This window comes from Bacillus rhizoplanae (assembly GCF_917563915.1).
GTDB classification, from domain to species: domain Bacteria; phylum Bacillota; class Bacilli; order Bacillales; family Bacillaceae_G; genus Bacillus_A; species Bacillus_A rhizoplanae.
This window is the reverse complement of record NZ_CAKJTI010000014.1, coordinates 1-89081: the sequence shown is the minus strand read 5'-3', so window position 1 is coordinate 89081 and position 89081 is coordinate 1. Positions and strand designations below refer to the sequence as shown.

Sequence of the window (89081 nt, the reverse complement as noted above, 5' to 3'; positions counted from 1 at the left end):
CGCCGCCAGCGTTCATCCTGAGCCAGGATCAAACTCTCCAATAAAGTGTTTGTCTAGCATCATAAATAAAAATTGACGTTTCACGTTGTTTGTTTCGTTTAGTTTTCAAAGTTCAATATCGCGTTTCAGCGACTTTTATAATATAACATAACATTTCATGTTCGTCAACAACTTGTTGTAACATTTTGTTTCAGTGAATTGCTGACTCTGCCTATTATATAGACTTCACTCCTCCTATGCAAGCACTTTTTATAAAAAAAAAGAATAAGGAGAATCCCCTTATTCTTCTGAGCTTTCTTGATCTTCTTGTATGTCTTCTTCATCTTCTTTTTGTGTCTTTGCTACCGTCGCTACTTCTTGCTCGCCTTCTAAACGAATTAAACGAACACCTTGCGTATTACGTCCCATTTGAGAGATTTGATCAACCGGCATACGAATTAACACACCTGCTGCTGTAATCAGCATAATATCTTCTTCACCATTTACAGACTTAACAGCAATTAACTTGCCATTCTTATCTGTAATATTACATGTTTTAAGACCTTTACCCCCACGGCTTTGGAGGCGATATTCTTCAACTGGTGTCCGCTTACCATAACCGTTTTTCGTTACAATTAAGACATCCATTTCTTCTTCAACGATTTCCATGCCAACTACTTGATCTTCCTCACCTAACGTAATAGCCTTCACACCCGCTGCATTACGTCCCATCGAGCGAACATCTTGTTCATGGAAGCGAATTAACATACCATTACTTGTTCCCACAATCATATCTTTTTCGCCTGTTGTTAATCGAACAGAAATAACTTCATCATCTTCACGAAGTGATATTGCAATTAAACCATTATTACGTATGTTAGCAAACGATGAAAGTGGTGTTCTTTTTGCAATACCCTGTTTCGTCGTAAAGAATAAGTAATGGTCATCACTAAATTCTCGGATTGGGATAATCGCATTTACCCATTCATCTTTATCTACTTCTAATAAGTTGATAATTGGTATACCCTTAGCTGTACGGCTATACTCTGGGATTTCATATCCCTTCGTCCGGTATACTTTCCCTTTATTTGTGAAGAATAGAATATGATCATGTGTAGATGTTGTTAACAAATGTTCTACAAAATCATCATTGTTCGTCCCCATACCTTGAACTCCACGTCCGCCACGATTTTGCGTTTTGTACGTAGAAGCTGGTAATCGTTTCACATACCCATTATGAGTAAGTGTGATTACAATGTTTTGCTCTGGAATTAAATCTTCATCCTCGATTGCTTCCATACCGCCAATTGTAATTTCTGATCTTCGTGTATCATTAAAGCGATCTTTAACTTCTGTTAATTCTTCACGAATAATTTCAAGAACTTTCTCTTCATCTGCGAGAATTGCTTTTAACTCCGCAATCAATGCAAGTAGTTCTTGATATTCTTGTTCGATTTTTTCGCGCTCTAATCCTGTTAAACGTTGCAAACGCATATCTAAAATTGCTTGTGCTTGCTTTTCACTTAAACCAAAACGTTCCATTAATCCTTGCTTTGCAATGTCTGCTGTCTTCGAATTACGAATTAGAGTAATTACTTCATCAAGATGATCTAACGCGATGCGTAAACCTTCTAAAATATGAGCACGAGCTTCTGCTTTCTCTAATTCATATGCAGTACGTCTACGGATAACGACCTTCTGATGCTCCAGGTAATGATATAGACATTCTTTTAAATTTAATACTTTTGGTTCTCCATTTACGAGCGATAGCATATTAATACCAAAGCTTGTCTGAAGTGCTGTATGTTTATATAAGTTATTCAATAACACATTTGCATTTGCATCTCGTCGTAATTCCATGACGATACGCATACCATTTCGATCTGATTCATCACGTAAATCTGTAATACCATCAATCTTTTTGTCTCGAACAAGCTCCGCAATCTTTTCAATCAACCTTGCTTTATTCACTTGATATGGTAGTTCAGTTACAATAATAGATTGTTTCCCATTTGCCTTCTCTTCGATCTCTACTCTTGCGCGAAGAATTACTGTACCACGCCCTGTTTCATACGCTCTTCGAATTCCACTTCGTCCAAGAATTTGACCAGCTGTTGGGAAATCTGGGCCGGGAATATACTCCATTAATTCTGCGATTGTAATCTCTGGATTGTGACTTAACGCTAATACCCCATCAATTACTTCACCAAGCTGATGCGGAGGAATATTCGTTGCCATACCAACCGCGATACCAGTTGCACCATTTACTAATAAATTAGGAAAGCGCGCAGGTAATACAATTGGTTCTCTTTCCGAACCATCATAGTTATCTTGATAATCAATTGTATTTTTTGTGATATCACGCAATAGTTCCATAGAAATCTTGGACATTTTTGCCTCTGTATAACGCATCGCGGCCGCCGAATCACCATCGACAGAACCGAAGTTACCATGTCCATTTACTAGCATATAACGTTGACTAAAGTCTTGAGCCATTCGCACCATTGTCTCGTATACAGCTGAATCACCATGCGGATGATACTTACCAATTACTTCACCAACAATACGCGCAGACTTCTTATACGCTTTATCAGCAGTAATTCCTAAATCGTTCATCGCATATAAAATTCTGCGGTGAACAGGTTTTAATCCATCACGAACATCTGGCAGTGCACGAGATACGATAACGCTCATCGCATAATCTAAAAACGAGGTACGCATTTCTTGGCTAATATTAATTTCTCGAATTCGGCCTTGTTGTTGGTTGTCTGACATCAACCAGCACCTCCTCATTACATTTCCGATCGATATACCATGTTCATTTATACGTAGAAGACAGGAATACTCCGATTCCTGTCATCAATCATTAAATATCAAGGTTTTGTACATATTTTGCATTTTCTTGGATAAAGTTACGACGCGGTTCAACTTTATCACCCATTAAAATTTCAAATGTTTCATCTGCTTCAATTGCATCTTGAAGCGAAACTTGAAGAAGTGAACGTACTTCTGGATCCATTGTTGTTTCCCATAGCTGCGTTGGATTCATTTCTCCAAGACCTTTATAGCGTTGAATACCTGGTTTTGGTTGTTTCGGAATCTCCACTAATATATTTTCAAGTTCTCTATCGTTGTAAGCATACTCAACTCTCTTACCTTGTTGCACTTTATATAATGGCGGCTGTGCAATATATATATAACCGTGCTCAATAATTTGACGCATATAACGGTAGAAGAACGTTAATAATAGGGTACGAATATGAGCGCCGTCGACATCAGCATCCGTCATAATAATAACTTTGTGATAACGCGCCTTTTCAATATCGAAATCTCCACCAATACCAGTGCCAAGCGCAGTAATAATTGTTCGCACCTCATCGTTTGATAAAATTTTATCTAAACGTGCTTTTTCTACGTTAATAATTTTTCCTTTAAGCGGTAAAATTGCTTGGAAGTGACGATCACGCCCTTGTTTCGCAGAACCACCCGCGGAATCACCCTCTACGATATAAATTTCACTAATAGAAGGATCTTTAGAAGAACAATCTGCAAGTTTACCTGGCAAGCTTGATACTTCCAGCGCACTCTTTCTACGCGTTAATTCACGAGCTTTCTTCGCAGCTACACGAGCACGTGCTGCCATTGTTCCTTTATCTACAATTTTCCGAGCGACATTTGGGTTTTCAAGTAAAAACTTTTCAAGCGCTTCAGAGAAAACAGATTCCGTAATTGTTCTCGCTTCACTATTTCCGAGTTTCGTTTTCGTTTGCCCTTCAAATTGTGGATTTGGGTGTTTAATGGATACAATAGCCGTTAAACCTTCACGAACATCTTCACCCGTTAAATTACTATCAGCATCTTTTAAAATATTATTTTTTCGACCATAATCATTAATAACACGTGTTAATGCTGTTTTAAATCCAACTTCATGCGTACCACCTTCATACGTATGAATGTTATTTGTAAATGAATAAATGTTAGTTGTATATCCTTCGTTATATTGAAGAGCAACTTCAATTTGAATGCCGTCTTTCGAACCTTCTACATATACCGGTTCCTCATGTATCGGTTCTTTAGAGCGATTTAAATGTTCCACATAAGACTTAATACCGCCTTCATAATGGAATTCTTTCTTTTGTTTATGTTCACGTTTATCTTCAATTGTTAGTTTAATATTACGATTTAAAAACGCTAGTTCTCGTAAACGAGTTGCTAACGTATCAAATTCATATTCCGTAGTTTCAGTAAAAATTTCTGCATCTGGTTTGAAACGCGTTACTGTTCCTGTATGATCTGTATCCCCAATCACCTTTAAGTCTGCAACTGGAATACCACGTTCATACTTTTGATAATGAATTTGCCCGTCACGATGAACAAATACCTCTAACTCCGTTGATAATGCATTCACGACAGAAGCACCTACACCATGTAAACCACCAGAAACTTTATAACCGCCGCCACCAAATTTACCACCCGCATGAAGAACTGTCATGATAACTTCTACAGCGGGGCGACCCATTTTCTCGTGCATCCCAACCGGAATACCACGGCCATTATCTGTTACTGTAATACTATTGTCTTCTTCAATAGCTAGATTAATCTCATCACAATATCCTGCTAATGCCTCGTCAATACTGTTATCAACAATTTCCCATACAAGATGATGAAGACCTTTTCCGCTCGTTGAACCAATGTACATTCCCGGACGTTTTCGAACTGCTTCTAGTCCTTCTAACACCTGTATTTGGCTTTCGTCATATGCGTTTTCTTCAATTTGTTTTTGTTCCATTGACACAAAGATCACCTACTTTTCCATTTAGACAGAAGCTATTTATCTTCTTCTCCACAATCCACTGTGCCGTTCGTTACATGAATTGTTTTTGCTTGTTTTAATGTATCATGCTCAATTCCATCAACACTTGTCGTTGTCACAAACGTTTGCACCTTTCCTTGAATCGTATTAAGCAGATGTGATTGTCGATAATCATCTAGTTCTGATAACACATCATCTAATAAAAGGATGGGATATTCGTTAACTTCTGAATAAATTAATTCGATTTCAGCTAACTTTAGGGAAAGTGCGGTCGTTCGTTGTTGCCCTTGCGAACCAAAGACTTGAACATTTTTACCATTAACGAAGAATTGTAAATCGTCACGATGAGGCCCAATTAAGGTTGTACCACGGAAGAGTTCACGTTGTTTCACAGATTGGAAACTTTCATAGTATACTTCTTTTATTTTCGACAAATCCATGGATTCTGATACATCTATACTTGGTTTATAGACTATTTCTAGCTCCTCAAGTCCCCTGCTAATTCCCCGATGAATTGGAGCTGCCCATTCTTGCAATAAACGTAAAAATTCAAAACGTTTTTTTAATACTTTTACACCATGTTCAACGAGTTGAAGTGTGAACACATCTAGCATAGCTTCATCATTCATACTGTTTCCTTGCATTTTTTTGAGCAAATGATTACGCTGTGTAAGGACTTTTTGGTATTGACTTAATTCATACAAATATACAGGAGCTATTTGTCCAAGCTCCATATCTAAAAAACGTCTTCGTACTTGAGGACTTCCCTTTACAAGGTTTAAATCTTCAGGAGCAAACATAACCACATTCATTACGCCAATATATTGACTCAATTTTTGTTGCTCAAGCTGATTTAACTTTGCCTTTTTCCCTTTTTTGGAAACGTTCAGTTCTAAGGACAAAGAGTTATTTCGTTTTTGCAGTCTCCCTTTTATCTTACCACAATCTTCATCCCATCTGATAAGTTCACGATCATTAGAAGTTCGATGAGATTTAGCCATCGCTAATACATAAATCGCTTCCATCAAATTTGTTTTTCCTTGCGCATTTTCACCAATAATTACGTTTACTTTATCTTCGAAGGAGAGATCTAACTGTTCATAATTGCGATAGTTTTGTAAATGTAATTCTGTAATATACAAAGGGATCCCCCTTTATCCTTGAACTTGAAATGTTCCGATCCCCGGAATTTCAACAATATCATTTGTATATAATTTTCGCCCTCGTCTATTTTCAGGCTCTTTATTCACATACACTTCATACTCTTGTAAAAACCATTTTACTGCTCCGCCTGTATCAATCACGTCAGCCAGTTTTAAAAATTGTCCTAATGTAATATATTCTGTCGAAATTTGAATATGTTTCATACAAATCGCTCACTTTCTAAAAGTGTTCATTCTTTCATTGTACTAAATAAACAAGCATTAGGAAAGTAATAGGGAAAAATCAAAAGGGTTACCAGTACATCTACACTAGTAACCCTATCCTTTTAGTACGTACGTACTGGTAAAATTAATTGAGTAATGGAATCATCGTTCACTGTACGAATTAAAAATGGTCTCATTGCACCAGTGAAGCTAATTTTAATTTCTGTGCTATCCAATGCTTTTAATGCATCCATCATATATTTTGCACTAAAGGAGATTTTTAACTCTTCACCTTCAATTTTCTCGCACTGAACTTCTTCTACTACTTTTCCGATTTCTGGAGAGTTCGATGAAATTTCTAACATTTGATCTTCTAAAGTTGCTAATTTTACAACATTATTACGTCCATCTCTTGCTAATAAAGAAGCTCGATCAATTGCTTGTAAAAATTCTTTTGTATTTACAAAAATATCGGTTTTACTATCCGGTGGGATTAGTCTTGTTGTATCAGGATAGTTACCTTCTAACAATCTAGAGAAGAATAATAAATGTTTCGTCCGGAATAACACTTGATACTCCGTTATAACAATATCTACCATTTCTTCTGATTCATCAAGAATTTTACTTAACTCATTTAAACTTTTTCCTGGAATAACAACATTTGCTTGAAATTCATTCAAAATAGTTTGTCCTGCAATTTTCGCTTTACGAAGCGCTAAACGATGACTATCTGTTGCAATACAAACCAACTCGCTGTTATATACTTTCCAGTTTACACCTGTCAAGATCGGGCGTGTTTCTGATGTAGATACAGCAAAAACAGTTTGACGAATCATATGTTTTAACAGATCTGTTGGAATTTGAAATACATGATGTTCTTCAATCTGTGGTAACAATGGATATTCAGCTGAGTCTAAACCATTTAAGTTAAACTCGGATTTTCCAGATTTTATTTTCGTCATAAAATGACTTTCGACAGAAATTTCAACTGTATCTTTCGGTAATTTTTTTACAATTTCACTAAAATATTTTGCTTGTAAAACAATACTTCCTGATTGTAGGACCTCTACAATTTCTTTTCCATCCTCTTCAATTGGAATAAAGGATTCGATGGATATATTCGCATCGCTACCTGTTAATGTAACACCTTCTTCATTTGCTACGATTTTAATCCCTGTAAGAATTGGAATTGTTGTACGAGAGGAAACAGCTTTCATTACATCTTGTACACTTCTGACAAGGTAATCTCTTTGAATTGAAAAATGCATAACGAAAACCTCCGGCAAGTATAAAATTGGTTTTATTTAATAATAATAAAAAATTAGTAGTAATAGTAATAGGTCTTGTGGATATGTGGATAACTCATTTAGAATACGGAAAAACAGTCTATCTACATGTGGATAGACTGTGTATAAAATAAAGAGAGTTATTCACGTTATTCACATCATATTACTTTAAAATATCGTGAATGTCTTCAAGTTGCCTCTGTAATTGTGCATCTGTTTTTAACAGTTTTGAAATTTTTTCATGTGCGTGAATGACTGTAGTATGATCACGACCTCCAAACTCCTCACCGATTTTTGGTAAGGATGAATCTGTTAGTTCACGAGACAGATACATTGCAATTTGACGAGGGAAAGCGACTGATTTTGTACGCTTTTTCGCTTTAAAGTCTTCTAATTTCACTTGAAAAACATCCCCTACAGCTTTTTGGATGTCATAAATTGAAATAATTTTTGGTTTTGAATTTGGAATAATATGCTTTAGTGCCTCAGCAGCTAAATCGGCATTAATATCCTTATTAATTAAAGACGAATACGCTACAACACGAATTAGAGCACCTTCTAATTCACGGATGTTAGAGTCAATTTGATTTGCGATGTAGAGCATAACTTCATTTGGAATATCCAGACCTTCAGCTTTTGCTTTCTTGCGTAAAATCGCAATTCTTGTTTCTAAATCTGGAGGAGTAATATCTGTAATGAGTCCCCATTCAAAGCGTGAACGTAAGCGATCTTCTAATGTAGGAATTTCTTTTGGCGGACGATCACTTGAAATTACAATTTGCTTACTTTCTTCGTGCAACGCGTTAAATGTATGGAAGAACTCTTCTTGTGTTTGTTCTTTTCCAGCAAGAAATTGAATATCGTCTATAAGTAGAACATCGACGTTCCGATATTTATTACGAAAATCAACGGCCTTATTATCACGAATAGAATTAATAAACTCATTTGTAAATTTTTCAGATGACAGATAAACGACCTTTGCGTTTGGATTATGTTCGATAACATAATGACCAATTGCATGCATTAAATGCGTTTTTCCAAGACCAACTCCCCCGTAAATAAATAAGGGATTGTATGCTTTAGCTGGTGCCTCAGCTACAGCTAACGAAGCTGCATGGGCAAAGCGATTGCCAGAACCGATTACAAAGGTATCAAATATATATTTTGGATTGAGCATGCTTTTCGGAAAATGATTAGGTTCATCATGCGTTGTTGTATTTTTTTTAATAGGAGGATAGTCAAATTCCTCTTCTGTTTGACTTTGTGGAATGATAAAGCGAATCTCAAGCTCTGCCCCCATTAAATGAATGATTGTCTCCGAAATAAGATCTGAATAGTGGGATTCCAACCAATCACGTGCAAATTCATTTGGAGCTGTAATGGTTAAAACGTCCTTTTTTAAAGAATAAGCTTTTGTAGATTTAAGCCATGTTTCATAACTAGGCTTACTCACTTTTTTTTCTAGTTCTTTTAAGGTGCTATTCCATAAATCTGAAATGTTTTCCAAAGGTGTCCCTCCTTTACAAAAGATGATAAGTAACAAAGTGTTTAATGTTTGTACAACACAACAAAATAACACTGTATATTTATACGTAACACTTTTTAAAAGTGAAAAAGCGGTTCAAATACGAAATAGAGTTTTCGACAAAAAAACACATTGTGGAAAACTCTTTATGCACATGTGGTTATACATGTCCACAAGTTATGCACAATTTGTGGATAAATAATAATTGTGGAAAACTTGTCCAAGGTGAAAACACAACTATAATATCAAAAAAAGATAGCAATGGCAATGTATTTTAAAAAGTTATCCACAAAATCAATACCTTGTGGAATAAACTTGTCCACAATACGATATACTGTGTAAAAACAAAAAATGGTTTGTGGATATAAAAAAGTGGCGAAAAAAATTATCCACAACCGATGAAAGGTACTGTGAACAACATTGTGAATAGGTAAAAAATGAATATTTTATTAAAATCTCGAGAGGCATTGACATTCTCCTACCAAATTAACTATAATTTATAGGACTGTCTTTAACAGTTATTCCTCAGGGAGGTGTCATATAATGAAAAGAACTTATCAACCAAATAAACGTAAGCGTAGCAAAGTACATGGTTTCCGTAGCCGTATGAGCACAGCGAACGGACGTAAAGTTTTAGCAGCTCGTCGTCGTAAAGGTAGAAAAGTATTATCTGCGTAGGCCACTGATCGTTCAGTGGTCTTTTTTTCTAGTAATTATGAATTTTCCGCTGGCAAAATACAGGAGTGTTCAATTGATATGAAGAAAAAGAATCGTGTAAAGAAGAATGAGGAATTTCAAGCTGTTTTTCAAAATGGAAAATCAAATGCCAATCGTCAATTTGTTGTATATCAGTTAGAAAAACCAAATCAACCATATTTTCGAGTAGGTCTTTCCGTTAGTAAAAAACTAGGGAATGCGGTCATGCGTAATCGTATTAAACGTATGATTCGTCAAGCTTTTACAGAATTAAAAGATGAGATAGATTCTGGAAAGGATTTTGTTATAATAGCAAGGAAGCCTTGTTCAGAGATGAACTATGAACAATTAAAGAAAAGCTTAATTCATGCTCTGCAGCGCTCAGGAGTAAAACTGGCAAAAAGTAGCGAAATAAGAGGAAAATGAATTACACTATATACATACCGAAACAAGGAGGAGCAGGCTGTGAAAAAAAAGATAGGCTTACTAGTCATGGTTATTGCTGTCACGGCAATTTCTGCTGGCTGTAATCAAACAAATCAGCCGATTACACCGGAAAGTACAGGAATTTGGAATGAATATTTCGTATACCCACTTTCTCAGTTAATCACGTTTTTTGCAAAATTATTTGGTAATAACTATGGTTTAGCGATTGTTGTTACAACTCTTATCATTCGTTTTGCGTTGCTGCCATTAATGATTAAGCAAACAAAGAGTACAAAAGCAATGCAATTATTGCAACCTGAAATGGCAAAATTAAAAGAGAAATATAGTTCTAAAGATCAAGCGACTCAACAAAAATTGCAACAAGAAATGATGCAATTGTATCAAAAATATGGTGTAAATCCATTAGCAGGCTGTTTACCAATATTTATTCAAATGCCAATTTTATTTGCATTTTATCATGCGATTATAAGAACGGCAGAAATTAAACAACATACTTTTTTATGGTTTGACTTAGGTCATCCTGATCCATATTACATTCTGCCAATTCTTGCGGCAATTACAACGTTTATTCAACAAAAGTTGTCAATGGCTGGTACTGCTGGGCAAAATCCACAAATGACAATGATGTTATGGCTTATGCCTATCATGATTTTAGTTTTCGCAATTAACTTCCCAGCTGCATTATCTCTTTACTGGGTAGTAGGTAACATCTTTGGTATTGCACAAACATATTTGATCAAAGGGCCGGATCTTAAGGCTAGTAAGGCAGGAGGATCAAGTAAGTGAGTATGATTACTGCTAAAGGACAAACAGTCGAACAGGCAGTGCAATCCGCATTAGAACAATTACAAGTATCAAGCGATAAAGTGGAGATTCGCATCATTGATGAAGGTAAAAAGGCTTTTCTCGGTTTCATTGGAGGACGTCCTGCTATTGTAGAGGTTATTGTAAAAAAAGATCCTGTAGAAGAAGCGGAACTTTACTTGAAAAGTATCATAAAAGAAATGGATGTTGATGTAATTGTTGGAAAAGAGGTAAAAGGACGTGAAATTCATTTTACACTTTCCGGTAGTGATGTTGGTACGTTAATTGGAAAAAGAGGGCACATACTAAATTCCTTACAATATGTAACGAAGCTTGTTGCGAATCGTAGCACGAAACAATATATCGGTGTAACAATCGATGCTGAAAATTATCGTGATAAACGAAAAGATACACTAGAGTCACTTGCACTTCGGTTAGCAAAGCAAGTTAGCAATACGAAAAAAAGAATTGTATTAGAACCAATGCCTTCTTTTGAAAGAAAAGTTATACATCAAGCACTTGCAAGTCATCCATATGTGATTACGACATCTGAAGGGAAAGAACCACATCGACATGTTGTCGTATCTCCAAAATAAAGTGAAACTATCCTAAACAGTTGGCTAGTTGAACGAATCAGGTTTTTATGGGCAGCCTATCTGCTTTGAATTTCTTAGAAGATTGAAGTGGGAGTTTTACTGTCCTTTAGAGCGGGATAAACCGGTAACTCATTTGAGTGCCGGTTTTTTACTGGATAAAATATGAAGACAGGAATTTTTCTGTGGATAAATAAAACGCACTAAACTTATACACAGTGGATAAGTTTAGTGCGTTTTATGAGGGGACATAATAAAATAAGTTATTATTCTTTTTTACACAGTTTCGTTATGGTATCCTAATAATTTAGTGAAAGAAAAAATCGTGTTGAAATAGAGAGAAATAAGTAAGTGAGGTGAAAGAACATGGAATTTGATACAATTGCTGCAATTTCCACAGCTCTTGGAGAAGGTGCAATTGCCATTGTTCGAGTAAGTGGAGATGATGCGGTAGAGAAGGTAAATCGCATTTTTAAAGGGAAAGATTTAACGACAGTTCCATCTCATACAATTCAGTATGGGCATATCGTGGATTTAGATACAAATAAAGTTATTGAAGAAGTTATGGTTTCAATTATGCGGGCACCAAAGACATTTACGCGTGAAGATATCGTTGAGGTAAATTGTCATGGTGGCCTTGTTTCTGTAAATAAAGTATTACAACTTATTTTATCGCAAGGTGTTCGCTTGGCAGAGCCAGGGGAGTTTACAAAGCGTGCTTTTTTAAATGGACGTATCGATTTATCGCAAGCAGAAGCGGTTATGGATTTAATTCGTGCGAAAACAGATCGGGCAATGAATGTTGCGATTAACCAAATGGAAGGTCGTTTATCAAAATTAATTGGTCGTCTGCGTCAAGAAATTTTGGAAACATTAGCTCATGTAGAAGTGAACATTGATTATCCGGAATACGATGATGTAGAAGAGATGACGCACGGAGTTTTAATTGAGAAGGCGGAATACGTTCAATCAGAAATTGGGAAGTTATTGCAAACTTCAAAGCAAGGAAAGATTTTGCGTGAAGGAATTGCAACGGCTATTATTGGAAGACCGAATGTTGGAAAGTCATCTTTATTAAATAGTCTTGTACAAGAAAAGAAAGCGATTGTAACGGATATAGCAGGAACGACTCGAGATATTATTGAAGAATACGTGAACGTACGTGGTGTACCCCTTAAACTGATTGATACAGCTGGAATTCGTGAAACAGAGGATATTGTAGAACAAATCGGTGTAGAGCGTTCAAAAGAGATGATGAATAAAGCGGATTTAGTTCTTCTAGTTGTAAACTATAGCGAAGTGTTAACAAACGAAGATGAAGAATTATTCCGAGCGGTGCAAGGAAAAGATTTTATTGTTATTGTAAATAAAACAGATTTACCGCAGCAAATTGATATGGAGCGCGTTACACAATTAGCTGGTTCAGCTCGTGTTATTACAACAGCTTTAATCGAAGAAAAAGGTGTAGATGAGCTAGAGCAGGCAATTGCTGATCTCTTCTTTGAGGGAGCAATTGAAGCGGCAGATATGACATATGTGTCGAATGCGCGTCACATTGGTTTATTAGCACAAGCAGAAAAGACGATTGGTGATGCAATCGAGGCTATTCATAGCGGCGTACCAATTGATATGGTGCAAATTGATTTAACGAGAACGTGGGAAATACTTGGTGAAATTACGGGAGACACTGTACACGAAAGCTTAATTGATCAGTTATTCTCTCAATTTTGTTTAGGAAAGTAATCGTAAGGAGGAATGGAAAATGGGATATAACGCTGGTTCTTATGATGTTATTGTAATCGGTGCAGGTCATGCGGGGTGTGAAGCGGGTTTAGCGGCAGCTCGTATGGGAGCAAAAACATTAATGTTAACAATTAACTTAGATATGGTTGCGTTTATGCCGTGTAACCCTTCGGTTGGTGGACCTGCAAAGGGAATTGTTGTTCGCGAAATTGATGCACTCGGCGGTGAAATGGGAAGAAACATTGATAAAACACATATTCAAATGCGTATGTTAAACACAGGAAAAGGTCCAGCCGTACGTGCGCTTCGTGCTCAAGCAGATAAATTTGCGTATCAACATGAATTGAAAAAAACAATTGAAGAAACACCAAATTTAACACTGCGTCAAGCTATGGTTGAGCGCTTAATTATAGAAGACAGCGTATGTAAAGGTGTTGTTACACAAACAGGAGCGGAATATACAGCGAAAACAGTTGTTATTACAACAGGTACGTTTTTACGCGGTGAAATTATCGTTGGAGATTTAAAATATTCAAGTGGGCCAAATAACCAACAACCATCTGTGAGATTATCAGAGCATCTAGAAGAACTTGGATTTGAACTTGTGCGCTTTAAAACGGGTACGCCTCCGCGTGTAAATAGTAGTACAATTGATTATAGCAAAACAGAAATTCAACCAGGTGATGATACACCACGTGCATTCTCTTTCGAAACAACGAAGTTCATCATGGATCAAATTCCATGTTGGTTAACATATACAAGTGAAGAAACGCATCGTTTAATTGATGGAAATTTACATCGTTCTGCCATGTATTCTGGCATGATTAAAGGAACAGGCCCAAGATATTGTCCTTCAATTGAAGATAAGGTTGTCCGTTTCCACGATAAACCACGTCACCAAATCTTCTTAGAGCCAGAAGGACGAAATACACAAGAAGTATACGTACAAGGTTTATCAACAAGTCTACCAGAAGATGTACAACGTGAGATGCTAAAGACCATTCCTGGCTTAGAAAATGTAGAAATGATGCGTACAGGATATGCAATTGAATATGACGCGATTGTACCAACACAGCTGTGGCCAACACTTGAAACAAAAAAAATAGAAAATTTATATACAGCAGGACAAATTAATGGAACATCTGGTTATGAGGAAGCTGCAGGTCAAGGATTAATGGCGGGTATTAATGCAGCCTGTCGTTCGTTAGATAAAAAAGAAGTGATTTTAAATCGTTCAGATGCGTATATTGGCGTTTTAATTGATGATTTAGTAACAAAAGGTACAAATGAGCCATACCGTCTATTAACATCTCGTGCAGAATACCGTTTATTATTACGTCATGACAACGCAGACCTTCGTTTAACAGAAATTGGCCATGAAATTGGCTTAATTCCAGAAGAGCGTTATGAACGTTTTACAGTAAAAAAAGAGCAAATTGAAAAAGAAAAAGAACGTTTAGCAAGTATTATTATTAAGCCGCGTCCTGAAGTACAAGAGCTAATTCGCGAAGCTGGCGGAAGTGAACTAAAGGATGGTATACGTGCGAGTGATTTATTACGTCGTCCAGAAATGACATATGAGCATATTCATCTTCTTGCTCCAAGTGAAGAAGAGATTAGTGATGAAGTGGCAGAACAAGTTGAGATTCAGCTTAAATATGAAGGATATATTGAAAAATCCTTACAGCAAGTAGATCGTATGAAGCGTATGGAAAACAAAAAGATTCCGGTTGACATTGATTACGATGCGATTTCTGGAATAGCTTCTGAAGCACGTCAAAAATTAAAAGATGTCCGTCCGCTATCTATGGGGCAAGCATCTCGTATTTCCGGGGTAAATCCAGCTGATATTTCCATTTTACTTGTGTATATAGAACAAGGAAAAATTGCACGAGTATCGAACCAATAAATAGTTAGGAGATATAGCGAGATGAATATAGAACAATTTCAATCTATGCTAGTAGAAAGAGGTATTACTCTTTCTGCTAGGCAGTTAGAGCAATTTGAAATCTATTTTGAGACGTTAGTTGAGTGGAACGAAAAAATGAACTTAACAGCAATTACAGAGAAGGAAGAAGTGTATTTAAAGCATTTTTTTGATTCCATTACAGCTGCTTTCTATCATGATTTTTCAAAGCCATTTTCTGTTTGTGATGTTGGTGCAGGAGCGGGGTTTCCTAGCATTCCTTTAAAAATCTGTTTTCCAAATTTAAAAGTCACAATTGTCGATTCCTTGCAAAAACGTATTACATTTTTAAATCATTTAGCAACAAAATTAGAATTGACTGACGTAGCGTTTTGTCATGATCGTGCTGAAACATTTGGAAAAAAAGAAGGCGTACGTGAATCTTTTGATATTGTAATGGCACGTGCGGTTGCTCGTCTCTCTGTCTTAAGTGAATTGTGCTTGCCGCTTGTGAAAGTAGGGGGAACATTTATTGCAATGAAAGGTTCCGCTGCAAACGAAGAAATTGAGAATGGCAAGTATGCTTTGCAAGTGCTTGGTGGCGAACTAAAAGGAATTGCTACGTTCCAATTACCATTTGAGGAAAGTGAACGTAATATCTTATCGATTGAGAAAAAGAGAAAAACACCAAATAAATATCCGCGTAAACCAGGGACACCGAATAAATTACCTATTGAAAAATAAATCTTATTAGACGTAAGATTAAGTTATATAAAGTGAAGCTTCTATCAGTAAGTTTGTTTATCGTTACTGATGGTTAGTTGAACGAATCGGGCTTTTACAGGCAGTTATCCACCACCTATCTTTTTGGATTCCTCACAATATTGAGGCGGGGGCTTACTGTCCGTTAGAGCGGGATAAAGACGTAAATGTTTCACATGGAACGTTTTTGTATAGAGTATTCAATAGGATTCAAAGGTGGTGGAATATGTATGAGAAACACGTTTTCTCGTTTATTTGGCTTTGGAGAGAAAGAGGCTGAATTAGCACTACAAGAAGAAAGCCATGAAGAGATAAAGCAAATTTCGTTATCAAAAATTGTTCCAAATCGCTATCAGCCACGTACAATTTTTGATGATGCTCGTATTGAAGAGCTTGCTCTTACAATTCATACGCATGGATTAATTCAACCGATTGTTGTTCGCCAGTATGAAGAAGAGAAATATGAGATTATTGCTGGTGAAAGACGTTTTCGGGCTGCAACAAAATTAGGATGGGAAACTGTCCCAGCTATTGTTAAAAATTTGAATGATACTGAGACCGCTTCTGTTGCCCTAATTGAAAATTTGCAACGAGAAGAACTTACAGCAATCGAAGAAGCTGTTGCTTATCAAAAGCTAATTGAATTACATAATTTAACGCAAGAGGCACTGGCGCAGCGGCTAGGTAAAGGGCAATCTACAATTGCAAACAAATTAAGATTATTAAAATTGCCAGAAGATGTTAAACAAGCGCTATTAGAGAAGAGTATTACAGAACGTCATGCTCGTGCCCTTATTCCGCTTAAAAATGAAGAACTTCAATTAAAGGTTTTACAAGAAATTATTGAAAAACAGTTTAATGTGAAGCAAACAGAAGATCGAATTGCTAAATTGTTAGAAGAAACGAAGCCGAAACGAAAAGCAAAGCAAAAAGCAGTAAGCCGCGATATGCGTATTGCAATGAATACAATTCGTCAATCTTTACAAATGGTTGCGAATAGTGGTTTGAATGTGAATTCGGCAGAAGAAGAATTTGATGAATACTATCAAATTACAATTAAAATTCCCAAAAAAAAATAAGAGAATAGAAAGACCTCAACCGTCGGTTGAGGTCTTTTTATTTTGTCACTTATTAATAGCTAGTAAGACTCTAATGATGGAACTTTCACTTTATAAGTACTATATTTTCTTTTAAAATTAAGAAGGAGTTTGTAAATAAATTTTGAAGTTTAATATACAGAAACAAAAGAAACACGATTGTTTCATGTTAAAATAAAAACAATCATTTGTAGAATAAGACAGAAAGGTTGAAAGTAGGTGACATCATGGGGAAAATCATTGCCATTGCTAATCAAAAAGGTGGGGTTGGAAAAACAACGACATCGGTAAATTTAGGAGCTGGATTGGCACAAGTAGGAAAAAAAGTACTTCTTGTTGATATTGATGCACAAGGGAATGCAACGACAGGAGTCGGAATTGAAAAATCAGATTTAAATGAATGTATTTATAATGTGCTTGTAGAAGATACGGATGTTCGTACGGTTATACAGAGAACAGCAACTGAAAATCTAGATGTGCTTCCCGCTACTATTCAGCTAGCAGGAGCTGAAATAGAACTTGTACCGACAATTTCCCGGGAAGTTCGCCTGCAGCGTGCGCTGCAACCAATTCGTGATCAGTATGATTATATTATTATTGATTGTCCCCCATCTTTGGGTTTATTAACTATTAACGCATTAACTGCTGCAGATTCTGTTATTATTCCTGTTCAATGCGAGTATTACGCCTTAGAGGGGTTAAGTCAATTGTTGAATACAGTTCGCCTTGTACAAAAGCATTTAAATAAAAATTTAGCAATTCAAGGTGTTTTACTAACAATGTTGGACGCTCGTACAAATTTAGGATTACAAGTAATTGATGAAGTGAAGAAATATTTCCGAGATAAAGTATACAGTTCGATTATTCCGCGTAATGTACGTTTAAGTGAAGCGCCGAGTCATGGTAAACCAATTATGATGTATGATGCTAAGTCGAGGGGGGCGGAAGTATATTTAGATTTAGCAAAGGAAGTGATTGCAGGTGGCTAAAGGACTAGGAAGAGGAATTAATGCGTTTTTTCCAGATTTAGATGTGAAAGAGGAAGAAACAATTCAAGAATTGCAAGTAAACGAATTACGTCCTAACCCATATCAGCCGCGTAAATATTTTCACAAGGAAGCAATTCAAGAGTTAGCATTATCCATTAAAGAACATGGCATTTTACAACCGCTTATCGTTCGAAAAAGTATTAAAGGATACGAAATTGTTGCAGGAGAACGGAGATTTCGTGCTGCAAAAGAAGCAAATCTCGAAACAGTTCCTGTTGTTGTTCGAGATTTAAACGAGCAACAAATGATGGAGCTTGCGCTACTAGAAAATTTGCAACGTGAAGATTTAACGCCTATTGAGGAGGCGTTAGCGTATCAAATGCTGATGGAACAACTTAAGGTAACACAAGAACAGTTAGCAAAGCGGCTTGGAAAAAGCAGGCCACATATTGCAAACCACATTCGCTTACTGTCTCTCCCATCTTTTGTACAAGAGATGATTTCAAATGGAACGATTTCTATGGGACATGGACGAACATTACTTGCTTTAAAAGATAAAACACAAATTAATAGCTTATTACAACGAATTGAAAAAGAAGGATTAAATGTCCGTCAGCTGGAGCAAATTATTCAGCAGATGAATGAATATGTTTCACGTGAAACAAAGAAACAAAAACCAGCAAGAAATATTTTTTTTGAGGAGCAAGAAACGGTGTTACGAGAGCGATTTGGAACTGCTGTGAAAATTAAAGAAACGAAACAAGAAAAAGGAAAAATTGAAATTCAATTTTTCAATAAAGGTGATTTACAACGTATTTTAGAACTTTTAGCAGGAGAACAGTAAAAAATAAACCATCTTGACTTATAGATGGTTTATTTTTTTCATTACAGCAAGTTTTTTATCTGTTTCAATAATACCTTCCGCAATGCTGGTAGCCATGTTCATAACAAGATTTAATCTTGTGTTTTGCAGTACAAAAAATTCCATAAATCCATTTAAATTTACAATGCCGTGGATATGCATATCACCAATTGCAGGGAGTTTTTTATTCATAGCGGCTCCAGGTTTACTAGGTCCTTTTCCGATTGTAATGGAACCAATATTTTGAGATTTTCCTAGACACGCATCAATTGCGATAATAAAGGGATCCATAAATGTTTTATGTATTTCTGTAATCGTTTCTTCTAAGTTTAAAGCGTGGACTGGTGATTCTAATGTTCCGTATAAATGAAAATGTTGAATGTTATAATCTTGTAGTTTTGAACCAACAAGGGGACCTAATGCATCACCAGTTGATCGGTCTGTCCCAATACAAAGTACAATAAGTGGAGAGCCTTTTTCAATTGGGAGATGAGAGAGCAGAAAGCTACTAACTGTTTGATTGCAATTTGCATCATGATACATAACTTGCTCCGAATCTTTTTCAAAAAAAGGTAAGCGAAAACTTCCGATATTCACGAAGCATCCATCCTTTAATAGAATTTATCAAATTCATATGAATTTGATTTTCCTAAAAACTATTGCATGTTACAGATTCTTTTGAAGGTAAGAATTATATTGCTTTTACGTTGAGGGGGATTTCATTTTATGTTAGGTAGAAATTGAAAAAATATTCCTAATTCTTCCTACTGGTTGGAGATTGCACTTTATTGTAATAAGATGAAGTATGAGTAGAAAGAGATGTACACTTTTGCATCTAAATATTCATAAAATATGAATGCGGGTGAAGTATGTCGTGTAGCCTAAAGAATACTAGTACTAGTATATAAAAAAAGTTGTTATTTTATACCTTATAGAGTGTGAAAATAAAAGCGTATGAAAGAACTTTTTTCGTAAAATATAGGAGAAATTCTGTTACAATAAATAATGAATATGAGATAGAAAGGTAGGTCGCGATGAAAGGACTTCACGACTTATATACAAATTTTGCAAGCTGGTTATTAGATGCGGGATTATGGGAAAAGATTGGTCTCGGTTTACTACAAATTACACTTATTTTGCTTATTTCGAGTGCAGTTATTCGAATCGGTAAAGCAATTATTAGTAATGCCTTCAAAATAAAGGCAAAATCACCAATTCAAATTTCTGAAAGAAGAACGATGACAGTAGCGAAATTATTAGAAAATATTTTAACATATGTTATCTGTTTCATTGTAATAATCGCTATTTTAGGGGTATTTGGAATTGATACAAAAGGATTATTGGCCGGTGCTGGAGTTGTTGGTTTAGCGGTTGGTTTTGGTGCACAAAACTTAGTCAAAGATGTTATCACTGGATTCTTTATTTTATTAGAGGATCAATTTTCAGTAGGGGACTATGTACGCTTAGGCCAATTTGAAGGAGTTATTCAAGAGATTGGATTACGTACAACGAAAATGAAGAAATGGACAGGTGAAATTCATATTATTCCAAATGGAAATATTAAGGAAGTAACAAATTTCTCTGTTAGTAATAGTGTTGCCTTTGTAGATGTATCTATTTCATATGAAAGTGATATTGAACATGCAGAAAAAGTTCTTGAAAAGTTATTGGATGAATTACCAACAAGGTATGAGCAAATGGTTGCTCGTCCGCAATTATTAGGTGTACAGAGTTTGGCAGCATCAGAAGTTGTTTTGAGGGTTACAGCTGAAGTAGAACCGATGCAACATTTTGTGGTAGCGAGAGCGCTTCGTAAAGAAATTAAAAATCGTCTTGATTTACATGGTATTGAAATTCCATATCCACGTATGGTTCTATATAACCGTGAAGAGCTGATGAGTGAAAAGGCAAATTAGCAGTGAGAGGAGTTTAGAGAGTGGAGCAAAAGCAATATAACTTGTACGATGTAGTGGAAATGAAGAAAGCTCATCCATGCGGTGAAAATCGTTGGAAAATTATTCGCATGGGAATGGATATTCGTATTAAGTGCGAGGGGTGTGGCCATTCGGTAATGATTCCTCGAAGGGAATTTGATCGTAAGGTGAAGAAAATACTTATAAAGCATGAAGAATAGATGAAAAAATAAACAGTAGCTGATGCAGCTGTTTATTTTTTTTCGCTATTACTACCTGTAAAAGCTCGATTGGTTTAACTAATAATTAGTGTGGGATAAAGTGCCCTCTCCACTTCATAGAGTTTCATTTTATGAAACTCTATGAAGCTTGTCATTTTATTCGTTACTATCTATAATGATGGAAGATTGAGACATAGGAGTGAAGAATATGGGATTAACGGCTGGTATCGTTGGACTACCGAACGTAGGTAAATCAACATTATTTAATGCAATTACACAAGCAGGGGCAGAATCTGCAAACTATCCATTCTGTACAATAGATCCAAACGTTGGGATTGTAGAAGTTCCAGATTATCGTTTAAATAAATTAACTGAACTTGTTGAACCAAAGAAAACAGTGCCAACTGTCTTTGAATTTACGGATATTGCAGGTATTGTAAAAGGTGCGAGTAAAGGTGAAGGATTAGGAAATAAATTCTTATCCCATATTCGTCAAGTAGATGCAATTTGCCAAGTAGTTCGTTGCTTTGAAGATGAAAATATTACACACGTAGCGGGTAAAGTAGATCCGATTTCAGATATTGAAACAATCAACTTAGAACTTATTTTAGCGGATTTAGAATCTGTCGATAAACGCATTGATCGCGTGGCAAAATTAGCGAAGCAAAAAGATAAAGATGCTGCATTTGAACATGAAATTTTAGTCCGTTTAAAAGAAGCGTTTGAAGAAGGAAAACCGGCTCGTACAGTTGAATTTACAGAAGAGCAAATGAAAGTAGTAAAAGGTCTTCACTTATTAACAATAAAAGAAATGCTATATGTAGCAAACGTTGGTGAAGATGATGTAATGGATCCATCTGAAAATGAATATGTACAAATTGTAAAAGAATTTGCTGCAAAAGAAAACTCTCAAGTAATTGTTGTTTGTGCAAAAATTGAATCAGAAATTGCTGAGTTAGATGAAGAAGAAAAGAAAGTCTTCCTTGAAGAACTAGGCATTAAGGAATCTGGTCTAGATCAATTAATTCGTGCGGCGTATGATTTATTAGGATTGGCTACTTATTTCACAGCAGGTGTACAAGAAGTACGTGCTTGGACATTTAAAACAGGAATGAAAGCACCGCAATGTGCTGGAATCATTCATACAGATTTTGAACGTGGATTTATTCGTGCAGAAACAGTATCTTATGATGATTTAATGGAACATGGTTCTATGACAGCTGCTAAAGAAGCTGGAAAAGTACGATTAGAAGGAAAAGAATACGTTATGAAAGACGGAGATGTTGTGCACTTCCGCTTTAATGTATAATTTATTTATTTCCTAGGAAAAAAATAAATTATTTAACTTGGCAAATTCATTAGGTTTGCCAAGTTTTTTATGTTTTCGTGAGTTGCTTCCTCTAACTTACTATGATATAATCTAAACTCGTGAGTAATTACTATAAATTAATTGCTCCTTGCCCAACTTGGGCCGTTTAGACCAAAAGGAGGTGAACGTGTAATGAAAAAGTACGAAATCATGTACATCATTCGTCCAAACATGGAAGAAGAAGCTCAAAAAGCTTTAGTTGAACGTTTTGCAGGCGTTTTAACTGACAATGGTGCAGAAATCATTAACACAAAAGATTGGGGTAAGCGTCGTTTAGCTTACGAAATCAACGACTTACGTGATGGTTTCTACATGATCTTAAACGTAAATTCTAACCCAGAAGCGGTTAAAGAATTCGATCGTTTAGCTAAGATCAACGAAGATATCATTCGTCACATCGTTGTTAAAAACGAAGAATAATCATTAAGATATATAGGGAGAGTGGTTCGATTGATGAATCGTGTTATACTCGTTGGTCGTTTAACTAAGGACCCTGACTTACGTTACACGCCCAATGGTGTTGCAGTAGCTACTTTCACGTTAGCTGTGAATCGCGCATTTACGAATCAGCAAGGTGAGCGTGAAGCTGACTTTATTAACTGTGTAATATGGCGTAAACAAGCAGAGAACGTGGCAAATTATTTGAAAAAAGGTAGCTTAGCAGGCGTAGATGGACGTCTTCAAACTCGTAATTACGATGGACAAGATGGTAAGCGTGTATATGTAACAGAAGTTCTAGCGGAGAACGTACAATTTTTAGAACCGCGTAATAGCGGTAGTGAGCAACGCGGTTCATTCAATCAGCAACCATCGGGAGCAGGATTCGGAAATCAAGGCTCTCAAAACCCATTTGGTCAATCTGGTAATAATGGTCAGAATGCCGGCTTTACTAGAAATGACGATCCATTTGCAAATGTAGGTCAACCGATTGATATTTCAGATGATGACTTACCATTTTAATGGTATAGAACGGGTATTTCAAAACAGAATGGAGGGAAATGAACATGGCAGGTGGACGCAAAGGTGGACGTGCGAAACGTCGTAAGGTATGTTTCTTTACATCTAACGGTATCACTAACATCGACTATAAAGATGTAGATTTACTAAAACGCTTCGTTTCTGAGCGCGGTAAAATTTTACCACGTCGTGTAACAGGTACTAGCGCAAAATACCAACGCAAATTAACAGTTGCAATCAAACGTGCTCGTCAAATGGCACTTTTACCATATGTTGGTGAATAATAACGTATGAAATGCACAGTAGAGTGACACTCTACTGTGCATTTTGCTATTCTTTTCTTTTTTATTCCTAAGAGCTTCATCTTAAGATTTAGAAGGAAGAAAATCGGTCGGAGATGAAGAAATCCCACTGATGGAAGTTTCACTTTATCCCGCATTAACGGGCAGTAAGCCCCACCTCAAGATTCAGAGAGAAGTGAAGAAGATAGGTAGGCGATAACTGCCCGTAAAAGCCCGATTGGTTCAACTAACCATCAGTGGGGGAGGAAAAACCGCTCCACTGATGGAAGTTTCACTTTATAAGAAAGAAGGTGTGGATAATGAAGCGCACACGACTCATTACAGAAGGAGCAGTTTTACTTGCTTTATATGCTATCTTGCTTCTTGCTTCTCTGTATATGCCCATTTTAGGGGCTATATTTATATTTGCATTGCCGTTACCATTTCTTATTTTTACGATAAGATCCCCATTAAGTAGTGCTTGTATGTTATTAGGAGCAGCGATTCTTGTAACACTTATTGTTAGTTCACCTCTTAGTATTGTGAACACACTTATGTTTGGAATAACAGGTATTGTATTAGGACATATGTATAAAAAGAAAAAAAGTATTATTGAAATTTTATTGGTAGGGACACTTGTATATCTTGTGAGTTTTGTATTGCTGTATGCTGTCAGCGTAAAGTTTTTTAACATCGATTTTATTAAGCAAATGGAAGACATGTTTAAACAATCGATGGAACAAAGCGAGAAATTTATGAAAATGGCAGGTGCACCTGTAAATGAAGAGCAACTGGCTGAATTGAAAAAAGTAGGGAATATGCTTCGCTTGCTTGCGCCAGCTTTACTTGCTATGGGGTCATTTTTTTATTCTTGGATTACGATTTTAATTGCTAATCGTGTCTTAAAACGATTAAAGTACACGGTGGAATCTTGGCCAAAATTCCGTGATATACAGATTCCTAAGAGTATCGTTTGGTTGTACGTCGCTGTTATTTTGCTTTCTTCTTTTACAAAAATAGAAGCAGGCTCATATTTAGAAATGGTGGTTTTAAATTTATCGACAATTTTCACCTTATTACTGTTGTTTCAAGGTTTTTCGTTCCTTACTTTTTTTACAAATGCAAAAGGATATACTAAAGCTATTCCAATTTTAATTTTTGTCGTAGGTTTGTTTGTACCAGTTTTGTTCCCTCTTGTGACAATCTTAGGTATAATTGATTTAGGCTTTTCGTTACGGTCGAAAGTACAGGTAAAATAAGTAGTTGAAAAAAAGTGCTTTTTATAAGCCTTTTTTTGTAATGAAACATAGAAATATAAACTTTTATCCTGCACTTAATGGGACTGTAAGACTCTGTAGGTGGGGGATAAGTCTGGTGGATTTGACTAAATATCAGTAGAGGAATGAAGACCTAACTGATAGAAGTTTCACTTTATAGGAGTTGTATATATGCCTGAATTTTATAAGAAACAGCGGTTTTTGTATCCTGTTTATGTGTTGGCATTTTTAGCGTTTGTACTCATTACAATTCTCGTCTATTTTCATTGGTTGATGGGTATGATTTCCTTCGTCGTCTTTTGTATCGTTTTATTTTTCACTATTAAATTTGAGCTTGCATTTCAAAAACGCTTTGAAAAGTATACGAATGATACGATTACAAGAGTTAAAAAGGTAAGTAATGAGGCTTTCAATCAAATGCCAATTGGAATTTTACTATATAATAAGGATTATGGAATCGACTGGGCAAACCCATATTTATCTTCCTGTTTAGGGCAGCATTCGTTAGCTGGATGGCATCTATATGATCTATCAGAGACCCTACTTCTATTTACAAAAGGTGAAACAGCTAATGATATTGTATCTTTGAACAATCGGAAATTTCGCGTGTTTGCCAGAAAAGAAGAAAAGTTAATTTATTTCTTTGATGTGACAGAGCAAACAGAGATTGAGAAAATGTATGAAGACCAAAGAACGGTACTCGCTGTCATCTATTTAGATAACTATGATGAAGTGACGCAAGGACTAGATGATCAATTGCGTACAAACATTACAAGCCATGTTACATCTTTGTTGAATGAATGGGCTGTGAAACATGGAGCTTATTTGAAACGTGCTTCATCCGAGCGGTTTTTCGTTGTGTTAAATGAAAGTATTTTAGCGCAAATGGAGAAAGGGAAATTTGATATTTTAGACCAAGTGCGTGAAGAAACGTCTAAACGAAATATTCCTCTTACATTGAGCATTGGTGTTGGTTCTGGTGATTTATCGCTAGCGGAGCTTGGAGCTATGGCGCAATCGGGTCTTGATTTGGCACTTGGACGAGGTGGAGATCAAGTGACAATTAAACAAGAGACAGGGAAAGTAAAGTTTTATGGCGGGAAAACGAATCCGGTGGAAAAACGTACTCGTGTACGTGCACGTGTTATTTCTCACGCTTTAAAAGATCTTGTGCTAGAAAGCAGTAATATTATTATTATGGGGCACCGAGCACCGGATATGGATGCGATTGGGGCAGCAATTGGTATTTTAAAAGTAGCACAACTTAATGAACGAGAAGGATATATCGTATTGGATGAAAATGATTCTGATAAAGGAATTAAACGTCTAATGGATGAAGTTAAGCAGCAAGGTGAATTGTGGTCGCGTTTTATTACACCGCAACAGGCGCTGGAATTTGCGAATGATGATTCGCTTCTTGTTGTAGTGGATACACATAAACCGTCCATGGTCATGGAAAAAAAGTTGCTTGATAAGATTGAAAATGTAGTTGTAATTGACCATCATCGCCGCGGTGAGGACTTTATTGAAGACCCATTGCTTGTCTATATGGAACCATATGCGTCTTCCACGGCAGAACTTGTAACAGAGCTATTGGAATATCAGCCTAAGCGCTTAAAAATGAATATGCTAGAGGCGACGGCTTTACTTGCTGGCATTATCGTAGATACAAAGAGCTTTACATTCCGCACTGGAGCACGTACGTTTGATGCAGCTTCGTATCTTCGTTCACATGGTGCAGATACTGTGTTAGTACAAAAGTTATTAAAAGAGGATATGGAGCATTATTTACGGATTGCAAAAACAATCCGTAATGCCTACATTTATAAAAATGGGATTGCGATTGCAAAGGTAGATGGTGATGGGTTTTATGATCAAGTATTAATTGCACAATCGGCTGATACATTGCTGACAATGACAGGAATAGTAGCTTCTTTCGTAATTGCGCAGCGTAGTGAAACTGTTATTGGTATTAGTGGGCGTTCTTTAGGAGAGGTAAATGTACAGCTTATTATGGAGCATTTAGGCGGGGGCGGTCATTTAACAAATGCCGCAACGCAGATGCAAGACATATCGATTGATGAAGCAGAAGTAAAACTACAATCTGTTATAACTGAGTATTTAGAGGGAGGAACACAATCGTGAAAGTAATTTTTCTAAAAGACGTAAAAGGTAAAGGTAAAAAAGGGGAAGTAAAAAATGTACCAGACGGTTATGCGAATAACTTTTTATTAAAACAAGGTCTTGCAGTTGAAGCAACAAATGCAAATGTGAAAACATTAGATGCGAAAAAACGCAAGGAAGAAAAAGATGCAGAATTAGAGCTTGAAAAATGTAAGGAGTTAAAAGGAACTCTAGAAAAGTTAACGGTAGAATTAAAAGCAAAATCAGGTGAAGGTGGCCGTTTATTTGGCTCTATTACAAGTAAACAAATTGTAGATGGTTTACAAAAAGCTCATAACATTAAACTCGATAAACGTAAATTTGAGATGGATGACGCAATTCGTGCGTTAGGATATACGAATGTTACTGTGAAATTACACCCACAAGTGACGGCGACAGTAAAAGTACATGTTACTGAACAATAAACAAAAGATTGAAGAGGAGGTTTGCGCATGAGTGACGTATTTGCTGATCGTACCCCTCCGCATAATATTGAGGCTGAACAAGCCGTTTTAGGGGCTATTTTTCTCGATCAAGAAGCATTAACATCAGCTTCGGAAATGCTAATGCCAGAAGACTTCTATCGAACGGCACATCAAAAAATTTATCAAATGATGCTTGATCTTTCTGATAAAGGAGAGCCAATTGATTTAGTTACTGCAACAGCAGCTCTTGCTAATCAAAATTTGTTAGAAGAAATCGGCGGTGTTTCCTATTTAGCTGAACTAGCGGAAGCTGTACCGACAGCTGCCAATGTAGGATATTATGCGCGCATTATCGCAGAAAAATCGATTTTGCGCCGGCTTATTCGAACAGCAACGCATATTGTGTCGGATGGTTATGAACGAGAAGATGATGTAGAGAGCCTGTTAAATGAAGCAGAGAAAAAAATATTAGAAGTATCTCAGCGTACGAACACAAAAGGATTTCAAAATATTAAAGATGTTCTTGTGACAGCTTACGATAAAATTGAATTACTGCATAATCAAAAAGGTGAAATTACAGGGATTCCAACCGGTTTCACAGAGTTAGATCGTATGACAGCAGGTTTCCAGCGTAATGATTTAATTATTGTAGCGGCGCGTCCATCTGTAGGGAAAACAGCATTTTCTTTAAACATTGCTCAAAATGTTGCCACGAAAACGGATGAAAATGTTGCGATTTTTAGTTTGGAGATGGGATCCGATCAGCTCGTTATGCGTATGCTTTGTGCAGAAGGAAATATTGATGCGCAGCGTCTTCGTACAGGATCTTTAACTTCAGAAGACTGGGCGAAATTGACGATGGCGATGGGGAGTCTCTCAAATGCAGGTATTTTTATTGATGATACACCGGGGATTCGCGTTAGTGAAATTCGAGCAAAATGCCGACGCTTGAAACAAGAACACGGTCTTGGGATGATTTTAATCGATTATTTACAACTTATTCAGGGTAGTGGAAAATCGGGTGAAAACCGTCAACAAGAAGTATCAGAAATTTCTCGTACACTAAAAGGGCTCGCTCGTGAACTAGAAGTTCCAGTGATTGCCTTATCTCAGCTCTCTCGTGGTGTTGAGTCTCGTCAAGATAAGCGTCCGATGATGTCTGATATTCGTGAATCAGGAAGTATTGAGCAGGATGCTGATATAGTAGCATTCTTATATCGTGAAGATTACTATGACCGAGAAACAGAAAATAAAAATACAATTGAAATTATTATTGCTAAGCAGCGTAATGGCCCAGTAGGTTCGGTCGAACTGGCGTTTGTGAAGGAATTTAACAAATTCGTAAACTTAGAACGACGTTTTGATGAGGGGCATGTATCGCCAGCCTAATGGGAGTATAAAAAGGAACCACATTTCTTATAATAAAATGTGGTTCTTTTTTGTTTGTGAAAAATATTTCTTACGAACGAAAGGGATAAAAGAAAAAAAAATGTTCGTTTTTAAATTGACTTCTCTTTGCATTTTGGTACAATTATATTGTTTGAAAAGTTCGTTTGAAAATTGCGGAGGTGCTTGAATAATGTCTTCAGTAGTAGTTGTAGGAACACAATGGGGCGATGAAGGAAAAGGTAAAATTACTGATTTTCTTTCTGAACATGCGGAAGTAGTTGCAAGATATCAAGGTGGAAATAACGCAGGACATACAATCGTTTTCGGCGGTGTTAAGTATAAATTGCACTTAATTCCATCTGGTATTTTTTATAAAGAAAAAATTTGTGTTATCGGAAACGGTATGGTAGTAGATCCGAAAGCATTACTTGAGGAATTAAAATATTTACATGATTGTGGTGTAAGCACTGATAATTTACGTATCAGCAACCGTGCGCACGTTATTTTACCTTATCATTTAAAACAAGATGAGTTAGAAGAAGAGCGTAAAGGTGATAATAAAATTGGTACAACGAAAAAAGGTATCGGCCCTGCATACATGGATAAAGCAGCTCGTGTTGGTATTCGTATGGCAGACCTTTTAGATCGTGAAGCATTTAAAGAAAAGCTGGAGCGCAACCTTGCGGAAAAAAATCGTTTATTTGAAAAAATGTACGATGCAGAAGGCTTCAATGCTGACGAGATTTTTGAAGAATATTATGAGTATGGACAAAGAATTGCACAATACGTATGTGATACATCTGTTGTTTTAAATGATGCATTAGATGAAGGCCGCCGCGTATTATTTGAAGGTGCACAAGGTGTTATGCTTGATATTGACCAAGGTACGTACCCATTCGTTACATCTTCTAACCCAGTGGCTGGTGGTGTAACAATTGGTTCTGGTGTTGGTCCTTCTAAAATTCACCGCGTTGTAGGTGTATGTAAAGCATATACAAGCCGTGTTGGTGATGGTCCATTCCCAACTGAATTACATGATGAAATCGGTCATCAAATTCGTGAAGTTGGTCGTGAATACGGTACAACAACAGGTCGTCCACGCCGCGTTGGTTGGTTCGATAGCGTTGTTGTAAGACATGCTCGTCGCGTTAGTGGTCTTACAGACTTATCTTTAAACTCTATCGACGTATTAACAGGTATTCCAACTTTGAAAATCTGTATTGGGTATAAATATAACGGAGAAATTCTTGATGAAGTTCCAGCAAACTTAAACATTTTAGCAAAATGTGAGCCGGTATATGAAGAGCTTCCAGGCTGGACAGAAGATATTACAGGTGTAAGAACATTAGCTGATCTTCCTGAAAATGCAAGACATTATGTAGAGCGTGTGTCTCAATTAACAGGTATCCCATTATCTATGTTTTCTGTTGGTCCAGACCGTAATCAAACAAACATTGTTCGTAACGTATACGGCCTATAATCTTGTTTTTTTCTTAAGAGTACGGTATATTGAAGAAAGGACTCATATTCAAATGAGTTCTTTTTTCATGTTTTTATAAAAAAATGAAAAAAAGTATTGCAAAGATAAAACATCTTATGATATTATAAGTCTTGTCGTCACGAAACATGACATTGGTGAGTATGAGCCATTAGCTCAGTTGGTAGAGCATCTGACTTTTAATCAGAGGGTCGAAGGTTCGAGTCCTTCATGGCTCACCATTTTATTTTCGTGGCCCGTTGGTCAAGTGGTTAAGACACCGCCCTTTCACGGCGGTAACACGGGTTCGAATCCCGTACGGGTCACTTTTTTTTATATATTATTTTGGTCCCGTGGTGTAGTGGTTAACATGCCTGCCTGTCACGCAGGAGATCGCCGGTTCGACCCCGGTCGGGACCGCCACTTTTGTTTAATACCACAATTAGTGGTTTTATATATATGTTTTGGCTCGGTAGCTCAGTCGGTAGAGCAGAGGACTGAAAATCCTCGTGTCGGCGGTTCGATTCCGTCCCGAGCCACTCTCAGGATATTAGGTGGGCCCACTTAATATCCTTTTTATATTGTTCAATTTTACAAATGAGAGTAGTTCTTTTACAATAGAATGAGGGAGCCTCTAGCAGTTGAAGCTAGGGGCTTTTCTGTAAGGAAAGCATTAAACATGCAGGAGGAAACTGAAATGATGGGAAAGAAAATTTTAGTCGTTGATGATGAGAAGCCAATTGCAGATATTTTGAAGTTTAACTTGGAAAAAGAAGGTTTTGAAATTGTGATGGCACACGATGGTGATGAGGCAATTGAAAAAGCAAATGAAGAACAACCGGATATGGTTTTATTAGATATTATGTTACCGGGAAAAGACGGTTTAGAAGTTTGTCGTGAAATACGAAAAAACCATGAAATGCCGATTATTATGCTAACAGCAAAGGACTCTGAAATTGACAAGGTGCTTGGGTTAGAACTTGGTGCAGATGATTATGTAACAAAGCCGTTTAGTACACGTGAGTTATTAGCGCGCGTAAAAGCGAATTTACGTCGTCATCAGCAAGGAGGAACAGCTGAAAAAGAAGAAAATGCGGAGATGATTATCGGTCCAATTGTAATTAATCCAAACGCATATAGTGTAACAAAACGAGAAGAAAGTATTGAGTTAACACATCGTGAATTTGAATTACTTCATTATTTAGCAAAACATTTAGGACAAGTTATGACACGCGAACATTTATTACAAACGGTTTGGGGTTATGACTATTTTGGTGATGTGCGTACAGTAGATGTAACGGTACGACGTTTGCGGGAGAAAATTGAAGATAATCCAAGTCATCCAACTTTAATTGTAACAAGACGCGGTGTTGGATATTACTTACGTGATCCAGAGCAGGAGTAATATATGAAGAAAGTTGGTTTTTTTCAGTCTATTCATTTAAAGTTCGTATTAATTTACATGCTATTAATTTTAATGGCGATGCAAATTATTGGTGTATATTTTGTTCGTGAGCTGGAAAAGAATCTTGTAAAGAGCTTTAAGGAATCATTAACACAACGAACGAACTTACTCGCTTACAATTTAAAGCAGGAATTTACGAAAGAAAGAGAAAAAACAGATCCCACTCTTGAAGAAGCGGTTAAAACGAGCATAGAAGATTTTGCTTCTGATCGAAAGGCTGATATTCAAGAAGTTAGGGTAATTGATGCAAATAGTCGTGTAATAGCGACATCACATCAATATAATCAAGGGATTGTTGGAAAGAAAACAACAGATTTACTGGTAAAGCGAGCTTTAGTTCAAGAAAAACCTGTTGAAAAAATGGAAATAGATCGCAATACAGGGAATCGTGTGCAAGTTGTTGCCACTCCAATTCAAGGAAACAATAAGAAAACAATCGGTGTAATTTATATTGTTGCTTCTATGGAAGATGTTTATAAACAAATGAAGCTTATTAATCAAATTTTTGCAACGGGAACGGTTATTGCATTGTTAGTAACAGCTGTGCTAGGTACTTTGTTGGCACAAACCATTACAAGACCAATTTCAGACATGAGAAGGCAAGCCATCGAAATGGCAAAGGGAAATTACTCTCGTAAAGTAAAAGTACATGGCAATGATGAAATTGGCCAACTAGCATTAGCATTTAATAACTTATCGAAGAAGTTGCAGCAAGCTCGTTCTTCTACGGAAAGTGAGAGACGAAAGCTTTCATCTGTGTTATCTCATATGACAGATGGGGTAATTGCAACGGATCGAAAAGGCGATATTATCTTATTAAATGATCCGGCAGAAAAGATGCTAAATGTTTCACGTGAAACAGCATTAGACCAGTCTATTCTAGAAATATTAGGCATTCAAGAAGAATACACATTAGATAATTTATATGAAGAACCAGACTCTGTTATATTAGATTTTAGTACAAGGGATGAGCCGTATATTTTGCGAGCTAGCTTTTCTGTTATTCAAAAAGAGACTGGAAAGGTGAATGGTTTAATTGCGGTATTATATGATGTAACGGAACAAGAACGGATTGATAGAGAACGCCGCGAATTCGTAGCAAACGTTTCACATGAACTTCGTACACCATTAACAACGATGCGCAGCTATTTAGAGGCATTGGGTGAAGGAGCATGGCAAGATGAGAATATTGCACCGCAATTCTTACAGGTAACACAAGAAGAAACGGAACGAATGATTCGCCTTGTAAATGCACTATTGCAGCTTTCGAAATTGGATAGTACAGAACATCGTTTAATGAAAGAATGGGTAGACTTTACACAATTCTTTAGTAATATCATTGACCGTTTTGAAATGTCAAAAGAACAAAATGTATCTTTTAATCGTTCATTTTCTAAGAAAGCACGTTTTATTGAAATCGATGAAGATAAAATTACACAAGTTCTTTATAATATCATTTCAAATGCGTTAAAGTATTCTCCAGAGGGTGGAACAGTGACATATCGTTTACGAGAAAGAGAAGATATGTTAGAAATAAGTATTAGCGACCAAGGAGTGGGTATTCCAAAAGAGAACGTAGATAAAGTATTTGAACGTTTCTACCGTGTTGATAAAGCGCGTTCGCGTAAACTAGGCGGAACGGGATTAGGTCTCGCAATTGCCAAGGAAATGATTCAAGCTCATGGCGGCTCAATTTGGGCAAAAAGTGAAGAAGGAAAAGGGACAACCATCTATTTCACGCTTCCAATGGAAAAGGAAGAAGAGGATGACTGGGAATGAAAATTAAGAATTTAAAGTCAGTCTTACTTATTAATTTGGTTGTTATTAGTTTATTTCTTACTTTTAATTTATGGACTTATGTGCCGGATTCTAGTAAATCACAAAATGCAAAGTATTTACAAGATAATGCTGAGATGACGCAGAAGAGTCCTGTAAATGTAATTTTGCCTTCTTTAGTTCTTTTTCATAAAGAGAATACACACCTTGGAAGCGAAAATATAGATACTATTGATCCTTTGTATAAATTACTTGAGAGAGGAGAATTGTATGATTTTAGAGATATATCAGATGATATCCCAAAACATCAATTCCTCTCCTTTGTTCGTGGTAAAAATAAGATTGAAATGATTTTTCCTACACATATACCTTTGGATTCTATGAGAAGTGTTTTTACAATTAAAGAAAAAATCCCAGAATTATATAGTTTCAATCGTATAATGATTGATTTACAAGGAAGCCGGGATGGTAACATTCCTGTATATTTCATTTCGTATGAAAATCGCAAAGTATATCAGATGGTATTAAAGGGAATTACGCTCAAAGAACTTGATGCAGCACGTGACCAATTTACAGCTAATGCGAGGGAATACTCTCAATACACATTAAGTGATACAAGAGAGATATTTTTACCAGATACGAAAACAGATATGCAAAGTACGGGATATTTAATAAGTGATATACCTGAGGATATATTTATAAATGCATTATTTACAGATCCTCGTTATGTAAAAAAAGTGTCTAATGATCAGGAAAACACATATACAGATGGAATTCGTCTTATGCAAGTATTAAAGAAAAAACAAATGCTACAGTACACAAATTCAGCTGTATCAGATCAATCACATATATATGGAAACGCGCTTGTTCAACGCAGTTTTGATTTTATTAATAGTCATGGTGGCTTAACAGATTCTTATCGTTTTGATTATATGAACTCCAAAAAAGGACAAACAACGTATCGTTTATATGTTGATAGCTTACCTGTATTTAATGAAAGTGGTATGGCAACGTTAGAACAAGTATGGGGGACAGATGAATTAATTTCGTATAGGCGTCCATTATTTAAGTTATCGACATTAAAGTATGGTGATGATCGAACAATTTCTCTTCCGGATGGTAAGACAGTGATACAATCTTTAGAGAAGAATGAAAAAGTAGATATGAAATTAATTCAGGATATTCGGTTAGGATATAAACTTATACCAGAGCCTGGAGCTGATGGGAAAAACATTGCTGCAGTAAATTTAAAACCTATTTGGTACGTTGTGTATGGTGAAGATAATAAAATTCTAGAATGGAGCGAGGAGAAAGGGGGAGAGCTCATTGGATTGGAATAGGATTAAAACAATTTTTATTGTTGCCTTTTTCATTTTAGATCTCTTTCTTCTCTTTCAGTTCATTCAAAAGCAAGATAGTGATCAACTTGATTATATGACGGAAACGAATATTGAGGAACAATTGAAAGCAGATAAAATTACAGCTGATAATTTGCCGAAAGAACCGACGAAAGATACGTATATTATGGCAAAAGATAAGGTCTTTTCTGATGAAGATATACGTTCTTTAAAAAATCAAACGGCGTCTTTACAAGATTCGAATACAATTTCAAGTAAGCTTAAAGAACCATTTGGAAATTTGAAAGCAACAATAGGTGATAATTATAGTGAATTTCTACGTTCTTATGTAATTGATGGACAAAAATATAGTGCGGCTGGGAAAGTAGAAGGATCGAGAGTATATTTTTTTCAAAAATATAAGGATAAGCCCATTTATTATAATCAACACGGTATGATTGTTGCGGAGTTAAATGAAAAGAAAGAAATTATATCGTATACACAAACGATGTTGTATGATTTTAAAGAGATGGGAGAGCAAAATAAGGAATTGGATATTATTTCTGCTCGGAATGCATTAGAAACGTTGTATACGAAAAATGAATTAAAGCAAGGGAGTCATGTAAAAGGAGCAAAACTAGGATATGCAACAGTGGTAGCTCCTTCTTCCTCAAATGTGCAAGTTCTTGTTCCAACGTGGAATTTGTATACAGATAAAATGGATTACTTTGTGAATGCAGTAGAGGGACAAATTATTCAATTGGGCAAGGACAACAAGGAAAACGAGCAATGGAGTGAGGGTAAATGAGTTTGCATTTTAGTGTACTTGCAAGTGGCAGTACAGGAAATGCGCTGTATGTAGGGACAGAGCGCCAAAAATTATTAGTAGATGCAGGGCTAAGTGGAAAAGCAACAGAAACTTTGTTTCAGCAAGCTGAACTAGACATAAATAGCATATCCGGTATTCTTGTTACACATGAACATAGCGATCATATTAAAGGACTAGGCGTGTTAGCACGTAAGTATGATTTGCCCGTTTATGCAAATGAGAAAACATGGAACGCGATGGAACATTTAATCGGTAATATTCCAACAGAGCAAAAATTTATTTTCTCAATTGGAGATATTAAAACATTTGGAGATATTGAAGTGGAATCATTTGGTGTTTCACATGACGCTGCTGAACCAATGTTTTATGCGTTTCATCATAATGGAAGAAAGTTAGTGCTTATTACAGATACGGGATATGTTAGCGACCGAATGAAAGGAATTATTAAGGGAGCTAATGCTTTTGTATTTGAAAGTAATCATGATGTTGAAATGCTGCGAATGGGACGTTATCCGTGGAGCATTAAACGAAGAATTTTGAGTGATGTAGGACATGTTTCTAATGAAGACGCAGCTCTTGCGATGACCGATGTGATTACAGATGAAACGAAGCATATTTATTTGGCTCACCTTAGTTTAGACAATAATATGAAAGAACTTGCTCGTATGTCTGTTGAACAAGTACTTGAAGAAAAAGGACTTGCTGTAGGAGAAGCATTCCAGCTGCACGATACGGATCCCAAAAAGCCAACTAAAATTCAATACGTATAATTCTTCATTTTGGTAAACAATAAAGGAGAATATAAATGCTTTCGGAAGGCTAGGTGAGCATAAATGTCCTTTATTGATGAAGAAGATTTACAGATGAAACGAAAAAGAAAGCAAAAGCATAAACATATTTTCGTTTCTGTTGTAGCGGGAACCGTCATTGGTGCTACATTATTTGCTTTTGCTATTCCAACGTTTTCAAAATTAGGTTGGACTACAATAAGAGAAACAGAAGCAAGTGAAGAGAAACAGTATATAGCGCAGTCTACTCCTCAAGCTACGAATACAGGAGATCATTCTGGCTTTGTTCAAGCTGTTGACCGTGCTTCAGAAGCGGTTGTTGGTGTTATTAATATTCAGCGTGATAATTTTTCAGAAGCAGATTCAGAAGCAGGAACAGGATCTGGTGTAATTTACAAGAAGGAAAAAGGAAACGCATATATTGTAACAAATAATCATGTTGTAGCAGGAGCAAATCGTATTGAAGTAAGTTTGAGTGATGGAAAAAAAGTTCCTGGAAAGATTTTAGGAACTGATGTTGTAACAGATTTAGCTGTCTTACAAATTGATGAAAAATATGCGAAGAAGGTCATTGAACTTGGTGATTCTACGAAAGTAAAACGCGGTGAAGCTGCGCTTGCAATTGGGAACCCTCTTGGTTTAGAATTTTCAGGTTCCGTAACACAAGGGATTATTTCAGCAAATGAACGCATTGTACCGGTTGATTTAGATCAAGATGGACATTATGATTGGCAAGTAGAAGTATTGCAAACGGATGCAGCTATTAATCCTGGTAATAGTGGCGGGGCTCTTGTAAATGAAGCAGGGCAGCTTGTTGGAATCAACTCCATGAAAATTGCTGCAAAAGAGGTAGAGGGGATTGGACTTGCAATTCCTATCGCAAGAGCTGTTCCAGTTATGAATGAGATTGAAAAGTATGGGAAAGTAAGAAGACCTTACGTTGGAGTTGAATTAAGGTCTTTAAATGAAATTCCAAATTATTATTGGGATCAAACATTACATCTTCCAGCTAATGTAAAAGAAGGTGTATGTGTTTTAGATGTGAAAAGCCCATCTCCTGGTGCAGATGCAGGTTTACGCGAATATGATGTAATTGTAGCAGTAGATGGAAAAGCAGTTCAAGATATTATTGCATTCCGAAAAATCTTATATAATAAGAAAATTGATGATAAAATGACGATCACATTTTATCGTGGTGCAAAACGAGAAACAACAAATGTAAAATTAGGCAGTCAGCAGTATTAAAACAGGAGGCAGCCCCTCCTGTTTTCTGTTGTGGATAAGTGAGGTGAAATTATGAAATTACCTTGTTGTTTAGAGCATGTGGAACTAGCATTAGATATTATTGTGGATGAATGTGAAGTGCCACCGTTTATCCACACTGTGGATAATAAAGATAATGAGCAAAAAATGTGTGAATTTTGTCAAAATAAGGCGACATATGTTGTATCGAACACAGATTCCCACACAATATGTGGATGATGTATGTGGATATGTGGATAACTTCTGTGGATAACGTGTTTGTAAGGTGGGGAATATATGTGAATATCTTGATTATCTCAATCGGAAAATTAAAAGAAAAATATTTAAAACAAGGCATTGAAGAGTATTTAAAACGATTATCCGCTTATGCAAAAGTGGAGGTTGTTGAGTTACCAGATGAAAAAGCACCGGAAAATTTAAGTGAAGCAGAAATGCAAATGGTAAAAGAAAAAGAAGGAATTCGTATCTTAGATAGAATTTCTGATGATATGCATGTAATTGCATTAGCAATTGAAGGGAAACAAAAATCATCAGAAGAGTTTGCTGCAAACTTAGACCGCCTTGCTACATATGGGAAGAGTAAAGTGGCATTTGTTATTGGAGGATCGCTTGGGTTAAGTCAAGAAGTGATGAAGCGCTCCAATGAGTCATTATCTTTTTCAAAAATGACGCTGCCCCATCAGTTGATGCGATTGGTACTGTTAGAGCAGGTATATAGAGCGTTTCGAATTAATCGTAATGAACCATACCATAAGTAAATAAGAGTTTTACAAGTGTTTGTATTAATTAAAGTGTGTTGTACTTTAAGTTCATCTTGCATTCAAACCTCAAAATTCAGAGGAAGTGAAGAAGATAGGCAGGGGACAACTATCCATAAAATCCTGATTGGTGAGAGTTTTCCAACAGTGGGGATGAAGAACCCCACTGTTGGAAATTTCACTTTATTAAATGCTGTTTGATATATTCAGTTCTAGTTTACTAAGTTAAAAACGCCTGCTTTCCTTTGGGGAGTAGGCGTTTCTTAACATACAAAAAGCCCCTATGGCCTAGTCTACAGGATATGCGAACTAAGCCATAAGGGCCGCGTGTTATCTTTTATTTATTGGAGTTATTATTTTTATTTCCAAAAGGTAGTCCGGATATGTAGCCAACTCCTCCAGTCTCCTGAATGCCTAGGCCTTGTTTCATCGCTTCTTCTAATTTAGTTTTGTCGACGGCTGTAATTTGTTTGCCCTCAAGGTCTTCACCTGGATGCTGATAGTTACTTAAGATATAACGGAAGCCATTAGCATCGTCAACTGCTCTTAATCCTGTTGCTTCTGCGCCAGCAGGAACTGAAAGAATTCTTGATAGTTGCTTAGTTTTAACATTATAAGCCCATACAAAGTTATTTGTGTGCATAGAGCTGTCTTCTCCAATGAATAACGTGTTTAAATCGTTTGAGAAGGTTAAGTTATCAGGATTTGCTACTTTGTCTGGTGCAGCTGTATTTCCGTAGGCATCTGGAGTTTTCAAATCTTCTCCAACAATAAGTCCTTTCATACTAACAGGTACGAATTCACTTTCAATATGACGGCCGTTGTTATCTTTTTGTTCGCTGTTTAGGTCTATCTGCCAGGTTACGCCAGAATTAATAGCGGGTAGCTGAATATCGTCTTGAATACTGCCTTCCTGTTTTTGCATACTGCCATTCTGATAGGACATAGCGATATACGCTTTTTTATCTTTCTCATTGACAGCGAGGCCTTCCATTTTATTAAATTCAGATGTTGCACCTAATATAGCGCCATATCTGCGAGATTCTAAGAATGCAGCTGCTTTTTCCATTCCAGGTTTTACTTTAAGATACTCGATGTTTTTATTTGCTGATGTTTTGACTGCCGTATAGCCAGCGGTAGGCTGAGTTGCTGTATCAAAAATATCATTGAACTTGACACCTTTATCAATAATAGCTTTTATTTCCTCATCGGTTGAATGACCAAGCTTAATCCATTCTAAGTTTCCTGCACCGCCATTTTCAGTACTTGTTTGTTTAAATTTAGCTGCGTATAGCGTTCCTGCAGAAAAATCTTTCTTTTTATCTGCCACATACATAAACATCATCGTATTTCCGCCATCATCACCAAATATTGCCGTTTTATCATCAGGTAAAACTTGCATTAATTCATGGGAAAATCTTCCTGTACTATAATGTTTGACAACGGAAGATTCTCCTTGTGCATTGACGGAGATTTCAGGAATCCAGCCATAAAAGTAAGGATTTGCTTTAGATTTATCACCAAAGTAGTAGTTAGCAAAGTTTGTAACAGCTTTATAAGAACTAGATGTAGGATCTTCAAATGAGCGTGCATCTGGTTCATATTCTTCTGAGCCAAGATGAGTGTTCCACTCTGTTGTAGTTCCATTACATGGATTCCAAAGACCATTTACGTTTGAAAAATCAATTTTTTTGGCGTTATTAACAGCTAATTCGCCATTTTCTTTATTTTGATCAACTTGTGTAAGAGTCATAGATGCCGGTAGACCAGAAATTGATTTTCCTGCATTATCTATTGAATCATATTCATAATGAGAGATAATATAAGATTTTCCAGCGACCGTAATAAAACTATTGGAGTCAGGTGCATCAGAAATAAAATAAGAAGGCTTGTCCGGAACACTTTTATCGACAATTGGATTCCCTTTCACGTCAATAGGGGTGCCCGCTGGAATCATTTCACCTTTATTTTTTACAATTTTATCTTTGGATAAAAAAAGAGAGTTGTAATCAAGAGGCGTTTCTTTCACACTCCCGTCTTTATAGGTGACTTTCACCTTAGCCTCTGAATAAGTTTTGACCATGCTTTCAATAGTAGTTGGAGCTTTCATAGAAGTAAATTCTACGCGCTCTATTTGGTTGTGTTTTTGAGACTTAGAACTGTGATCAAAATCGGATGCAAAAGTCGGAATTGCAGCAGAAGCCATTATAGCCATAGAAAGACCAGCTGAAACTACTTTTTTCATAATAATTTGATTCCTCCTAAGATTTTTAATAATTTTATTAAATCATTAAATTGTTAAGAGGGTATTAAGAGATATCTTTCATTGTTGAGAATTTATTAAAATAATAATAAATTTATATAATGATTGATTGGACCTTCTAATAGATCATTTACGGAGAACCGTATCATAAGCAAATGAGGGTTTAAAACATTTTATATCTGTTCTAATTAGGGATAATATTTATCCAAAAAATAGAAGAAGTTTAACGGAGAATACAAAAGTATAGGCAAGTAAAAGACCCCAAAACGTTAGCTTTAGGTTTTTTACCTGGGTGAATATTCCCAAAAGTAAAACTATATAGCGATGCTCTTTTGTATATAGGTAGAAGTTATGGCTTGATTTTATATTATATTACGATATTGCCCCGGGGAGATTCAGGCCCATTTTTTTAATGTAGTGAGTAGAACTAATCATCACCTCTATGACGTGATGAGAAACTGCTTGAAGAATAATAAATTGTAGTAGGGACGTATCGATGCTTTTGCCGCAAAACTAATGGAAGTTTCACTTTACCCCGCATTAACGGACAGTAAGACCCCCACTGATGGTTAGTAGAGCCACCTAGAAATAGGTGGCTTTTTTAGTGGTTCATGAATTAAAAATAAATAGAATTAGGAATTCTTCATTTCATCCACTATTTTTTCTGCTAAACGTCGATACATATTACTCATGGTTACGAAAGATGTAAGCAATAAGAACTTCTCAAGATTTTCATTTTCGAGGATAGCTGCTTCTGCTTTCACTTCGTCTACTCGATTGTTTACATCATTTTTAAAGTTTTTGATATTTGTTTCTGTTAGATGGAGGTAACTTTTATAAAGAGCATCTAGTTCAAAATTGTCTTCGTGTACTAATTTTTCATTAATTTCAACTAATGAACTTTTTATGTCGTTAATAGAAAGTGCCCCTTTTAATTGATAAATTAAACTAATTAAGATTATATGCTCTTTAGAGTACTTTTTATTTTTAATAGGAAAAAACAGTTTTCCTTTTGCATAGTTGTTAATCATAGTTTTCGTTAGTACTTTTTCATCTTCGTTTCTAGTTGTCATATTGTAGCTATTTTCAAATAGCTGAACGACTTGATCTACATATAAATCTACGTTGGGGATATCTTCGAGTGTAATTTTTTTTTCTAAATGTAATGTTTTTAGTAAATCCTTTGTATTTTCCATATGAAACCCTCACCTTTATAGGAATGATGTAAATTTTTATGCTGCTGTACCCACCTTAAAGTTATGAGAAAACAAGGTGGGGAGTAGCTGCTGGCATGTGCTCGGTTGGTTCAACTAATCATCAATGGTTATAACTTTCTGTGGTTATTCCTGTATATTTAATTATAGTATTATGAAACATATTACTTGTAAATGTTGACCTTTAGAATTAATTCCTATATAATCACATGTAGTTATTAAAACTACATGTGATTATATAGGGGGTTGTTAATGTGAATTCTTATGTGAGAGAACCGGTTAATGCATTTACGCATTTTGGAGGTGCAATTTTATCATTTGTCGCACTTCTTGCCATGTTAGTGAAAGTTTCTATAGAAATGCCGTCTGTCACTGCAATTTCAGCAGTAATTTTGTTTGGAATGGGGATGATGATTCTCTACGCTGCATCCACTGTATACCACATGGTTGTTGCAAATGATCGTGTCATTTATTTTTTTAGAAAACTGGATCATTCCATGATTTTTGTTTTAATTGCAGGTACATATGCACCTTTTTGTTTAATTACGTTACAAGCCGACAAAGGTTTGCTATTGTTCATATTGGTGTACGGAACTGCTGTGTGCGGAATTATTTTTAAAATGTTTTGGTTTAGCTGTCCTAGGTGGTTATCGACATCTATTTATCTTTTAATGGGATGGCTGATTATATTCTTTTTTGCTCCATTATCAGAAAATCTCAGTGCAAATGGTCTGGTGCTATTGATATTGGGAGGGGTATTTTATACGATTGGCGGATTTATTTATGGTACAAAACCGAAATGGTTGGAATTTAAATATATGGGCCATCATGAAATTTTTCATATTTTTGTGTTACTAGGTAGCCTTGCTCACTTTTTATGTGTTTACTTCTATGTAATTTAGTATTTGGATATAAGTAAAAGTTAATGTACGATAAGAAACTTTACAGCTTAATGAATTTTTGTATATAGAGTGTCGTATTGATGGGGAAATTCCCAAATAGTGCGTAGATGACTCCTATCCAAGGAAAAAAGATGGGGGTTTTTTTGTTAAAAAAGAGCCATATTTTTATCCCACATTAACGGGCAGTAATACTCCCACCTTAAAATTCTGTGAAAGCAAAGAAGTTAGGTGAGAGATAAACTGCCCGTAAAAGCCCGATTGCTTCAACTAATAATCAGTGGGGGATGAAGAAAACCCCACTGATTAAAGTTTCACTTTATCCCGCTATTTGTGGATAGTAATACCCTCACTGATAGAAGTGCCATCTGATTGTAATGATTTTATAAATAAAGGTATTTTGTGGGTTATATACTATTTTTTTTATCATTTATTTTTATCCCGAATGCTGTTATGATATTGATATCGTTTTCATAATGTATACTTTTTCGTTTTGGAAGCGCTTGATTCAAAATTTATATGCACTTCAAATGTATTATCTGTTGCAAATTTTTCTAAAGACAAGCAGTTCCTCTGCTACAGTTATTGGAGAAGAGGAACTGCTTTTTATTGTTAAAACTATTAAAAAATGAATGTATGATGTAAGGAGGTATCGTTGTGAAAAACAGTTTTGTTTTTCACAAGAATATATATGGGTAATGTTGGATTATTGCTTTCCGGTGCAGCGCTCTTTTTAAATAGCCTTGTAATGCTAGGAAAAGCGGAAGAAAAGAGTGTTGGTGTTTTTAATTTATTTGTAGGTGTACTGCAAATTATTATTCCTTTTTATTTAATTGTAGTGTCCGATCAAAGCAATTGGACAGTGTATTTATATGCGGCTACTTTTTTATTTGGTTTAACTTATCTATACGTAGGAGTTACTTTCATCGTAGGATTAAAAGGTGATGGATTAGGCTGGTTTTCTCTTTGGGTAGCGATTATTGCACTATTCTACATGATTGTAGCTATTATACATTTTCAAGATATTGTTAATGCGTTAACTTGGTTGATGTGGGCGTTTCTATGGTTCTTATTCTTTATCTCTAATGTGCAGAAAAAGAACATCAATCATTATATTGGAAAAATAGCTTTTGTACAGTCATGGGTTACACTGACGTGCCCAGCTCTCCTTTCCTTGATAGGTGTATGGGAGAACGCTTATGTATATAACCTATGGATATATATATCAATTCTTTCGATTATATATTTCTGTGTTTGTACGTTTAAATTGAAAGCTAATGTGAATGCTGTTCAAAAAAATATAGATGCACACACGAGTTACTAGTTAATTGCTTTAAGCAAGTATCTTAGGACCCTCCCATGGATTGATGAGTGTAAAATGAAAAATTTTATTGCCTCGATTATATAGGTGTTGGGCATCCTGAAAGAGCAGCTTAATAGTTGATAATAAAGCATTTCGTAAGAGGGAAAATAATAAATAACATTGAATTTTATAAAGAAAACAAGCTATTAATAGCTTGTTTTTTTATGTTACATTAATTTAGATACATATTGTTTAAAGAAAATTTAAATTTACCAGTAAAACTTTTTATTCAGTTTACAAGAATACGTTCTGAAAGTACCGTTTATATTGTAAAATGAGATTAGTACGAATTATAAGGACAGGAGAGATCAAGCTTCGATTATGCAAATGAAAAACCTGTTTCAAAGCAAAGGGTTTCAGAGGTTAGTTATATTAGGGTTACTTGTGCTCATATTATATGGGTTGAAAAGTATGTTTAATTTAATCTTAATTACATTTATTCTTACGTATTTAATGGATCGATTTCAAAAATTTATCTCTCGTAAAATGGACCATTTTTTACCGATTAATAGAAGAATAATTATTGCGTTTCTCTATATAACATTGGTTAGTGGGATTGTTATTACATTATACAAGTATTTACCAGTTCTAATGATACAAATTACACAGCTCGTGTATCAGTTCAATATATTTGTACGAAATCCACCTGATAATGAGGTAATTAAATATTTAGTTTCTGCAATTGATCATATAGAGTTATCGAAGTATGTGAATCAAGGTGTTGACATCATTTATAGTTCATTAGCGAATATTGGGAAAGTAAGCTTGCAAATTTTACTTTCACTCATTTTAAGCTTATTTTTCTTGTTAGAAAAATCTCGGATTGTTGCATTTACAGTAAAGTTCAAAGAAAGTAAATTAGCTGTTTTTTATAATGAGATTGAGTATTTTGGAAAGAAATTCGCTCGCTCGTTTGGAAAAGTAATTGAGGCCCAATTCTTTATTGCTATTATAAATTGTGTGTTATCTGTTATTGCCCTTTGGATTTTAGGTTTTCCGCAGTTGCTCGGGTTAGCTTTAATGATTTTCTTATTGGGTCTTATTCCCGTTGCAGGTGTAATTATATCACTGTTTCCACTTTGTATAATTGCTTACAATATTGGGGGCACTGTATATGTACTATACATTTTAATTATTGTGGCAGTCATTCATGCGATTGAAAGTTATTTCTTAAATCCAAAATTTATGTCAGTTAAAACGAATCTACCTATTTTTTATACATTTATGATTTTAATTTTCTCTGAACATTTCTTAGGAGTCTGGGGATTGATTATAGGGATTCCGATCTTTATATTTTTATTAGATGTGTTAGAAGTAACAAGTGATGAGAAAGAAGAAATGGTGAACAAGAAATAAAAAGCATCTATTTTGATGCTTTTTTATTTATAACTTATATTTTTGTATGCCATACTGTAAGAAAAGATAGTGGGGTGAAGAAGTGGCTGTAAACGAAAAATATAAATTTGCAACATTTGCCGGAGGGTGTTTTTGGTGCATGGTGTCGCCATTTGAAGAGATGGATGGCATTATAAAGGTTGTATCTGGATACACAGGTGGAGATAAGGAAAACCCAACGTATAAAGAAGTCTGCTCAGAGACAACAGGGCATTATGAAGCGGTACAAATTACTTTTGATCCAGAGCGTATGCCGTATGAGCAATTACTTTACTTATATTGGCAACAAATTGATCCAACTGATGTTGGAGGCCAATTTCATGATCGCGGACAATCATATGAAACAGTCATTTTTTATCATAGTGAAGAGCAACGCGAAGCGGCAGAAGCGTCTAAACGTGAATTAGAAGAAAGTGGACGATTTTTGAAGCCGATTGTCACAAAAATTTTACCGGCTGCAACATTCTATCCTGCAGAAGAATATCATCAAAGCTATCATGAGAAAAATCCGTTTCGATATGCGTTATATCGCCAAGGTTCGGGGCGTGATGCGTTTATCAAAAAATATTGGCCAAAGAATAATACTCATCTAAAAGAAAAACTCACAGAAATGCAATTTTATGTTACACAAGAAAATGGAACAGAACCACCATTTCAAAATGAATATTGGGATCATAAAAAAGAAGGTATTTACGTTGATATCGTTTCAGGAGAGCCTTTATTTAGTTCTTTAGATAAATTTGATAGCGGTTGTGGATGGCCTAGTTTTACGAAGCCGATGTTATCAGCAAGTATAAAAGAGAAAATAGATGTGAGCCATAATATGACGAGAACGGAAGTACGTAGTAAAGATGCAGATTCTCATTTGGGACACGTATTCCCAGATGGGCCAGGGCCAAATGGTTTACGCTATTGTATTAATTCTGCTGCACTTCGTTTTATCCCTAAAGCGGATTTAGAGAAAGAAGGATATGGAGATTTTCTCATCTTGTTTAGACGCTAAAAAAGATAACAGCCTGTTCGGCTTATTTCATTTTTGGAACAGGCTGTTATTATGTTATTTTTATTTAATGCATAAACCGTTTCATTTAAAGGTATTTTGTGAAAGATATCATTTTTTAGTGTTGAGTTTAAAGAATAATGGGTTTTACACTTTTTTATAAAAATGGTAATCGTGTGAGTTTTTTCATATATTGATGAATCACATAGATTCCATAGCTTTGAATAATAAAGAAGCTTGGAATGATAAAATATCGATATCTTGTCTGTATTTCTATTAAAAAGTGAATAGATATATATCCAATAATAAGTAATAGGAATAATGTATACTGAAGGTTTTTCTGTTTTGTTAAAAGAAGATATAATAATCCAATCATACCAAATAGCATGGTTGCAATATAAATATATTTTTCATATTCCATGGCTGTATCAGCTAATTCTTTTTTATTTAATTGATTTAAGCTCCAGTAACCAGCGGAATCAAGACCTCCCCACATATAGGAAAATTTATCCCCAAAGAGTGTGAATAGCTTTTCTTTATCTGCAATTCGTTCTTTAATGAGCTTCATTTCTAATTCTTTTCTTTCTTCACCTATTTCTAGACTCATGATTTGTTCAGCATCGGATGTTGAATATAATCCTGTTGTTTCGTGGTTAAGTCCTACGACAAATTTCCAAAGGGGATCACGATTAGATAAAGGATACTGTGTAATTCCTGTAGCAATGAATGCAAAGTTTACGAGATAATGGACAGCATAAAAGACAAAAAGAATACCAATAAGTTTCTTTGTTGTAGTAACTATTGTTTTCTTATCTTTCCCAAGAAATCCGTGAAGGAATAGATAAATGATAACTGCTAATAAAATAAAGCTACCTAGAGGACGTATTATATCACCAAACGCTAGTGTAATCCCTACAAAGATCCAAGTATATTTACTATAGAATCTTTTTGACACTAATAAATAGAACCCTAAATAAAATAAAAATGTTGCAAGGTGGTCATTAGTTAAGACGGAGCTCATCATAATGCTTGGAATAAAAAAAGCATATAATAGTCCAGCTATACGCCCAGTCCACTCATTAAAAATGTTGCTTGTAATACTATATATACATATGGTAGTTCCTGTACAATAAAGGACATTTAACAACTTCAAGATGAATATATGGTTACCGAATACATTGATGATAAAAGCTTGATACATCGTAAATCCAAGTTGATATACCCACGCTGTATAGTAGGGGGAACTTGAAAAACTATAGTCACCGTGAGCAGCTTGTACAGCACTCCTATACATTAATGCAAAGTCAGATTCAATTGGTGTTGGGATTTTTAGAATCCAAATGAACCGAAGGGTAAACGTGCAAAGTGTTAACAAAATAATAAAGGCAGTTTTAGAAAGATATTTATTACAAAGGTAAGTTAGTAATATCAGTAAAATCATAATGATAATTACAATTGGGCCGCTAATAAGTGTTCGAACACTTAGAGTTTCTTTAACGGTTAAATAAGAACTCCAAATAGTAAAAGCAAAGATAAGTAAGCATAAAAACACGAGGCATTTTGCTAACAATGAATTTAAACGATTCCATTGTAGGGTTAACATGGTTTGTTACACTCCTTGTTTTTATTAATTTTCAAGGTGAAGTATAGTAATAATTTATGTATTTAGATGGGAATAAAGCGCACTCTTTATAAGAATACAGTTTTTTAAACAAGGTAAAATGTTATTTTCTAAATAAGAAATAATGAAATATGCCTCTTGTCTTAGACAAGAGGCATATTTTTATCCCGCATTAACGGGCAGTAAGCCCCCCACCTCAAGATTCAGAAAGAAGCAAAGAAGATAGGTGGGGGCTAACTGCCCGTAAAAGCCCGATTGGTTCAACTAACCATCAGTAGGGGATGAAGAAAACCCCCACTGATGGAAGTTTCACTTTATTGATGAGCAGCTTTTTCTGCCCATTCTTCTACGTTCCAAACTTTTGTAATCCAACCTTCATAAAAGTCTGGTTCGTGGCAAACAAGAACGATGGTACCTTTATATGTTTTCATAGCGCGCTGTAGTTCTTCTTTTGCTGTTACGTCAAGGTGATTTGTTGGCTCGTCAAATAATAGCCAGTTACTTTCTGTTGCCATTAATTTGCATAAACGAACTTTTGCTTGTTCACCACCACTTAATTGGCTCAATGGACGAGAAATATGTTCATTTTTTAAACCGCATTTCGCAAGCATTGCACGTACTTGATGTTGGTCTAAGTGTGGGAACGCATTCCATACATCATCAATTGGTGTAATATTTTCTGCTTTTACTTCTTGTTCAAAATAAGCTGGCTCTAAGAAATCACCAAGACTTGTTTTTCCGCTTAGCGGTTTATTTTTTCCAAGAATCGTTTTGAGTAATGTTGATTTTCCGACACCGTTACATCCGACAATGGCAATTTTCTCACCACGTTCAATTGTCATTGTTAATTTCGGTAATAGAGGGTGTGTATAGCCAATTTCTACATCTTCTCCTTCGAAGACAAAGCGGCTGCTTGCACGGCACTCTTTAAAAGAAAACTCAGGTTTCATAGCAGTTTCTGGGCGATCAATACGATCCATACGCTCCAACTGCTTTTGACGGCTTTTTGCACGTCCTGTTGTTGAGTAACGCGCTTTATTTCGTGCGATAAAATCTTCTTGCTGTTTAATGAATTCTTGTTGTTTTTGATATGCTTGTAAATGTTGATTTTTGTTGATTTCTGCTAGTTCTAAGAACTTTTCATATGTTGCTGTGTAGCGTGTCATTTTTGAGAATTCCAGATGGAAAATAACATTGACACATTTGTTCATAAATTCTGTATCATGGGAAATTAAAAGGAACGCATATGGATATTCCTTTAAATAGTTTGTTAACCATTGAATGTGTTCAACGTCTAAATAGTTGGTCGGCTCATCGAGTAATAGCACTTCTGGCTGCTCAAGTAATAGTTTAGCAAGTAATACTTTCGTGCGTTGTCCACCACTTAATGCCGAAACATCACGATCTAAACCAATTGCATCAATTCCAAGACCGCGTGCTGCTTCTTCAATTTTAATATCTAATAAATAGAAACCGCCTGCTTCAAGTGCATCTTGCGCTTCTGCCATCTGTTCAAGTAGTTCTTCTAATTCTTCTGGTGAAGCTGTTGCCATTTTTTCAGTAATTGTATTTAACTCGTTTTCTTTCTCAAATAAAGGTAAGAACGCATCTGTTAATACGTCACGAATAGTTCTTCCAGGTGTTAAAATTGTATGCTGATCTAAATATCCGTAATGCGTACCTGGTGTCCATTCTACACGTCCTTGATCATGAATAAGTTGCCCTGTAATAATATTCATAAATGTTGATTTACCAACGCCGTTTGCGCCGACTAATCCAACATGTTCTCCTGCTAATAAACGCATTGATACATCTTTAAATAATGTACGATCGCCAAAGGTATGCCCTAGGCTTTCAACTGTTAATAAGCTCATAGTGTCCTCCGCCCTGTTTGAAATAGTATCTTGAATCATGATACTAAATTCTTAAATATAAAGCTATCTTTTATCTTTAAATTATCACGTATTCCTTATGAATGGGAGCTGTAACTTTATGGGAAAAAGTTATCCCGCACTAACGGGCAGTAAGACCCCTACCTCAAGATTCAGAGAGAAGCAAAGAAGATAGGTGGGGGCTAACTGCCCGTAAGAGCCCGATTGGTTCAACTAACCATCAGTGGGGGATGAAGAAAACCCTACTGATGGAAGTTTCACTTTATGTTTGTACTAAGGAAGAATATGAATTGTTGTAACTATCAATTTACCTTACAATAATGTAATTTTTTTGTAAGATAAATCGATAGTTGATTCCTTTTATATATTATACACTTTCGTTAACAAGGTTTTGTGAACATATAGATGAATAAATATAATGATAAATACGATGATGCGTGCTTTATACCAAGATGATAAATTATCATTATTTTATTCATTACTTGTTTAGAGATTATAAAAAATCTCCTTGTTTTTTGTAAGTTAAAACCCTATAAAGAAAAAGCAACTGTCCCTGTGTTGGACAGTTGCTTTTTCTTTTATCACGCTATTCGCGGGCAGTAAGACCTCCACCTCAAGATTGAGAGAGAAGCGCAGTAGATAGGTGGGGGCTAACTGCCCGTAAAAGCCCGATTGGTTCAACTAACCATCAGTGGGGATGAAGAAACTCCCCACCGATGGAAGTTTCACTTTATTTAAAGTACCCTCTGACAATTCCTTTTAAGCGATTTGCATGAAATTTTCGTTTATCGCTAGAGATGTTTTGCATCGTACGGAATGTAGCAGCAGCAATGGCACGTAAAAAGTAAGGGAATCCGTAATGCAAGCGAATAACTCTGCCGAAACCCCCAGCATAGGAAATTGCTCTTTTCAATGATTGCTCATTAATGACTTCTTCTTTTACAGGATGATATACGAAAAGGTCTTTCTTAAATACACCTGTATATCCATTCTTCATACCGCGAAGTACGAAGTCAGTTTCTTCACCGGCTCCGTAAATCGTTCCTGATCCAACTCCTAAGTCTTCATCAAATGTGCCTACATCTTGTACAAATTGTTTCGTGAAGAATAGTGCAAAGGAAGGTCCCATGAAGCCATATTTGTTATTTAAAATGATGTCTGTTTCTGGTGCGTGTATTAAAGAGCCTGTTCCTTCTACATTTGTTGTATTGGTAGAGATAAAGTGAATATCTTTGTTTTTCTCAAATGTTTCTTGGATGCTTTCTAATACATTTGTTTCGTAAATACAATCGTCATCTGGAAAAGCAATAATATCGCCGTCAATTACTTTTAATCCTGTGTTACGTGCACGAGATAGTCCTTTAATTGGTGTGTATATATAGTTGATTGGGAATTTTTCTTTATAATCTTCAAATAAATCAGAGATTGGTATATCGTTTTGATCAACTACGATGAGTTCAAAGTTTTTGTATGTTTGTTTTTCTAGCGATGTTAGTAAATCTATAATATCATCACGTCTGCCGCAAGTGGCCATGATTAAAGAGAATTTCAATCGTAACAGCTCCTTTAAGAAGTTTCGTTAGCAGGAGGATTGAGGAAAAGATGTAGTATCCTTTCCTCATGTGTATTACGCTTTTTTAAATTTTAATTTTATTTTATCTAAAAACATAAAGAGAATTTCATCTTTTGTTACCAATAAGATAAGAGCGTAAGCAAATATATTTACTGAAATTGTGATGAAAGCAAATGATAGCGTGTTTTTGAAATACATCTTTACAATAAATGTTAATGGAATAAACGTTAGTGAGTAAAGTAAATATTTTAATTTACTCATATCAAACAATGTGTAATTTACTTTTAATTTCTTCTTTACATACATATATTCCAAAACAATCAATAAGCAGTTTGCAATTGTTGTTGTGAAAATAGCAGTTGCTGGTGTGAAGACATGAAAGATAATTAATAAAATATCTAATACAAGGTTTGTGAAACCGCATATGAATAAAAAGCGAACTAAAATATGTTCTTTTTTCTTCACATAAATAATTTGGTTCGATAGAATCGACTCGATTCCTACGGAAACCATATATAGAGCAAAAATAGATAATGTATTCCCAGCAGGTGCAAATTCGGATCCGCCGTAAATAACAACGGCAGCATGAGAAATTAAAATGAGGCCAACAGCAGCAGGGAAGAGTGTAATAAAGTATACCTTTGAAATCTTATTTAATAATGTTTCATACTCTTTTTCATTAGCATTTCCTGATAAATAGGATAGTCTTGGAATGGTAACTTGAATTACGCTGACCATTAGTGTATTAACAATGGTCATCATTTGAAAGGCCATTACATAGAATGCCACATATTCTGCACCTAAATATTCTCCAAGTAAGAAACGGTCTAATTGTGTATACAAGATGCTTGTATTTGAGAAAATAACAACTGCTAGTAATGGTTTTAAGTGCGGAACGATTGTAATATTAGAGAAATCAAATTTTATTTTCCGCTTAATGTATATAAAGCTAGTAAAATGATTTAAAAATGTTGAAAGAGCTAATAGTGCTGCAAATTGTTTATAGTCGTTTGCATTATGAACGATTATAAATAATAGCACAACGTAAGTTAATCTAACACAAATGGTTTTTATAGCAATAAAATCATAGTTTTCATGGGCCTCATTTACCCATTCTACGTAGAACATATTCGAAATGAAGTTAAATCCGAAAATAACTAACACCGGGAATATTTTTTCATCGCCATAGCCAATGTAACTAAATATTAAAAAGGTTGTTAGAGCAAATAAGCTTGTCATTAAATTAATAAGGTAAAGGTTTGTGAAAAGTTGACTTACCTTTTTTTTATCATTTTTTATTAAGCTCATTTCTCGTAATCCATATTGATAAATACCAAATACAGCAAAAATGAAGAAGTAATTAAAAATCGTATCAGCAAAGTTAACAGTTCCCATTGATTGTGCTCCAAGCGCTCGGTAAGCGTATGGTCCAACGAGTAAGGGGAGAATAATGTTAAAGACATTCAGTGCAATCTTATACAAAATGTTTTTAAATAGTGATTTTTGCATAACTAGATCCTTCTATACATAATTTTATGGAGTATATGATTCATGCTTTATCTATTACATATTTCGTAATTATACGATTTATCTTATGTTGTGAGCAAATTTTTTTAAAAGTCATAGCTAAATGATATGTAACCTTATTAGTGTAACGCACGTAAACTTTGTAAAGCAACTTATGGAAATAATCATTTATGAAAACGGATTTTAAATGTCATATTAAAGATAAGAAGGAGTATGAGAAACCACCATCCTAATAGAGGATGGTGGTTTCTTTAATTTATACATTCCACGGTTTTTGAATAGTTAGCACTTCTGCCATTTCTTTACTTTTTAGTCGGTTCAGTTTTCGTTTTTCTGCACGTTCTGCACCTGTATTATATAACCATTGCTCTTCTTCTGTTTCAGCAATTACACCTGGTACAGAGGATGGTTTTCCGTTCTCTAATGCCACGAAAGTAATGAAGCAAGTAGCAGCAATGCGGCGTTCACCAGCTAATAAATCCTCTGCAACGACTTTTACGAATACTTCCATAGAAGATCTCCCTGTATAACAAACGAATGCTTCATAGCAAACAGAATCAGTTTGATGAATTGGTGTTAAAAAGTCAACAGAATCGATAGAAGCTGTCACACAGTGCTTACGGCTATGACGTGCAGTTGCGATAGAAGCAATGCTATCAATTTCTGCTAATAATTTTCCGCCAAATAATGTTTGATGGTTATTTAAGTCATTCGGAAAAACACGTGTTGTTTTTATCGCTTTGGATTCTCTCATAAATTTCTTTTCCATATTATCTACTCCTGTTTGTTTTGTTCTAATGATATCCATAAGAACTCGATTTGTTCTGTTCATTATTTATAATAATTAATGAACAGAGGTTTCACTCTATATAGATTGTAGTGTAAAAGAGATTTCGCTTACATTGCAAGGAGAATATGTGATGTTACTAGCTTTGTCATAGAAATAGGCTACCAGCACTCCTTTTATTCGTGATAAAATCATTTTGTTAAAAATATAAAGTTAAAGGGAATAGATATCCTTTAACAAAGGGAAAAAGAGGTGCAATACAATAGAATTATGAGCAATGTACAGATAGGCTTTCATTCTTTTTTTAACAAGATAGTAGTTGGACTCATGTTCCTCTTTTTTGCATATTCATTTTGGTCTTCCTTTGAAGAGGTAAGCAATATTGTTGATATGAACTCTTCCAGTTTAGCGATCATATTAGGTGTTTGTATCATTTTAATTTTGCTGGCTACATCTATTTTACAATATCGATTTACGAGTAAACAATTTATTCTTTTTCTTATTTCAATTACTGTGGTACTTCGCTTTCTATCAATTGTTTCGATGGGAGCCCCGCTTGAAGGTGACGCGAAGGTGATGTATGAGGCCGCTAAGCAAATTGGGCAAAGAAATACTAGTTTTAGCGGGCTGGAAGCTCTTGTACAATCACCTTTTATTATGTACGAATCCTTTTTTATTCGTCTTTTTGGAGATGCAATGTTTGTATTAAAGATATGTAATATCTTATATTGCGGGGCTACAGCTTTTTTTATTTACAAGCTTGCTTCTACGCTATTTCATGAAGAATGCGGCCGAATTGCAGCTATGTTGTATGCTTTGTATATTCCTAATATTGTACTTTGTTCCGTGTTAACAAATGAACATTTAGCAACATGTTTATTTTATTTTGCATGTTACTTACTTATACATAAAGGTTTAAATCACTCGTATATGTGGGGAGTGGCCGCTGCTTTATTTGCTTTTAGTAATGTGATTCGTCCATTAGGTTTATTTTTGATTATAGTCCTTGTTATGTACCTTGTAGTGGTGGAAGTTTTGCAAAGTGCAGAACGAAAAAAAATGCTTTTTAAAATAGTAGGTATATGCGTTATATTTTATGGTGTCCATTACGGAGTAAGTTACGCGTTGGCAAAATCAAGTAGTTTACAATATACATTTACAAATGATCGATATATTCAATCTGTATTAGTAGGAGAAAATGAAAAAACAACAGAACGAGAGAAAAAAGAGTATACTGTGGATTTTATAAATAAAAAGTTGAAAGCAATAGAGATGGATCGGTTTGCCTCTATTCAAATGAGTTTAGGGAAATTACAGAAACAAGAAATACAAAACACCCTTATAAAGGGTGGATACCTTATATATATAATGATTACAATATTTGTAGCAATTGCTATGTTACATCTTCTATTTCAAAAACCGGGAAATGGAAGTTATATGCTGTTTCTATTCATTATAGTGGGCTATTTATTTACAAGATTTATGAATACGCGTATTGTATATGATAGCATACTAGTCCCTAGTTTATTGATATTGCAAAGCTATGGGATATATGTAGTATATCAATATTGTCAAAAGCTGTTTTTTAAAAAATAAAAGAATCCTCTAAGCAGGATTCTTTTTTCATCTTTAAAAATGCTTAGCATGATTGTTTCCCCTGTATATATTTATCCCGCTATTTCTAGACAATAAGCCCCTACCTCAAAATTTAAAGGCGGAATCCCTTGTTGATAGAAGCTTTACCTTATAAAGTGTTTGCAATGTTTGGCATTTTATTTATTATGGTTTTTGTATTTTCTATATATTTATATACTTTATTTAAATGATTTTAATAACATAAAGAAAGAGAATTCTACCAAGAATTCTCTTTTGTATGAAAATAGATCAATGACCTTTATTCATTTTTGCATGCGTCTTAAAAAAGACTGGGAAATGTACATTATAGATAAAAGTTACAACACGTATAGTAAATGTTACAAGTAAACAAATATAGAAAGCTAATACGTGTGATCCCATTTCATACGTAATAAGAAAGCTAATTGCACCTAGAATGGAGGCAATTGCATAAATTTCTTTACGAAAGACATATGGGATATCTTGAGCACAAATATCGCGTAAAATTCCACCGCCAATACCTGTAATTACTCCCATAGAAACAACTAAGAAAGAAGCAGTCATATGATGGGTAATGGCTGCATTTGCACCGATTGCAGTAAATACACCTAAACCAACAGCGTCTGAGAGCATAATAACAACTTGTAATTTATGAATTCTTTCAAAAAACATACAAGTAAATAATGCGGCTAAGATGCTAATGAAAAAGTAAATGGGTTGAACAAATGCAACTGGAGGTAAGTTTCCAATCATAACATCGCGAATTATCCCGCCGCCAAGTGCAGTTGCTACAGATAAACAAAGGACACCAAATAAATCAAGTTCTTTTTTCAAGCCTACTAATGCACCAGAAATGGCAGCTGCGATAATACCGAGAAATGTAAATACATCAATTAAAAACATTGCTCCAATCCCTTCCTTCTAAAGATGTTCCAAGGAAAGAATATACACTAAAGTTATGAAAATAACAATTCCTGTTTCGTTACATGTAAAAAAAGTGAAAGAATAAGGAAAGAAAGCGTTTGAAAATGCTATTTGAGAGTGAATAAATTATAAAGTGAAACTTCCCTCAGTGGGGGTCTTACCGCCCGTTAATGCGGGATGAAAATGAGGTTTATAAAGATTTTATTATTCAATTAAAATACCACTTAGTCAATTGAGGACTTATGCTATAATAAGTATTTGGAATGAGTTACGATACCTACAATATTTATCGGAGGCAAAGATGTTAAATAACAATAGTTTAGGTTATAAATTCGAGAGCTTTCTATTGATTTTTATTATATTACAACCAATTATAGACTTGCTTACATCATTTTGTATTTTAGTGCTTAAAATTGATGCAACGGTTGGAGTGATATCGCGTTTCTTTGTTATGGCTCTTGCTGGTATTTATATTCTTATGCAAGCCCGTGTTAGAGAAAACCGAAAATATATTATATATTTACTTGGACTAGGAATTGTCCTTGGATTAGGATTTTTAAATAATAAAATGATTAAGGATCCGATGTTACAAGGAGAAGAGATTAAGTTTATCGCAAAGGCGTTATACCCATTTGTCATGATAAGCTGTTATATTCTAGTATTTAAGTCATTAAAGATAAAAGAAACGATGCATACAAAGATGAGAAATTATATAGCGTATGCAGCTTTAATTATAAATGTGGTTATGGTTGCATCTATCGCAACGGGAACAGATTATAATAGTTATGAATATTTTAAAGAAGGTTCACGTGGCTGGTTTTTTGCAGGGAATGAACTTGGATCGGTTTTAGCAATAATATGTCCAATTGTTGTTTTGTATTCCATTGAAAAAACAACAAGCTTGGCAAAGAGTTATTTTTGGATTCCATCTCTTTTAATAATATTTTCATTATTTGCAGTTGGTACAAAAGTAGGAGTGGGAGCTATTTTCTGTACAGTTGCTATTGCTATTTTTATGTGCTTTATACAAGCATTTTTACAACGGAAAGAGCATAATAAAAAGCCATATTTGTTAAATGGTTTGATTGCAACAGTTATATTTGTAGGAGTATTGGGGTATTTTCCATTCTCGCCAATATATAAAAATACAAGTATTCATGTTCAAGTTTTTGAAAAAGTACAACAGGAGAAAAAACAACAGAATAAACCTGTTACACAAGAGGATATTAAAAAAGAGAAAGAAGAAGAGAAAAAGGCTGAGACACAATCTCTTATTTTCAGTGGACGTGAATTATTTACACAGATGTATAAAGACTTTTATAAACAAGCACCTACGTCTCAGAAGTTACTTGGTATGGGGTATGGTGGTAACTTTAAAGATGCCCCAAAATTAATTGAAAGAGATTTCCATGATTGGTTTTACACATTTGGAATTATCGGTTTCATTTTCCTTATGATTCCATTTGTGTATTATGGTTTGAGAATCCTAATGGTACTTATAGCAAGGTTTCGTGATATGTTTACAGTCAAGTACGCATTGTTAGCTGCGGGTCTTTTGTTAGCATTAGGAATTGCTTTTACAGCAGGTCACGTATTAACGGCACCAGGAGTAAGTATTTACTTTGCTGTACTATTAGCATATTTAATCGTAGATTTAGAAATAGAATGATGGGAAAATAAAAGCTAGCATTATGTTAGCTTTTATTTTTTGTTATAGTAAAACAAAGGAAAAATATATTAACGGAGGAAGAAAAAGATGAAAGTGTTACATATGAATGCTGGAGCAGAGACAGGTGGCGGAAAAACGCATATTATTTCACTTTTGTCACAATTTCCGAAAGATGAAGTAGAATTAGCAGTATTTGAAGAAGGTCCAATTGCAAGCGAAGCGAGAGCGTTAGGGATAAAGGTACACGTTTTTTCACAATCATCTCGCTATGATATATCTATTCTCTCAAAAATACGTTCTTTTATTAATGAAGAACGTTTTGATATCGTTCATACACATGGAGCAAGAGCAAACTTTTATCTTTCTCTATTAAAAAGAAAGATAAGTGCCAAATGGGTCACAACAGTTCACAGTGATCCAACACTGGATTTTATGAAACGTGGTTTAAAAGGATGGATTTTTACAAAGTTAAATTTACGTTCGTTTAAGAAGATTGATTTGTTTTTTGCAATTACAGAACGTTTTAAGAGAAATACGGTAACACTAGGTGTACCAGAGGATAAAATTTGTACAATCTATAATGGTATTGAATATGATCTTACACCAGCAAAGCCTTACAACTTAGAGGAACAATTCGGTATACAAGCAGACGTATTTACAGCGATTCAAGTAGCGCGTCTTCACCCTGTTAAAGGGCATGAAATATTATTTGAGGCATTACAAAATACGGAGATTCCAAATATAAAAGTATTGTTACTTGGCGATGGTCCGATTGAGAATGAGCTAAAAGAAATGGTAAAACAAAAAGGAATAGAAGATAAAGTACTATTTTTAGGACATCGTCAAGATGTAAAAGAATTATATGCATCAGCACATATTAACTTACTTACATCACATAGTGAAAGTTTCTCACTTGTTTTATTAGAAGCGGCAAATCAACGTTTAACTTCTATTGCTACAGATGTTGGTGATATGTCACAGCTCATTGTTGATGAGACATATGGCTGGATCATTCCAACTGGCGATGCTTCGGCTCTTGCTCATGTATTAGAAGAAGCATATGGAAAATGGGAGAATGGTGAATTGGCGGAAATGGGTGAGCGTTTATATATGCATGCGTCTTCTCACTTTTCTTTACGAAAGGTGTATGAAGATACACATAAAGCGTATGAAAAGCTTTTATCCCGCATTAACGGGCAGTAAGCCCCCAACCTCAAGATTCAAAGAAAAGCGAAGAAGATAGGTGGGGGATAACTGCCCGTAAAAGCCCGATTGGTTCAACTAACCATCAATGGGGGATGAAGAAAACCCCCACTGATGGAAGTTTCACTTTATCGGAGTAACTATTATGCTAAATCAGGGAAGTTAGACTACCTGTAAGAGCCTGATTGGTTCAACTAACCATCAGTGAGAAGAGAGTTCACTGATGGTTAGTTGAACCTTATAGAAATAGAAAAGATATTTGAAATAGAGAGGATTTTAAATATGGCAGTGCAAACAATTGATATTTTAGGCGTGCCCTTCTCAACGATGACAATGGAAGAAACGATTCGATATATGATGCAGCAGCTAGAAAAGGAACAAGAGAATACATTCCAAGTTGTAACGGCAAACCCTGAAATTGTGATGTGTGCAAAAAAGGATGCTAAATTCCATGAAACGCTTCTTCAGGTAGATATTATTACACCAGATGGAATTGGTGTTGTAAAGGCAAGCGGTATGCTAGGTACACCGTTAAAAGAGCGTGTAGCAGGTTTTGATTTGATGAGTGATTTATTTAAAACATTATCACAAGAGAAGAAATCGGTATCTGTCTTTTTACTTGGAGCAAAGCCGCACGTTGTAGAAAAAGCCGCTCAAACTTTAACAGAAAGATATACAGCAATATCTATTGTTGGTACACAAGATGGATATTTTAAACAAGAGCAAGAAGAAGAAATTATTGCGCGTATTCAAGAAGCGCAGCCAGATATTTTGCTTGTTGCACTTGGATTCCCGAGACAAGAAAATTTTATTCAGCAGAATAAACATCGTTTAAATACAAAAGTAGCTGTTGGTGTTGGAGGAAGTTTCGATGTTTGGGCAGGAGAAGTAAAGCGTGCCCCGAAATGGATTCAAGCTATTCATTTAGAATGGTTTTATCGTTTATGCAGCAATCCAACACGATGGCGTCGTCAACTTGTATTAGTTGAATTTTTAAAAGAAGTGGTTCGATCGAAAAGGTAGCGATATTTTGCTACCTTTTTTCTATGCAAGTCTGTATACGTAACGCACCTTTCCCATGAAAAAATACCTATGTATGAGGTGTTTTTTCATGGGAAAGATAAGGTTTATGTAGGTAGTTTGTCTTCTTTAGTATGTAATTAAAAAAGTATTTTACTTATGTAATATACATATGTAAAATGAAGTGTAAAGACAGCTTTGTAAGGAGGACCTCTAGTGGGGAAAGTTACAGAAATCTCGAATCGAAAGCTTCTCGGAATTGCTGGGCTTGGTTGGCTATTTGATGCAATGGATGTTGGGATTCTTTCGTTTATTATTGCTGCTTTACAAAAAGAATGGCAGCTTAGTGCACAGCAGATGGGGTGGATTGGCAGTATTAACTCTATTGGAATGGCAGTTGGAGCACTTATATTTGGGATATTAGCAGATAAAATCGGTCGTAAACCTGTTTTTATTATTACATTATTATTATTTTCTGTTGGTAGCGGTTTAACGGCTTTATCAACAACATTAACTGTATTTCTTATACTTCGTTTTTTCATTGGAATGGGACTTGGAGGAGAGTTACCTGTTGCATCAACACTTGTATCTGAAAGTGTTGCCGCACATGAGCGTGGTAAAATTGTTGTTTTATTAGAAAGCTTTTGGGCTGGTGGTTGGTTAATTGCTGCTCTCATTTCATATTTTGTTATTCCGACATATGGTTGGCAAACAGCGATGGTTTTAAGTGCAATTCCAGCTTTTTATGCACTATATTTACGCTGGAGTTTACCAGATTCACCACAATTTCAAAAAGTATCCCAAAGACAATCTGTATTTACAAACATAAAGGCAGTTTGGTCTGGGGAGTACAGAAGAGCGACTGCTATGCTCTGGATTTTATGGTTTTGTGTTGTATTTTCTTATTATGGAATGTTCCTTTGGCTTCCAAGTGTACTAGTATTAAAAGGGTTTAGTTTAATTAAAAGCTTTGAATATGTGTTAATTATGACATTTGCGCAGCTTCCGGGCTATTTTACAGCTGCTTGGTTCATTGAACGTTTTGGCCGGAAGTTTGTGTTGATCACATACTTACTTGGAACGGCATGCAGCGCATATTTCTTTGGGGCAGCAGATTCACTTCTTGCATTAATGATCGCAGGTATGTTGCTATCTTTCTTTAATTTAGGAGCTTGGGGAGCATTATATGCGTATACGCCAGAGCAGTATCCGGCAGTCATTCGTGGTACAGGAGCTGGGATGGCGGCAGCATTTGGACGCATCGGTGGTATTTTAGGACCATTATTAGTTGGTTATCTCGTAGCCACGCATGTTTCTCTTTCTTTTATCTTTACGGTCTTTTGTACGGCTATTGTAATTGGCGCTCTTGCCGTACTTGTGCTTGGGAAAGAAACAAAACAACAAGAGTTAATATAAGGAAAAGGAAGCTGTGTAAAGCTTCCTTTTCGTTGTTTTCTGACAAAAACATGGTATATTTGATAGAAAAATGGTTTATAAAAAGGGATTATTTCTTAAAAAGCGAATGTATACAACAAGGCGTATGGACAAAAGGATTAGGTGGTTGGGCAGACATGAAAATTTTAATCGTAAATGAACGAGAAGAAAACAGAGGACAACTAATAGATTTTTTCAAAGAACATGTAAAAAATTTAGAATGCTTTGAAGCGAAAACAGGAATGGAATCACTACAAATAGCGAAAAAGTATACGCCAGATTTTATTTTTTTAGATACACAATTACCAGATGCAACTGGTTTTGAAGTCGCAGGGTTGCTGCGCCAATTAACATTACATACAAAATTTATATTTACAGGAAACGATATGAAAGATGCAATTATATCATTTCGTTTTCATGCTTTTTACTACTTATTGCAACCATTTAAGCAGGAGGACTTGCAGTTTTTATTGCATAGTATTGAGCAAGAAAAAGTAACACGAGAGAAAAATCGGTTGCAAAAGCTCCCAATTGAATGTCATGAAGGAATTAAATACATTCTTCCAGACGATATTGTATACATAAGTAAGAATAAAGAAAATAAAACAGTTTCAATTTATACAAATGATAATCAATATATCTCAACATATACATTACAAGAATTAGAAGGTAAGTTAGCGGTATACGATTTTTTACGTGTTCATAAAAGTTATCTCATTAACGTTATATATGTGCGAGAATTAAAGCCTTATTATAACGGAACGTATAACTTATATTTGGAAAGGTATGATAACCAGCCGATACCTGTTAGTCGAAATTATGTAAAACGACTTCGAAATAAAATTGAGTTGTAACAAGTTGTGGAAGAATTTTGACATGTTAAAATAGAAAACCTTCATCATAAGGAATATTATCTTTAAATATTCTGAAAATTTAGTACAATTCCCTCTAAGGCATAACATTAGGGGGGATTCTTGTTGAAAGCGTGGAAATCTATTTTACTTTGGGGTGTGATTACGGCTTTAGGAGCAGCGGGATTTGCTGTTTTAGCGTTATCTCGCGGTGAAACGATTAATGCAGTTTGGTTGCTTGTTGCTGCTGTTTCCGTATATGCCGTTGCATATCGGTTTTATAGTAAATTTATTTCAAGAAAAGTTTTTGAATTGGACGACAATCGAAAAACACCGGCAGAACTTTTGAATGATGGGAAAGATTATGTTCCGACAAATAAATGGGTTTTATTTGGGCACCACTTTGCGGCAATTGCTGGAGCCGGACCATTAGTTGGTCCAATCTTAGCTGCACAGATGGGATATCTGCCAGGAACAATTTGGATTATTGTTGGAGTTGTGTTAGCTGGAGCTGTACAAGATTTCGTGATTTTGTTCGCATCTATGCGTCGTAACGGAAAGTCACTTGGTGAAATGATTAAAGAGGAGATTGGTCCTGTAACAGGTTTTATTGCGATGATCGGCATTTTGGGAATTATGATTATTTTATTAGCGGTATTAGCTCTTGTTGTGGTGAAAGCACTTGTAGGAAGCCCATGGGGAATGTTTACGATTGCAGCAACAATTCCAATTGCAATTTTAATGGGTGTATATATGCGTTACATTCGTCCCGGTCGTGTTGGAGAAGGTTCAGTTATCGGTATTATTTTACTTCTTTTATCGCTTGTAGCGGGTCAGTATGTAGCGGAAAATCCAACACTTGCTACGATGTTCACATTTAAAGGTGAAACAATTGCAATTATGCTTATCATTTATGGATTTATTGCTTCTGCATTACCTGTATGGCTATTACTTGCTCCGCGTGATTATTTAAGTACGTTTTTAAAGATTGGAACAATTGTTGGTTTAGCGCTCGGTATCATTATTGTTGCACCAGATTTACAAATGCCGGCAGTTTCAAAATTTATTGATGGAACGGGTCCAGTATTTGCAGGGAATTTATTCCCATTCTTATTTATTACAATTGCCTGCGGAGCTGTATCTGGCTTCCATGCGCTTGTTTCTTCTGGTACAACCCCGAAAATGATAGAGAGGGAAGGACATGCACAGCCAATTGGTTATGGTGCTATGCTTATGGAATCATTTGTTGCCGTAATGGCAATGATTGCAGCTTGTGTACTAACGCCAGGTACATACTTTGCAATTAATAGTCCACCGGCAGTCATTGGAACGGATGTAGCACAGGCAGCACAAGTAATTAGTTCTTGGGGGTTTACTGTGACGCCAAATGAGTTGAAAGACCTGGCTGCAAACGTCGGAGAACAAACGATATTATCTCGTACAGGCGGGGCACCAACGCTCGCGATTGGTATGGCCCATATTTTCTCTCAAGTAATTGGTGGACAAGCATTAATGGCATTTTGGTATCACTTTGCAATTTTATTTGAAGCGCTCTTCATTTTAACAACTATTGATGCAGGAACACGTGTTGGTCGGTTTATGATTCAAGATATTTTAGGTCACGTTTATAAACCGTTTGCGAAAACAGATTCTATGCTTTCCAATATTGTTGCAACAACGCTGTGTGTACTAGGATGGGGATATTTCTTATATCAAGGGGTTATTGATCCGCTTGGCGGTATCAATACGTTATGGCCGCTCTTTGGAATCGCAAATCAAATGTTAGCTGGGATTGCATTATTACTTGGAACGACTGTTTTGTTTAAAATGGGAAAAAAGGCATACGTTTGGGTGACGCTCATTCCGACAACATGGTTACTGATTGTTACAATGACAGCTGGCTATCAAAAGTTATTTCATGAAAATCCGAAAATTGGATTCCTCTCTCATGCAAAAGTATTCCAAAGTGCACTAGATAAAGGGAAAGTATTAGCACCAGCGAAAAACGTAGCACAAATGAAACAAATTATTCTTAATGATTATATTGATGCGGCGCTTTGTGGAATTTTCATGCTTGTTGTAATCGCGGTACTGATATCAGCTATTAGAATATGGATACAAGTATTGAACAATAAAGCAACTCCATTAAAAGAAGCGGCGTATGTTCCACGCGATGAAAGTGAGGTACAACACTATGCTTAAAACAATGATAGGCATGTGGAGATACCGAAAACAATTTATTAGTTTGCTTGTTGGTGTACCTAGCTATGAGAAGTATGTTGCTCATATGAAACAAAAACATCCAAATGAAATTGTATTATCTCGAAAACAATTTTTTGCCGAAGCGCAAGAAGCAAGATTTAATGCGAAGGACGGTAAAGTTTCGAGATGTTGTTAGAGAGAATATAGTGTTATAAAAAGGAGCGATATCTCGCTCTTTTTTTGTGTTTAAAAGTTTCACGTGAAACAAATAAAGAAAGGTTTGGGAATTATAGGGATATAATATACAATAATAAATAGGAAAAGGGGTATTGAAAATGGATAATGATGGAACGCTCGTTTGAATTTTCAAGTTGTAGAAAGGCCAGGTATATTTTTATGCTAGATGATCTATTTGTTAATACAACTATTATTCTTTCTTTTATTTTTGTTGGTGCTCAACTGTTTAAAAATATTTCATTAAAAGAGCCGCTATCAATTGAAGTGAAATGTCTTGTTGGTATTGTAATGGGAATTTTAGGTGCTCTGCTTATGAAATTTGGTGTCCATATTGAGGATGTGTTGCTAGATTTACGATATCTTTCTGTTATATTAGCTGCAATTATTGGGGGACCTATTGCAAGTTTATTAGCTTCCATCATTATTTTAATTGTACGTTTATTATTAACGAATTATTCAGTAGGGTCACAAGTAGGTATATATGTGATTTTGTTAACAGGTATAGGTTGCACGATTATTTCAATGTTTCGCATTTCTGTTTTGAAAAAGTGGACTTGGTTACATATTTATTGTTTAACAGTTTCATCGATTGCAATTTATTTTGTTTTTAAAGACGTTCTTGTATTAAGCTTATATTTACTTGTTAGCATTATGACAGGGTATATCACTTTTTTAAGTGCACATTATGCTTTACAGTCAAACGAATTGTTTCGCATGATGAAACAGTATGCAACAATGGATCCCTTAACCGGATTAGGAAATGTTCGTAAATTCGATACAGAATTAAATAGAAATATTGAGAATAAGAAAAATAATGAAAATCCACTCTGTTTATTGCTAGTAGATATTGATTATTTCAAGGATGTGAATGACAAGTATGGACACCCTGCTGGTGATGAAGTTTTACAACAATTAGGGGAAATTTTAAAGAATAGTTCTCCATTCCCGCATTTAGTATTTCGAAAAGGCGGAGAGGAATTTGCTTTATTATTACCAAACTCAACATTACAATATGCTGTAGATATAGGGGAAAGAATTCGAGCAGTTGTAGAGAAGCATGTGTTTCGGTTACCAAATGATATTTGTTTAAATATCACAATTTCGGTAGGTGCTTCAATCTATGTAGACTCACCGCAGCAATTTATTCAACTTGCAGATGATGCATTATACTCTTCCAAACGAAATGGAAGAAATCAAGTGAGTGCTGTTTCATGAAAAATAAAGTCGTCCATACGTGACGACTTTATTTTTTAATTTTTATCCCGCTATTCGCGGGCAGTAAGACCCCCACCATTGATTGAAGTTTCACTTTATACAAGTTCTTTTCCAGATTCAAACTTACGATATGCACCGTGATGGGTTGGGCCCACATATTCGTTTAGTTTGAATGAGTGGCGAATGGCAGCTGTAATAAACTCTTTTGCTACTTGCACAGCTTCTTTTACAGATTTTCCTTTTGCTAGTTCTGCTGTAATTGCAGCAGCATATGTACAACCTGCACCGTGTGTGTATGTTGTTTCAATTTTTTCAGATTCTAAGATTTCAAATGTTTCTCCATCGTATAATAAATCGATTGCTTTTTCTGTCCCTAGCTTGCTGCCACCTTTAATAAGTACGTATTTTGTACCTAAAGCGTGGATTTTTTCAGCAGCTTGCTTCATATCTTCAAGTGAGTTAATTTTTACACCGCTTAGTTGATACGCTTCAAATAAGTTTGGTGTTACAATCAATGCTTTTGGAACGAGCAAATCGCGTAAGCATTCGTTCGTTTCCGGATGAAGCGCTTCGTCTGCCCCTTTACATACCATAACAGGGTCTACTACTACATTTTGTAGATTATGTTTCTCAATTGTTTCAGCAACAAGCTCAATAACCTCAACAGATCCAAGCATACCTGTTTTTAATGCATCAACGCCAACGCCTTCGATTGTCGTTTCTAATTGTGGTTTTAATGTAGACGCTGGAATTGGGAACACATTATGTGCCCAACCGTTATGTGTATCCATTGTTACGATTGTTGTCAGAGCTGTCATACCATATACCCCAAGCTCTTGGAATGTTTTTAGATCTGCTTGCATACCAGCGCCGCCGCTTGTGTCAGAACCAGCGATTGTAAGTGCTTTGTTTAATGTCATTGTGAAAGCCCCCTCAAGTGATATAATGAAAACTACATTTTTATCCATTATATCAATGTTATGACTAAGTACAAAGTGAAAAAGTTACTTGCATGTTTTAGAAGAGATTGAATTTGATACAATGAGAAATGAAAATATTGTATGTAGGAGTAGATATGATTAACGGTACATTTAAGGCTGGTAGAGGATTTGATTTAACAGCAGAAGAAGCAAAGGCGGTAGCTGTTGCTGATAAATATTTAGATCAATTCCTTGCGGCTGATAAAGTTGTATTTGGTTTCCCTTTATGGAACTTAACAATCCCAGCTGTACTACACACATATATTGATTACTTAAACTGTGCGGACAAAACATTTAAATATACGCCAGAAGGCCCAGTAGGTCCTATTGGAGATAAGAAAATTGCATTATTAAACGCACGTGGCGGTGTATATTCTGAAGGGCCAGCAGCTGAAGTAGAAATGGCCGTTAAGTATGTAGCAAGCATGATGGGCTTCTTCGGTACAAAAGATATGGAGACAGTAGTAATTGAAGGTCACAACCAATTCCCAGATAAAGCGGAAGAAATTATTGCAGCAGGTCTTGAAAAAGCTGTTAAAGTAGCAAGTGCGTTCTAATTAACAAAACAAACGCCATTTAATATAGCGGTACCAACACTATAAAAGTGCTGGTACTGTTTTTTTATCCCGCTGCTTTTGAGTGGATTTTTTATTATCGAGGGATGAAGAAAAACTCCCACTGCTGGGAGTTTCACTTTATTTTACTATTTTATTTTTGTAATAGTTCTTCTTGTTCATTCTTATTATGATTCGGAAGTGGAAATACATTACCGATCATTGCAGCTCCAATCATTGGTAACAATAAATTAATTGGGAAGAACATGAGTAATAATAATGTCATAGCGATTGGTTTTCGTACTGCATAGCTTGAAATGGCTGTCGTTACAATAGCTACACAAGCAACTGGATCTAATGACGGTATGACAGTTGCTATAGCATATCCAATACTTGCACCAGAAAATACAATTGGAAAAATATGTCCGCCACGCCAACCTGTAGTTAAACAAACCGCGGTTATACACAACTTTAAAATCCCTGAAAGAGCCAGTATCCCAAATGATATTTCTGTCCATTCATTTACTAAGTCTTTTAATTGGTGTTCTCCTGAAAACAGTGTATACGGAAGTATAGTTCCTGTAATCCCTAAAAGGATACCGCCTATAATCGCTAATGTTAGCTTATATTCTTGAAAAGGATGTATTATTTTTTCTAATATATGTTCTATTTGGAAATAACAGTATCCTACCCCAACACCTATAAAAATAAGAGGGAGAAAGGCAATCCATTCATGGAGTGCAAAAGATCCTTCTCCAAAGTTAACAATAAAGGATCCTCGATTATCAAACTGACTAAGCAATAAATATACAGAAAAACCAGCAAAAGTAGTAGCGAGATATACGATAGTCTTTTTCCCTCTAAAAGCTTCAGTGAGTTGTGTATCCTCATGTTCTCTTGGAGCTAAATAACCGAATAGCGGTGCATTAAAAATAACACTTAAAGCAGCGCCAATCCCAAATTCTGTTAGTTCGTGCATTCCTTTTAAAGTAAATTTAAAGCGATCACCAACCCACGTACAAAGCCCACCTATAATCCCAACAAGTGCTGCTTCTGGTCCTAAGCTTGCGCCAAATACTAAAACAATAACAGCTGTTAACGTAGCTTTATGCACAAAATGGTACTCAATTCTACCTGTTTTTTGATATTCAGCCATGGTCTCTGGCATTAAACGAGGGTATGTACCGAAATACTTCTGTGACAGTCCGACAAGAACACCACCAATTACTGTTACACAAATTGTGTAATAAGAGGGTGATCCTAATTCTTTAGGTAAATATTCCCAAATAAACTGAATTCCAGCATTTGTGACGACTAAAAATAACCAGACTATAGCACCAACTATAGCACCTAAAAATAAACCGTACATGATGAGTAAATAGTGCATGTTTCTCCTGGTAGCCATTTTTTATGCCTCCTTTATGTTATATCCTATTATGAAAAAGTTAGAGATTCTGATACGAAAATAATTGGATAACTCATTCAATATGCATATTATCTTTTTTAAAGAACTACTTATTCAAAGTATATTACAAAAGTCAGCATTATTATTGTATGAAACTCTGAACTAGTCATAATTTTAATCATGTTTATACATATATTTTGCTGCTTGCTAAAATTAAGTATAACTCTTTAATTTTACATAGTAAGTAAAGTTTTTGAAACGTTTTTTTTGTTTTTAGTATAGAATATCAATGTTTTTTTAATATAATTTAAAGTTTAAGAATAAACAAACGGATTGTTGTCATTTTTACAAAGATTCAGAAAAATAATTGACACTAGGAAATATTTGCTATAAAATCAACGGTAATTGCATAAGTCTTATCAAGAATAGGTGGAGGGACCGGGCCCTGTGAAACCTTGGCAACAGCCGTAAAGCGGAATTGTGCCAAATCCTGCAGGTATTTCCTGAACGATAAGAAAGGCTACATGTCGAGCGTTTATCTAAACTGCTTCTTTCTTATTTAGGAAAGAAGCAGTTTTTTTATGTTAAGAAAGGGGATTGGGAGATGAGCGATACAAGGGGAAAAGGAACAATTTGTGTGCAAGGTGGTTATACGCCGAAAAATGGTGAACCGCGTGTTTTGCCGCTTTATCAAAGCACGACGTATAAATACGATACATCTGACGATTTAGCAGCTCTCTTTAATTTAGAGGCAGAAGGTTACATTTATACGCGCATTGGTAATCCAACGCTTGCAGCATTTGAGCAGAAGCTGACGGAGTTAGAAGGGGGTGTTGGTGCTGTTGCAACTGCATCAGGGCAAGCTGCAATTATGTTAGCTATATTAAATATTTGCGGCAGCGGCGATCACCTGCTTTGCTCATCAACAGTATACGGCGGTACATTTAATTTATTTGCAGTTAGTCTGCGGAAGCTTGGCATTGAGGTTACTTTCTTTAATCCAAACTTAGCTGCTGATGAAATTGTTGCTCTCGCAAATGAGAAAACAAAGCTTGTGTATGCAGAATCGCTTGGAAATCCAGCGATGAATGTTCTTAACTTTAAAGAGTTTTCTGATGCAGCAAAAGAGCTTGAGGTACCATTTATCGTCGACAATACGTTAGCAACGCCGTATTTATGCCATGCATTTGAACATGGTGCAAACATTGTCGTTCATTCTACAACGAAATACATTGATGGCCATGCAAGCTCACTTGGCGGTATTGTCATTGATGGCGGTAATTTCGATTGGAGCAAGTTTCCTGAATTTGTTGAACCAGATCCAAGTTATCATGGTGTGAGTTACGTCCAAAAATTTGGGCAAGCGGCATACATTGTGAAAGCTCGTGTGCAGTTATTAAGAGACTATGGAAATTGTATGAGTCCATTCAATGCGTATGTGAGCAATATTGGCTTAGAAACATTGCATCTCCGTATGGAGCGTCATAGTCAAAATGCACTAGCTGTTGCACAGTGGCTATCTCAGCATGAACGCGTTGAGTGGGTCAATTATCCAGGACTTCAAGGTAATGAAAATTATGCATTGGCACAAAAATATTTACCGAAAGGTGCGAGCGGTGTTTTAACGTTTGGAGTAAAAGGCGGTATTGAATCCGCTAAGCAGTTTATTGCAAATGTGAAGCTCGCAGCATTGGTGACGCATGTGGCAGATGCAAGAACTTGTGTGATTCATCCTGCAAGCACAACGCATCGTCAGCTTACTGAAGAGCAGCAGCGTCTAGCAGGTGTAACGCCTGATTTAATTCGGTTATCGGTTGGTATTGAAGATGCGGCGGATATTATTGCTGATTTAGCAGAAGCCCTTTCTGGAGGAAAACAGTATGCCGATCATCATTGCTAAAGATTTACCCGCTCGTAAAGTATTACAAAATGAAAATATTTTCGTAATGACGAAAGAACGAGCACAAACACAAGATATCCGTGCTTTGAAGATTGCTATTTTAAATTTAATGCCAACAAAGCAAGAGACAGAAACGCAGTTGCTTCGTTTAATTGGAAATACACCGCTTCAGCTCGATGTACATTTACTTCATATGGAATCTCATACATCAAGAAATGTGGCGCAGGAGCATTTAACAAGCTTCTATAAAACATTTCGTGATATTGAAGGAGAAAAATTTGATGGACTGATTATTACTGGTGCTCCGGTTGAAACACTTTCTTTCGAAGAGGTAGATTACTGGAAAGAGTTGAAGCAAATTATGGAATACTCAAAGACGCATGTTACATCGACGCTTCATATTTGCTGGGGGGCGCAAGCAGGATTGTATTATCATTACGGTATTCCGAAATATTCGCTTCAGCAAAAGATGTTTGGTGTGTTTGAACATGAAGTGAAGCAGGAGCATGTGAAATTGTTACGCGGTTTTGATGAAAGCTTTTTTGCGCCGCATTCTCGTCATACGGAAGTCCGTGCATCTGATATTCAAAAAGTACAGGAACTTGATATGTTAGCGACATCTGAAGAAGCTGGTGTTCATCTCGTTATGAATAAAGATGGAAAGCATATTTTTGTTCTTGGCCATAGTGAATACAGCTGCGAGACGTTAAAGCAAGAATATGAGCGAGATCAACAAAAGGGGCTCGATATTGCTATTCCAAAAAACTATTTTAGGCATGACAATCCATTGGAAAAGCCAATGGTAAAATGGCGTAGCCATGGGAATCTACTATTTTCAAATTGGCTAAATTACTATGTATATCAAGAAACTCCTTATATTTTGTAAAGGAAGCTAAATGTAACACTTGGTAGCGTTTTCTTTGCAAGGAGTGCCCTTTATTTTTCGGAATGTTCCAAATATATTGTTTTTTTGAATCTTACCTTATATAATGGCACCTAAATACAATTTTTAGAGGGGTGGACAGTATTATGAACGAAATTCGAGTCGGATTATTAGGTCTTGGAACTGTAGGAAGCGGTGTGGTGCGTATTATTGAAGATCATCAAGATCGTTTAGCGCATCAAATCGGTTGTCCTGTCAAAGTAGCAAAAGTGTTAGTACAAAACATAGAAAAAGAACGTGAGGTCCAAGTAACCCCTGCATTGTTAACGAAAAATCCAGATGAAATTATAAATAACCCAGATGTTGACGTTGTTATTGAGGTGATGGGCGGTGTAGAAGATGCGAAAGCATATATTTTACAATCGCTGCAAAACGGAAAGCACGTTGTAACAGCAAATAAAGATTTAATGGCACTTCACGGTGCAGAACTTCTTACTGTGGCAAAAGCACATCAAGCGGATTTGTTTTATGAAGCAAGTGTAGCAGGCGGTATTCCGATTTTGCGAAGCATTGTGGAAGGTCTTTCTTCTGATCGGATTACGAAAATGATGGGAATTGTGAACGGAACAACGAATTTTATTTTGACAAAAATGTCTGAAGAAGGGAGAGCATACGAAGACGTGTTAAATGAAGCGCAGCAACTTGGATTTGCAGAAGCGGATCCAACATCAGACGTTGAAGGGTTAGATGCGGCACGAAAGATGACGATCTTAGCAACACTGGGCTTTTCTACAAATGTAGAACTTCATGATGTGAATGTAAAAGGGATTACATCCATTACGGAGGAGGATATTACATATAGTAAGAGCTTAGGTTATACAATTAAGTTAATCGGCGTAGCGAAACGTGATGGCGAAAAATTAGAGGTGACAGTAGAACCAACACTGCTGCCAAATGCGCACCCGCTTGCAGCTGTTCAAAATGAATATAATGCGGTATATGTATACGGCGAAGCGGTAGGAGAAACAATGTTTTACGGACCAGGTGCAGGAAGCTTACCAACAGCAACAGCTGTTGTATCTGACTTAGTTGCGGTTATGAAAAATGTACGCCTCGGTGTAACAGGGAATAGTGCTGTGACTCCGCAATATGAGAAAGTATTAAAAGAGGAAGACGAAATTTATGTGAAGAAGTTTCTACGCCTTCATGTGAAAGATGAGGTAGGTGTGTTTGCAAAAATTACATCTCTGTTCTCTGAACGCGGCGTAAGCTTCGAAAAGATTATTCAAATGCCATTACAAGAGAAAGGAGCAGCTGAGATTGTCATCGTTACCCACCGTGCATCCCTTGCAGACTATGCGTATATTTTAGAAACGCTAGAAACGTATAAAGAAGTGGATTGCGTGAAAGCGAATTATCGTATTGAAGGAGATGCTCGCTAATGTGGAACGGACTACTTGCTGCTTATAAAGAATATTTACCGATTACTGATCAGACGCCTTTGCTTTCGTTATCAGAAGGAAATACACCGCTCATTTTATTAGAAAACCTTTCAGAAAAATGGGGTGTTTCTGTTTATGCGAAAGTAGAAGGGGCAAACCCGACTGGTTCCTTTAAAGACCGCGGGATGGTTATGGCAGTAGCGAAGGCAAAGGAAGCTGGCAGCAAAACGGTTATTTGTGCTTCAACAGGAAATACATCTGCGTCTGCGGCTGCCTATGCAGCGCGCGCAGGTTTATCTTGTATTGTTATGATTCCGAACGGAAAAATTGCATACGGTAAGTTGGCTCAGGCAGTGATGTACGGAGCTGAGATTATTAGTATTGACGGGAACTTTGACCATGCTCTGCAAATGGTGCGGAAGTTAAGCGATTCATCGCCTATTACGCTTGTAAATTCAGTAAATCCGTATCGCATTGAAGGGCAAAAAACAGCGGCATTTGAAATTTGTGATGCACTTGGAAAAGCGCCTGATATTTTAGCCATTCCAGTTGGGAATGCGGGCAATATTACAGCATACTGGAAAGGGTTTACAGAGTATAACGAAAAGCATGGTATGGGTTTACCGGAAATGCGCGGTTTTGAAGCGGAAGGAGCAGCAGCGATTGTACGCGGATATAAAATTGAAGATCCTGAGACAGTTGCCACTGCAATACGCATCGGCAACCCTGCAAGCTGGGATAAAGCCGTTGCAGCTGCCCGCGATTCAAATGGAAAAATTGATGAGGTAACAGATGCAGAAATTCTTCAGGCATATGAATGGCTTGCCAAGTATGAAGGAATTTTTGCAGAGCCTGCTTCTTGTGCGTCGCTTGCTGGTATTTATAAGCAAGTACAAACAGGAGAAATAACAAAAGGAAGTAAAATCGTCGCTGTTTTAACAGGAAACGGTTTAAAAGATCCTAACATTGCAATTGATACGAAAAAAATTCAGCCGCTTGTTTTGCCAAATGATGAAAAGGTTGTGTTTGAACACATTCAAGGAGCTGTCCTGCGATGAAGGCGGCTCCCATGTTTACAATTCGTGTGCCTGCCAGTACAGCAAATCTTGGGCCAGGCTTTGATTCAATTGGTCTTGCGGTAAGTAAATATTTAACAGTAGATGTATTTTCGCATTACAGATGGGAGTGCAAGGCGAAAACACCACTTCTTCAAGGTATTCCAGAAGATGAGAAAAATTTACTGATTGAGACTGCTAGGGAAATAGCCGCTCGTTATAATAAGGAGCTTCCATATTGTATTCTCTATCTCGATAGTGATATTCCATTAGCAAGAGGACTTGGAAGCAGTGCCTCGGCAATTATTGCTGGGATTGAACTTGCCAATCAGCTCTGTGAATTGCATTTATCTAGCAGAGAAAAACTATTGATTGCAACGGAAATAGAAGGGCATATCGATAATGTTGGAGCTGCGTTATATGGTGGACTTATAATAGGAACGTATGATGGAAAAGATATTGCATTTTTGTCACAGCCCATTCATGATGTAGAACTTGTTGCGGTTATTCCTTCATATGAACTTAAAACAGTTCATGCAAGAGATGTACTTCCGAGTAGGTTATCGTATATGGACGGCATTCGCGGCAGCGGTGTTGCCAATGTACTTGTAGCAGCTTTATGTAAAGAGGATTGGGTACTTGCTGGGGAAATGATGAAACAGGATGTGTTTCATGAACCGCACCGTAAGCAGCTCGTTCCTGAATTGCAAAAACTTCATGAATTAGAGCATGAGAATGTATATGGTGTCTCTTTAAGCGGTGCCGGGCCAACTGTGCTTTGTTATGTGAAAAAAGGAAGTGCTGACGAAGTGAAGGTATGGCTGCAATCTATTTTTAGTCATTGCGTGGTAGAAACGCTTCAAGTTGTAAACGAAGGGGTTCATATTATATATGAACAACAAAAGCCCATTGAAAGTATATAGCTTTCAATGGGCTTCTTTCGTATGCCAACTTTGTAATACTGTTGTGCCGATTTGAATAAATGCTTGAATGAGCCAGCCTGTTGTAAAAGATAGAATAATGGTACCGAAATAAATAGGGCCATCCAGCATGAAGCTACCAGCTAAAAATAGACAAGCTAGAGAAATTTCTGTTTTCCGGAAGGACCACTTTGTCTTTTCAGAGATTGTTAAAACAAACGCTTCTTGCGGCGCAGTGCCAAGCTGTGATGAAACATAAATACCAATTCCTGCTCCAACAAATACATTTCCGCATATAAGTGTTATATACTTTGGAAGAGCTCGAATGCCATCCATTATAAATGCAACTGAACCAATCATATCAACAAAAACAGAGATTAAAATCATCGTCATGATTGTACCAAATGTAATCTGTTTTCGGTTCATAGACAGTACGATAAAGGTAAAGATAAGATTAATAATAAACATCCAAGATCCGATGCTTAAACCAAAATTTTGATATAAAGCAATGAAAAGCGAATCATACGGACTAAGACCAAATGAAGTAATCGTTGTCATCATATTTATACCGAGAGAGAGTAGCAGTAATCCGCCTATAAAAAATATATACTCTAATTTAAATTTCATAATGAAACACAAATCCTTTCTTACTAAGCTTGCTAGCAAAGGATATAATGTGAAAAGCTTACCAGGTCAAGGGGTACATTTCTAAAATTTCTTTGTATGCGGTAATATGTAAGGTGGGAAGGGGGATTTTATTATGCCAAATATAAAAAAAATCGCGGAAATGGCAGGGGTCTCGATTTCTACCGTTTCACGCGTTTTAAATAATCATCCGTATGTAAATGAGCAAAAGCGAAAAGAGATATTAGCAATTATCGAAAAGTTAAATTACACGCAAAATTCGAATGCCATCCATTTAGTAAGAGGGAAAACGAATGTTATTGGTGTGCTCCTTCCTTTTGCAAACAATCAATATTACAGTGCAATTATAGAAGGTGTTTCAAGAGAGGCCGCAAAACATAATTACAATATGATGCTCTGCCAAACTGGTTATAGCGCGGATAAAGAAATAGAAATTTTGAATATGTTAAAGATGAAAAAGTTAGACGGAGTCATTATATGTTCGAAAGTCAATGCTTGCCAGGAGATTGAAAAGTACGCAAAGTTTGGTCCAATTGTGACGTGTGAAGATACAGTATCAAGTACAATTTCCAGTATTCATATTGATCATTACAAAACGTTTGCGCTAGGAATGGAATATTTAATAGAAAAGGGACATAAACGAATTGGTTACTGCGTTGGACGAAGTAATAGTTTCAACAGTCAAAATCGAAAGCAAGCGTACTTGGACGCTTTATCATCTATCCATGTTATGCCGAAAGAGGAGTGGAAGTTTGTAGATTGCTTTACAATAGAGGACGGGACACGTGTTGTTCAATCACTGCTTCATATGAAAGAGCGGCCGACCGCCCTTCTTGTATCTTGTAATCATATTGCAGCTGGTATTGTAACAGCCGCCCAAAAAAGCGGCCTTTCTATTCCAGATGATATCACGATTATTGGTTGTGATGATCAGCAAGTTGCAGAGATACTAGATATTACAATAATTGCTCATTCGAGTGTAGAGGTCGGTGCAGGTGCGTTTACAATTTTGCACGACCAAATTACGAATAGAGAAAAAGAAGTAAAAAGAATTGAGTTATTTGCGAAATTAACGGAAAGACTTACAACATAAGGAATAAAGTGAAAAGCACAATCTGGATTAAAATGATTGTGCTTTTTTCATAGGCTGATGAAAATCGCTTTTCGAATTTCCATTTGGTATAATATGGTCAATCTATAAGGGGATAAAGGGGTTTTAGGATGAGATCGAAATTTGTGAAAGCTATTTTATTTGTTACACTGGCATCTTTTTGTTTATTTGCTTACGGCTTTATTGCCGGTGTAAATGATGTTCTAAATCCGAAAGCCTCTAAGTTAACTCCCGCCGTGCCAAAAGAAGCAAAAGGGAAACAACAAAAAGGAACGTTACAAATTGTTAGTTTAGGTGATTCTTTAACGCGCGGTGTTGGAGATAAAGAGGGCATTGGATATATTGGACGTATGAAGAATGAATTGCAAACAAAATACAAACAAAAGGTAGCGCTTACAAATTTAGCAGTGAGCGGTGCAAAAATGCCTGATTTACTGAAACAAATGGAAAGCAGCGGCGCCGGGTATGCAATTAAGCAAGCTGATGTGCTTGTTTTGACAATCGGAGGAAATGACTTATTTCCAGGATGGGGGTCGCTTGGGAATCTTGATTTAACGACGTATCGCCCTGATACAGTAACATTTCAAAATAATGCTAAGCAAATTTTATCCAAGCTGCGGCAATTAAATCCAAACAGCCCAATTTTCTGGATTGGTTTGTATAATCCATTTGAAGATGTAGAGGAGTTAAAAGGCTCGTCTCCAATTGTCATTGATTGGAATGCGTCATTAGAAAAAATTGCACTCGATTATCCAAACGTATATGTTGTCCCGACATTTGATATGTTCCAAAATCGTGGTAAGGATTTATTATATTCTGATCACTTTCACCCGAATGAAACAGGCTATACATTCATAGCGGATCGGTTATTACAAAATGTTGTGAGTAAATTAAAGCTTGCTGGGGGTGAAGAGAAATGACGACGGTACTATCTGCACGAAATTTAAAAAAAGTGATCAAGAAAAAAACGCTTGTTGAAAATGTGTCGTTTGATATACAACAAGGAGAAGTATTTGGTTTTTTGGGGCCAAACGGAGCGGGGAAAACAACAACGATTCGTATGCTTGTCGGTCTTATTCAAGCAACAGAGGGAACAATTTCAATCGGTGGTTATGATATAAAAGAAGATTTTCGCGGGGCGATGAGGCAAATTGGGAGTATCGTTGAAAACCCTGAATTGTATACATATTTGACTGGCTTTGAGAATTTAAAGCAATTTGCTCGCATGCTGGGCGGGATTTCTGATGAGCGTATTATAGAAATTGCAAAAATGGTACATCTTGATGAACGCATTCACGATAAGGTGAAAACATATTCACTTGGAATGAAACAACGCCTTGGGATTGCACAAGCTCTTCTTGGGAATCCGAAACTCCTTATATTAGATGAACCGACGAACGGACTTGATCCGGCTGGTATTCGAGAACTTCGTGAATTTGTGCATACGCTTGTGAAAGAGGAAAACATGAGCGTATTCATCTCCAGCCATTTGTTAAGTGAAGTGCAAATGATTTGTGACCGTGTTGCGATTATTAATAAAGGAAAAGTGATTACGGTAGCAAGGGTTGAAGAATTAGTGAAGCAAGCGAGTGGCCGTGTGGAGTGGGTTGTGACACCGCTTGAAAAAGCAAAGGCTTTGCTTGAAGAATCTGGTGAAGTGACAGAACTTGTAGTAGAAGAAGGACGATTATTGTGCCGTATGAATGAAGAACGTGTAAGTTTTTATAATAAGAAATTAGTAGAGCATGATGTAGACGTTCATAGTGTAAAAGAAATTGTATTTACATTGGAAGATTTATTTATGGAACTGACAAAGGGGGAGCAACATGCGTGAATTTGCGAACCTCGTCTATAATGAGGCGGAGAAAATATATCGAAAGAAACGCATTGTAGTAGTTATGCTCATTTTGGCAATTTTAATTCCAATTTTTGTTTATGCGCAGTACCGGGAAGTGCAGACGACTATAAAACGTCTTGGTACGAGCGATTGGAAAGTTTCATTGCAGCAGCAAATTGTTGATTCACAAAACCGTTTAAATAATTCGCGTCTGCCGGAAGAATGGAAGAAATGGTTAAAGGTAAACGTGGAGCAGCAACAATATTATTTAGATCATAATATTAATCCAAGTGCCCCAGGAGCGCCGACATTTGTACGCGCCTTTATTGAACAAGGAATTACGTTATTTATTCCGCTTCTCGTCATGATTGTAGCAATTGATATCGTATCGGGAGAACGGAGCGATGGAACGATGAAAATGCTCCTTACTCGGCCAATTCGGCGCTGGAAAATTCTTTTAAGTAAATACGTGACAATGGTGTTGTTTATTTCGCTCATTTTGCTGTTTGTTGGTATTCTTTCTTATGTATTATCAGGAATAGTATTTGGTTATTCTGGGTGGAATTTGCCGGTGCTGACAGGGTTTATCACTGAGAAGGATACGTTAAACACAAACTTTGTTCATCTTATTCCGCAGTGGCAATACATTGTTATGGCTTACGGACTTGCTTGGTTTGTAGCGGTCGTCGTCGGTACAATCTCATTTATGGTTTCTGTGCTGATTCGCAATACGCCAGCTGGTATGGGAGTTATGCTGGCAGCGTTAATTGCTGGGAATATCTTGAATAATTTTGCAACGTCTTGGGAAGGTGCAAAATATATTTTTAGTGTCAATTTATCGTTAACGGATTATTTATCAGGACAGTTACCAGCGCTGCAAGGATTATCGATGAGCTTTTCATTACTTAATCTAACAATATGGGCAGTTGTATCGCTCATTATTGCTTTTGCAGTATTTACAAAACAAGATATGGTCAATTAATACGATAGGAAGTGAAAGAATGGAACAAATACTAAAGAATGATTGGGAGCCGTTGCTCGCACCTGAATTTGAGAAACCATATTATCAACAATTACAATCATTTTTAAAAGAAGAATATCGTACACATGTTGTGTATCCAAAGCAGGAGGATATTTTTAATGCTTTGCGTTATACAAGCTATCAAGATACGAAGGTACTGATTTTAGGACAAGATCCATATCATGGGCCAAATCAAGCGCACGGTTTAAGTTTTTCCGTGCAACCTGGCGTACGTACGCCGCCGTCACTGCAAAATATGTATAAAGAATTGCTGGATGACCTTGGCTATCCAATCCCGAATAACGGCTATTTAGTAAAATGGGCAGAGCAAGGTGTGCTTTTACTAAATACTGTATTAACTGTGCGTCAAGGAGAAGCCAATTCCCATAAAGGAAAAGGATGGGAAGCTTTCACAGATCGCATTATTGAATTGTTAAATGAACGTGAGAAACCAGTTATCTTTGTGTTATGGGGCCGACCTGCTCAGGCAAAGAAAAAACTCATTACAAATCCAAATCATCATATTATTGAATCTGTCCATCCAAGCCCATTATCAGCACGCCGAGGGTTCTTTGGCAGCAAACCATTTTCAAAAATAAACAACTTGTTAGTAAAACAAGGAGAACAGGAGATTGATTGGCAAATTCCGAACCTCTAAATGAGGGTTCTTTTATTGAGAGATTTGTACATGCAAAAACAGACCGCTAAATAGGTAGCGGTCTGTTTTTATTTATTTATTAATTTTCTTCTTTTTTTAATTTCGCATCTAGTACGAATGTACCAAATGGAATAACAGATGCAACAAGCGCACCAAATGCCCATGACTTTGATTTATGATGAATAGTGGTTACTTGAAAGACAGCGTAGATAAATAGTATAAACAAGACACCATGTGCCATACCTGCTACAGTAACGGCTTTTGCAAAACCTGCAAAATATTTCAGTGGCATTGCGATGAATAGAAGGATTAGAAAAGAAATTCCTTCAAGTACTCCAATGACTCTCAAACGTCCAATCGGTGTTGATAACATAAAATGACCTCCTTATAAGCTTGTCTATGATAAATTTGTATTCTTTTTGTGAATAAAATAGCCTATTTTATTCCATTATAAACGAAAATAAACTTTACACTACAAGAATAGTGCAAAGTTCAAAATATCTTCACAAGCTGCTAAAAATAAAAGATAAATCCCGCTGAAATATTTGACTTCAGCGGGATTTTATAGACGATTGGTTTAACTAATCTTCAACGAGCAAGCTATTCTATACAAGCACTTCGCTGTTTAATACAAATTGTTCTACGACTTTTGCAACACCGTCGTTCATGTTTGTGTCTGTTACATGATTAGCGATGGCTTTAATGTCATCAGGTGCATTGCCCATTGCAACGCCAAGGCCAGCAAATTCAATCATTGCTAGGTCATTGTAGCTATCGCCCATTGCGATAACTTCTTCACGTTGAATACCAAGTTTTTGGATGAGTTGGTTTAAGCTTGTGCCCTTTGTTACGCCATCCTCTGTAAATTCTAAGAAGAATGGCTTTGAGCGCATAACACTTAATTGGCCTTCAAATTCTTGTTGTAATTTTTTTTCAACTTCTGCAAGGCGTTCTGGTGCTTCCATCATTAATACTTTCACAACAGGTTCTTTCACTGCATCTACAAAACTATCAATTTCAATAATTGGCATACCCGTAATATGAGCTTCAACTTCTGTATATTGATTATTTTCTTCTGTTACAATGTCATCGCCGATATACGTATGAATCCAAACATCCTCGTGCTGGCTTGTTTTGTATAAATTATGAACGATTTCAGGTGATAACGTACTGCTAAATAATTCCTCATTTGTTTTGCAGTTAATAATTTTTGCGCCGTTAAACGATAAAATAAAACTTCCGTATTCTTCTAAACGAAGTTCTTTTGCAATCGCCCACATCGCAAATGTTGGACGGCCAGAAGCTAGTACAACTTTCACGCCGCGCTCTTGTGCTTTCATCAGGGCTTCTTTTGTACGCGGTGAAATGGTATGGTCATCGCGTAGTAACGTATCATCTAAATCTAGTACAATCATTTTATAAGACATTTGAATGGTCCTTCCTATATGAATTTAACATAAATTATAAGGCATCGAACTTCTTTGTTAATGGAATCGATTCCGTATGAATTCATATATGAGCAGAAGAATCTTGTCTGCTCGTATATGTCTCTATTATCGTAACAATACTTAAAATAGACTGCAATGCTTGAAGTTTGCCAATTTGGTTTACATTTTGTGTCGATTGGTTTAACTAGCTTTTAATAGGAGCTTTCCTCTAAGATGCTTGTTTGTCCGTTGAACGAGAAAATAAAACTTCTAGTATAATTGCCATTACAGAACCGAGTACAAGGCCGTTGCTTAAAAAGGATGCAAGAAACGGTGGAAGTGAAGAAAAGGATCCTGATGGGATGAACATGACGCCAATCCCGGTAAAGAGAGCAAGACCGGAAACTTTGAATAAGCGCTCTTTATCTTTTACAGTTTCATATTCTCGAAAAGCTAGCCCAATCATACTTGCAAATACAGGATAAATAGCTGCATAACCAACCGCTACTGGAATCGCTGCAAAGAAAGATGTAACTTTCGGAAATAGGCTAATGAGAATAATAAAGGTTGAACCTAGAATAAACGGTAATCGTTTATAAATATTTGTTGTTGAAATAAAACCAGCTGATCCAGAAATAGCAACAGGCCCAATTGCCGAAAAAAGGCCCCCAAGAAGCTGGTTGATACCAGTAATAATCCCTGCTTGTTTAAATCGATTTTGTATTGCGGTTTCTTCATGTTTTGAAACGACTTGTTGCACAACGCGAATACTTGCTAGCATGTTTGTAAGCAGTAGTAGTGTTACGAAGACAACGGTAATGACCATATTCCATTCAGCGCGGGGCATGCCAAAAACAAAAATAGAAGGAAGATGGATGATATCATTTACTGGTGTAATTGGATTAGAGAGTCCAAAGGAAGCAAATAGAACCCAACCGATTACGATACTACATAAAACAGAATATTGTCCCAGAACAGGTAGCTTCATAATAAAGAATGATAGTAAAATAACAATGAGAGAAAGAAGAAGTACTTTTCCTTGTATTTCTTTATGTTGTCCATCAAGTCCAAACATCCCTTTCAAAAAGGAGCCGCTTAACTGGGCAACGAGCAGAAATAAATATGTTCCGACGACAGTTGGTGTAAAATAGCGTACGAGCTTATCGATGAGCCCTAATACACTAAGAAGGATACAAATGAGACCGCTTAGTAAAAAAGAATATTGCAGTACACGAAGTGTTTCACCACTTGACCCAAATAACACAATTCCGAGGCTGGCGTATAACGAAAATATACCCCACCAAAGTCCAGCAGGCCCTTCTTGAATTGGCAAGCGATGTCCAAATACAGTTTGTAATATGCCGGCAAAGCCAAGAACAAATAATGTTCGTTGTACAAAAGCGATAGCTTCTGCCCCTTCAAGTCCGTAACTAGTAGCAACACTAATCGGAACAATAAGACTACCGGCTAAAATAAATAATGCCCATTGCAAGGCAGAAAGAAATGTTTTCATCTTATCGACCTCTTTCTTGTATTCCGTTTCTAGTATATATGTATTTGATTTGTTATGGCAAAGATTGAACATAGAGAAAAGAGATGAAAGAATATCATGAGTGCACGTAAACAATTGACTATTGCAATTATATGTATGTGTTTCGTTGTAATTGTCGGAACAATCGGGTTTATGATAATAGAAGAGATTAGTATGTTTCAATCATTTTGGATGACAATGATTACGGTATTAACAGTTGGATATGGAGATGCCGTTCCATTAACGAAAGCCGGAAAGATTTTTGCCCTTTTAATTATTCCACTTGGTGTTGGTATTGTGACGTATGCGATTGGGGTAGTAGCAGCTATGATTGTTGAGGGGAATTTATTTCAAGCGATGCGGAGGAAGAAGATGGAGAAACAAATTGCGGAAATAAAAGATCATATTATTGTGTGCGGATGCGGCAGGGTTGGTTTGCAAGTTGTGCAAGAATTACGAGAAAAAAACATTCCGTTTATTGTTGTTGATAGAGAAGAGTTTGTATTAGCAGAGCAAAAGCTGTTATATGTACACGGCGATGCAACAGAAGATGAAGTGTTACATAAAGCTGGTATTACGAGGGCAGCTGGCTTAGTGGCGATTGTTGCGAGTGATGCAGAAAATGTGTTTATTACATTAACTGCAAGAGGTCTAAACCCGAATATTAAAATCATAGCTCGGGCCGAAAAACAAGAGTCGGAAGAGAAGCTAAGGCGCGCTGGTGCGAATAAAGTCATTAACCCATCTAGTATGGCAGGAATTCATATTGCCAAAGGGCTTGCGAACCCTTTAACCGTTCATTATATAGATACAGTGCTGTATGGAACAGAACAGAATTTTGTTATTGAAGAAATTGAAATGGCTGCAGGATCATCCTTAATTGGAAAAACGTTAATGGAAGAAAATATAAGGAATCGTTTTGATGTTACGATTTTAGCAATTTTGCGAGATGGATATATTATTCATAACCCAACAGGGGCGGAAAAATTAGCAGAACGTGATATGATAATAGTATTTGGTCCAATAGAGAAATTGGAGCAATTTGAGAAAGAATTACAATACATGAGGTGATAAAGAATGCAAATATCTAGCGATAAGATTTTAAATAAAATGGCAAGCGAAATTGCAAAAGCGAAAGGAAGCGAATCACATAAAACGAAAGAACATCTTCTAGTTGTTCGTGCATTATGCGATTTATTGCTCGAAGAACAGACGGAAGCTCCTGTGTATGTTGAACCGAAAATACAAACACATGTTATAGCGCCGCAAATGCCGGTTCAACCAATTGCTTCGTTTTCAGGAGAGCCTGTATATATAAAAGAAGAGGATGCAAACGGAAACTCTCTTTTTGATTTTTAAAAGTTAAATAGTTGGATTGTGTGTAAAAATTTCTTATTATAAAAATAAAAAGGGGGAATTCTAATGAAAATTTTCTTCTTATTAGGTTGTATTGCAGCTGCACTAGCTGTTGCACTCGGTGCATTTGGAGCGCATGGACTTGAAGGGAAAATCTCTGCAAAAATGTTAGATGTGTGGAAAACAGGTGTTACGTATCAAATGTTTCATGCAGGTGGATTATTTGTTGTAGCTTTGTTAATGGACAAGATTCAATCTTCTCTTGTAAGCGCAGCAGGCTGGTGTATGGTGGCAGGCATTATTATGTTTTCCGGAAGCTTATACGCATTAAGTACAACTGGTATGAAATTTTTTGGTCCAATCACTCCGCTTGGCGGCGTAGCATTTATTGTAGGCTGGGTTTTATTAGGAACTGCGGTCGTAAAAGGGTTATAAAGTGAAACTTCTTCTTGGGAAACGTTTTTCTTCCCAAGAGGTTAGTTGAACCAATCGGGCCCTTACAGATGGTTTGTACTTTACTTCCTTGTCTAACCTCTTACCAGCTGTTTGGGCGGGATAAAAATAAAACAAAAGCTGGCATTTGCCAGCTTTTTCTTATCATCTTGGAGGGTAAGTTGCTGGTTGTTGTCCTGGGAAGTAGGTGATTTCTCCAGGAAATTCTACATAGTCAAGATAGATCATAAGCAGTAAATAACGTTTTCCGGACTTAGGTTCACTTACAATGATATGATCGCGTCCTGCAGCCTCAATGATGCCTGTATAGGATTGTGTACCAAGTGTGCTGCCGCGCTCATATGTCATGAAAAAAGTCGCTGGTTTTCCTTTGTTTAAACGAAGGATATTTTCAATATACGATTGCTCAAGTGGAAGCATGCCTTGAGAAGCGGCAATTTGCGCTTGAGTAGGTTGCGGCGTTTGTGGCATTTGCATTTGTTGTCCTTGTTGACCTGGTTGCCCTGGTTGCGGCTGCATATATCCACCAGATGGTTGATAAAATCCTCCCCCATAGTATGGGTTTTGTTGCTGTGCCATACAAAATCCCTCCTCTTTTCAGTTCACTAAAACACACTTGGACAGTCTTCACTAGTTGGTTGAAAAAAGCAATGGTTTTTAAAACGACCAGAATTTTCTTGATTAAACCAAGTTGATGGACAATCACCTACTGGCCGGTAAAACCATAAAGAAAAATTAGCAGGCCAAAAGCGTTCACCTTGAACTGTGCGTCTTGCCAAAGCAACATCACTGTCACGAGCACGCTGATAAAAGTAACCTTTTTGCGTCGCCTCAAACCCACCAGGACTTTGAAATACCATTTGACGAAGGTTTCGAATTTTTTTAAAGTCTAAGCAATTCCCTCTTACGCGATTGACGCCGACATTTCCAACCATAAGCATTCCTTTAGGCCCTTCTCCTTCTGCTTCTGCCCGCATTAACCTTGCGAGTAGTTTTAATTCTTCATCTGTATAGGCAATAACACCCATCTCTTTCACCTCTCTTATTACTCTGCTAGAGAAAAGAAAGTGTAGAACAATCACTAATTCATAGGTATGAAAAAAAAGGAGCAGATATGACAACTAAGCCATGTTTTGTGATGAGGGATAATCTTTAGTTTTGTCCCGCATTAACGGGCAGTAAGCCCCCCACCTCAAGGTGCAGAGAAACGCGAAGAAGATAGGTGGGGGCTAACTGCCCGTAAAAGTCCGATTGGTTCAACTAACCATCAGTGGGGGATGAAGAAAACCCCTACTGATGGAAGTTTCACTTTATTGAGGGTTGATTCAACTGAGAGTGTTAGCAGGGGATAAAAAAAGGAACGAAAAATCGTTCCTTTTTAGCTTATACATGTAAAAATTTTGCGACCTTCTCGCTTGGTAAAATGTTTCCAACGAAAAATGTTCCAAACTCACCGTAACGTGCACTTACTTCATCAAAGCGCATTTCGTATACAAGTTTCTTAAATTGAAGAACATCATCAGCGAATAATGTTACGCCCCATTCATAATCATCAAAACCTACAGAGCCAGTAATGATTTGACGTACTTTTCCTGCATATTGACGACCGATTTTGCCGTGGCTATACATTAATTTTTTACGCTCTTCCATCGGTAACATGTACCAGTTATCATCACCTTGGCGGCGCTTGTCCATCGGATAGAAGCAAATGTGATTTGCTTTTGGTAATGTTGGATATAGACGCGCAAGAATTTGTGGATTTTGGTACGGATCTTCTTCAGCAGGAAGATAGTTACTTAACTCCACAACAGATACATAAGAGTATGTAGGAAGCATGTACTCCGCTAATGTTGTTTTGTTGAATTCTGCTTCAATTTCATTTAATTCTTCCATTGTTGGACGTAAAATCATGAACATGATATCAGCCTTTTGCCCAACGATTGTATACATTGCATGGCTACCTTGTTTTGCAGTTTCTGTTTTGTTCCATTTTTCAACGATGTTTAAAAATTCGAACATTGCTTGCTGACGCTCGTCACTAGATAATGTTTTCCATGCCGCCCAGTCCATAGAACGGAAATCGTGTAAACAATACCAACCATCTAACGTTTTTGCTGCTTCACTCATTAGGTTCACCTCGAATAGTCAAGTTTTACACGTTAACTATATCATATATAGATGAAAAAGCATGTATCGGAATCTTGGGAGCACAAAATTGTCACATTTCATGGCGGAATTTTAAGAAAATATAATCATTTTTATTTTACCTATTTTTTAGAAGCAATAAGTTTAAAATATAGATAAAAAGCGGTATTCTTAAATATGGATTTGAATTTGTAGGAGGGTTATTCGTGAGCGATTTATTTACAACAGTAAAAGAAAAAGTTCAAGGTAAGGGCGTTTCTATCGTACTTCCTGAAGGAACTGATGAAAGAATTTTAGGCGCTGCAGAGCGTTTAGCAAAAGAAGAGTTAGTAAAACCAATCTTAGTTGGTAATAAAGAAGAAATTAGCGCAAAAGCTGCTAGCATGAACTTAACATTAGCAGGCGTTGATATTTATGATCCAGCTACATACGAAGAAATGGATGCAATGGTAGCATCTTTCGTTGAACGCCGTAAAGGTAAAGCAACAGAAGAAGCTGCTCGTGAAATCTTAAAAGACGAAAACTATTTCGGTACTATGCTTGTATACATGGGAAAAGCACAAGGCTTAGTAAGCGGTGCAGCTCATTCTACAGCTGATACGGTTCGTCCAGCACTTCAAATCATTAAAACAAAACCAGGCGTTACAAAAACTTCTGGCGTATTTATCATGGTACGTGAAGAAGAGAAATATGTATTCGCTGACTGTGCAATCAACATTGCTCCAAACAGCCAAGATTTAGCTGAAATTGGTATCGAAAGTGCAAAAACAGCTGAATTATTCGGCATCGATCCACGCGTTGCAATGTTAAGCTTCTCTACAAAGGGTTCTGCGAAATCCCCAGAAACAGAGAAAGTTGTAGAAGCAACTCGCATCGCAAAAGAAATGGCTCCTGAGTTAACATTAGACGGTGAGTTCCAATTTGACGCTGCATTCGTACCATCTGTAGCAGAAAAGAAAGCACCAGGCTCTGTTATTAAAGGTGATGCTAACGTATTCGTATTCCCAAGCTTAGAAGCAGGTAATATTGGCTACAAAATTGCACAACGCTTAGGTAACTTCGAAGCAGTGGGACCAATCTTACAAGGCTTAAACATGCCAGTAAATGATTTATCTCGTGGTTGTAACGAAGAAGAAGTGTACAAGTTAGCTCTAATTACAGCAGCTCAAGCACTATAATTATGAAAAAAGCCCCGCATCTGAAGTGAACCCAAAAAGTTAGACGCATATTTTAAGCAGCTAATGAGGAATGAGTTCTGTATTGTACAGGGCTCATTCCTTTTAGTTTTGTTTTGATTC

General features: G+C 36.2%; 80 protein-coding genes, 4 tRNA genes, 1 pseudogene and 1 riboswitch. Of the genes and pseudogenes, 61 read left to right on the top strand and 24 right to left on the bottom strand.

Features of this window, described 5'->3' with window-relative positions; all coding sequences use genetic code 11:
* Positions 1-279 precede the first annotated feature (279 nt).
* From gyrA to dnaA, 6 genes are all read right to left on the bottom strand, one after another.
* The gene (gene gyrA, locus LRP84_RS14130; protein ID WP_230575665.1) at positions 280-2754 is read right to left on the bottom strand and encodes a DNA gyrase subunit A; all 2475 of its coding nucleotides are present in this window, start codon (positions 2752-2754) and stop codon (positions 280-282) included.
* 91 nt (positions 2755-2845) lie between these two features.
* Complete coding sequence (gene gyrB, locus LRP84_RS14125; RefSeq protein WP_230575664.1) at positions 2846-4768, bottom strand: DNA topoisomerase (ATP-hydrolyzing) subunit B; 1923 nt, start codon at positions 4766-4768, stop codon at positions 2846-2848.
* Between the two features lie 38 nt (positions 4769-4806).
* Entirely contained in the window at positions 4807-5934 is a 1128-nt protein-coding gene (gene recF, locus LRP84_RS14120) for a DNA replication/repair protein RecF (protein WP_230575663.1), read from the bottom strand.
* Positions 5935-5946: 12 nt separating this feature from the next.
* Positions 5947-6159, bottom strand: coding sequence for a ribosome maturation protein RlbA (rlbA, locus tag LRP84_RS14115; protein WP_098310159.1), 213 nt, complete (start codon positions 6157-6159; stop codon positions 5947-5949).
* A gap of 122 nt (positions 6160-6281) precedes the next feature.
* The gene (gene dnaN, locus LRP84_RS14110; RefSeq protein WP_230575662.1) at positions 6282-7427 is read right to left on the bottom strand and encodes a DNA polymerase III subunit beta; all 1146 of its coding nucleotides are present in this window, start codon (positions 7425-7427) and stop codon (positions 6282-6284) included.
* Positions 7428-7608: 181 nt separating this feature from the next.
* Entirely contained in the window at positions 7609-8952 is a 1344-nt protein-coding gene (gene dnaA, locus LRP84_RS14105; protein WP_230575661.1) for a chromosomal replication initiator protein DnaA, read from the bottom strand.
* A gap of 561 nt (positions 8953-9513) precedes the next feature.
* Between dnaA and rpmH the strand changes: the two genes are divergently transcribed.
* From rpmH to LRP84_RS14055, 10 genes are all read left to right on the top strand, one after another.
* The gene (gene rpmH, locus LRP84_RS14100; protein WP_000831901.1) at positions 9514-9648 is read left to right on the top strand and encodes a 50S ribosomal protein L34; all 135 of its coding nucleotides are present in this window, start codon (positions 9514-9516) and stop codon (positions 9646-9648) included.
* Positions 9649-9726: 78 nt separating this feature from the next.
* Positions 9727-10092, top strand: coding sequence for a ribonuclease P protein component (rnpA, locus tag LRP84_RS14095; RefSeq protein ID WP_230575660.1), 366 nt, complete (start codon positions 9727-9729; stop codon positions 10090-10092).
* A gap of 39 nt (positions 10093-10131) precedes the next feature.
* Positions 10132-10899: a YidC family membrane integrase SpoIIIJ gene (gene spoIIIJ, locus LRP84_RS14090; protein ID WP_230575659.1), complete on the top strand. Its 768-nt coding sequence runs from the start codon at positions 10132-10134 to the stop codon at positions 10897-10899.
* Positions 10896-11513 carry an RNA-binding cell elongation regulator Jag/EloR gene (gene jag / locus LRP84_RS14085; protein WP_230575658.1) on the top strand — a complete coding sequence of 206 codons (618 nt, stop codon included), beginning with the start codon at positions 10896-10898 and terminating at the stop codon, positions 11511-11513. Before spoIIIJ ends, jag begins: the two co-directional genes overlap by 4 nt.
* 363 nt (positions 11514-11876) lie before the next feature.
* Positions 11877-13253 (top strand): tRNA uridine-5-carboxymethylaminomethyl(34) synthesis GTPase MnmE, encoded by a 1377-nt coding sequence (mnmE, locus tag LRP84_RS14080; RefSeq protein ID WP_230575657.1) that lies wholly within the window; start codon positions 11877-11879, stop codon positions 13251-13253.
* A gap of 19 nt (positions 13254-13272) precedes the next feature.
* A complete protein-coding gene (gene mnmG / locus LRP84_RS14075) occupies positions 13273-15162 on the top strand; it encodes a tRNA uridine-5-carboxymethylaminomethyl(34) synthesis enzyme MnmG (RefSeq protein WP_230575656.1) in 1890 nt (629 codons plus the stop codon).
* Between the two features lie 21 nt (positions 15163-15183).
* Complete coding sequence (gene rsmG, locus LRP84_RS14070; protein WP_230575655.1) at positions 15184-15903, top strand: 16S rRNA (guanine(527)-N(7))-methyltransferase RsmG; 720 nt, start codon at positions 15184-15186, stop codon at positions 15901-15903.
* Between the two features lie 248 nt (positions 15904-16151).
* Positions 16152-17000 (top strand): nucleoid occlusion protein, encoded by an 849-nt coding sequence (gene noc, locus LRP84_RS14065; protein ID WP_230575654.1) that lies wholly within the window; start codon positions 16152-16154, stop codon positions 16998-17000.
* Positions 17001-17245: 245 nt separating this feature from the next.
* Complete coding sequence (gene soj / locus LRP84_RS14060; protein ID WP_230575653.1) at positions 17246-18007, top strand: sporulation initiation inhibitor protein Soj; 762 nt, start codon at positions 17246-17248, stop codon at positions 18005-18007.
* Positions 18000-18851 carry a ParB/RepB/Spo0J family partition protein gene (locus LRP84_RS14055; protein WP_230575652.1) on the top strand — a complete coding sequence of 284 codons (852 nt, stop codon included), beginning with the start codon at positions 18000-18002 and terminating at the stop codon, positions 18849-18851. The genes soj and LRP84_RS14055 overlap by 8 nt, the downstream gene beginning before the upstream one ends.
* 18 nt (positions 18852-18869) lie before the next feature.
* Here LRP84_RS14055 and yyaC read toward each other — a convergent pair whose 3' ends face one another.
* Positions 18870-19466 carry a spore protease YyaC gene (gene yyaC, locus LRP84_RS14050; RefSeq protein WP_230575651.1) on the bottom strand — a complete coding sequence of 199 codons (597 nt, stop codon included), beginning with the start codon at positions 19464-19466 and terminating at the stop codon, positions 18870-18872.
* 437 nt (positions 19467-19903) lie between these two features.
* Here yyaC and LRP84_RS14045 point away from each other — a divergent pair, with 437 nt between their 5' ends.
* From LRP84_RS14045 to rlmH, 23 genes are all read left to right on the top strand, one after another.
* Complete coding sequence (locus LRP84_RS14045) at positions 19904-20785, top strand: mechanosensitive ion channel family protein (RefSeq protein WP_230575650.1); 882 nt, start codon at positions 19904-19906, stop codon at positions 20783-20785.
* Positions 20786-20805: 20 nt separating this feature from the next.
* Positions 20806-21003: a DUF951 domain-containing protein gene (locus tag LRP84_RS14040; RefSeq protein WP_302850595.1), complete on the top strand. Its 198-nt coding sequence runs from the start codon at positions 20806-20808 to the stop codon at positions 21001-21003.
* A 208-nt stretch (positions 21004-21211) separates the two neighbouring features.
* Entirely contained in the window at positions 21212-22312 is a 1101-nt protein-coding gene (gene ychF, locus LRP84_RS14035) for a redox-regulated ATPase YchF (RefSeq protein WP_230575649.1), read from the top strand.
* Between the two features lie 192 nt (positions 22313-22504).
* Positions 22505-22792, top strand: a complete 288-nt coding sequence (gene rpsF, locus LRP84_RS14030) for a 30S ribosomal protein S6 (RefSeq protein ID WP_230575648.1) — start codon at positions 22505-22507, stop codon at positions 22790-22792.
* 30 nt (positions 22793-22822) lie between these two features.
* Positions 22823-23332: a single-stranded DNA-binding protein gene (ssb, locus tag LRP84_RS14025; RefSeq protein WP_230575647.1), complete on the top strand. Its 510-nt coding sequence runs from the start codon at positions 22823-22825 to the stop codon at positions 23330-23332.
* Positions 23333-23376: 44 nt separating this feature from the next.
* The gene (gene rpsR / locus LRP84_RS14020) at positions 23377-23613 is read left to right on the top strand and encodes a 30S ribosomal protein S18 (RefSeq protein ID WP_098310141.1); all 237 of its coding nucleotides are present in this window, start codon (positions 23377-23379) and stop codon (positions 23611-23613) included.
* 317 nt (positions 23614-23930) lie between these two features.
* On the top strand, positions 23931-24869 hold the full coding sequence (locus tag LRP84_RS14015) for a YybS family protein (protein WP_230575646.1): 939 nt from the start codon (positions 23931-23933) through the stop codon (positions 24867-24869).
* Positions 24870-25058: 189 nt separating this feature from the next.
* Entirely contained in the window at positions 25059-27032 is a 1974-nt protein-coding gene (locus LRP84_RS14010) for a DHH family phosphoesterase (RefSeq protein WP_230575645.1), read from the top strand.
* The gene (rplI, locus tag LRP84_RS14005) at positions 27029-27475 is read left to right on the top strand and encodes a 50S ribosomal protein L9 (protein WP_230575644.1); all 447 of its coding nucleotides are present in this window, start codon (positions 27029-27031) and stop codon (positions 27473-27475) included. The genes LRP84_RS14010 and rplI overlap by 4 nt, the downstream gene beginning before the upstream one ends.
* A gap of 27 nt (positions 27476-27502) precedes the next feature.
* Positions 27503-28864, top strand: a complete 1362-nt coding sequence (dnaB, locus tag LRP84_RS14000; RefSeq protein WP_230575643.1) for a replicative DNA helicase — start codon at positions 27503-27505, stop codon at positions 28862-28864.
* Between the two features lie 190 nt (positions 28865-29054).
* A complete protein-coding gene (locus tag LRP84_RS13995) occupies positions 29055-30344 on the top strand; it encodes an adenylosuccinate synthase (protein ID WP_230575642.1) in 1290 nt (429 codons plus the stop codon).
* Positions 30345-30507: 163 nt separating this feature from the next.
* A tRNA-Lys gene (locus LRP84_RS13990) sits at positions 30508-30583 on the top strand.
* 12 nt (positions 30584-30595) lie between these two features.
* Positions 30596-30667, top strand: a tRNA-Glu gene (locus tag LRP84_RS13985).
* A gap of 21 nt (positions 30668-30688) precedes the next feature.
* Positions 30689-30764, top strand: a tRNA-Asp gene (locus tag LRP84_RS13980).
* A gap of 43 nt (positions 30765-30807) precedes the next feature.
* Positions 30808-30880 (top strand) — tRNA-Phe (locus tag LRP84_RS13975).
* Between the two features lie 158 nt (positions 30881-31038).
* Complete coding sequence (walR, locus tag LRP84_RS13970) at positions 31039-31746, top strand: cell wall metabolism DNA-binding response regulator WalR (RefSeq protein WP_230575641.1); 708 nt, start codon at positions 31039-31041, stop codon at positions 31744-31746.
* A 3-nt stretch (positions 31747-31749) separates the two neighbouring features.
* Positions 31750-33585, top strand: a complete 1836-nt coding sequence (gene walK, locus LRP84_RS13965; protein ID WP_230575640.1) for a cell wall metabolism sensor histidine kinase WalK — start codon at positions 31750-31752, stop codon at positions 33583-33585.
* Entirely contained in the window at positions 33582-34922 is a 1341-nt protein-coding gene (locus LRP84_RS13960; RefSeq protein WP_230575639.1) for a YycH family regulatory protein, read from the top strand. Before walK ends, LRP84_RS13960 begins: the two co-directional genes overlap by 4 nt.
* Complete coding sequence (locus tag LRP84_RS13955) at positions 34909-35727, top strand: two-component system regulatory protein YycI (protein ID WP_230575638.1); 819 nt, start codon at positions 34909-34911, stop codon at positions 35725-35727. The genes LRP84_RS13960 and LRP84_RS13955 overlap by 14 nt, the downstream gene beginning before the upstream one ends.
* A complete protein-coding gene (locus LRP84_RS13950; protein WP_230575637.1) occupies positions 35724-36518 on the top strand; it encodes an exodeoxyribonuclease YycJ in 795 nt (264 codons plus the stop codon). The genes LRP84_RS13955 and LRP84_RS13950 overlap by 4 nt, the downstream gene beginning before the upstream one ends.
* Positions 36519-36581: 63 nt before the next feature.
* Positions 36582-37781 (top strand): S1C family serine protease, encoded by a 1200-nt coding sequence (locus LRP84_RS13945; RefSeq protein ID WP_230575636.1) that lies wholly within the window; start codon positions 36582-36584, stop codon positions 37779-37781.
* A gap of 51 nt (positions 37782-37832) precedes the next feature.
* Positions 37833-38018 carry a CxxH/CxxC protein gene (locus LRP84_RS13940; protein WP_230575635.1) on the top strand — a complete coding sequence of 62 codons (186 nt, stop codon included), beginning with the start codon at positions 37833-37835 and terminating at the stop codon, positions 38016-38018.
* Positions 38019-38077: 59 nt separating this feature from the next.
* Positions 38078-38557, top strand: coding sequence for a 23S rRNA (pseudouridine(1915)-N(3))-methyltransferase RlmH (gene rlmH / locus LRP84_RS13935; protein WP_230575634.1), 480 nt, complete (start codon positions 38078-38080; stop codon positions 38555-38557).
* 337 nt (positions 38558-38894) lie between these two features.
* On the opposite strand, the gene LRP84_RS13930 is transcribed toward rlmH, so the two are convergent.
* The gene (locus tag LRP84_RS13930) at positions 38895-40802 is read right to left on the bottom strand and encodes a PhoX family protein (protein WP_230575633.1); all 1908 of its coding nucleotides are present in this window, start codon (positions 40800-40802) and stop codon (positions 38895-38897) included.
* A gap of 650 nt (positions 40803-41452) precedes the next feature.
* Positions 41453-42016 (bottom strand): DUF1836 domain-containing protein, encoded by a 564-nt coding sequence (locus LRP84_RS13925; RefSeq protein ID WP_230575632.1) that lies wholly within the window; start codon positions 42014-42016, stop codon positions 41453-41455.
* A 272-nt stretch (positions 42017-42288) separates the two neighbouring features.
* Here LRP84_RS13925 and trhA point away from each other — a divergent pair, with 272 nt between their 5' ends.
* From trhA to msrB, 4 genes are all read left to right on the top strand, one after another.
* Complete coding sequence (gene trhA / locus LRP84_RS13920; protein ID WP_230575631.1) at positions 42289-42936, top strand: PAQR family membrane homeostasis protein TrhA; 648 nt, start codon at positions 42289-42291, stop codon at positions 42934-42936.
* Between the two features lie 688 nt (positions 42937-43624).
* Positions 43625-44257: an AmiS/UreI family transporter gene (locus LRP84_RS13915; RefSeq protein WP_230575630.1), complete on the top strand. Its 633-nt coding sequence runs from the start codon at positions 43625-43627 to the stop codon at positions 44255-44257.
* 360 nt (positions 44258-44617) lie between these two features.
* Positions 44618-45652, top strand: coding sequence for an AI-2E family transporter (locus tag LRP84_RS13910; RefSeq protein ID WP_230575629.1), 1035 nt, complete (start codon positions 44618-44620; stop codon positions 45650-45652).
* Positions 45653-45734: 82 nt separating this feature from the next.
* Positions 45735-46694, top strand: a complete 960-nt coding sequence (gene msrB / locus LRP84_RS13905) for a peptide-methionine (R)-S-oxide reductase MsrB (protein WP_230575628.1) — start codon at positions 45735-45737, stop codon at positions 46692-46694.
* Between the two features lie 154 nt (positions 46695-46848).
* Here msrB and LRP84_RS13900 read toward each other — a convergent pair whose 3' ends face one another.
* The 5 genes from LRP84_RS13900 to LRP84_RS13880 form a co-directional block, all read right to left on the bottom strand.
* Positions 46849-48294: an ArnT family glycosyltransferase gene (locus tag LRP84_RS13900; RefSeq protein ID WP_230575627.1), complete on the bottom strand. Its 1446-nt coding sequence runs from the start codon at positions 48292-48294 to the stop codon at positions 46849-46851.
* A 332-nt stretch (positions 48295-48626) separates the two neighbouring features.
* On the bottom strand, positions 48627-50225 hold the full coding sequence (locus LRP84_RS13895; protein ID WP_230575626.1) for an ABC-F family ATP-binding cassette domain-containing protein: 1599 nt from the start codon (positions 50223-50225) through the stop codon (positions 48627-48629).
* A 709-nt stretch (positions 50226-50934) separates the two neighbouring features.
* On the bottom strand, positions 50935-51756 hold the full coding sequence (locus LRP84_RS13890) for a glycosyltransferase family 2 protein (protein WP_230575625.1): 822 nt from the start codon (positions 51754-51756) through the stop codon (positions 50935-50937).
* Positions 51757-51831: 75 nt separating this feature from the next.
* Positions 51832-53286: an oligosaccharide flippase family protein gene (locus tag LRP84_RS13885; protein WP_230575624.1), complete on the bottom strand. Its 1455-nt coding sequence runs from the start codon at positions 53284-53286 to the stop codon at positions 51832-51834.
* A gap of 274 nt (positions 53287-53560) precedes the next feature.
* On the bottom strand, positions 53561-54073 hold the full coding sequence (locus LRP84_RS13880; protein ID WP_230575623.1) for an acyl-CoA thioesterase: 513 nt from the start codon (positions 54071-54073) through the stop codon (positions 53561-53563).
* 270 nt (positions 54074-54343) lie between these two features.
* Between LRP84_RS13880 and LRP84_RS13875 the strand changes: the two genes are divergently transcribed.
* A complete protein-coding gene (locus LRP84_RS13875) occupies positions 54344-55687 on the top strand; it encodes an ArnT family glycosyltransferase (RefSeq protein ID WP_230575622.1) in 1344 nt (447 codons plus the stop codon).
* Positions 55688-55975: 288 nt separating this feature from the next.
* On the opposite strand, the gene LRP84_RS13870 is transcribed toward LRP84_RS13875, so the two are convergent.
* Entirely contained in the window at positions 55976-56608 is a 633-nt protein-coding gene (locus LRP84_RS13870) for a trimeric intracellular cation channel family protein (protein WP_230575621.1), read from the bottom strand.
* Between the two features lie 322 nt (positions 56609-56930).
* On the opposite strand from LRP84_RS13870, the gene LRP84_RS13865 reads away from it, so the two are divergent.
* The 8 genes from LRP84_RS13865 (at position 56931) to LRP84_RS13830 (ending at position 66460) form a co-directional block, all read left to right on the top strand.
* Complete coding sequence (locus LRP84_RS13865) at positions 56931-58298, top strand: O-antigen ligase family protein (RefSeq protein WP_230575620.1); 1368 nt, start codon at positions 56931-56933, stop codon at positions 58296-58298.
* Positions 58299-58385: 87 nt separating this feature from the next.
* Positions 58386-59501 carry a glycosyltransferase gene (locus tag LRP84_RS13860; RefSeq protein WP_230575619.1) on the top strand — a complete coding sequence of 372 codons (1116 nt, stop codon included), beginning with the start codon at positions 58386-58388 and terminating at the stop codon, positions 59499-59501.
* Positions 59502-59783: 282 nt separating this feature from the next.
* Positions 59784-60524 carry a WecB/TagA/CpsF family glycosyltransferase gene (locus LRP84_RS13855; protein ID WP_230575618.1) on the top strand — a complete coding sequence of 247 codons (741 nt, stop codon included), beginning with the start codon at positions 59784-59786 and terminating at the stop codon, positions 60522-60524.
* A 213-nt stretch (positions 60525-60737) separates the two neighbouring features.
* Complete coding sequence (locus LRP84_RS13850; RefSeq protein ID WP_230575617.1) at positions 60738-61937, top strand: MFS transporter; 1200 nt, start codon at positions 60738-60740, stop codon at positions 61935-61937.
* Positions 61938-62092: 155 nt separating this feature from the next.
* Positions 62093-62809: a LytR/AlgR family response regulator transcription factor gene (locus LRP84_RS13845; protein ID WP_230575616.1), complete on the top strand. Its 717-nt coding sequence runs from the start codon at positions 62093-62095 to the stop codon at positions 62807-62809.
* 123 nt (positions 62810-62932) lie between these two features.
* On the top strand, positions 62933-65008 hold the full coding sequence (locus LRP84_RS13840; protein WP_230575615.1) for a carbon starvation CstA family protein: 2076 nt from the start codon (positions 62933-62935) through the stop codon (positions 65006-65008).
* Positions 65001-65204: a YbdD/YjiX family protein gene (locus LRP84_RS13835; RefSeq protein ID WP_230575614.1), complete on the top strand. Its 204-nt coding sequence runs from the start codon at positions 65001-65003 to the stop codon at positions 65202-65204. The genes LRP84_RS13840 and LRP84_RS13835 overlap by 8 nt, the downstream gene beginning before the upstream one ends.
* A 200-nt stretch (positions 65205-65404) precedes the next feature.
* Entirely contained in the window at positions 65405-66460 is a 1056-nt protein-coding gene (locus tag LRP84_RS13830; protein WP_230575613.1) for a GGDEF domain-containing protein, read from the top strand.
* A 95-nt stretch (positions 66461-66555) separates the two neighbouring features.
* Here LRP84_RS13830 and pdxK read toward each other — a convergent pair whose 3' ends face one another.
* Positions 66556-67380 carry a pyridoxine/pyridoxal/pyridoxamine kinase gene (gene pdxK, locus LRP84_RS13825; protein ID WP_230575612.1) on the bottom strand — a complete coding sequence of 275 codons (825 nt, stop codon included), beginning with the start codon at positions 67378-67380 and terminating at the stop codon, positions 66556-66558.
* A 140-nt stretch (positions 67381-67520) separates the two neighbouring features.
* Between pdxK and LRP84_RS13820 the strand changes: the two are divergent.
* A pseudogene (locus LRP84_RS13820) lies at positions 67521-67997 on the top strand (FMN-dependent NADH-azoreductase); the annotation flags it as partial.
* A gap of 151 nt (positions 67998-68148) precedes the next feature.
* On the opposite strand, the gene LRP84_RS13815 reads toward LRP84_RS13820, so the two are convergent.
* Positions 68149-69399: a chloride channel protein gene (locus tag LRP84_RS13815; RefSeq protein WP_230575611.1), complete on the bottom strand. Its 1251-nt coding sequence runs from the start codon at positions 69397-69399 to the stop codon at positions 68149-68151.
* A gap of 413 nt (positions 69400-69812) precedes the next feature.
* A riboswitch (SAM riboswitch) is annotated at positions 69813-69916 on the top strand.
* Positions 69917-70003: 87 nt separating this feature from the next.
* Between LRP84_RS13815 and LRP84_RS13810 the strand changes: the two genes are divergently transcribed.
* The 5 genes from LRP84_RS13810 (at position 70004) to thrB (ending at position 75602) form a co-directional block, all read left to right on the top strand.
* Positions 70004-71299 (top strand): bifunctional O-acetylhomoserine aminocarboxypropyltransferase/cysteine synthase, encoded by a 1296-nt coding sequence (locus LRP84_RS13810; RefSeq protein ID WP_230575610.1) that lies wholly within the window; start codon positions 70004-70006, stop codon positions 71297-71299.
* The gene (gene metA / locus LRP84_RS13805; protein WP_230575609.1) at positions 71280-72185 is read left to right on the top strand and encodes a homoserine O-acetyltransferase MetA; all 906 of its coding nucleotides are present in this window, start codon (positions 71280-71282) and stop codon (positions 72183-72185) included. The genes LRP84_RS13810 and metA overlap by 20 nt, the downstream gene beginning before the upstream one ends.
* Positions 72186-72328: 143 nt before the next feature.
* The gene (locus tag LRP84_RS13800) at positions 72329-73624 is read left to right on the top strand and encodes a homoserine dehydrogenase (protein ID WP_230575608.1); all 1296 of its coding nucleotides are present in this window, start codon (positions 72329-72331) and stop codon (positions 73622-73624) included.
* Positions 73624-74682 (top strand): threonine synthase, encoded by a 1059-nt coding sequence (gene thrC / locus LRP84_RS13795; RefSeq protein WP_230575607.1) that lies wholly within the window; start codon positions 73624-73626, stop codon positions 74680-74682. The genes LRP84_RS13800 and thrC overlap by 1 nt, the downstream gene beginning before the upstream one ends.
* Entirely contained in the window at positions 74679-75602 is a 924-nt protein-coding gene (gene thrB / locus LRP84_RS13790) for a homoserine kinase (protein WP_230575606.1), read from the top strand. The genes thrC and thrB overlap by 4 nt, the downstream gene beginning before the upstream one ends.
* 3 nt (positions 75603-75605) lie before the next feature.
* Here the strand turns inward: thrB and LRP84_RS13785 are convergent, their stop codons facing one another.
* On the bottom strand, positions 75606-76229 hold the full coding sequence (locus LRP84_RS13785; RefSeq protein WP_230575666.1) for a YczE/YyaS/YitT family protein: 624 nt from the start codon (positions 76227-76229) through the stop codon (positions 75606-75608).
* Between the two features lie 130 nt (positions 76230-76359).
* Between LRP84_RS13785 and LRP84_RS13780 the strand changes: the two genes are divergently transcribed.
* The 5 genes from LRP84_RS13780 (at position 76360) to LRP84_RS13760 (ending at position 80871) form a co-directional block, all read left to right on the top strand.
* Positions 76360-77337, top strand: coding sequence for a LacI family DNA-binding transcriptional regulator (locus LRP84_RS13780; protein WP_230575605.1), 978 nt, complete (start codon positions 76360-76362; stop codon positions 77335-77337).
* Positions 77338-77465: 128 nt separating this feature from the next.
* Complete coding sequence (locus LRP84_RS13775; RefSeq protein ID WP_230575604.1) at positions 77466-78275, top strand: SGNH/GDSL hydrolase family protein; 810 nt, start codon at positions 77466-77468, stop codon at positions 78273-78275.
* Positions 78272-79189, top strand: coding sequence for an ABC transporter ATP-binding protein (locus LRP84_RS13770; RefSeq protein WP_230575603.1), 918 nt, complete (start codon positions 78272-78274; stop codon positions 79187-79189). The genes LRP84_RS13775 and LRP84_RS13770 overlap by 4 nt, the downstream gene beginning before the upstream one ends.
* The gene (locus LRP84_RS13765) at positions 79182-80174 is read left to right on the top strand and encodes an ABC transporter permease (protein WP_230575602.1); all 993 of its coding nucleotides are present in this window, start codon (positions 79182-79184) and stop codon (positions 80172-80174) included. The genes LRP84_RS13770 and LRP84_RS13765 overlap by 8 nt, the downstream gene beginning before the upstream one ends.
* A gap of 19 nt (positions 80175-80193) precedes the next feature.
* Positions 80194-80871 carry a uracil-DNA glycosylase gene (locus tag LRP84_RS13760; protein WP_230575601.1) on the top strand — a complete coding sequence of 226 codons (678 nt, stop codon included), beginning with the start codon at positions 80194-80196 and terminating at the stop codon, positions 80869-80871.
* 79 nt (positions 80872-80950) lie between these two features.
* On the opposite strand, the gene LRP84_RS13755 is transcribed toward LRP84_RS13760, so the two are convergent.
* The 3 genes from LRP84_RS13755 to LRP84_RS13745 form a co-directional block, all read right to left on the bottom strand.
* On the bottom strand, positions 80951-81244 hold the full coding sequence (locus tag LRP84_RS13755; RefSeq protein ID WP_230575600.1) for a DUF3817 domain-containing protein: 294 nt from the start codon (positions 81242-81244) through the stop codon (positions 80951-80953).
* 232 nt (positions 81245-81476) lie between these two features.
* Positions 81477-82298 carry a Cof-type HAD-IIB family hydrolase gene (locus LRP84_RS13750; RefSeq protein ID WP_230575599.1) on the bottom strand — a complete coding sequence of 274 codons (822 nt, stop codon included), beginning with the start codon at positions 82296-82298 and terminating at the stop codon, positions 81477-81479.
* 229 nt (positions 82299-82527) lie between these two features.
* A complete protein-coding gene (locus LRP84_RS13745; RefSeq protein WP_230575598.1) occupies positions 82528-83811 on the bottom strand; it encodes a purine/pyrimidine permease in 1284 nt (427 codons plus the stop codon).
* 96 nt (positions 83812-83907) lie between these two features.
* Here LRP84_RS13745 and LRP84_RS13740 point away from each other — a divergent pair, with 96 nt between their 5' ends.
* From LRP84_RS13740 to LRP84_RS13730, 3 genes are all read left to right on the top strand, one after another.
* Positions 83908-84900, top strand: a complete 993-nt coding sequence (locus LRP84_RS13740) for a potassium channel family protein (protein ID WP_230575597.1) — start codon at positions 83908-83910, stop codon at positions 84898-84900.
* Between the two features lie 6 nt (positions 84901-84906).
* A complete protein-coding gene (locus LRP84_RS13735) occupies positions 84907-85188 on the top strand; it encodes a YwdI family protein (RefSeq protein WP_230575596.1) in 282 nt (93 codons plus the stop codon).
* A gap of 63 nt (positions 85189-85251) precedes the next feature.
* Positions 85252-85620 (top strand): DUF423 domain-containing protein, encoded by a 369-nt coding sequence (locus tag LRP84_RS13730; RefSeq protein WP_098310084.1) that lies wholly within the window; start codon positions 85252-85254, stop codon positions 85618-85620.
* A gap of 162 nt (positions 85621-85782) precedes the next feature.
* Here the strand turns inward: LRP84_RS13730 and gerQ are convergent, their stop codons facing one another.
* The 3 genes from gerQ to hemQ form a co-directional block, all read right to left on the bottom strand.
* Complete coding sequence (gene gerQ / locus LRP84_RS13725; RefSeq protein ID WP_230575595.1) at positions 85783-86217, bottom strand: spore coat protein GerQ; 435 nt, start codon at positions 86215-86217, stop codon at positions 85783-85785.
* A gap of 26 nt (positions 86218-86243) precedes the next feature.
* Positions 86244-86666, bottom strand: a complete 423-nt coding sequence (locus LRP84_RS13720) for a cell wall hydrolase (RefSeq protein ID WP_230575594.1) — start codon at positions 86664-86666, stop codon at positions 86244-86246.
* Between the two features lie 355 nt (positions 86667-87021).
* Positions 87022-87765: a hydrogen peroxide-dependent heme synthase gene (gene hemQ, locus LRP84_RS13715; RefSeq protein WP_230575593.1), complete on the bottom strand. Its 744-nt coding sequence runs from the start codon at positions 87763-87765 to the stop codon at positions 87022-87024.
* 224 nt (positions 87766-87989) lie between these two features.
* Between hemQ and pta the strand changes: the two genes are divergently transcribed.
* Positions 87990-88961, top strand: a complete 972-nt coding sequence (pta, locus tag LRP84_RS13710; RefSeq protein WP_098310080.1) for a phosphate acetyltransferase — start codon at positions 87990-87992, stop codon at positions 88959-88961.
* Positions 88962-89081 lie beyond the last annotated feature (120 nt).

Coding starts and splice junctions, on each gene's coding strand:
- gyrA (WP_230575665.1), bottom strand. CDS start 2,754: ATGTCAGACAACCAACAACAAGGCCGAATTCGAGAAATTAATATTAGC.
- gyrB (WP_230575664.1), bottom strand. CDS start 4,768: ATGGAACAAAAACAAATTGAAGAAAACGCATATGACGAAAGCCAAATA.
- rlbA (WP_098310159.1), bottom strand. CDS start 6,159: ATGAAACATATTCAAATTTCGACAGAATATATTACATTAGGACAATTT.
- dnaN (WP_230575662.1), bottom strand. CDS start 7,427: ATGCATTTTTCAATTCAAAGAGATTACCTTGTCAGAAGTGTACAAGAT.
- rpmH (WP_000831901.1), top strand. CDS start 9,514: ATGAAAAGAACTTATCAACCAAATAAACGTAAGCGTAGCAAAGTACAT.
- rnpA (WP_230575660.1), top strand. CDS start 9,727: ATGAAGAAAAAGAATCGTGTAAAGAAGAATGAGGAATTTCAAGCTGTT.
- mnmE (WP_230575657.1), top strand. CDS start 11,877: ATGGAATTTGATACAATTGCTGCAATTTCCACAGCTCTTGGAGAAGGT.
- mnmG (WP_230575656.1), top strand. CDS start 13,273: ATGGGATATAACGCTGGTTCTTATGATGTTATTGTAATCGGTGCAGGT.
- rsmG (WP_230575655.1), top strand. CDS start 15,184: ATGAATATAGAACAATTTCAATCTATGCTAGTAGAAAGAGGTATTACT.
- noc (WP_230575654.1), top strand. CDS start 16,152: ATGAGAAACACGTTTTCTCGTTTATTTGGCTTTGGAGAGAAAGAGGCT.
- soj (WP_230575653.1), top strand. CDS start 17,246: ATGGGGAAAATCATTGCCATTGCTAATCAAAAAGGTGGGGTTGGAAAA.
- LRP84_RS14045 (WP_230575650.1), top strand. CDS start 19,904: ATGAAAGGACTTCACGACTTATATACAAATTTTGCAAGCTGGTTATTA.
- ychF (WP_230575649.1), top strand. CDS start 21,212: ATGGGATTAACGGCTGGTATCGTTGGACTACCGAACGTAGGTAAATCA.
- rpsF (WP_230575648.1), top strand. CDS start 22,505: ATGAAAAAGTACGAAATCATGTACATCATTCGTCCAAACATGGAAGAA.
- rpsR (WP_098310141.1), top strand. CDS start 23,377: ATGGCAGGTGGACGCAAAGGTGGACGTGCGAAACGTCGTAAGGTATGT.
- LRP84_RS14015 (WP_230575646.1), top strand. CDS start 23,931: ATGAAGCGCACACGACTCATTACAGAAGGAGCAGTTTTACTTGCTTTA.
- LRP84_RS14010 (WP_230575645.1), top strand. CDS start 25,059: ATGCCTGAATTTTATAAGAAACAGCGGTTTTTGTATCCTGTTTATGTG.
- dnaB (WP_230575643.1), top strand. CDS start 27,503: ATGAGTGACGTATTTGCTGATCGTACCCCTCCGCATAATATTGAGGCT.
- LRP84_RS13995 (WP_230575642.1), top strand. CDS start 29,055: ATGTCTTCAGTAGTAGTTGTAGGAACACAATGGGGCGATGAAGGAAAA.
- walR (WP_230575641.1), top strand. CDS start 31,039: ATGATGGGAAAGAAAATTTTAGTCGTTGATGATGAGAAGCCAATTGCA.
- walK (WP_230575640.1), top strand. CDS start 31,750: ATGAAGAAAGTTGGTTTTTTTCAGTCTATTCATTTAAAGTTCGTATTA.
- LRP84_RS13960 (WP_230575639.1), top strand. CDS start 33,582: ATGAAAATTAAGAATTTAAAGTCAGTCTTACTTATTAATTTGGTTGTT.
- LRP84_RS13950 (WP_230575637.1), top strand. CDS start 35,724: ATGAGTTTGCATTTTAGTGTACTTGCAAGTGGCAGTACAGGAAATGCG.
- LRP84_RS13945 (WP_230575636.1), top strand. CDS start 36,582: ATGTCCTTTATTGATGAAGAAGATTTACAGATGAAACGAAAAAGAAAG.
- LRP84_RS13940 (WP_230575635.1), top strand. CDS start 37,833: ATGAAATTACCTTGTTGTTTAGAGCATGTGGAACTAGCATTAGATATT.
- LRP84_RS13930 (WP_230575633.1), bottom strand. CDS start 40,802: ATGAAAAAAGTAGTTTCAGCTGGTCTTTCTATGGCTATAATGGCTTCT.
- LRP84_RS13925 (WP_230575632.1), bottom strand. CDS start 42,016: ATGGAAAATACAAAGGATTTACTAAAAACATTACATTTAGAAAAAAAA.
- LRP84_RS13915 (WP_230575630.1), top strand. CDS start 43,625: ATGGGTAATGTTGGATTATTGCTTTCCGGTGCAGCGCTCTTTTTAAAT.
- LRP84_RS13910 (WP_230575629.1), top strand. CDS start 44,618: ATGCAAATGAAAAACCTGTTTCAAAGCAAAGGGTTTCAGAGGTTAGTT.
- LRP84_RS13900 (WP_230575627.1), bottom strand. CDS start 48,294: ATGTTAACCCTACAATGGAATCGTTTAAATTCATTGTTAGCAAAATGC.
- LRP84_RS13895 (WP_230575626.1), bottom strand. CDS start 50,225: ATGATTCAAGATACTATTTCAAACAGGGCGGAGGACACTATGAGCTTA.
- LRP84_RS13885 (WP_230575624.1), bottom strand. CDS start 53,286: ATGCAAAAATCACTATTTAAAAACATTTTGTATAAGATTGCACTGAAT.
- LRP84_RS13880 (WP_230575623.1), bottom strand. CDS start 54,073: ATGGAAAAGAAATTTATGAGAGAATCCAAAGCGATAAAAACAACACGT.
- LRP84_RS13870 (WP_230575621.1), bottom strand. CDS start 56,608: ATGTTTTTAATTGATGTATTTACATTTCTCGGTATTATCGCAGCTGCC.
- LRP84_RS13865 (WP_230575620.1), top strand. CDS start 56,931: ATGTTAAATAACAATAGTTTAGGTTATAAATTCGAGAGCTTTCTATTG.
- LRP84_RS13860 (WP_230575619.1), top strand. CDS start 58,386: ATGAAAGTGTTACATATGAATGCTGGAGCAGAGACAGGTGGCGGAAAA.
- LRP84_RS13855 (WP_230575618.1), top strand. CDS start 59,784: ATGGCAGTGCAAACAATTGATATTTTAGGCGTGCCCTTCTCAACGATG.
- LRP84_RS13845 (WP_230575616.1), top strand. CDS start 62,093: ATGAAAATTTTAATCGTAAATGAACGAGAAGAAAACAGAGGACAACTA.
- LRP84_RS13835 (WP_230575614.1), top strand. CDS start 65,001: ATGCTTAAAACAATGATAGGCATGTGGAGATACCGAAAACAATTTATT.
- LRP84_RS13830 (WP_230575613.1), top strand. CDS start 65,405: ATGCTAGATGATCTATTTGTTAATACAACTATTATTCTTTCTTTTATT.
- pdxK (WP_230575612.1), bottom strand. CDS start 67,380: ATGACATTAAACAAAGCACTTACAATCGCTGGTTCTGACACAAGCGGC.
- LRP84_RS13815 (WP_230575611.1), bottom strand. CDS start 69,399: ATGGCTACCAGGAGAAACATGCACTATTTACTCATCATGTACGGTTTA.
- LRP84_RS13810 (WP_230575610.1), top strand. CDS start 70,004: ATGAGCGATACAAGGGGAAAAGGAACAATTTGTGTGCAAGGTGGTTAT.
- metA (WP_230575609.1), top strand. CDS start 71,280: ATGCCGATCATCATTGCTAAAGATTTACCCGCTCGTAAAGTATTACAA.
- LRP84_RS13800 (WP_230575608.1), top strand. CDS start 72,329: ATGAACGAAATTCGAGTCGGATTATTAGGTCTTGGAACTGTAGGAAGC.
- thrC (WP_230575607.1), top strand. CDS start 73,624: ATGTGGAACGGACTACTTGCTGCTTATAAAGAATATTTACCGATTACT.
- thrB (WP_230575606.1), top strand. CDS start 74,679: ATGAAGGCGGCTCCCATGTTTACAATTCGTGTGCCTGCCAGTACAGCA.
- LRP84_RS13780 (WP_230575605.1), top strand. CDS start 76,360: ATGCCAAATATAAAAAAAATCGCGGAAATGGCAGGGGTCTCGATTTCT.
- LRP84_RS13775 (WP_230575604.1), top strand. CDS start 77,466: ATGAGATCGAAATTTGTGAAAGCTATTTTATTTGTTACACTGGCATCT.
- LRP84_RS13770 (WP_230575603.1), top strand. CDS start 78,272: ATGACGACGGTACTATCTGCACGAAATTTAAAAAAAGTGATCAAGAAA.
- LRP84_RS13765 (WP_230575602.1), top strand. CDS start 79,182: ATGCGTGAATTTGCGAACCTCGTCTATAATGAGGCGGAGAAAATATAT.
- LRP84_RS13760 (WP_230575601.1), top strand. CDS start 80,194: ATGGAACAAATACTAAAGAATGATTGGGAGCCGTTGCTCGCACCTGAA.
- LRP84_RS13755 (WP_230575600.1), bottom strand. CDS start 81,244: ATGTTATCAACACCGATTGGACGTTTGAGAGTCATTGGAGTACTTGAA.
- LRP84_RS13750 (WP_230575599.1), bottom strand. CDS start 82,298: ATGTCTTATAAAATGATTGTACTAGATTTAGATGATACGTTACTACGC.
- LRP84_RS13745 (WP_230575598.1), bottom strand. CDS start 83,811: ATGAAAACATTTCTTTCTGCCTTGCAATGGGCATTATTTATTTTAGCC.
- LRP84_RS13740 (WP_230575597.1), top strand. CDS start 83,908: ATGAGTGCACGTAAACAATTGACTATTGCAATTATATGTATGTGTTTC.
- LRP84_RS13735 (WP_230575596.1), top strand. CDS start 84,907: ATGCAAATATCTAGCGATAAGATTTTAAATAAAATGGCAAGCGAAATT.
- LRP84_RS13730 (WP_098310084.1), top strand. CDS start 85,252: ATGAAAATTTTCTTCTTATTAGGTTGTATTGCAGCTGCACTAGCTGTT.
- gerQ (WP_230575595.1), bottom strand. CDS start 86,217: ATGGCACAGCAACAAAACCCATACTATGGGGGAGGATTTTATCAACCA.
- LRP84_RS13720 (WP_230575594.1), bottom strand. CDS start 86,666: ATGGGTGTTATTGCCTATACAGATGAAGAATTAAAACTACTCGCAAGG.
- hemQ (WP_230575593.1), bottom strand. CDS start 87,765: ATGAGTGAAGCAGCAAAAACGTTAGATGGTTGGTATTGTTTACACGAT.